Source organism: Caulobacter sp. CCUG 60055, assembly GCF_022750545.1.
Classification (GTDB): domain Bacteria; phylum Pseudomonadota; class Alphaproteobacteria; order Caulobacterales; family Caulobacteraceae; genus PUIC01.
In genome coordinates this window covers 1-115,343 of record NZ_PUIC01000002.1, presented here as the reverse complement: position 1 = coordinate 115,343, position 115,343 = coordinate 1, and the positions used below count along the sequence as shown (strand labels likewise).

The window sequence follows — 115,343 nt, the reverse complement described above, 5'->3', positions numbered from 1 at the left end:
GCTTCAGCGAGTTCTTCGACGACCTCGACGTCGAGGGCCGGCGGGCCATCCTCGGCGCCACCCTGCCGCTGGGCGCGCCGGTCGGGCTCGACGCTCTGCTGGCCGAGTTCGACGGCGTGGTCCAGGCGCTGGCCGACCGCGTCGCCAAGCGCCTGCAGGAAGAAGGCGACCCGCGCCGCCGCAGCCTGATCCTCGGCTTCCCCTCGCAGGTGGCCTCGCTTCGCGCGCGCCTCGCCCGCTTCGTCGAAGGAGCCCTGACGGCCGACCAGGACACCCCGCCGATGGTGCGGGGCTTCTACTTCACCAGCGGCGTCCAGGAAGGCGCGCCGCTCGACCGCATCCTGGGCGGCGTGGCGGCGGTCTACGACGCCCCGCAGACGGCGCGCGGCGGCCAGGGCGGCCAGGGCGGCCGCGCCTACTTCCTCAACCGCCTGCTCAAGGAAGTGATCTTCGCCGAGGCGGGCCTGGTGCAGAGCGACCCCAAGGCGCGGGCCCGGCGGCGCACGGCCCTGATCGCCGGCGTGGCCGGCGTGGCGGCGGTCTCGGCGGCGATCATCGCCCTGTGGACGGTCAGCTTCGTGCGCAACCACGCTTTGCAGAACCAGCTGCTGACCGGCTCGCAGAACGTCGGAACCGAGGTGCGCGAAACCGGCGTCGACCTGGTGGAGGTGCGCGACAGCGACCCCGACCTGGAACAGTCCCTGTCCCTGCTCCGCGCCCTGCACGACCTGCCGCGCGGCTATGGGGACCAGGCCAAGGGCGGGACGCCGCTGACCATGGGCTTCGGCCTGTTCCAGGGCGGCCACGCCAAGGCGGCCAAGCAGGCCTATCTGGAATCCCTGCAACGCATCCTGTTGCCGCGCATCCTGCTGCGCCTCGAACACTACATGCAGGCTCACGCCCAGGAGCCGCTCAAGATCTACGAGCCGCTCAAGGTCTATCTGATGCTGGGCGGCCAGGGGCCGCTCGATCCCAAGGCGGTCAAGGCCTGGGTCACCGACGACTGGGCCGAGAACGCCCTGCCGGGCGCCGACCGGGCCAAGGTGCGCGAGGAGCTCGCCGGCCACCTGGACGCCCTGCTGGCCGATCCGCAGCTGGGCCGGGTCTGGCCCGGCCGCGAGGCCCCGCTGGACGGGGCGCTGATCGAATCCGCCCGCGCCTCGGTGCAGACCCTGTCCCTGGCCGACCGCGCCTACGCCATCCTGCGCCAGAAGGCGGCGGCGACCGACGAGGCCGACTGGCGCGCCGACTCGGTGCTGGCCAGCGGCGACCGCCAGGCCTTCCTGAACGGCGACGCGGTCATGCAGCTGACCGTGCCCTACTTCTTCACCAGCAAGGGCTTCGAGCGCGCCTACCAGCCCGGCCTGCAGACCGTGGCCGCCGACCTCGAGAAGGACCTGTGGGTGATGGGCGGCGACGCCGACAAGGCCGCGATCCGCGGGCAGATCGCCCAGGTCAAGCCGGGCGTGGCGGCCCTGTACGCCAAGGAATACATCGCCGCCTGGGACAGCGTGGTTCAGAGCCTGAAGCCGGCCGACTACTTCACCAATCCCGCCGCCCTGGGCGCCTTCACCCGCGCGCCCTCGCCGCTGAAGGTGCTGCTGCTGGAGGTGCGCAAGAACACCACGTTCAGCAAGCCGGCGATCAAGGTCCCGAGCAAGTTCCAGAAACTGGCCAAGGCCGCCGACGCCGCCATGGATTCCGGCGGGGTCGACGCTGGCAAGACCATCTCCGACTACTTCCGCCCGCTGACCGACTATGTCGGCGACGGCAAGGGCGCGGCGCCGGTCGACGACTTCCTGGCCGCCGTGAAACAGGCCGCCTCGGCCAACATGGCCGCGGGCGTGGCCGGCGGCGGCCTCGGCGGCGTCTCCGCCCAGGGACAGCTGGCCAGCGCCCTGGGCCAGGTGGCGACCTCCGGCGTCACCGCGCCGGCCCAACTTCAGGGCTTCGTGGCGGCGGCCACCCAGAGCGGCAAGGGCGCGGCGGTGTCTTCGGCCCAGAACGCCATCGGCCAGGAATACGCCGCCAACCTGTCGGGCGCCTGCCGGGGCGCCAGCGACAACCGCTATCCGTTCTACGGCGCGGCCCAGAACGATGCGACGGCGGCGGACATGATGCGGATCTTCGGCCTCAACGGCCAGTTCGACAGCTTCGTGCACGACCGCCTGCAGGCGCTGCTGGTCACCTCGGGTCCCGTCTGGCGCTGGCGCACGGAAGACCCGGTGGCCGCCGCGCTCGATCCGGCCAGCGCCGAGCAGTTCCAGAAGGCCGGGCAGATCCGCGACCTGCTGACCTCCGGCCTGCCGATCAAGGTCGAGGCGGCCGGCTTCGGCGGCGCCGTGACCGCCGCCGAATTCTCGGCCGGCGGCGCGACCTACCGCTTCGAGCCCAACACCGTCGGGGCCAAGCCGGTGATGTGGGCGCCGTCCAACCTGCCCGAGGCCCATGTGGTCCTCTATTCCGGAACCACGGAGGTGCGCCGCTTCGACGGCCAGGGGGTCTGGGCGCTGTTCCGGCTGATGGACGCCGCCCAGAAGGAGAACGCGGGTCCCAACGCGGTCAAGGCGACCTTCGGCCAGGGCGCGCAGTTCTTCGCCCTCAAGATAACCCTGCCCTCGGACAAGAACCCGTTCGGCCGTGGGGGGCTGTGGTCCTTCCGATGCCCGTCCAAGCTCTGAGCCTCCAGGCCTTCGCCTTCGGCAAGCTGCCGACCCACGGCGACTTCGTCGCCCGGGGGCTGCCGGCCGCCGAGCGCGAGGCCTGGGACGCCTGGTCGAGCGCCGGCCTCCAGGCGGCGCGGGAGACGCTCGGCGAAGCGTTCGAGGCCCGCCACGACGCCGCCCGCCCCCTGCGCTTCGCCTTCGGGCCCGGCCCGTTCGGAACCGGTTGGCGCGCCGGGGTCGTCGCCGCCTCGATCGACACGGCCGGCCGGCGTTTCGTCATCGTGCTCGGCGCCCGCGCGGCCGGCGCGCTGCCCCCCGACGGGGTCGGCGGCGCGGTCGCCGAGACGGCCGAGGAGGCCGTCTACCGCGCCTTCGAAACCGCCGCCGACATCGACGCGGCCGTCTTGAGCGCGCAAGATGACTTTCAGACAATGGAATCAATTGCCGAGTCAGAAAGTGAAGGACGTTTCTGGCTGCCGGATTCGTCGCTCGATATAGTTGCCTGCCAGCCGCCCGCCGACCTGATAACTCGGGTCATGACCCTATAGGAGCTGCTTATGGACGACGGGAGTTTGCGGTTCCACGACGCCACCCTGACCCATCCCGGGAAAGTGCGCAGCGACAACGAAGACCACGTGCTGGCGCGCCCGGACCAGGGCCTGTGGGCGGTGGCCGACGGCATGGGCGGGCACGCGCACGGCAAGTGGTCGTCCAAGACCATCACCACGGCGCTGGAGGCCGCGGTGCTGCCGGGGGAGTTCGAGGAAGCCGCCGCCGCCGCCGCCGCCGCCGTGCATCAGGCCAACGAACGCATCTGGGCCCGGTCGGCCAGCCATCCGATGGGCTCGACCGTGGTGGCGCTCCTGCTGCGCGGCAATCGCTTCGCGGTGTTCTGGGCCGGCGACAGCCGCTGCTATCTGTTGCGGGCCGGCACGCTCTACCAGCTCACCGTCGACCACTCCCAGGTCCAGGACATGGTGACGGCCGGCCGGCTGACCCCCGAGGAGGCCGAGAACCACCCGATGGCCCACGTGCTGTCGCGGGCCGTGGGAGTGAGCCCCACTCTGGAGCTGGACGCGGTGTCGGACGAGGCCAGGGTCGGCGACGTGTTCCTGCTGTGCAGCGACGGCCTCACCCGCACCATTCCCGACGCCGAACTGGCCACCGTGCTCGCGCGCGGCAACCCGGCCGAGACGGCCGACCAGCTGGTCGCCACCTGCCTGGACCGCGGCGCTCCCGACAATGTCAGCGTCGTGGTGGTCAATTGCGACGAGACCACCTTGCTGGCCCTGGCCTAGCCGGCCGCCGGGCGGCCGGGCCTCACCGCTCGCTCCTGGCCTTCATCTCGCCGGCTATGCGCTCGTAGGCCTCGCGGAACTCCTTGGCGAAGACCTCCATGAAGGCTTCGTCGGATCCCTTGTTCACCCCCTCGAACTCGCGCTCATAGGCCTGCCACAGGGTGGCGGCGCGCGCGCCGGGCACGATCTTGGACAACAGGCCCGTGGTCTCGGCCCGCGCCCGGATCGCCGCCGGCGAGAAACGGTCCAGGGTGGCCGCCAGGGCGCCCTGCATCGCCGTCAGGGTGGCCAGTTGGTGGGCCTGCAGGTCGCGGAAGGCGTCCTCGACAGCGCGATCCGCCGGCATGAATCCCCGGTCGGGCTGGTTGAGCATCTGGGCCAGGGCCCGCTCGGCCGAACGGGCGAACTTCAGCGGATTGTTGCCGTCGAACTCCAGGCTGGTGTTCTGGGCCCCCATCTGGGCCTTGGCCCGGGCGCGCGCCTCCATCATCACCACCATGCCGCCGACCAGGCGGCGGAGCAGCGCGCCGGCGGCGGCGAACGCTTCCGGACGCGAGCCTTGCAAGTCGTCGGGCCGGAGGCCGGCGCCCTGCAGGAAGGCGCTCCATTCGGCGCCGTCCGAGGCCTGCGCGGGCGGCGAGGCGGGACGGGCCGCCCGTTGCGGCGGGGCGGGCGGCGGCGGCGATGGGGACGGAGCGCCCCAGGCGGCGGCGGGCGGCGAGGCGGGCGCGGCGTCCTGGAAGGCGGGCGCCGGCGAGCCGAAGCCGCCCCGCGCCCAGTCGACCTCGTTGGTGGCGGCGAGTTGGCCCCAGACGTCGATCGCCGACGGCGGGGCTGCGGCCGGCGGCTCGCTCGACCAGGCCGAGGGCGGATCGCCCGGCGGCGGGGCCGAAACCCAGGCCGAAGACGGGGGCGGCGGGGGCGGCTCGACACGCGGCGCGGCCCAGGCGCTGGACGCCGACCCCAGGCCGCTGATCGCCGCGCGGGGGGCGGGCTGGTCCCATTTCGACGGATCGACGCCGACCGGTTCGCGGCCGGCATGGCTGTCCCATCCGCCCCAGGCCGGCGGCGCGGCTTCGGAGGCGTCCTGCCGCACCGCGCCGTCAAGGCGGGCCTCGATCTCGTAGTGGCCGATCAGGATGACGTCGCCGTCGGCGATGGGATGCGGCGCGGCCAGCCGCGAGGGCGAGCGGTTGACGAAGGTGCCGTTGGTGCTGCGGTCGACCAGCCAGTAGGCCCCTTCGCGGTATTCGATCTCGCAGTGGGCTGAGGAGATGTAGCTGCGCCGGTCGGGCAGGCACCAGTCCATGTGCGGAGAGCGGCCGATGCGCGCGCCATGCCGGTCCAGCGTCAGGCGGGCGGCCTCGCCATTCTCCAACTGGTCGAGGCTCTTGATGGTCAGGACAAGCATCATGAACGAGCGGTCTCACCCCCCTTGGCCAGTTCGTCGCCGAGCGCCAGAGCGTCGCGCAGCCCCTCCTGGCGGCGGCCGCTGCGGGTCGCCGCGGTCAGCACCGCCCCGGCCGCGAACTTGCCCGCCGCGTCCTTGGGCGCCGGCAACGGCGCGAGGTCGGCCGGCGCCAGCGATCCGCCGGAAAAGAACACCGCCAGGGCGCACATGCGATGGGGGCTGGCGTCGCCCGCCCCGGCCGCGGCGTCGAAGGCCGCCCGTCGGCGAAGCTCGCTAGGGTCCTGCAACCACAGCAAGGCCGCCTTCAGCGCCTGGGCGTCGCCCTCCGGCGCATCGACCGGGGCCAGCCGGCGCACCGACTGGGCCGCCCAGGCCACCGCCTCGAACCGGGGCAGCGCCTGGCCCAGGAACAGCGCCGCGTCGTCGTCGCGCCCCTCGGCGCGCAGGCGGTCGAAGGCCGCCTCCGGCGGTTCGGCGTCGTGCTTCGACGCCGGCCAGCCCAGAATCGCGGCGACCTGGCCGGCCTCGGTCCATTTCACCTGCTTCCAGCGTCTCATCGGCGGTCCTAGTTGATCTTGACGATGCCGCCCTTGACCGTGGTCATGGCCGAACCCGTGACCTCGGCCATCGCGCCTTTGGCCTGGTGCAGGACCTGGGCCTCGCCGGTGATCGTCATCGCCTTGAGCGTGATGCTGGAGGGATCGATCACCACGGTGCTCGACCCGACCTTGAGCGTGATGCTCTGCATGGCCTCGATCGTCACCGCGCCCTTGTCGACCTTGAGGCTGTAGTTGCCCGACCGCACGGTGGCGGCGTCGTCCTTCTCGATGGTGGTGGTGCGCTTGCCCTTGCTGACCTCGTGGGTCTCGTCGCCGGTCTCGACGGTGACGGTCTCGTGCTGCTTGATCGCGGTGACGCGGTCGCGGCCGACGCGGGTCTTGCGATCGCGCTGCACGGTCAGGGTGTCGTCGAGCATGACGTCGCGCACCATCTCGCGCTGGGCGTGGATGTAGATCTCCTCGGAGCCGCCCTTGTCCTCGAGCCGGATCTCGTTGAAGCCCTTGCTGTTCTTGGGCGGCGGCTTCTCGGCCCCGCTGTAGTCGCCCGACTGTCCGATGGTCTGGGTGCGCCAGAGCGAGCGGGTCTTCTGGGCCGGCAGGTCGTAGGTGTGCTTGCGCCCGCCGTTGTACACGCGGCCGGTGATGATCGGATGGTCCGGGTCGCCGTTGAGGAAGTCGACGATGACCTCCTGCCCCACCCGCGGCAGGTCGACATTGCCGAAGCCCTCACCGGCCGAATGGTGCGACACGCGCATCCAACACGAGGTCTTGCCCGGCTGGTCGGGCGAGCGGTCCCAGTGGAAGCGGACCTTCACCCTGCCCCACTGGTCGACATAGACCACCTCGCCGGCCGGGCCGGTGACGGTGGCGGTCTCAACGCCGTTGGAGATGGGCTTGGGCGTGACCAGCGGCGGCCGGAACAAGGTGCTGCTGGGGATGGCCACCACGTTGACGCGTCGCGCCTGGCGGTCGTCGCCGCTGCGATGGCTCTCGGCCTCGATGAAGTGGTTCACGCCGATGATCAGGTATTCCTGATTGAAGCGGTCGACGGCGGCCTCGGTCAGGGTGAACAGGCCGCCGCAGGCCAAGCCCAGCACGTCGCCGCCGCCGCTGTAGAGCCGGCGCGGCGCGCGGCTGGCGGCCAGGCGCGACTGGCCCCGGGTCGTCCCGACCCCGTGGTCGGTGAAGTCGCCGAGATACTCGTACACCTCCAGCCCGTCGCCGGGGTGCTGGCCGGCGCCCTGACTGGCGGCCTCGACCGGGTCCTGGGGCTTGGTGAAGTCGAAGCTGCGCAGGGTGATGTTGGCCTGGCTGACCGAGCTGACCCGCTCGTACCATTCCGACAGGGTGTCGGGGATGGCGTCCTCGTCGCCCGCGACCGGCAGCAGCCGGATGCTTTCAAAGCCCGGCTCGGCCTGATGGGCCGACTTCCCGTCGCAGAGGATCAGCTTGTGCGCCGCTTCTTCGTGACGGAAATAATAATAGATGCCCTCGTCCTCGAACAGCCGCGACAGGAAGTTGAAGTCGCTCTCCTTGTACTGGACGCAATACTCACGCGGCTTGTAGGTGGCGGTCAGCTTGTCGAACTCGACATCCTTCATGCCGACGTCGGAAAACACCTGCTTGGCGATGTCGACGACGGTCTTATCCTGGAATATCCGATAGTTTCGGTTGTGCTTCAGCAGCGATAGCCATGGCTTGACCAGCAGGCGGTAATGCGCGCCGTTGATGTCGTGCCTGATGAGCGAAGCCTCGATCAGCCGGCCGTGGAAGTAACGGACGTGCTCCATCTCCTCGCCGACGTCGAGCGAGACCGGCTTGCCGAGATGGGGCAGGAAATCGATCTCGTCGATAGAAAAGCCTTCGACGACGATTTCAAACGGTTCGCTCAAGCGCTCGATGGATTCGAAACGCTCAAGGTTAAGCTTAGCCGCACCAAGAGCGACAGATATCGTCGCTTGCCGATCCATCAGTCGCTCCTGTGACTATGGGCGAAACCTACGACCACCGAACGCACATGCATAGGTGTAGCGGGGAAATTTAACACCTCAACCGGACGGACTTGCCAAAACGATTTCTTGGGCCAAACTCCGCCCGGCTCCGACGTCGCGCAGGCATGGATCGGCCGGGCGAGGGTCTGGACGGACGATGAGGGGAACCCGAACATGGCGCTTGATCTTGGCCGCCTGTTGGCCCCGGTCTCCGAGGACGATCCCACCGGCCCGGACCTCGCCTACGACCCGGCGCGCTACGAGATCGAGCAGGCCTTCGAGACCGAGGTCTCCATCGACGCCTCGGGCGTCGAGACCCAGACCGCCGACGTCGATTGGCGGAGCGTCGTCGGCCAGATCGTCGAGCAGAGCGGCCGAACCAAGGACATCTGGCTGGCCGTCTATCTGTGCCGCGCCGGGGCGGCGTCGGGCCAGCTGGAGACCGTCGAGGTCGGCGCGCAGTATCTGGCCGGGCTGCTGGAGACCTATTGGCCGGCCGTGCACCCCCAGCTCGACGAATACGGCTTCCAGGGCCGCAAGGGCCCCTGCGACTCCCTGGCCGGCGCGGCTCAGTTCATCAACCCGCTCCGCCGCCTCACCTTGCTCAATCACCCGCGCCTCGGCAGCTATTCCAGCGACGATTTCGAACGCTTCCGCACCGGCGGCGAGAACGCGGAAGGCTACGGAATGTTCCGCGCCGCGCTCGACGATCTCGGCGCGGACGCCCTCGGCGAGGTCGTCGCCCGCCTGGCGGCCATCGAGGACGGCCTGCGCCGGGCCGACCTGATCCTGACCGCCAACGCCGACGACGGCGGCGGCACCAACTTCCAGACCGCCTATGACGCGCTCGGCCAGATCCGGCGGGCGGTGCAGGCGTTCAATCCTCAGGCCGAAGCCGAGGCGACGGAACCGAACGCCTCGCCGGACGTTGAACGGCGCGACGCATCCCCGGCTTCGACGTCCGGGGGCCGCGTCGAGACGCGGGAAGACGTTCTTCGCGCCCTCGATGCGATCAGCGAGTACTATCGCCGCAAGGAACCGGGCCATCCGATCCTGACCTTGCTGCAACGTGCGCGGGAATGGGTGGGGCTGGATTTCATGGCGATCTTGGAAGACATCGCGCCGGGCAGCCTCGACGAGGTTCGCACCGTGCTCCAGTCTCGCAAACAACGGGAACAGGCGTAACTTCTCAATTGAATATCGCCACCAGCCATGCCTATGGTGGAAAAGCATCTGGTTGAGTTCTGAAATTTAAAATCATCCCGGGGGCCGACAATGGCGTCGAATAAGGGCGGTCAGCGTTTCATTAAAGAGAACCGCGCACCTCGCGTTCACATCGAATACGAGGTCGAAACCTTCGGTTCACGTCAGAAAATTGAAATTCCGTTCGTAGTCGGAGTGATGTCCGACCTGTCCGGGAAATCGACCGTCGAAAAGAAGGCGTTGGACAAGCGCGACTTCGTCGAGTTCGACATGGACAACTTCGAGCAGAAAATGGAGGCGATCGCGCCGCGCGCCGCCTTCACCGTCGACAACACCCTGACCGGCGACGGCAAGATCGGCGTCGACCTGACCTTCAAGTCGATGGAGGACTTCTCCCCCGGGCAGGTGGCCAAGAACGTCCCCGCCCTGGCCAAGCTCCTCGAAGCCCGCCAGCAGCTCAACGACCTGATGCTGTACATGGACGGCAAGGACGGCGCCCAGGACCTGCTCGACAAGGTCCTCAAGGACCCCGAGCTGATGAAGGCCCTCGCCGCCGCCAAGCCGGCGGCCGATCCGGCCAAGGACGACCAAGCCTGATTATAGCGGCCAAGACCGCGCACATACTGCCGATCAGGAGATCTTGATGGCGCAAGAAACGCTACAGCAGACGGGCGCCCCCGCGGCCGAGAGCGTCACCCTCGACGACTTCGCCTCGCTGCTGCAAAAGGAATTCAAGCCCAACACCGACGCCAAGCAGGCGCGCATCGAAGAGGCGGTCAAGACCCTCGCGCAGCAGGCGCTGGAGGACACCCGCACCATCGGGGCCGACGTCTTCTCGACCGTCGACGCCCTCAAGGCGGCGATCGACCGCAAGCTCACCGAGCAGGTCAACAAGATCATCCACAACGAGGAATTCCAGAAGCTGGAATCCGCCTGGCGCGGCCTCTGGTACCTGGTCGGCAACACCCCGACCGGCAAGGATCTCAAGATCCGCGTGCTGAACATCTCCAAGGACGAGACGCGGAAGATGCTGCGGCAGTTCCGCGACGCGGCCTGGGATCAGAGCCCGCTGTTCAAGAAGATCTACGAGAGCGAGTTCGGCCAGCTGGGCGGCCAGCCCTACGGCGCCTTCATCTGCGACTACGCCTTCGACCACACCGCGCCCGACATCGAGATCATGAAGGGCTTGTCCAAGATCGGCGCGGCGGCCCACGCCCCGTTCATCGCGGCGGCGGACTCCCAGCTCCTCGGCATGCAGAGCTGGCAGGAGCTGGCCAATCCGCGCGACCTGGCCAAGCAGTTCGAGGCCACCGACTACATGGCCTGGCGCTCGTTCCGGGCGTCGAACGACAGCCGCTACATGGCCCTGACCCTGCCGCGCTTCCTGGGCCGGCCGCTCTACGGCGCCAACAGCGAGCCGGTCGAGGAGTTCGCCTTCGAGGAGGACACCGACGGCGGCAAGCACGACAACTATCTGTGGCTCAACGCCTCCTACGCCCTGGGCGTGCGCATCACCGAGGCCTTCAAGACCTACGGCTGGTGCACCCGCATCCGCGGCGTGGAATCGGGCGGCACGGTCGAGGACCTGCCCACCGCCATGTTCCCGACCGACGACGGGGCGATGGACGCCAAGTGCCCGACCGAAATCGCCATCTCGGACCGCCGCGAGGCCGAACTGTCCAAGGCCGGCCTGATGGCGCTGGTGCACCGCAAGAACACCGACCAGGCCACCTTCATCGGCGCCCAGACCCTGCACGCGCCGAAGGCCTACGAGGACCCCGACGCCACGGCCAGCGCCAACCTGTCGGCTCGCCTGCCCTACATCTTCGCCAGCTGCCGCTTCGCCCACTACCTGAAGTGCATGGTCCGCGACTGGATCGGCAGCAACCGCGAAGCCCCGGCCCTGACCAGCGACCTGCAGTCCTGGATCATGCAGTACGTGGACATGCAGCCGGACTTCTCGACCGAAGAAGACAAGGCCCGCAAGCCCCTGAAATCCGCCTCGGTGGATGTCATCCCCGATCCCGAGAACCCAGGTTATTACCGCGGCGTCTTCCGCATGGTGCCGCACTACCAGCTTGAGGGGATGGACGTGTCGCTCAGCATGGTCTCCCGCCTGCCAAAGGGCGCGAACTAGCTGCCAACCGATAGACCACATTCGTAAGGAGAGCGCCTTATGGCCGTTGATATGTTCCTGAAGCTTGAAGGTATTTCTGGCGAGTCCAAGGACAGCACCCACAAGGGCGAAGTCGACGTCCTGGCCTGGAGCTGGGGCATGAGCAATTCGGGCACCGCCCACGCGGGCGGCGGCTCGGGCGCCGGCAAGGTCAACGTGCAGGACCTGTCGTTCACCAAGTGGGTCGACCTCGCCACCGCCCCCCTGATGCTGGCCGCCGCCAACGGCAAGCACATCAGCAAGGCCACCCTGGTGGTGCGCAAGGCCGGCGAGACGCCGCTGGAATATCTGACGATCGTCATGACCGAGGTGCTGGTCAGCTCGGTGTCGACCGGCGGCAGCGGCGGCGAGGATCGCCTGACCGAGAACGTCTCGCTGAACTTCGCCAAGGTCGAGGTCAAGTACAAGGAACAGAGCGCGGCGGGCAAGGCCGCCGGCACCGGCGACTTCAAGTGGGACATCGCCGGCAACGTCAAGTTCTAACAGGCGCGCAACCGACCGGGGGGTCTTCGGCGAAATAGAAGCAGACAATGACCGACGCCGACGACCTTCTCCGCGCTGGCGATCTCGACGGCGCGCGCCAGGCCCTGATCGACAGGGTCAAGCGCGCGCCGGACGATCAGTCCGGCCGGATGTTCCTGTTCCAGCTGTTCTGCCTGCTCGGCGAATGGGACAAGGCCAAGGCCCAGCTGCGGGCCCTGACCCAGCTGTCGCCCGAGGCGCAGATGCTGGCCGTGGCCTACAACCTCGCCATCGATTCCGAAATTCAGCGCGAGGCCGCGTTCGCCGGCCAGGCGCCGCCGGCCCTGCTGGTCAACACCAGCGCCTGGGCGGGCGACCTCGCCGCCGCGCTCGGCGCCCTGGCCCAGGGCCGCGCCCAAGAGGCCCAGGCCGCGCGTGAGCGCGCCTTCGACGCCGCCCCCGACACCCCCGGCGCCTTCGGCGAGCAGACCTTCGAGTGGATCGCCGACGCCGACCCGCGCTTCGGCCCCGCCTTCGAGGCCGTCATTCATGGCCGCTGGGGCCTGACCCCCTTCGACGCCGTGCGCAAGATCACCAGCGACGGCCCCCAGGACCTGCGCGATCTCGTCTGGCTGCCGGTCGAGATCGAATTCAAGACCGGCCAGTCCGTCGCCGCCATCCTGCCGGCGCGCTATCCGGGAACCGCCGCATCGGGCCAGGCCGACCTGGTGCTGGCCCGCGCGACCGACTGGCGCGACGGCCCGATCGGCTCGGAGGGCGTCGGCCAGAAGCTCTGGTCGCTCGGCGATGGAGACGAGGTCGGCGTCCTGTCGCTCCGCAGCCTGACCTTCGCCTGAAGCATGGCCGCGCGGATCAACCCCACCCTGTTCGACAAGCTGGTCGCCGACCTCGACCTCGACGACGCCCGCGACGACCCCAAGATCGCTCCCGCCGAGGCCAGCCGCTCGAACATGCGGCTCTATCCGGTCCACAAGCTGGAACGCTTCAACGAGGCGGCGCTGCGCGCCACGGTCCTGCGCGAACTGAACTGGATTCTCAACACCACCAACCTGGGGGCCATTCAGGACCTCAAGCCCTATCCCGAAGTGTCGACCTCGGTGTTGAACTACGGCGTGCCCGACATGGCCGGCAAGCTGATGCAGCGCCGCGCCATCCAGAGCCGCTCGCGCGAGATCAAGGAGGCCATCCGGCGCTTCGAACCGCGTATCGACCCCCAGCGCCTGGACGTGGCGGCCAGCACCACCGACGCCAAGCCCAACGCCGTGACCTTCGTCATCCGCGGAGACGTCACCAGCGCCGTCCTGGCCCTGCCCGTGGAATTCAAGACCGACGTCGAGGTCGACACCGGCGCCGCGACCCTGCGGGAATAGCACCATGGATCCACGGCTTCTGCGGGCCTACAACGAGGAGCTGCTCTATCTCCGCGAAACCGCGCGCGAGTTCGGCGAGGAGTATGAGACGGTCGCCGGGCGGCTGGGCCTCAACACCCCGACGGATTCCGATCCCTATGTCGAGCGCCTGCTGGAGGGCGTGGCCTTCCTGGGCGCCCGGGTCCGCCTGAAGCTGCAAGACCAGTTTCCCGACTTCACCCAGCACCTGCTGAGCGCCATCCAGCCGCACTATCTGTCGCCCACGCCGTCGATGTGCGTCGCCGCCTTCGAGCCGCAGGAGGGCGACCAGGCCATCGCCACCGGCTTTCCGGTCCCCCGCCTGACCGAGATGTCGGCCACCTCGGCCGACGACGCCGCCACGCCGGTCATATTCCGCACCGGCCAGGACGTGACCCTCTGGCCGATCCGCATCACCGAGGCCGAATACCTGCCCACCCGCGCCGCGGTCGCCGCCTTCTCCGGAGCCGCCGGCGTGCGGGCCGAGGCCGGCCTGCGGCTGAAGTTCAGCGGCATGGGCGGCGTGCCGCTGTCCGCCGTCGCGCCGCCGACCCTGCCGATCTATCTCGACGGCTCGGAGATGGTGCCGGGCGAGCTCTACCGGCAGCTCATCGGCGACGGCGTGGCCGTCGTCGCCCGCTCCGCCGCATCGGCCGCCGGCGAGGCGGCGTGGGTCAAGCTGCCGCTCGCCGAGCAGCACGGCTTCGAGGAGGACTGCGCGCTGCTGCCCAACGGCCGCCGGTCGTTCAGGGGCTACCGCATCCTCTCGGAATACTTCGCCTGTCCCGAACGCTTCCTGTTCGTGCGCCTGGCCGAGCTCGGCAAGGCGTTCGCCCGCTGCGACGGCGACTGCGAAGTGGTGTTCCTGTTCAACCGGGCGGCGGCGACCCTGGCCGGCGCGGTCTCGCCGGCCAATTTCCGCCTGTTCGCCACCCCGGCCATCAACCTTTTCGAGAAGCAGATCGACCGGGTGGCGGTCAACGAGTTCGACCACGAGCACCAGCTGATCGCCGACCGCACCAAGCCGCTGGACTTCGAGATCTTCCGCGCGCTGGAGGTGACCGCCTATTCGCAGTCCAACGGCGACGCCCGTCCGGTGGCGCCGCTGCACGCCTTCGGCAGCCTGCTCTACGACTGGACCGAGGCGCTGTTCTACGTCACCCGCCTGCGCCATCGGCGGCTGTCGACCAAGGAGCAGCGGCTGCGCCGCCGCGCCGACTACCTGGGCACCGAGACCTGGATCAGCCTGGTCGCGCCGGGCGAGCCTCGGCGGCTGGACGGCGTCTACGAGCTGGCGGTGCGGGCCCTGGTCACCAACCGCGAGCTGGCCGAGACGCTGCGCCTGGCCGGCTCCACCGACTTCCGCGTCAGCGGCATCCCCGTCCGCGCCGTCACCGTCGTCCGCGCGCCGACCAAGCCGCGGCCGCCCATGGGCATCAGCGACGGCGCCTGGCGGATCATCGGGCACCTGACCCCGAACTACGCCTCGTTCGCCCTCGACAACGACGACGACCCGTCGGTCCTGCGCGACCACCTGGCGCTTTACGGGCGTATCGACGACCCGATGCTGCGCCGCCAGATCGACGGCGTGCTGGCCATCCGCTCCGAACCGGTGACGCGCCGCGTGGCCGGCCCCGGGCGCAGCGCCTTCGCCCGCGGCCAGCGGCTGCGGATCAAGCTCGACGACGCTCCGTTCGAGAACAGCCGGATGTTCCTGTTCTCGGCGGTGCTCGAACGTTTCCTGGGAGAATTCGCCACCGTCAACGCGTTCACGGAATGCACCTTCGAGAGCCCGCAGGAGGGGATCTTCGCGCAATGGCCGCCGAGAATGGGCGAACGCCGCAACATCTAGTGTTTCTCCGCCACGCGGCGAAGAAGGCGCGGCGCTACGGCCTGTTCGGCCTGCTGCGCGCGGCTGAGGCGCGCGCGCCCGGCCTGCCGCGCATCGGCGATTCCCGTCTTCCGGCCCAGAACCTCGTCGACCTCGCCCAGGTGCCGTCCCTGGCCTTTCCCGGCTCCACCCTGGAATCGATCACGGTCAAGAACGCCCGCGCCCGGGTCGAGGGCTACTGGCTGGGACTGACCGGGCCGATGGCGCCCCTGCCGCTGCACATGAGCGAGTTCGCCCACTACGAGCGGCGCTATTCCAAGAAGCACCCCTTCGGCCGCTTCCTCGACGTCCTGGCCGGGCGGATGCTGCAGTTCTTCTACCGCGCCTGGGCCGACGCCAATCCGGCCGCCAGCGCCGACCGCCCGGCCGACGACCGCTTCGCCGGCTATGTCGGGGCGGTCACGGGCGCCCTGGACGGGGTCAAGACCAACGCCGCCTTCCCCGCCCGGGCGCGGCTCTACTACGCCGGCCTCTACGCCTCGCGGCGCAGCGCCGCCGGCATCCAGGACGCCGTCGCCGACCTCGTCGGCTCTCCCGTGCGGCTGATCGAATACCGTCCGCTGTGGCGCGACATCGAGGCCGCCGACCAGACCCGGCTGGGCAGCGCCTATAGCGGGCTTGGCGTCGACGCCGTCGCCGGCCGCCGCACCAACACCGTCTCCGACGCCTTCCGCATCGCCGTCAGCGTCGACACCTTTCGCGACTACGAGAACCTGATGCCCGGCGGCCCCCGCTTCGCGGTGGTGGCCGAGGCGCTGGATTCCTTCGCCCCCTCGCACCTGGAATGGGACCTCGAGATCAAGGTCAGCGAGGCGGCCATGCGCCCCACGGCCCTGGACGGCAGGGCCCGTCTGGGCTGGACCAGTTGGATGAACCCCATCGCCGGCGGCGGTCCTCGCACCGAGACCCGCCTTGGGCCCAGCGCGCGGCGTGTCGCGCGAACCACAGCCAGAAGAGGTGTCGCATGACCGAGATCAGCCGTTCGGCCTTGTTCGGCCGCCTGAACCCTGCCGGGCTCAAGAGCATCGAGACCGCCACCGGCTTTTGCAAGATGCGGGGCAACCCGTATGTGGAGCTGGTCCACTGGATCCACATCCTGCTGCAGGACCCGCGCAACGACGTCGCCGCCATCCGCGCCCGCTTCCAGCTCGACGACGCCAAGCTCGCCCGCGACGTGGTGGCCGCCCTGGACGCCCTGCCGCGCGGCGCGACCGCGATCTCGGACTTCTCGCCCCAGATCGAGGAGGCGGTCGAGAAAGGCTGGCTCTACGCCTCGCTGATGTTCGGGGCCAGCCGCGTGCGCACCGGCCAGCTGATCTTCGGCGTCCTCAAGACCCAGACCCTGAAGAACGCGCTCTACTCGATCTCGCCCGAGTGGCGGAAGGTCCAGGTCGAGCTGCTGGGCGACGAGTTCGACGCCATCGTCGCCGGCTCGGCCGAGGTCTCCACCCAGGCCGCCGACACGCCGGCGGCCGCGGCCGACGGCGGCGAAGCCACGGGCTTGGCGGGGACCGGCGAGGCTCTGGCCAAGTATTCCGTCGACCTGACCGAAAAGGCGCGCAAGGGCGAGATCGACCGCATCGTCGGCCGCGACGCCGAGATCCGCCAGGTGATCGACATCCTGCTGCGCCGCCGGCAGAACAACCCGATCCTCACCGGCGAGGCCGGCGTCGGCAAGACCGCCGTGGTCGAGGGCTTCGCCCGCCGCATCGCCGACGGCGACGTGCCCCCGGTGCTCAAGGACGTCACCCTGCGCTCGCTCGACATCGGCCTTCTGCAGGCCGGCGCCGGGGTCAAGGGCGAGTTCGAGAAGCGCCTGCGCCAGGTGATCGACGAGGTGGAGTCCTCGGCCAAGCCGATCATCCTGTTCATCGACGAGGCCCACACCCTGATCGGCGCCGGCGGCGCGGCGGGCACGGGCGACGCGGCCAACCTGCTCAAGCCCGCCCTGGCGCGCGGCCGGCTGCGGACCATCGCCGCCACCACCTGGGCCGAGTACCGCCAGTACTTCGAGAAGGACCCGGCGCTGACCCGGCGCTTCCAGACCGTCAATGTCGGCGAGCCGGAGACCGCTGTCGCCGTGGCCATGATCCGCTCGGTCTCGCCGATGATGGAGAAGCACCACAAGATCATCGTCCTGGACGAGGCGGTCGAGGCGGCGGTGAAGCTGTCGCAACGCTATGTCCCGGCGCGGCAGCTGCCGGACAAGGCGGTCAGCCTGCTCGACACCGCATGCGCCCGCGTGGCGGTGTCGCAGCACGCCACCCCCGCGCCGGTCGAGGATCGCCGCCGCAAGATCGAGCTGCTCGACGTCGAGCTGGAGATCGCCAAGCGCGAGGCCGAGGGCCAGTACGCCGGTCACGAACGCATCGCCAAGCTGGACGAGGCCCTGGCCGAGGCCAGGGAAGCCCTGGAGAAGGTCGAGGCCAAGTGGGAGGCCGAGAAGGGGGCCATCGCCGCCGCCTTCGAGGCGCGCACGGCGCTGAGCGAGGCGGCGGCCGATCCGCAGACCGACCCGGCCGTGCTCGCCTCGCGCAAGGCCGAGCTCGACCTGGCGCTCAAGGGCGTCGCCGCCGCCCACGGCGACGACCCGATGGTGTTCGGCGAGGTCGACGCCGACGCCGTCGCCGCCGTGGTCGGCGACTGGACCGGCATCCCGGTCGGCCGCATGGTCAAGGACGAGATCGCCTCGGTGCTGACCATCGCCGACCAGCTGAAGAAGCGGGTGGTCGGCCAGGACCACGCGATGGACGCCATCGCCAAGCGCATCCAGACCAGCCGCGCCAAGCTGGACAATCCCAACAAGCCGGTGGGCGTGTTCATGCTCTGCGGCCCCTCCGGCGTCGGCAAGACCGAGACGGCGCACGCCCTGTCCGAACTGCTCTATTCCGGCGACGACAGCCTGATCGTCATCAATATGAGCGAGTTCCAGGAGGCCCACACCGTCTCGACCCTCAAGGGCGCGCCGGCCGGCTATGTCGGCTACGGCCAGGGCGGGGTGCTGACCGAGGCGGTGCGCAGGCGGCCCTATTCGGTGGTGCTGCTCGACGAGGTCGAGAAGGCCCACCCCGACGTCCACGAGATGTTCTTCCAGGTGTTCGACAAGGGCTACATGGACGACAGCGAGGGACGTCACATCGATTTCAAGAACACCCTGATCCTTCTGACCTCCAACGTCGGCACCGACCTGATCACCTCGCTGTCCGAGGACGAGGAGATGAAGCCCGAGGCCGAGGCGCTGGCCCAGACCCTGCGCCCCGAACTGCTCAAGGTGTTCCCGCCCGCCCTGCTCGGCCGCCTGATCGTGCTGCCCTACTACCCGTTGTCGCCGGCCATGCTGCAGGGGATCGTGCGCCTGCAGCTCAACCGGATCAGCAAGCGGATCGCCGAGAACCACGGCATCGTCTTCGACTACGACCCGGCGGTGGTCGACCTCATCGTCTCGCGCTGCACCGAGGTCGCCTCGGGCGGCCGGATGATCGACGCCATCCTCACCAACACCATGCTGCCGGAGCTGTCGATCGCCCTGCTCGAGCGGCAGATGGCCGGCGAACAGGTGACGAAGATCGCCGTCGGGGTCGACAACTCGTCGTTCGTCTACGCCTTCGAAACCGCCGAGAGCGCCGACGACGCGCCGCGCGAGGAAGCCGTGGCCTGATGCCCGAGACCCTCTACGACCAGGTGGCCTATCCAAGCCGGCCGTTCCAGCAGACCCATCCCCTGCGGCTGGCCCTGCCGGCGGCCCTGTTCGGCCTCGCCTACGCCCCGATGGACCGGGCGCGGGTGCTGGAAATCGGCTGCGGCGAGGGCGGCAACATCATCCCCCTCGCCCTCAGCTATCCGGGCGCGACCATCGTCGGCTTCGACCTGGCCGAGACGGCGATCGCCGCCGGCCGGCGGACGGTCGAGGCGCTGGGCCTGACCAACATCAGCCTGCGGACGCTCGACATCCTCGACGCCGGCCCGGACCTCGGCGAGTTCGACTACATCATCGTCCACGGGGTCTATTCCTGGGTGCCCGAGCCGGTGCGCGAGGGCGTCATGCGGGTCATCGGCGCCTGCCTGGCGCCCGAGGGGCTGGCCTTCGTCAGCTACAACGCCCTGCCCGGCTGCCACCTGCGGCTGCTGCTGCGCGAGATGGTCATGCACCACCTGCGCGGCCGCGAGGGGTTCGAGGCGCGGCTGGCCGGCGCGCGCGAGTTCCTGAACCTGTTCATCGCCAACGCCCCCGACAACGACCCCACCGCCTTCGCGATCAAGACCTATTGCCGGGCGATGCTGGACCGCGACCCGCGCGTGCTGTTCCACGACGAGCTGGGCCCGGTGTTCCAACCCTTCTATCTGCACGAGTTCGCCGACGAGGCCCGTCGCTGGGGCCTGGACTTCCTGGCCGAGAGCGAGGGCGTCTGGTGGCGCGAGGAGCTGTTCCCCAGCTCGCGCGGCAAGGCGGTGAACGCCGTGGTCGGGGACGATCCCGTCGCCCTGCATCAATACCTGGACTTCCTGACGGCGCGCCTGTTTCGCCAGTCGATCCTCAGCCGGACCGGGCGCTCGGTCAGCCGGAAGGTCGAGCACCGGCGCGTCCGCGGCCTGTGGGCCGCCGGCGGGGTTCGCTGTCCCGATCCGGCGCCGGACCTCGTCACCGACGCCCCGGTGCGGTTCGAGTTCGCGGGCGGGGCCGCCATCTCGCTGGAGCTGCCGGCGCTCAAACAGTCCCTGGCGGCCATCGGCCAGGCCTGGCCCGGCGCGGTGGCCGTGGCCGACCTGCCCGACCATCCCGACGTCGACGAGGGCCTGCTGCAGCTGTTCACGGCCGGGCATCTCGACCTCGCCGTCGGGCCGCCGCCGTTCGCGACCGAGCCCAGCGAACGCCCCCGCGCCAGCCCGCTGGCCCGGCTGCAGCTCGACGACGGCGAGACCATGCTCACCAGCCTGGACCACGCCATGGTGCTGTTCGAGGACGAGCCGAGCCGGCGGTTCCTGGCCCTGCTCGACGGCACCCGCACCCGTGACGACCTGACGGCGGCGATGGCCAAGGACGGCCGCGACCCGGCCGAAGTCGCCGGCCTGGTGGTCAATCAGTTGAAGGGGCTCGCGCGCATGGGGCTGCTCATCCAGTGAGCCGCGCCGCCTCGAGCCTGGATTTCGAGACGCACGGCGCTTGTCCTGCAATTACTGCTTGCAACCGCGCCTTCGCCGAGTCGAGGGTACGGAAGAGAGTTGGAGAGAGACGCCCCCAGTGAGCATGTCCGACGACCCCTCTGACGAAGACGTCCTGGCCACCAGCCTGACCTCGTCCGCCGCCGGCAAGCGCGGCCCGCGCAAGGGCGCGCAGCGCGGCATCCTGCCTATCGGCTTCGTGCTGAACGGCATCTACGAGGTGAAGCGTTTCCTCGCGCGCGGCGGCATGGGCGAGGTCTATGAAGGCGTCAACGTCAACGCCGAGGAGCGCGTGGCCATCAAGGTCATCCTCCCGCACCTGGCCGCCGACCCCAAGGTCCAGGCGCTGTTCCGCAAGGAGGCCAAGACCCTCACCAGCCTGGCCCACCCGGCCCTGGTGCAATACCGCGTGCTGGCCCGCGAGCCGCGCAAGGACCTGCTCTACATCGTCACCGATTTCATCGACGGCGAGCCCCTGACCAACCTGATCGGCCGCGACCGCCCGACCACGGCGGAGCTGGCCATGCTCACCCGCCGGCTGGCCGAGGGCCTGGGCGCGGCCCACGACCACGGGGCCATCCACCGCGACATCTCGCCCGAGAACATCCTGCTGCCGAGCGGCGTGCTCAGCCGGGCCAAGATCATCGACTTCGGCATCGCCAAGAGCATGGAGATCGGCGCCCAGACCGTGGTCGGCGACGGCTTCGCGGGCAAGCTCGGCTATGTGGCGCCCGAACAGTTCGGCGACTTCAACCGCCGCATCGGCCCTTGGACCGACATCTACAGCCTGGGCCTGGTGGCCCTGGCCCTCGCCGGCGGCGCCGCGCCCGACATGGGCGCCACCCTGGTCGAGGCCATCGACCGCCGTCGGGCCGGCCCGGACCTGACCTCCGTGCCGCCGCTGCTGCTGCCGTTGTTCAGCAAGATGCTCAGCCCCGATCCGCGCGAGCGTCCGCAGAGCATGGGCGAGGTGATCGCGGCGCTGGACGCCATCGACATCCCGGTCGAGCCGCCCTCCGGCCTTTCGCGGCCGTCGTCGGGCGCCGAGCCGGCGGCCGAGGCCCCGCCCGAGGGCGAGGCCCGCACCATCGTCCAGCTCGCCTCGGGCCAGCCTTCCTGGGGCGCCGCCGAGCCGACGCCCGTCACGGAAGCCCCCGCCCCGGTCGCCGAGAGCGCGGCCGCCCCGCCCAGGACCATCTTCGCGCCGTCCACCCCGCCGCAGGCCGCGCCCGAAGCCGCGCCCGCCGCGCCGGAGCCGGAGCCGCCGCAGGCCTTCGTCCCGACGGAGGCTTCGCCGCCCGTCGAGCCGGCGCCCGCCGTCGAGCCGCCAGCCGACGCCGCCCGGACGATCTTCGCGCCGAAAGTCGAGGCCCCCGCCCCCGCCGCGCCCGCGCCGGAAACCCCCAAGGCCGACGAGAAGCCCGCCGCGCCGAAGCGGGCCAAGGCCGACAAGCCGCCGCCGCCCCCGCCGCCGCCCTCGGAACCTGCGGCCGCCGTCGCCGCGCCCGCCTCCGCGCCCAAACCCAAGCCTGAGCCGAAGGCCGAAAAGGTCGAGAAGGCCGCGGTCGCCGCCGGCCCCACGCCGCCCCGCAAGACGCCCACGGGCGTGTTCATCGCCGCCGGCGTCGCCGCCGTCGCGGTGATCGGCGCGGGCGTCGTCTTCCTGGCCCCGCACAAGAAGCCGGCCCAGCCCGGCGGGGCCGCCGCGCCCGCCGCTGCGCCGCCCGCCAGCATGAGCCATGCGGAGGAGGCCATCGCCACGGCCTTGCCGAGCGTCCCCTGTTCGTGGCTGACCATGAACCGCAGCCAGAACCCGGACGGCAGCGCCAACGTCAAGATCGCCGGCACGGCCGGTGATCCCGCCGCCGTCAACAAGGCGGTGGCCAGCGCCGCCCAGGCCGCCGGCGCGGCCGGCCTGCAGGTGGACACCACCGAGGTGCTGCCCGCCAAGCCGGCCCTTTGCCCGCTGCTCGACACCGTCCGCACCTTCCGCGACCAGCGCCCCGCCGCCGTGCCGGGCCTCGTCGCCCAGCAGACGCGGTTCGAGATCGACCGCGGCATCCAGGGCTGCCCGAAGGGCCTCTGGGCGCAGTCGATGATCCAGGTCGCTCCCGACCCGTCCAAGTCCTTCACCCTGATCGCGGTGCAGCCGTCGGGCAAGCTGCAGCAGTTCGCCGCCACCCGCGAGCAGTTCGCCTCGCTCGCCGCCCGCAACCCCAACCTCTACAAGGACCTGGGCGGCGGCCGCTATCGCGTCTCGATGTGCCAGAGCGAGTTGGGCCTGTCCGGCGTGCTGATGATCGAGGGCGCGGCGCCGTTCGACATCGGCCTGCCCGCCGGCGCCATGGTCCGCCCGCCGGCCGACTTCACCGACCGCCTGCGCAAGCTGGGCCGCGAACGCGGCTGGACCATGCAGATGGCCTGGTTCCAGCTGGTCAACGAACAGCCGGACCTGCCCGAGCAGGCCAGCCCGGACGACGCGGCGCGGCACCAGCGCGAGTTGGCCGCCGCCGCGGAAAAGGCGGCCGCCGAGAAGGCCGCGGCCGAACAGGCCGCCGCCGCGCCGGCGCAGGTCGAGACCCCCGCCCCCGCCGCCGAGCCTCAGAAGCTGCCGGCCGACTATTCGGCCTGCCGACGCTTCGTGAACGGAGCCTGGGAGGAGCTGGGCTACGCGTCGCGCGCGGCCTGCACCGAGAAGGTGTTCAACGGGCGCTGCGACGTGCTCTCCGGCCAGTCCGGCGACGTCGCGCTGCGGCGCTACGGCGACCGCCTGCAGGCCAAGACCGGCAAGGGCTTCAGCAAATGGGCCAATGTCGGCAAGTCCGACTGTCCCCAATAGTCGACGCGCGCGGGACGATTTCGCCAAGACGACTGGATCGTCCCGCGCAAGTTGCTAAAACCCTGCTCTCCCGCGCAGAAGGCCGGCTGGGGGCGTCGCCGGCGTGAAGACACGTGGGACGACGTGCAATTCCCGGTTGCGGAACACCTTATTCGATGCGGCCCATTCATCGCCTTGCGGCGGGCTTCCTGACTGCGAACGTTCTGGCCGCCGGCCCCGCGCTGGCCCATCCGCGACTCGCGTTCGAGATAAAGCCCCAGCCCGCGCCCGACGCCCTGATCGCCTTCGCCAGCCAGGCGAAGATCACCCTGGGCGGCGGGCTGGCCTGCCACGGCCGCGCCGCCGCCCTTTCGGGCCGCTACACGGTGACCGAGGGCCTGACCCGGCTGCTGGCCCCGACCGACTGCGGCTTTCAGGTGCTGGACGCCCATACCGTGCGGATCGTCCGCGCCGCGCCTCCGCCGCCCCCGCCCGCCCCGGCGCCGCAACCGTCGGCGCCGGCCCGTCCCGAGGCGCCGCCCGCCGACCTTTCCGAAGTGATCGTCACGGCGACGCGCCGCCCCACCGCCGAGGGGCGCGCGCCCTCGGCGGTGACGGTGATCACCCAGGACCAGCTGACCGCGCGGGGCGCCGCCGACACCCACGACATCTCGCAGCTGGTCGCCGGCCTGAGCATGACCAACCTCGGGCCGGGCCGGGACAAGCTGATGCTGCGGGGGCTGTCCGACGGGGCCTTCACCGGCCGCACCCAGTCGACGGTCGGCACCTATCTCGACAAGGTGCCGCTGAACTACAACGCGCCCGATCCCGACCTCTATCTGGCCGACGTCAAGCAGGTGGAGGTCCTGCGCGGCCCGCAGGGCGCGCTCTACGGCGGCGGCTCGCTGGCGGGGGTCTATCGCATCGTCACCCGCGCCCCCGAACCGGGCGTGGTCTATGACAGCGTCTCGGCCGAAGGCGCCCTGACCCACACCGGCTCGCCCAGCTATGCGTTCGAGGCGGTGGCCAACCGGCCGACCCCGCTGGGCGGCGCGGTGCGGCTGGTGGCCTATTCCGAGGTGCGCGGCGGCTATCTGGACGACGTCAACCTGCGCCGCTCGCACGTCAACGAGACCCGCCGCAACGGCGCCCGCATCGCGCTGGCCCTGCCGCTCTCGCCCGAATGGACCCTGACCCTGGGCGCGGCGGGGCAGATGATCCGCTCGTCCGACGCCCAGTACATCACCCAGGACGACATGGCGCCCCGGCGACGGCGCGCCAACTATATCCAGGAAAGCCACCTCAACCGCTTCGGCGAGGTCCGCGCGACGGTGGAAGGCTCCGGGAGCTGGGGGCGGTTCGAGTCGTCCACGGCCCTAGTCCGCCACAACTTCTCCAGCCGCTTCGACGCCTCGGCGGCCCTGGCCGACCCCGACGAAGACCCCCTGCTCCTGGCCGTCTTCGACCAGCCGAGCCGCTCGGTGATGGCGGTCGAGGACGCGACTCTGTTCTCGCCGGACGACCAGCGCCTGCAATGGCTGGTCGGCGTGTTCGCGATGAGCAGCCACGAGAAGATCAACCCGGCCCTGAACATCGGCTCGCGGCGCGGCGGTCCGCTGAAGCAGTACTATACCGAAGCCCGCTCCGACGATCGCAACGAGGTCGCCGTCTATGGCGAAGCGTCCTACGCCCTCACCTCGCGCTGGACGGTGGCGCTGGGCCTGCGCGGCTTCCACACCCATATCCGCACACGCTCGCAGGTGACCGCCGGCTGGGACGGCGAGGGCGGCGACGTCTTCGACCAGAGCGCCGTCTTCCAAGGCTGGTCGCCCAAGCTGATCCTCAGCTACACAGCGCCTTCCGGCGCGCTGTTCTACGGGCTGGTCTCGCAGGGCTACCGTCCCGGCGGCTTCAACACCGGCGGCCTCTACTACCTCGACCGCGACTCCGCCATGTTCTCGCCGGACAAGCTGTGGAACTACGAGATCGGCGCCAAGGCGACCTTCCTGGACGGCCGGCTCAAGGCGCGCGGCGCGTTGTTCTATGAGCGATGGTCCTCGCTGCAGAGCGACCAGTTCGACTATCTGGGCCTGGCCTACACGACCAATGTCGGCGACGCGCGCAACCTCGGCCTCGAGACCGAGCTGACCTATCGACCCACCGAGCGCCTGACCATCCAGGCCAACGCCTTGTTCAACCACCCCAGCCTGGGCGGCGGCGACTTCGGGGCCGACGCCGAGACGCGCAAACGCTTCGCCCTGCCCGCCGTCCCGGACATCTCGGGCGCGGTGTCGGTGGTCTACGAGCACCCGCTCGGCCACAACCGCTCGCTGCTGTTCGGCGCCGACGAAGCCTATATCGGCCGCTCGCGGCCGACCTTCGACCCCGACGATTCCAAGCAGATGGGCGGCTACATCGCCAGCCGGCTGATGCTTCAGTTCAGGACGCAGCGCTGGCGGCTGTCGGGCGTGGTCGACAATCCGTGGAACAGCAGCGGCGACACCTTCGCCTTCGGCAACCCGTTCAATTTCGGCGAGAGCCGCCAGATCACCCCCCTGCGCCCGCGCACCTTCAAGCTGTCGCTCACGGCCAGTTTCTGACGCCCGCGCCGCGATCTGGCCGGTGACGCGCCGGCCGGATCGGCTATTTCTTGGCCATGTCCCGCGCCGCCCGCCTGCTCGACCTGCTGCAACGGCTGCGCCGCCGCCGGACCCCGGCGTCCGGGCCCGATCTCGCCGCGGAACTGGGCGTCAGCCTGCGCACGCTCTATCGGGACATCGCCACGCTGCAGGCCCAGGGCGCCGACATCCGCGGCGAGCCCGGCCTGGGCTACGTGCTGCGGCCCGGCTTCGTGCTGCCGCCCCTGATGTTCTCGGTCGAGGAGCTGGAAGCCCTGGCCCTGGGCTCGCGCTGGGTGGCCCGCCGCTCCGACGACCGCAGCCTGGCGACCGCCGCCGTCGACGCCCTGGCCAAGATCGTCGCGGTCCTGCCCGCCGAGCTGCGCGATCAGGTCGAGGCCGCCACCTTGATGGTCGGTCCCGAGACGCCGCACATCGACCTGATCGACACCGCCGCCGTCCGCCGGGCGGTGCGGGCCGAGCGCAAGCTGGTCATCGCCTATCGGGGCCCGGACGGCGCCGAGACCGAGCGCGTCGTCTGGCCGTTCGCCATCGGGTTCTTCGAGCACGCCCGGGTGATCGTCGCCTGGTGCGAGACGCGGGCGGCCTATCGCCACTTCCGGATCGACCGGATCGTCCGCCTGGAGGAGACCGGCGCGCCCTTCCCGCGCCGGCGCGCGGTCCTGTTCCGCGAATGGCGGGCGAGCCAGGGCCTCGCCGATGCTGCCGGAAACTGACAGTCCTCCGCGCTAGGCGTGGGCTCCCGCCCCTTGGAGGACCTTCCCATGCCCACGCTCAACTATATCCTGCTCGCCGTCGACGCTCCGGAACGGAGCGCCGAACTCTATCGCGGCCTGCTCGGCGTCGCGCCGGTCGAGCTTTCCCCAACCTTCGCGCTGTTCGTCACCGCCAACGGCGTCAAGGTCGGCCTGTGGGCCAAGGCCGACATGCAGCCCACGCCCCGGCGGCCCGGCGGCGTCGAGGTGTCGTTCTCGCACGCCGACAAGGCCGGGGTGCTGAAGACCTACGAGGCCTGGACCGGGCTCGGCCTGGAGGTGGTGCAGGCCCCGACCGAGATGGATTTCGGCTTCACCTTCGTGGTCGTCGACCCGGACGGGCACCGGCTGCGCGCCTTCGCGCTGTCGGACAATCCTCGCTGACCGACGCGCGACGGCCGGCCCGTCAGGCGAACGGCCGGTCGATGGCCGGCGACGGTTCGGTGAACCAGCGCGGCCCGGAGGCCGTCATGTGGAAATGGTCCTCCAGCCGCACGCCGAAGCGGTCCGGCACCACGATCATCGGCTCGTTGGAGAAGCACATGCCCTCGGCCAGCGGCGTGACGTCGCCGCGAACCAGATAGGCCGGCTCGTGGATCGACAGGCCGATGCCGTGGCCGGTGCGATGCGGCAGGCCGGGCAGCCGGTAGTCCGGCCCCAGGCCCGCCGCGATCAGCACCCGGCGGGCCGCCGTGTCCGCAGCCTCGCAGGGCTCGCCCAGGCGGGCCGCGTCGAACGCCGCCGCCTGGGCTTCGCGCTCCAGGCTCCAGATCGAACGCTGCTCGTCCGTCGCCTGGCCGAACACGTAGCTGCGGGTGATGTCGGAGTTGTAGCCCTCGACCGAGGTGCCGGTGTCGATCAGCACCATGTCGCCCTCGGCCAGCACGTTCTCGCCCGGCAGGCCGTGCGGGAAGGCGGTGGAGCGGCCGAACTGCACGATGCAGAAGGTCGAGCCGGTTCCCCCGGTCAGGGCGCGGTGCGCCTCGTCGATGAAGCGGCGGACCTCGCTGGCCGTCACGCCGGGGTGAAGGATGCGCGCCGCACGCCGCTGGACCTCCAGGGTGATCGACTTGGCCTGCTGCATCAGGGCGATCTCGGCCGGCGACTTGTACATCCGGCAGCCGTCGACCACCGGCGCGGCGTCGACCACGGTCCAGGCGGGGGCGGCCGCCCGCAGCCGCTCGGCCTGCTGGAAGGCCATGGCCGGGTCCAGCCCCAGCACCCCGCCGCCGCCGGGCAGCAGGCGCGAGACCAGCTGGTGCGGACTTTCGTCCTCTTCCCACAGCGCCAGCCCGCCCGGCACGGCCAGTTCGGCCTCCAGGCTGCCGCGCTCGAACACCGGCGCGACGAAGGTCGGCTCGCCGTCCTGGGTCAGGAGCATGGCCACCAGGCGCTCGCTGGCGCCCCAGGCCGGGCCGGCGAAATAGCGCAGGCTGTGGCCCGCGCCGATCAGCAGGGCGTCCAGGCCGTGCTCGGCCATCAGGGCCCGCGCCCGCGCGATGCGCCCCGTCCGTTCTTCGCGGGAAATGGGCGCCGCGCGATCGGGCCAGAGCTTCAACTGGCCCAGTTCCGCCGCCGCCGTCGAACCGCCGATCTGCGACATCGCGACATCCTTCCTCGAATCGCCTGCAACCGAGCCGGGAGGATCGGCGTTCGGCGAGGTTTCCGCCAGGGCCGGACGCCGCGCCTGGCGGTCGAACTCAGCAAGTTCCGCGCTGCGGAAGGGACGGGCTTTCGCCAGCTTGCCCTGATGAAGCCGAGCACCAGGACCGACTATCGCCGGCGCGTCGCCTGGGTGGTGGACGTCATCGCCGCCGCCCCGGCGGCCGGCCCCGGCGTCGACCGAAACGAGGTCCATCGCCGAAGGGCGAGGCAGGCGGCGGACTTCTTCGCCCACAGTTTAGGCGACCGCCCGACCGGTCGCTGATCGCCGAGATTTGGCGCTTGCGATAATAATAGCATGAGCTACCGTATCCTCAATAACGATTGGGGATGAAGCATGCGCAAGTTACAAACGGCGGCCGGCGTCAGCCTGGCCGCGATGCTGGCGGCCGGCGCGGCCCAAGCTCAGCAACAGGCCGCCAAGCCGGCGCCGGCGGGCGCGCCCCCCGCCGTCGAGGAGATCGTCGTCACCGCCCAGAAGCGGGCGGAGAACCTCCAGGACGTCCCCATCGCCATCACCGCCCTGACCGCCGAGGCCCTGCAGAACAAGCGGGTCGGCAATCTGGTCGGCCTGTCCGGCCTGGCGCCGGCCCTGCAGATCAAGACCGACGACAACGCCGCCAACCCGCGCATCTTCATCCGGGGGGTCGGGGTCAACGACTTCAATCCCTCGACGGCCAGCGCCGTCGGCATCTATGTGGACGGGGTCTATGTCGCCTCGCCGCTGGCCCAGATGGCCGCCTTCTACGACCTGCAGCAGATCGAGGTGCTGCGCGGCCCGCAAGGCACGCTCTACGGCCGCAACACCACCGGCGGCGCGATCAACGTCGCCACCCGCAAGCCGTCCGACACCTTCGCGGCCGACGTGGCGGCGGAGTACGGCCGCTTCAACGCCGTCAACGTGCAGGGCGGGGTCGGCGGCCCGATCCCGATCCTGGGCGGCGACGTGCTGTCGTTCCGCCTGTCGGGCCTTTACGTCAACGACGACGGCTACACCCTGAACCGCCTGACCGGAAACCACGGCAACGACGCCGACCGCTGGGGCCTGCGCGGCGCGCTGCGCTACAAGCCGAACGACCGCCTGACGGCCGACCTGTCGGTCAGCCTCAACCAATCTCGCGGCGGCTCGATCCTGACCTACAACCGCTCGCTGCTCCCGCAGACGGCGGCCGCGACCGGCCCCGACGGCCTGTGCGCCCCCGGCTTCTATACCTCCGGCCAGTGCGCCAACGTGCTGGGCTACGCCAACACCAGCGGCAACCTCTATCAGGGCGACTACCGGTTCGAGGGCCGCGACATCGTCAACCTGTTCAGCGCCTCGGCCACGGTCAGCTACGACCTCGGCCCGGCCACCCTGATCTCGGTGACCAGCTACCAGCGGGCGGCGCGCAACGACCAGGAGGAGACGGACGCCAACCCCTTGCCCATCCTGTCGGCCAGCTACATCGCCCGCCAGGAGACCGCCAGCCAGGAGCTGCGCCTGCAATCGAACGGCAAGACCCGGCTGCGCTACGTCGCCGGTCTCTATCTGGCCAACGACTACCTGAACAACAACTCGCAGTACGACGCCCTGCGCGCCCTGCGCAATCCGACCCCGGCCAACCCCACCGGCGCGGACCCGGCCAACGGCATCGGCCTGTTCGGCTGGCCGCTGCACCAGACCACCAAGAGCTACGCCGTGTTCGGCCAGGTCGACTACGACCTCACCGAGCGGCTGACCCTGACCGGCGGCCTGCGCTATTCCGTGGACGACAAGAGCTTCAACTACGTCAGCGAGGCCGAGAACGGCGCCATCCCGATCTTCGCCTTCCAGGATTCCAAGACCTTCAGCTCGCTGTCCGGCCGCGCCGGCGTGCAATACAAGCTGGCCGACGGGATCAACCTCTATGCGACCTACAATCGCGGCTACAAGAGCGGCGGCTTCTTCAGCGGCCAGACCGTCAACCCGGCCGACCTCGGCCCCTATCAGGACGAGAAGGTCAACGCCTTCGAGGCCGGGGCCAAGACCGAGTTCTTCAACCGCCGCCTGAGGGCCAACGTCTCGGCCTTCTACTATGACTACAAGGACCTGCAGGTCTACACGGCGGTGGTGCGCAACGGCCTGCCGGTGCAGCTGTTCACCAACGCCTCGGCCGCGCGCATCTACGGCGGCGAGGCCGAGATCCAGGCCACGCCGATGCGGGGGCTCGACCTGTCGCTGGGCGCCTCGGCCCTGAGCGCCGAGTACAAGGACTTCCATTCGGCGGCGGCGGACTATTCCGGCAACACCCTGCCCTCCGCCCCCGAGCTCAGCCTCAACGGCACGGCGCATTACGAGCACGACCTGCCGATCGGCGCCTTCGTCGGCCAGGTCGACTTCACCTATCGCAGCAAGATCTATTTCGACACGGCCAACACCGCGCGGCTCAGCGACCCCGCCCGCACCTTCGTCAACGCCCAACTCGGCTGGCGTCTCGACCAGGGCCGCTACGAGGTCGGCCTCTGGGGCCGCAACCTGTTCGACGAGACCAACATCTCGGACATCACCCCGCTGCCGAGCCTCGGCTTCGACGTGATCAGCGTCGGCCAGCCCCGCACCTACAGCGTCTATCTGCGGGCCAGGTATTGACCGCCGCCGAGGCCGGGGCGGAGACCGGGCCGACCGATTCCGCCGCAGGCTGGATCGGCCCGGCCCCCACCGCCGTGCAACAGTTCGCCGCCGTCTTCGTCGGCGTGGTCGGCATCATGTTCGCCGGGGTCGGCCCGCTGCTGCTCGGCGGGCTGGAGGCGGCGGGGCGGCTGAGCGCGGCCCAGCTCGGCCAGGCCGGGACGGTGGAGCTTCTCAGCATGGGGGTCGCCGCCGGCCTCGCCGGTCCGTTGTTCGGCGCCCGCCGCCTGCGGCTGATCGCCGTGGCGTGCGGGCTGCTGCTGGCGGCGCTCAACTACGCGACCGTCAAGGTCTCGGGCGACGCGCTGACCCTGGTGCGCGGCCTGGCCGGCCTGCCGGGCGGGGTGATGATCTGGCTGGTCACCGGCCTGATCGTCCGCTCGCCGAGGCCCGAACGCTGGTCGGGCCTTTACCTGACGCTGCAGACCCTGGCGCAGCTCGCCGCCGTGGCGGCGATCACCGCCTTCGTCATCAAGCCGTTCGGCGTCGATGGCGGCTTCCTGGGCCTGGCCGCCCTGGGCCTCGTCGCCGCCATCGTCGGCCTGGCCATGCCGACGGCCTACGCCGCCGTGGCCGAGGGCGGCGAACAGCCGAAAGGCCCGCCGCCGGCGCGGGGATGGTTCGCCCTGGCCGCGGCGTTCTGCTTCCAGGCCTTCATCCTGGCGGCGTGGATCTATGTCGAGCCGCTGTCGCGTCAGGCGGGCCACCCCAGCGAGACGGCCGGCCTGGCCATTTCGCTGTCGCTGGGCGCCCAGGTGGCCGGCGGGACGGCGGCGACGGTCCTGGCCGGGCGGCTGTCCTGGTTCCGGGCGCTGACCACCGCCATCGGCGGCTTGATCCTGCTGCTCGGCCTGTTCGCCCTGCTGCCCGGCGCCGCGGCGTTCCTGGCCGCTTCGGCGGCGTTCGGCTTCTTGTGGCTGTTCGCCTCGCCCTTCCTGACCCCGATGGCCATCGAGGCCGACCCCAGCCGCCGCGCGGCCCTGCTCGGCCCCGGCGCCGCCCTGCTGGGCTGCGGCGCCGGCCCCTTCCTGGCCTCGCTGGCGGTCAGCGACGCCGACGTGCGCGGCTGCCTCGTCCTGGGCGCGGCGCTGGCGGGGCTGTGCCTAGCCATCGTGGCCGGGCTGCATTTGACCCGGACGCGCGGAAAGGTTTCGCGTTAAACACCGGTGATGACCTCAGAAACGGCCAAGACCCCGCGCGGGCGCCCGCCGAAGGCGGCCTCGAAGACCCCGTCCCCCGCCGGCATACAGCTGGAGACCAAGCTCCAGCCCACCCAGGCCAGGGCGCAGGACACCTACGAGATCGTCTTGGCCACCGCCGGCGAGATGCTGCGCGACATGGGCTTCGAGCAGCTGACCACCAACGCCATCTGCCAGCGCGCCGGCCTGACCCCGCCAGCCCTCTATCGCTACTTCCCCAACAAGTACGCCATCCTCAAGGAGCTGGGCGACCGGCTGATGTCGGCCCAGGACCGCATCGTCCTCGACTGGATCGACGGGGGCGGCCTGCTCGGCGAGACGGTGGAGGCGCGCCTGGCCCAGGCCATCGCCATCCAGCGCAAGGTGATCGAGATCACCCACGCCTTCCCCGGCGGGGCCGCCATCGGCCGGGCCCTGCGCGCGGTGCCCATCCTCCAGCGGCTGCGTTTCGAGTCGCGCGACATGGTCGCCGACCGCTTCTATCAGGCCATCCGTCCGCACTATCCGAACACCGCCGAACAGCGCCTGCGGGTGGCGATGCGGATGATGGTCGAGCTCAGCTACGCCGCCACCGAGATGGTGGTCGAGGAGCCGGACCGCGACGCCGACATCCTCAATCACGAGGTCTGCCTGATGTTCGCGCTCTATCTCGACAGCTTCGACTGATCCCGCCTCCCCCGCGTCCCGGATCGCGCTTGCGGAAAAGATAGCAATAGCTATTCTTATCCAAAATCATCTGGGGAACGCACATGACGGAATGGCGGAACTGGTCCGGAAGCGTGGCGGCTCAGCCCGCGCGACACGCCCGGCCAAGGACGGCGGCCGAGCTGGCCGCCCTGGTCGCCGGGGCCCGCAAGGTGCGCGTGGTCGGCGCCGGCCATTCGTTCATGCCGCTGTGCCACACCGACGACGTGCTGATCAGCATGGCCGACTACGAAGGCCGGGTGGAGATCGCCCCCGACCGCAAGACGGTTTGGGCCCCGGCCGGCTGGGGCCTCGACCGCCTGACCGCCGCCCTGTGGGCCGAAGGGCTGTCGCTGATCAATCAGGGCGACATCAATCCCCAGTCCCTGGCCGGCGCCACCGCCACCGGCACCCACGGCACCGGGGCGGACCTGGGCAGCCTGGCCACCCAGGCCTGCGGCTTTCGCCTGATGCTGGCCGACGGGACCCAGGTCGAGTGCGGGCCGGACCAGCGGCCCGACCTCTATGAGGCCCAGCGCCTGTCGCTCGGCCTGTTCGGGGTGGCGACCGAGATCCGCATCCACGTCCTGCCCGCCTACCACCTGGAGGAGCGCATCGAGCGCCGTCCCCTGGCCGAGGTCGCCGAGCGCCTGGACGAGCTGGGCGCGGCCACGCGGCACATGGAGTTCTTCGTCTTCCCCTATTCGGACCACGTCATCTTCAAGACGCTGCACCCGGCCGAGCCCGAGGGCGAGTTCAAGGACGGCGACGACATCGACGAGACCGTGTTCCGGCTGGTCTGCGAGCTGGGCGCGGCGGCGACGCCGATGATCCCCACCCTGCAACGGCTGATGATGCGGCTGTCGGGCGGATCGAGCCGCCGGGTCGGGCCGGCCTACAAGGTCTTCCCGTCCGACCGCACCATCCGCTTCGAGGAGATGGAGTACGAGCTGCCCCGCGCCGACGGCATGGCGACGCTGCGCGAGGCCATCGCCCACATCCGCAAGCGGCGGATGCCCATCGCCTTTCCGTTCGAGTTCCGCCTGACCGCCGGCGACGACATCTGGATGAGCCCGTTCAACAACGGGCCGGGCGCGTCGATCTCGTTCCACCAGTACGCCAAGATGCCCTGGCGCGACTCCTTCGCCGAGGTCGAGGCGGTGTTGCGGGCCGGCGGCGGGCGCCCGCACTGGGCCAAGCGCCACACCTTGACCACGGCCGACGTCCACCGGCTCTATCCCAAGGCCGAGGATTTCCTGGCCGTCCGCAAGACGGTCGATCCGCAGGCCAAGTTCGCCAACGCCCACCTGTCCGAACTCTTCGGCATCACCGCCTGACCGGGACCCGCGCCATGAACGACCAGGAACTGCACGGCCATCTGATCGACCGCCAGGGCTCCCGCCGGGACCTCAACACGCCCGCCCTGGTCGTCGACCTGGACGCGCTGACGCGCAACATCGAGCGGATGGCGGCCTTCGCCGCCGCCAAGGGGCTGAAGCTCCGCCCCCACGCCAAGACCCACAAGAGCCCCGAGATCGCCCGCCGCCAGATCGCCGCCGGCGCGATCGGCGCCTGCTGCGCCAAGCTGGGCGAGGCCGAGGCCCTGGCCGACGGCGGCGTGACCGCCGGCCTGCACGTCACCTCGCCGGTGGTCTCCGCCCCGGCCATCGCCCGCCTCGTCGCGCTGAACGCCCGCACCGAGGACCTGATGTGCGTGGTCGACCACCCCGACAACGTCCGCGCCCTGGGCGCGGCGGCGGCGGGCGGCAAGGCGCTGAAGGTGGTCATCGACATCGATCCCGGCATCCGCCGCACCGGCGTCGCCACGCCCGAGGCCGCCGTCGCCCTGCTGCGGGCCATCCGGGCCCAGCCGGCCCTGACCTACGCCGGCGTCCAGTGCTATTGCGGCATGCAGCAGCACATCGAGGGCTTCGCCGACCGCAAGGCGGCGATGGAGGACCGCGCCGAACACATCCGCGCCATCGTGGCGGCCCTGTCCGCCGGGGGCGGCGCGCCGGAGATCGTCACCGGCGGCGGCACCGGCACCCACCGCATCGACGCCGAACTCGACCTATTCACCGAACTCCAGGTCGGCTCCTACGTGTTCATGGACAGCCAGTACCTGGCCTGCGACCTGACCGGCGAGGGCGGCGAGGCGCCGTTCGAGACCGCCCTGATGGTCGACGCGCGGGTGGTCAGCGCCAATTCACCCGGCCTGGTGACGCTCGACGCCGGGTTCAAGGCGTTCTCGACCGACGCCGACCCGCCCGTGGTGCTGGCCGGCGCGCCGACCGACGCCAAGTACTTCTTCATGGGCGACGAGCACGGCGCCCTGCTGGTTCCGCCCGAGCAGGCGCCGGGCCTGGCCGACGTGGTCACCCTGGCCGCGCCGCACTGCGACCCCACCGTCAACCTCTACGACACCTACCACGTGGTCCAGGCCGACACCCTGCGCGCGCTTTGGCCGGTGGCGGCGCGCGGCCGCTCGCGCTGAGCCGCCTCGCGCCCGCAAGCCTCGCGGCAGGGCCTCACGTCAGGCCTTGACGATCTCGTAGGCGCCTACATGATTGGCGGCGATGAACCGCCGCGCCCTCCTCGCCGCCGCCCTGGGATCGCTCGCCGCGAGGCCGGGCTGGGCGGCGAGCCGCGCCAGGATCACGCCGTGGGGTTTCGATCTCGCCGGCATGGACCGGTCGGTGCGCCCCGGCGACGACTTCGCCCGCTACGCCGGCGGAACCTGGATGCGCACCACGGCGATACCGCCGGACCGCACCTCCTGGGGGCCGTTCTTCAGCCTGCGCGCCGACGCCGAGCGCGACGTCCGCGAGATCATCGAGGCCGCCTCGGCCGCGCCCGGCCCGCCCGGTTCGGACGGCCGCAGGATCGCCGACACCTATAGGGCCTATCTCGACGTCGCGGCGATCGCCAGGGCCGGGCTGTCGCCGCTCTTCGCCGACTTGGCGCAGATCGGCGCCGCCCGCACGCACGAGGAAGTCGCGGCCCTGATGGCGCGCCCCGACCTGCCGCTCGGCGGTCCCTTGTCGATCAGCCCCTGGCCGGACGCCCGCGATCCTGACCGCTATGCGATGAACATCGTCCAGTCAGGCCTCAGCCTGCCCGACCGCGACTATTACCTGACCGACGACCGGCGCTTCGCCGAGGTCCGCGAGGCGTTCGGCGCCTATGTCGCCGCCATGCTCGCCCTGGCCGGCGTTCCGTCGCCCGAGGCGGCGGCCCAGGCGGTGGCGGCCCTGGAGACCGAGATCGCGCGCCGGCAGTGGCCGCGCGACAAGCGCAACGACCGCGACCTCACCTATCACCCGATGTCGCGGGCCGGACTGAAGGCCTTCGCGCCGGCCTATCCCTGGGACGCCGCGCTGGCGGCTATGGACCTGCCGGCCCACGACCTGTTCGTGGTCAAAGAGGACAGCGCGGTCCAGGCGCTGACGGCGCTCTTCCGCGCCACGCCGGTCGAGACCTGGCGCGCCTACATGACCTTCCGCTGCCTCAACGGCATGGCCGACATCCTGCCGCCCGCGTTCGACGACCTCGCCTTCGGCTTCAACGGCCGCGTCCTCGCCGGCCAGCCCAGGCCGCGTGAGCGCTGGCGCCGCGCCGTCTCGGCGGTGAACGCGGCCGTGGGCGAGGCGGTCGGCCGGCTCTATGTCGCCCGTCGCTTCCCGCCGGCGGCCAAGGCGCGGATCACCGCCCTGGTCGAGGATCTCCGCTCGGCCTACGCCATCCGCATCCGGGCGTTGGACTGGATGTCGGACGCCACCAAGGCGGCGGCCCTCGACAAGCTTTCCAGGCTGCGGGTCAAGGTCGGCTATCCCGACCGCTGGCGCGACTATTCGGGCCTGGAGACCCGCGCCGACGATCCGGTCGGCAACCGCAAGCGGGCCCTGGGCTGGGACTGGCGGCGGCGCGTCGGCCGCCTCGGCCAGCCGACCGACCGCGACGAGTGGGGCATGACGCCCCAGACGGTGAACGCCTACTACAACGCCTTCTTCAACGAGATCGTCTTCCCGGCGGCGATCCTGCAACCGCCCTATTTCGACCCCGCCGCCGATCCGGCGGTCAATTTCGGCGGCATAGGCGGGGTCATCGGTCACGAGATGGGCCACGCCTTCGACGACCAGGGCGCCAAGACCGACGGGCGCGGCGCCCAGCGCGACTGGTGGAGCCCGGCCGACGCCGCCCGTTTCAAGGCCCTGACCGGCCGGCTGGTCGAGCAGTACGCGGCCTACGAGCCGATCCCCGGCCGGCGGATCGACGGACGGTCGACGCTGGGCGAGAACATCGGCGACAACGGCGGCCTGCGCGTGGCGCTGGAGGCCTACCGGCTGTCCCTGCGCGGCGGACGCGCGCCCAGGGTCGGCGGCTTCACCGGCGAGCAACGCTTCTTCCTGTCCTGGGCCCAGACCTATCGCGAGGTCATCCGCGACGCGCAGTTGCGCCAGGACCTTGTCTCCGACCCGCACAGCCCGTCGGTGTTCCGCGTCAACGGCGTCGTCCGCAACATCGACGCCTGGTACCGGGCCTTCGACGTCCGGCCCGGCGACCGGCTTTATCTGGCGCCCGGGGCGCGGGCGCGCATATGGTGAGAGGGCTGACCGCCCCACGGGCGTAATGTCGGCGAGGGGGAGGAAAAACCAATGATCAGACGCTCTGGATCGCTGCGGACCAAGATCGCCGCCGCCGTGCTGCTGGGCTGCGCCCTGCTGGCCGCCGCCCTGTCGGAGGACCTGCTCCTGGCCTTCTGACGCCGCCGGCCGAGGGGCCGGGCCGCCTCGCGCGTATTGAAGGTTCGAGGCCGCGCCCGTCGCGCGGCTTCCTTCGGCTTGGCGTAGGGTATGGCGATGACGGACATCCACCGCAGACGGCTGCTGCGCGTCGGCGCGGCCATGGGCGGCGGCGCGGCGCTCGCCGGCCTGGCGCCGGCCTGGGCCCGCGCCGCGACCTCGGGGCATGCCCCGGCCGCGCAGCCCGCGCCTGGAGCCGGCGTCCTGACCGGGCCGGACATCGCCTTGACCATCGACCGCGCCATGGTCTCCGTCGACGGCCGCATGGCCCACGCCGCCACGGTCAACGGCCTGTCGCCGGGACCGTTGATCCGTCTCAAGGAAGGCCAGAAGGTCCGGCTGTCGGTGACCAACCGCCTGGCCGAGGAGACCTCGATCCACTGGCACGGCCTGCTGGTGCCGTTCCAGATGGACGGGGTGCCGGGGGTCAGCTTTCCGGGGATCAAGCCCGGCGAGACCTTCGTCTACGAGTTCACCGTCAGGCAGTCGGGCACCTACTGGTACCACAGCCATTCCGGCCTGCAGGAGGCCGAGGGCCTCTACGGCCCCATCGTCATCGATCCGAAGGAGGCCGAGCCGGCGCCGTTCGACCGCGAGCACGTGGTCGTGCTGGCCGACTTCAGCTTCACCCACCCCCACCAGATCTTCAAACGCCTGAAACAGCAGCCCGGCGTGTTCAACTTCCGCAAGCAGACCCTGGGCGGCCTGCTGGCGGGCCGGGACCAGACGGCGCGCGAGCGGCTGTCCTGGGCCAGGATGCGGATGGACCCGACCGACATCGCCGACGTCACCGGGGCGGAGATGAAGTTCCTGGTCAACGGCCGGGGCCCGGCCGACGGCTGGACCGGCCTGTTCACCCCCGGCGAGCGGGTGCGCCTGCGGCTCGTCAACGCCGCCGCCCAGATGATCTTCAATGTCCGCCTGCCCGGCCTGAAGATGACCGTGGTCAGCGCCGACGGCCAGGACGTGCGGCCGGTCGAGGTCGACGAGCTCCAGATCGGCAACGCCGAGACTTACGACGTCATCGTCCGCCCGGCCGAGGACCGCGCCTACGCCCTGGTCGCCGAGGCCGTCGACCGCTCCGGCATGGGCAGGGGCGCCCTAGCCCCCCGTCCCGGCATGAGCCCGGCTTTCCCGCCGCTGCGCGAGCGGCCGCTGGCGACCATGAAGGACATGGGCATGGACATGGGGGCCCACGCGTCCGGCGGCGGGATGGACCATGCCGGGATGGACCACGCCGCCATGGGCCACGACATGGCCGGCATGGCCGCCGCGCCGGCGCCCGGCATGGCGCCGCCGCGCGCGCGGGGGTCGGACGTCATGGGCGAGATGAACGACATGCCCGGCATGAGCATGGCCATGCGCGACCCGGCCAACGCGCTGGGGCTCAGGCTGGGACCGGGGGTGCAGGCCATCTCGCCCATGCCGGCCGACCGGACGGGCGAGGCGGGCCAGGGCCTTGAGAGCGTCGGCCATCGCGTCCTGGTCTATCGCGACCTCGTGGCGCTGGCGCCGAACGCCGACCCGCGCCCGCCCAGCCGGGCGCTCGACATCCGCCTGACCGGCAACATGGAGCGCTTCATGTGGGGGTTCGACGGCCGCAAGTTCAGCGAGGCTGTCGCCCCCTACGCCTTCGAACGCGGCGAGCGCGTGCGCGTCACCCTGATCAACGACACCATGATGGCCCACCCCATCCACCTGCACGGACACTTCTTCGAGCTGGCGCACGGCCCAGCGGGTCACGCGCCGCGCAAGCACACGGTGATCGTCGCGCCAGGGGGAAAGGTCGCGTGGGACTTCACCGCCGAGGCCGGCGACTGGGCGTTCCACTGCCACATGATCTACCACATGCACGCCGGCATGTTTCAGGTGTTCAGCGTGCGCCCGCTGGAAGGAGCCGCCGCGTGAACCGGCCGGCCCTAGCCGCGCTCTCGGCGGCGCTGCCGCTGATCCTGGCCGCCCCCGCCCAGGCCCAGGCCCAGGCCCAGGCCCAGGCCGTCGATCACGGCGCCCACGCCGGACACGACATGTCGCAGATGCAAGGGATGGGCGAGGCGACGCCCCCGCCCCCGACGGCGCAGCCGGCGGCCGGCGGCCACGACGCCATGCCGGGCATGGACATGGGCCCGGCCGCAGCCGATCCCCACGCCGGGCACGACATGTCGACGATGCAAGCCGCGCCGCAAGCGCCGGCTCCTCCCGCGACGCCGGCGCCGGCGGCCGCGCCCGGCGACCATGCGGCCGACCGCTATTTCGACTCGGCGGCGATGGCGGCGGCCCGCGCGCAACTGGCCAGGGAGCATGGCGGCGCGCCCGCCGCCATGGTGCTGCTGAACGTCGGCGAATGGCGGTCAGGGTTGGGCGGGGGCGGCTATCGCTGGTCGGGCGAAGGCTGGTTCGGCGGCGACGTGAACCGCCTGGCGCTCAAGTCGGAGGGCGAGGGCTCAGGCCGGCGCGGCGTGGACGCAGCCGAGATCCAGGCCCTCTATTCTCGGGCGGTCGGCCCCTATTTCAACCTGCAGGCCGGCCTGCGCTACGACCTCAGGCCCCGGCCGAACCGCACCTTCGCCGTGCTCGGCTTCGAGGGCCTCGCGCCCTACTGGTTCGAGGTCGAGGGGGCGGTGTTCGTCTCGGACAGGGGCGACGTCCGCGGCCGGCTGGAGGGCTATTACGACCACCGCATCACCCAGCGGCTGATCCTGCAGCCGCGCGCCGAGGTCAATCTGGCCGCTGGCGACGAACCGGACGCCAAGATCGGATCGGGGATCTCGGACGCCGAGATCGGCCTGCGCCTCCGCTACGAGGTCACGCGCCGCTTCGCGCCCTATGTCGGCCTCTCCTACGAGCGCAAGTTCGGACACACCGCCGACTTCGCCCGGCATGACGGCGACAAGATCGAGGGCGCCGGCCTGGTGATCGGCGTGCGGGCCTGGTTCTAGAACCCGGCCCGCGCCGCCCCCCGGGCGTCAGTAGCGCCAGCGCCCCGGCACGAAGACCCAGCCCTCGCCCCGCTGCGCCCAATGGGCCGGCTCCCAGACCGCGCCCGGCGTCCGGCGCTCGATCCAGTGTCCCGGCGACCAGCGGTAGCCGCGGCCGTCCCAGGCCCAGTGGCCAGGATCCCAGACGAAGCGCTCGACGGGGCCGGGGGCGGCGATGATCACCTCTTCGCGCGGCGGCGGGGGCGGTCCACGGACGACGATGCGCTCCTGGACCACGACCCGCTCGCGCGGGGGCTCGTCGACACAGCCCGCCAGGCCGGCGGCCCCAGCGGCGAGGATCAGGCCGAGGCCGAGGGCGGCGCGGCGCGCGGAACGGTTTGCGATCACGAGGCTGAACTCCGTTGCGAGAATGAAGGCCTGGCGGATCAGACCAGGCCGATGTCCTTGGACTGGGCCTGCGGGAAGACCGCCTGCAGGCGAGCCTGGTCGAACCCGTAGACGCGCCGGAACAGGCCGCCCATCAGGGCGCGATAGTCGGTGAGGACAGGGTAGTCGCGGTTCTGGAACAGGCTGGCCTGCTCGACCTTGACCTGTTCGCCGAGGACGCGGCCGCCCTTGATCCCGCCGCCGAGCACCCAGTAAGCGCTGCCGTGGCCGTGGTCGGTGCCGCGGTCGCCGTTCTCGCGGAAGGTGCGGCCGAACTCGCTGACCACCACCACCACGGTGTCGTTCCAGGCCTTGGGCCCGATCTCGTCGGCGAAGCCGCTGAGGCCGCGCCCCAGTTCGCCGAGCCGCCCGGCCAGATAGCCGCTCGCCGCGCCCTGGTTGACGTGGGTGTCCCAGCCGCCGACGTCGACGAAGCCCAGGTTGAAGCGGTCGCGCATCAGGCCGCCGATGCGCCGGGCCGCCAGCTCGAAGCCCTTGGGCGAGACGGCGTTGCGGTTGGCCGCCTGCATCTCCTTCGAGATCGACTGATAGACCTCGTTGCGGACCTTGAAGCCCGAGGCCACGGCCGGGGCCAAAGCGTCGCCCTGGTACATGGCTTCGATCAGCCGGCTCTCGCGGTCGTCGACCCCCGGCTTGCCGACATTGGCCAGCTGCATGTTGGGCACGGTGCGCGACCCCTGGAAGGTCAGCGGCAGCTGGTCGGTGAAGGCGATGGGATCGACGCCGGCGATCTGCCCGGCCAGGCGACCCATGAAGCCCGAGCGGTAGTTGCGGCCGCCGCCCCAGGGCTGGCCCAGCTCGATGGTGTCCTGGGTCTCGAAATGGCTGCGCGAAGTGTCGTCGGTGCCCGCGAAGGGAACGAACGCCGCCTGCCCCTTCTGGTACAGCGGCCAGATAGTGTCGCGCAGCGCCGGGTGCAGGCCCCAGTCGGCGTCCAGCCGCAGGGCGGCGTTGGGGTCCGGCCCCGGCCGGGCGATCGCGAGGGTCGGCCGCGCCTGATAGTAGAAGTCGCTCGACACCGGCACGACGACGTTGGCGGCGTCGTAGGCGCCGCGCAGGAACACCACCAGCAGGCGGGTCGAGGCGGCGGGCGCGGCCCAGACCCGTCCGGCCAGCACAGCCGGGGCCAGGGCGCCGGCGCTCAGCAGCAGGGTTCGACGATCCATGGAAGCCTCCTCAGCGGCGCATGAATTCCGGTGAGGACAGGAACAGGGTGTTCCAGTCCTGGGGCGAGGTCGCCTGGTCCAGCACGCCGCGCGTCCGCTCGGTCAGGGTCTGGGACAGGCCGTTGAAGTAGAGGGCGTTGGCGATCAGCGGGAAGGCGGGCCGCTCCTGCGGCTGCGGGCCGTCGGCCTTGAACAGGCCGGCCGAACCCGAACCGATCTGGCGCGCGATCTCGAACCGCGTGGCCATGCCGCCCGGTCCCGACCACGCCGCCTCGCCCAGCGGATAGCCGTCCGGCGTCTCGCGGCCGTAGAGCGGCTCGGCCATCCGGCCCAGCCAGCCCTGCATCGGCGCGACGTTGAGGACGACCTTGTCGTCATAGGCCAGCCGCACCGCCGAAACGACATAGTGCGCGGGGTCCTTGAACTTGCCGTGCAGGGAGGCCTTGAACTCGGGCGAGGCGAACATGGTCCGCAGCACGGCGGCGATGTCGCCGTCGGTGCGCCGGAAGGTCGAGGCCATGCGCTCCACCAGGGCCGGCGCCGGATCGTCGGCGACGAAATAGGTCGCAAGCTGGCGCGAGACGTGCCGCGCCGTCGCCGGCTCGCGGGCCAGAATGTCCAGCGCCTCGTCGACCTCGGCCAGGCCCCGGCCCTTGATGACATGGCCCAGAAAGACCTTGTCGCCATAGTCGTGGCGGTTGGGATTGAACTCGAACAGGCCGGCGTGGACGTACTGGTCCTGGAGCTGGGGCTTGACCTTCGGGGGGGTGGACGTCTGGTTGACGCCGACCCCGGTGAGGATGCGCGCCAGCTCCTCGACGTCCTTCTGGGTATAGCCCGAGCCCACGCCCATGGTGTGCAGCTCCATGATCTCGCGGGCGTAGTTCTCGTTGATGTGGCCGACGGCGTTCTGGTCGTTGTCGAGGTAGCGCAGCATCACCGGGTGATGCAGCGTCGCCGACAGCAGGTCGCGGAACCTGCCCAGGGCGTGGGCGCGGATGGCGTTCTCCTCATAGTCGCCGATCATCACCCGGATGTTCGACTTGTACTGGTGGACGCTGAAATGGTTCATCCAGAACCAGGTCGTCTGCTCCAGAAGCTGGTCGGGCGAATAGAGCGCGCGCAGCAGCGAACGGGTCATCGCCTGCTTGGCCAGGTCGCTCATCGTCTGCTGATAGGCCTGCTGCGCGGCCTTCTTCTGGTCGGGGTCGGTCAGGGCGTTGGCCGCCTTCCCCTGCTGGTCGATGTCGACGACCAGATTGACCATCGGCTCCTGCGTGATCCTCAGGGCGTCGACCTGGGCCTGGGCCTGCGGCGGCAGGCGGTCCCTGGGCGAGGCCTGGAGCTGGCGCTCGACATAGCGGTCCGGCCCCAGGGCGGCCATGGCCGCGGCGCTGGAGGCGTTGACGCCCCAGGTCACGCGGTCGAGCAGGGCCAGATTGACGGTCGGCGCGGCGACGGCCGGCGCCTCGACGGCGAGGCAGGCCAAGAGGGCGATCGCGCTGACGGCTCCGCGACGCAGGTCGAAACGGCGCATCGTTTCCTCGCTCCAGAGAGACCGGCGACCCGGCCGCCGGCTGATCCTACAGGCGGTCGGCCATGCCTTGATGACCATCGCCGCGCCGGCTGACAGCCGCCGGTCGCCCGCCTTACAAAGTTGCGAGATTGCTACAGGGCGACCTTACAAATTTGACAGGCCGGGGTTGGACGCCTGTGGGACGGCCATGGTCAAGTCGCGCGATAGCCGCCCACGGCGTCCGCTCGCGCGAGGAACGCTCCATGCGCTGTCTGCCCATCGCGGTCCTGGCCGCCATGATCCTGGCCTCGGCGGGCGCGGCCGGAGCCGGGCCGCCGCACGCCCCGCCGCCCAGGCCGCCGCCGAGACCGGCCCCGCGACCGCCGCCCAGGCCGCCTCCGCCAAGACCGCCCGCGCCGAGACCGCCCGCGCCGAGACCGCCGCCGGTCGTCAGGCCCGCCCCGCCCCCGCCCGACAAGACGGCGGCTTGCGAAAGGGTGTGGCAGGCGCAAAAAGTGCGTAACGGCACGTACGACGCCTTCATGCGCGCCTGCGTCTCGAAAGGTTGACCCTCCGATCGCGCCGCCGGGCCGGCGGCGCCTGCTGAAAGGCGCCCATGAGCCGACGCATCCTCGTCGTCGAAGACGACGCCGAAACCGCCGACTACATCCTCAAGGGCCTGCGCGAGGAGGGCTTCACCGTCGAACTGTCAGCGGACGGCCGCGACGGGCTCTATCTGGCCAGCTCTTCGACCTTCGACGCGGTGGTCATGGACCGCATGCTGCCCGGCATGGACGGCCTGTCGGTGATCAAGGCCCTGCGCGCGGCCGGCGTGCAGACGCCGATCATCATCCTCAGCGCGCTCGCCCACCTGGACGAGCGGGTCAAGGGGCTGCGGGCCGGCGGCGACGACTATTTGACCAAGCCGTTCGGTTTCGCCGAGCTGTCCGCCCGGCTGGACGGCCTCCTGCGCCGGGGCGCGCCCTCCCAGGCCCAGACCCGGCTGACCTGCGGCGACCTCAGCCTCGACCTGCTCACCCGGCGGGTGACGCGGGCCGGGCGCGGCCTCGACCTGTTGCCGCGCGAGATGAAGCTGCTGGAATACCTGTTGCGCCACGCCGGCCGCGTGGTCACCCGCACCATGCTGCTCGAGGAGGTGTGGGACTACCGCTTCGATCCGCACACCAGCCTGATCGACACCCACGTCAGCCGCCTGCGCAAGAAGATCGACGACGGTTTCGAGACCCCGCTGCTCCACACCGTGCGCGGGTCGGGCTATCGCCTGGCGGAGACGCCTTGATCGCCTTCAAGCCCCTGGGCGCCAAGCCCGCCAGCCTCGCCCTGGTGGCCTTGGCCGCCGTGACGCTGGCCCTGCTCGTCGGCCTCGCCGTCGCCGACCTGGCCGGCGAGAGCCTGATCGAGGCCCGGCAGCGGGCGGTGGCGGCCACCGCCCGCGACTATTTCGTCGCCTTCGCCCACGCCGAGGGGCTAAAGCCCCTCGCCCAGGCCCTCGACCAGCGCGCCCAGCACCAGGTGGGCGCCTTCCGCTACGCCGTCTTCGACAACGCCGGCCGCCGCCTCGGCGGCGACGACCTCCTGACCATGGAGCAGATGCCGCCGCCCGGCTTTTCGACCGTCCACGCCGGCGCCGGCGACGAGGAGGCGGACTACGACGTGCTGGTGCAGCCGATGTCGGTGGGCGGGACCCTGGCCATCTACGAGAACCTGGCCGACCGCACCGCCTTCCGCTGGGCGATCATGGGCGCGGTCGCCGCCGCCATGCTGTGCAGCCTGGCCATCGTCGCCGCCGCCAGCATCTGGCTGGGCGGGCTGATGGTGCGGCGGGCCCGGGGCATCGCCGACGCCGCCGACCGCATCGCCGGCGGCGACCTGTCGGCCCGCGCGCCGGTCGGGGCGGCGGACGACGCCTTCGACCACATCGCCGTCGCGCTCAACGCCATGCTCGCCCGCATCGAGGCGCTGATGACCGGCATGCAGAGCGTCACCGACAGCCTGGCCCACGACCTGCGCTCGCCCCTGACCCGGCTGCGGGCCGCCCTGTCCGAGGCCCTGGCGCCGGAGGCCGGCGAGACCCGCCGGCTGGACCTGATCGAGACCGCCCACGGCGAATGCGAACGGGTGCTGGCCACCTTCGGCGCCCTGCTCGACATCGCCCGGGCCGAGTCCGGCGTGTCGCGCGAGATGCTGGCGCCGCTGGACGCGGCCGCGACCGTGGCCGAGGTCGCCGAGCTGTTCGCGCCGGTGGTCGAGGACGCCGGCCAGACCCTGACGGTCAGAACCCCGCCGGAGCCGGTTGCGATGTCCGGCCACGACCTCTTGTTGCGGCAGGCCCTGGGCAACCTGCTGCACAACGCCGTGCGCTACGCCGGCGCGGGGGCGCGGATCGAGCTGGCGCTGGAGGAAGACGCCGAGGCCGTCCGGTTCATCGTCGCCGACGACGGCCCCGGCGTCCCGGCCGAGGCGCGCGACCGCGTGCAGGAGCGTTTCGTGCGCCTGGACGCCAGCCGCTCCAGCCCGGGCTCGGGCCTGGGGCTGGCGATCGCCGCCGCCTGCGCCAAGCTCCACGACGGCCGCCTGACGCTGGAGGACAACGGCCCGGGCCTGCGGGCGACCTTGATCGCGTCGCGCGGATCGCCGCCGGGCGGGGCCTTCAACAAACTGTAAGACTGGCGTCCGGCGGGCGTAAGCCTGACGTTCCAAGGTCCAGACAGCGCATCAGCCTTGGGAGCGCCGTCATGGCCCGCCTTCACGCCGCAATCGCCGCAGCCGTCGTCGCCGCGACCGCCGGCCTCGCCGCCTCGCCGCCGCCGGCCGCGGCGCAGACCTTCGTCAGCCTGCGGATCGGCTTCGCCCCGCCGCCGCTGCCGGTCTATGTCCAGCCGGCCATTCCGGGACCGGACTACATCTGGACGCCCGGCTACTGGGCCTGGAGCCCCGACGACGGCGACTACTACTGGGTGCCCGGCGTCTGGGTCCGCGCGCCGCGGCCGGGCCTGCTGTGGACGCCGGGATGGTGGGGCTGGTCGGACGGCTACTACGTCTTCCACAGCGGCTACTGGGGCCCGCACGTCGGCTTCTACGGCGGCGTCGTCTACGGCTTCGGCTACGACGGTTTCGGCTTCCAGGGCGGTTATTGGAACCGGGGCGCGTTCTTCTACAACCGCTCGGTCACCAACATCACCAACGTCAACGTCACCAACGTCTACAACAAGACCGTCGTGGTGAACCGGACCACGGTCAACAACGTCAGCTACAACGGCGGCCCCGGCGGCGCGGCCGCGCGGGCCACCGCCGAACAGCGCGCCTTCTCGCAGGAAGCCCACGTCGCGCCGACGCCGCAGCAGCAGCAGCACGTCGAGGCCGCACACGCCACGCCGGCCTTCTTCGCCCGCGCCAACCACGGCCAGCCCCGGATCGGCGCCGTGGCGCGGCCGGCGGTGTTCAACGGCGCCGGCATGACCGCCGCCCACGCGCCGACGCCCTATCGTCCGCCCGCCGCCCAAGGCGCGGCGGCGGCCTGGAACGGCCGTCCCCCCGCCGCACCGCCGCCGCGCAGCCCGCAACCCCACGGCCCGCCCCCGGCTTCGCCCTATCAGCAAGGCTGGCGCGGCCCGCCCCCGGCCGAGCAGCGGGCCATGGCCGCCGCGCCCGAACGGCCCCGCCCGCCCGGCCTTCCGCCGCCGCAACAGCGGCCGGCGTTCCATCCCGACCGTCCGCCGCCCCCGCGCCCGGAACGCCCCCCGCCCCGGCCGCAACCGCAGCCGCACGAACAACGCGACCATCCGCACGGGGAAGGCTTCCGCGGCCGCTGACCACGCCGACAGGGACAAGAAAAAGGGGCGGCCGCGAGGGCCGCCCCAGGACGATTGCGATCTGGCCGAGAAGAGGCCTAGCGCCGAACCTTCAGCCCGACGAACAGGAACCGGCCGAGGTCGTAGCCCATGTCGCCGCCGGTTCCGATCAGGGTGAACGGCGGCTCCTCGCCGAACAGGTTGTTGACCCCGCCATAGACCTGCGCGCCCTTGAGATGGCCGCCGAACGCCTGGTCGCCGAAGTCGTAGCGGGCGATCAGGTTGTGATAGAAGACGCCTTCCGCGAAGGGGATGTTCAGGGACTCCGAATGGTCCTGCGCCGTCGCGTCGCGGTCGAATAGGGCCGCCCTTCCCATGTAGCGGGTCTGCCAGGTGAGCGTCAGGCCGCTTTGCTGGTAGCTCAGGCTGGCCAACCCCTTCCAGTGCGGGTTGATCCTGCCGGTCACGCTGTTGATCCGCCCCTCGTCGATGTGGACCTGGCTGGGATTGCTCTGGAATGGGAACTCCCGCAGGTGGAACAGGTAGTTGACGTTCATGTCGAACGACAGCTTGCCGGTCATCCACTGGGTGCGCTCCCAGCGGCTGGTCAGGCCGGAGACGTTGGCTGCGTAGCTGACCTGGATGTCCAGACCGTCGGTCTCCAGTTTCGACGCGTTCACATAGGTGGTGCTGAGGAAGTTGATATTGTGGTCAGCGCCGCGCGTCAGCAGCGAACAATAGTGAGCATCGAGACCAGAGCTGCTTCCGTAGCAATTGTTGAGCACGTCCTGCTCGTTGATCAGCGTGATCGCGTTCTTTATCTTGATCGCATAGTAGTCGATCGTGATCGCCAGGTTCGGCACGATCGGCGGCTGGATGACGATCCCGCCCGTGTAGCTGATCGACTTTTCGGGCTCCAGTCCCGGGTTGCCGCTGTTGGCCCCCTGGATCGAGGCGTTCGTATTGGCCACGAAGTTCTGCGGCAGGCCGGCGGCTTGGCAGTTCTTCGCGTAGTTGACATTGGCCTGGATGTTCTCGGCGCTGCACGGATCTACGATGTTGAAGTAGGTGCTGGTCAAGGGCAGGAAGGCTTCGGTGATGTTCGGAGCCCGGATCGCGCGCGAATAGGTCGTCCGCAGCTTGATCCAGCTCACCGGCCCGTAGACGCCGCTGAACTTGTAGGCGCTGACGTCGCCGACGGTGCTGTAGTGGGCGCCGCGATAAGCGGCGTCCAGGGTCAGTTCGCTCAGGCCCGGCCGGTAGTTCTTGAAGATCGGGGCGCTGACTTCGACATAGCCTTCGTAGACGTTGTATCCGCCCGACGAATTCGCGGCGAGGTTCTCGGTGTTCCCAGCGAGGACGAACGGATCGTTGGTCTCGTGCGTCCGCTCCATCCGGTATTCGGCGCCGGCGGCCAGGCCCAAGGCCCCGCCCTGGAACTCGAAGAACCGACGGCTGTCAGTGTTGAAGTTCAGGCTGGCGACCTGCTGGCTGAGCTTGTTGTTGGTGTCGTAGCTGCCGAACGAATAGCCGTACACCGCTGCGCTGTTCAATTGGCCGAACGGGTTGAACGGAACGCAGGCCGCTTTGTTGAAGGCGCCGGCGCCCTGCCCCGTCTGGGGGGCGGACGCGACATTGATGCGGCAGGCCGCCTTGCCGGTCGCCGGATCGATGACAGAATCAAGCGCGGCGGCGAAGTTCTCGTTGATCTGCATCCCGCGGTTGGTGAAGCGGGAATCGGTCTGGCCGTAGTTGATCGTCGCATCCCAGTTGATCGCGGCGATCCCGGCGTCGATGTCGCCCTTGAGGCCCGCGACGAAACGATAGGTGTTGCGGCGCCCCTCCGTCGTCCGACCGGGATTGAGGAACTTGGCGATCAGCGGATAGTCCTCCGGCGCCATGCCGGCCAGGGCCGCCCTCAGGTCGGGGGCGATGAAGGCGTTGTCGGGAGCCAGCTGATACTGGTTGATCGAATACGACGGCTGAATGGTGTTGGTGGTGTTGGTCTGCACGAACTTGGCGTCGAGGAAGGCGCGCATGTGCGGCGTCACCTCGTAGTTCACCCGGAAATTGACGCCCTTGCTCTCGAACGGCGAGGCCAGTTGCAGGTAGTCCTCGCTGAAATAGCAGCTCGCGCCGCAATTCGCCGGGAGCTGGCCGAAGCCGGCGCTGTTGAAGCCCGTGCGCTTCGGAACCGGGATCAGCTGTCCGGCGTCATTGAACGAGAACATCGGCCGCCCGTTGTTGGGGTTGATCAACACCCCGTTCACGGATGCGGTGTCGGAGCCGACATTGGGCACGTACAGGCGGTCGGGAATGCCGTCGTTCCGGATGGGCGAGCCGCTCTTGTAGAAGTTCGGATCGAATGTCCCTGGGGCGATGTCGTTCGGATTGACGATCCGCCCGTAGTTATGTGCGGCGGGCAGGTTGCGGGCGTCGACCCCGGCTTCCTTGCTCCATGCCCCGGTGACCACGACGTTCAGCCGGTCGTCCATGAAGCTGCGGCCAGCGGTGACCGAGGCGCTGTACTTCTGGCCGTAGCCGCCGTCGTCGCCCCCGAGTTCGGCCTCGGCCTCGACGCCTTCGAACTTCTTCTTGAGCAGGATGTTGACCACCCCGGTCACCGCGTCCGAGCCGTAGATCGCCGACGCGCCGCCCGTCATCACCTCGACCCGGTCGACCAGGGCGCTGGGGATGGAGTTGACGTCGACGGCGTTGGTGGTGATGTCCCCGGCGACATGGCGCTCGCCGTCGACCAGCACCAGGGTGCGGCTCAGGCCGAGGTCGCGCAGGTTGATCGAGCTGATGCCGGCGCCGTTGCCGAAGTTGTTGGAGTTCGCCCGCAACGTACCGCTGAAGCTGACCGCCGGCAGTTGGCTGATGATGTCGCCAAGGCTCTGCGGGCCGGCGTCCCGGATCAACTTCTGCGAGATGGTGGAGATCGGGGTCGGCTGATCCAGATTGGGACGCGCAATGCGCGAGCCGGTGACCACCAACTCGTCGATGGCGGCGGGCGCGGAACTGGCGGGCGCCGATTGCGCCTGCGCCTGTGTCGTCAGCGCGAAAACGGCGCCGGCCAGAATCGACGTACTAAGCAAGATACGACGCGCAATCATCGATATCGCCACCATTGAACTGCGGGCGGCCCCACGCCCCCCAACCCAGAGCAACGGCGACTAACTCAACCTTGATGGTTAAGACCATAGGTTGCGGCCGCAATATCGTCAGATTTTTGATAATTTGGCGTCACATTCAGGAAATGTGGCTGCAATGCAACAGCAGATTGAATCGGCGAGCGCTCAGCCGATTCGCGCCTCCGGATGGACGGCGGCGTCGTGCGGCCGGAACAGGTAGCGGGCGGCGACGTCGCGGTAGCCGTCGTAGATCGGGCCGCCGCCCGCCCGCAGGGCTTCGCGCTGGGCGCTGTACAGGGCCGGCAGCGTTCGCCAGGGCGCGGCCGGCCGGGCGTGATGGACGGCGTGCAGGTTGTTGTTGAGGAACAGCAGGCCCAGCACCGGCGCGCGCTCGACGACGGCCACCCGGCCGCGCGGATCGGAAGCCGCCCTGTGCTCGGCGAAGGAGCGCAGCAGCGACAGGGCCGCTCCCGGATAGACGAAGCACAGCAGGTAGTCTCCGACGTCCATGCCGCAGACGCCGTGCAGCCAGGCCAGGACGGCGGCGACGCCGACCAGGTGCGCCGCCCAAAGGCGCCGGCGGTCGCCCTCCCCCCGCAGCACGGCCGCGGCTTCGCGCGCCAGGAAGCCGGCGGTCTCGAACACCGGCCCCAGGACCATGCGCCCAGCCAGGGTCGATTGCAGCCAGGCCGCCGCCAGGGCCAGCCGCCGGCCCGCGCCCTCGTCGCTGGCGGCGGGCAGGTAGCGCGTCTCCGGATCGACGCCCGGCAGGGTCAGGTGCTCGGCCGCGTGATGGGCCAGATGCGAGCGGCGATAGAGCTCGTAGGGCAGCCACAGGGACAGCGGCGGCCAGCCGATGGCGGCGTTGACCCGCCGCCAGGGCGTGGGGTGGCCGTGGATGGTCTCGTGCTGCAACGACCCGTGCCAGGCGATCAGCCAGCCGCCGACGGCGAACAGGACCGGGCCGGGCAGCCAGCGGTGCAGCAGGGTCGCCGCCGCCCAGCCGCCATAGATCGCCGCGGCCAGCCAGAGCGTCGCCTGCTCTTCTTTCCTGATCTCCGTCACGCGCCGCCCTGGCGCTTGGCGACGGCTTCGACCTCGGCGAACACCCGCAGGAAGTTGCCGCCCCAGATCTTGCCGACATCGGCCTCGGAATAGCCCCGCCGGACCAGTTCGCGGGTGACGTTGGCCGCCTCGCCCTCGTTGCTCCAGCCGACGACGCCGCCGCCGTGATTGAAGTCCGAAGCCAGGCCGACATGGTCGACGCCGATGCGCCGCACCGCATAGTCGACCGCGTCGACCAGGTCCTTGACCGACGCCTTGGGCAGGAGGGCGGCGATCTCGTGCGCATAGGCCGTCCGGCGCTCGTCGCCCAGCGCGTCGGCTCCGTCGGCCGGCTTGGCGAAATCGGCGGACAGGCCGAACCGCGCCCGCACCACGCGCACCTTGTCGGCGTAGCCCGGGCCGGGATTGACCAGATAGGGACCGAAGGCGACGATCTGCACCACGCCGCCGCTCCGGGCGATGGCGTCCAGCTCGGCGTCGCCGAGGTTGCGGGGCGAATCCACCCGGCCGCGCACCGCCGAATGGCTGGCGATCACCGGGGCCTTGCTGAGGGCGACGGTCTGCAACACCCCCTCGGGCGTCAGTTGCGAGACGTCGATGACCACGCCCAGCCGGTTCAGCTTGCCCACCGCCTGCCGGCCGAGGGGCGACAAGCCGCCCCACTCGGCTCCGCGCCCGGCGGCGGGGCGCGAGGAGTCGGCGTAGTCGTTGCCGCCGGCGTGGACGAAGCCGAAGGTCCGCACCCCGGCGGCGTAGTAGTCGTCGATCGGCGCGAGGCTGGCGCCGAACGGATAGGCGTTGAGGAATCCGGCGATGACCGCCACCTTGCCCGCCGCGTGGATGCGGACGACGTCGGCGACGCTCAGGGCCAGTTCCGCCTGGTCGGGGTGCGACGCGGCCACGCCGCGGATGGCGGCCAGCTTGGCGTCGGCCACGGCGCGGGCCTTGGCGATCCCCTCGGGGGTGCGCGGTCCCTGCGGCGCGAAAACCGCCAGCACCACGGCCCCCACCCCGCCCCGCTTCAACTTGGGCAGGTCGACCTGGGGGTCGCCGTCGACGCCGGCGTCGTGGGCGCCCTTGCCGAAGTCGAGCGGAATGTCGGCGTGGCTGTCGAGCACCAGGGCCCGCGCATGGGCCGCGTCGGGATCGGGCCGGGCCGGCGCGTCCGCCCCCCAGGCGGCTGCGGACCAGAGGGCCGTCAGGACGCCGAGGGCGACCGTCAGGAGACGGGAACGGGGTCGTTGGGCCATGTCGGCGCGCCTTTCGCTTCAGCGTCGGCGCGCCTCGGCCCAGAGCCGCTCGACCCTTCGACTAGGTCGGATCGCGCGGCCGGACTCAATTCAGATCATTTCGATAGGAATTTAGATTTCCTCATCCGGCCTCGGCTTGGGCGAGCGGCCGCAGCCGGGCGCTGCGCATGGCCGGCAGGAAGCTGAGGACCGGCGCCAGGGCGAAGACGACGAACAGCCAGAGCGCGGCGTTCGAGGTCCCGGCCTGGCCGCCCGGATGGGTGAGCCCCGCCAGGTTGACCACCATGCCCGCCAGCGCCGCGCCCAGGGCCGTGCCGAAAAGCTGCACCGTGGTGATCGAGGCCGAGGCCAGGTCCTGCTCGTCCGCCGGCGCCACCTGCAGAATACGGGTCAGCAGGTGCGGCCAGCCGACGCCGACGCCCAGGCCCACCGCCGCCAGGGCCGCGCAGATCGGGCCGAGCGACAGCCAGCCGCCGTGGCTGCCCGCCGGAACCAGCAGGGCCAGCAGCACCATGCCGATCAACGCCAACAGCGGCGCAAGGACTATGGCTCGCCCGGCCCGCCGCCCCTGGGCGCCCGAGCTGCCGATCGAGCCCGTCGTCCACCCGGCGGCCATGGCGGCGGCGAGGTAGCCGGCCGCCAGCGGCGACTGTCCGTGCAGCACCTGGAGGAACAAAGGCACGAAGATCTCGCTGGAGGTCACGGTGATCGAGAGCAGCGACATGGTCAGGAACAGGACGCCCAGCGGCGCGGCCAGGCGCAGGGAGCCGCGCGGCAGCAGCCGCTTGGCCGCGCCGCGCTCGACCAGGACGAGCGCCGTCAGCAGGACCATGGCCGCGACGATCCCGCCGACGTTCCAGGCGAGGTCGGCGCGCACGCCGCCGACCGACACGGCCATCACCGCCAGACCCAGCAGCGCCAGCTGCGTCAGAGGCGGGCTCGACCGCTCGGCGGCGTCGCGGCCGCGCCCCGGCAGGACGGTGAAGGCCAGGGCGGCGAACAGCGCCGTGGCCGGGACCATCGACCAGAAGGCCGCCCGCCAGGCGCCGATCTCGGCGAAGATCCCGCCGATCGCCGGCCCGGTCAGGGTGGCCACGCCCCACATGCCCGAGACCAGGGCCATGGCCCGCGGCCACAGCGCCTCGGCGAACACGATCCGGATCATCGCGTAGGACAGGGCGAAGAGGAAGCCGCCGCCCAGCCCCTGGACCAGACGGCCGAGCAGAAGCACCGGCATTCCAGGCGCGATCGCGCAGATCAACGTGCCCAGGCCGAACAGCAGCGAGCCGACCGCGTAGGCGCCGCGCGGCCCCGCCCCTTGAAGCAGCCTGGCCGACAGGGCCGAGCCGATGATCGAGGCCACCACGAACAGCGTGGTGTTCCAGGCGTAGAGGTCGAGCCCGCCAATGTCCTTGACCACCGACGGCAGGATGGTGGTCGCCACATAGACGTTGACGGCGTGCAGGGCGACGCCGCCGGCCAGGGCGATGGACCGCACGCCGTTCCCTCCCGACAGCAGCGCGCCCCAGCCCACTTGCGATTGCGCCATCACGGAACTCCTTTTTCACGCCCGGAACCCGAAGGCGCGCAGCTTTCGCGTTGCGCTCGACCGACAGGCCGGTTAATAAAACAAGTGACAATTTGGAATATTAATCCCGAGCGGCTATGTCAACCACTCACTTGGAATATTCGCCGCAACCGCGTTCGACCGCCGAGCGGCTGCTGGCCCTGCTCAAGAGCCGCGGCCCGCAGACGGCGGCCGAACTGGGCGCCGCGCTGGGCACCACCGGCGAGAACGCCCGGCAGCAGCTGGTCAAGTTGGCCGCCGACGGGCTGGCGACGGCGCAGACGACCGCCCAGGGCGTCGGCCGTCCGACCCAGGTCTGGCGGCTGACCGAGCGCGGCCACGCCCGTTTTCCGGACGGGCACGCCGAGCTGACCGTCAGCCTGCTCCGCGGCGTGCGCGAGGTGCTGGGCGCCGAGGCCCTGGACCAGCTGATCGCCGCGCGCGAGGACCAGATGCGCGTCGCCTACGGCGCAGCCCTGGCCGCGGCGCAGGACGTCGAGGCGCGGCTGACGGCGCTCGCCGAGATCAGGACCGGCGAAGGCTACATGGCCGAATGGCGGCCCGCAGAGGACGGCGACGGCTGGCTGCTGGTCGAGAACCATTGCCCGATCTGCGCGGCGGCGGCGTTCTGCCAGGGTTTTTGCCGGGCGGAGCTGACCATCTTCCAGGAAGCCCTGGGACCGGACTGCACGGTGGAGCGCGACGAGCACATCCTCCTCGGCGCCCGGCGCTGCGCCTATCGGGTGCGCCGCAAGGCGGCCTGACCGGGTCAGGGCGCGGCGGCCGGCGGCCGGGATTCGATGGCGCCGGCGGCCGGCCCCCGGCCCATGATCGGGCTCTCGTCGTCCTTGAGACCGGCGGCGCGCATGGCCGCGTCGAGCGTGCGGACCGGCTCGCCGTCGCCGGCGGCGAACTGGAACTCGTAGGCCCTGGCCGAGCGGTCGCCGGCGTTGAGGAAGCCGCGCGCGACCACGCCGTTGAGGCGCACGGCGTAGCGGGTGTCGGGCCGCAGCATGCAGAGCAGCACGAAGGTCTTGCGGTCGGCCAGCAGGCGCGGTTGGGCCAGGCACGGCGGCAGCTCGCCGCCCGCGCCCTGGCTGTAGGCCCATCCCGCCTCGGTCATCGGCTGGTCGAACACCACCTTCAGGACCAGTTCGCCCGGCGCGACCTCGGCGGACGGCGCCGGATAGGTGGCGACCACCTGGGGCGGCGCCGAGCCCATGACGGTCAGCCCCTCCACCGGCGTCGGCGGGGCTGGCGGCGGCCTGGCCGAGGCGTCGCCGGCGCCGGCGACGGCTAGCCCCAGGGCCGCGCCGCATCTCCATCCGAACTTGCGCATGACGCTCTCTCGACGTCGCCGCCCCCTCCCCGGACATCCGCCGCCGACTTGGCGGCCGCGTCAAGGCCGCCGCCCCGGAGAAGCGGGCTGACGAGGCGGCGCGTCAGACGGCCAGCGGCTCGGGCGCCGGCGGAACGGCCTCGGGCCGATCGTCGATCATGAAGTGCAGGCCCGCGGCCAGAAAGCCAGCCGCCGCCGTGATCCACCAGACCAGTGTATAGGACCCGGTCTGGTCGAAGACGAAGCCGCCCAGCCACGCGCCGAGGAACGAGCCGATCTGGTGGCTGAGGAAACAGACGCCGAACAGGGTTCCCAGGTGGCGCACGCCGAAGATCTTGGCCACCAGCCCGCTGGTCAGCGGCACCGTGCCCAGCCAGGTCAGGCCCATGACCGCCGCGAAAACCGTCACCGACAGCGGGCTCTTGGGCGACAGGAAGAAGGCGGCGATGGCCGCGCCCCGCACGAGATAGAGCCAGCCCAGCACCTTCTGCTGGGGGCGCCGGCCGCCCAGCCAGCCGCACGCCCAACTGCCGCCCATGTTGAACAGGCCGATCAGGGCCAGGGCGGTCACGCCCAGGCCGGCGGGCATGTGGCAGAGCGACAAGTATCCCGGGAGGTGGGTGGCGATGAAGGCGAGCTGGAAGCCGCAGGTGAAGAAGCCCAGCGTCAACAGCCGGTAGCCGCGATGGCGCCACGCCAATGACAGCGCTTTCCCAAGCGATTCCCCGGCCGCGCCTGAGGGCTTGGCGGGCGCGGATCGGCCACGGTCGAGGACGATCCCCAGGGGCATGGCGGCCAGCATCAACAGGGCCAGCGCGAACAGCGAGGTCGAGACGCCCGCCGCCTGGTTGATCGCCTGGGCCAGCGGCGCCATCAGCACCTGGCCCAGCGAACCACCGGCGCTGGCGAGGCCCATCGCCATGCTGCGCTGTTCGGGCGAGGCCGAGCGGCCCACCGCCGTCAGCACCACGCCGAAACTGGTGCAGCTGATGCCGACGCCGACCAGCACGCCCATGCCGATCACCAGCATGGCGCCGTTGGGCGCGGCCCCGGCCAGGGCCAGCCCCGCCGCGAAGACCGCCGCGCCGAACGCCACCACCGGCGTCGCGCCGAAACGGTCGGCGGCGGCGCCCGCGAAGGGCTGCGCGGCGCCCCACACCAGATTGTGCAGGGCGATGGCGAAGGCGACCAGGGTGACAGGCAGGCCCCGATCGAAGGAGAACGGTCCGATGAACAGGCCGAAGGTCTGCCGCACGCCCATCGCCGCGCTGAGCACGAGCGCGCCGGCGACGACGATCACCATGGTCCGGCGACCGGAAAACGCGTGACGGATTGAACTCGCAATGGACATTTTCGACGCTCCTGGCCTCGACAATGCCGTTCGAGCGTCGGCCTCACAAACGAGAAGGCTTCAACGGCGGATGAGGGATGCTCACCCATCCGCGCCCTTCAGAGCGCCGCCGCCTCGGCCAGCAGCCAACGCCGGAAAGCGACGAGGTCCGACCGGCGATCGGCGCCGTCGGAGCCCACCAGCCAATAGGCGGTTTCGGCCTCGACCTCGGGCAGGCCCAGATCGACCAGTGCGCCGGAGGCCAGGTCGCCATCGACCAGCGGCCGCCGGCCGAGCGCCACGCCCAGCCCCCTCGCGGCGGCCTCGAACGCCAGCTGGATGGTGTCGACGCTGAGGCCGCCCTCGGCGGCCTCGTGCTTCAGCCCGGCCTTCTCCAGCCAGACCCGCCAGTCCTCGCCGGCCGGAGCCACATGGATGAGCCGCGCCCGGCCGAGGTCGGCCCGGCCGTCGGCGTCCAGCAGGGCCTGGCGGCAGGCGGGACTGCACACCGGGACCAGCCGCTCGCCGAACAGCCGGGTCCAGGTCGGGCCGGCGACCGAGGCGCGGCTCATCCTCACGGCGAAATCGAACCCGTCGGCGGGGAAGCCGACCTGGCGCTGGGTGGTGTCCACATGCACCTGCGCCTTGGGCCGCAGCGCGCTGAAGCCGCCCAGCCGGGGCAGCAGCCAGCGCGAGGCCAGGGTCGGCGCGCAGCTGATCCTGATCGCGCGGTCGGCGCGTCGGTCGGGCAGACGCTCGGCCCCGACCGCGATGAGCGACAGTCCCTCGGAGACGAAGGGCAGGAAGTCCGCGCCCTCGGGGGTCAGGGTCAGCCGCCGCGGCTCGCGAACGAACAGTTCGACGCCCAGGGCCCGCTCCAGGCCGACGACGGCGTGGCTCACCGCGCTCGGCGTCACGTTCAGCTCGGCCGCGGCGAGCCGGAAGCTCTGCAGCCGCCCGGCCGCCTCGAAGAAGCGCAGCGGCGACAAGGGCGGAAGACGAAGCGGCATCGGGCGATCCTGGTTCTGTCGCTGGCGGCGGGATGCTTCACCATATCGCCGGCCATGGCGAGCCCGCGCCGGCCGATCGCGCCCTTTGCTGCACGTGCGAAAGAAAGGAAAAATCAGAGATGCTGTGGCCCCGAAACCACACAGCATTTTGGCGCCCCCGCGAACGCCTGGATTTTCCACAGTCTAGCTGAACGCCGGCGACCGCCGCGACGCCGCGCGGCCGCGTTTTCATTTGGGAAATCAATATTACCCACAGGCGCAGTCATCATACCTACACAAACGCCGCCTACTGGGTCCGCCCGGCAGGCTGGCCCGCCCAATCCCAAACAGCCGTCCGTTTGGCGAACATCCTCGATGATCGCCCGGGCGGCGTGCGGCCGAGGCCAGACCGCTGTGACTTTTTTGACCTGAGGGGGTTTCTATCTTGTCCAAGTTCATCGCCCGGCGGCCTGCGCTGCTGCTGACCAGCGCTTTCGCCGCCCTTTCGTGCGCGGCCTCGGCCTGGGCCGAAGAGGCGAAGCCGACCACCGAACTGAGCGAGATCATCGTCACCGCCGAGCGGCGCTCCGAAAACCTGCAGAAGGTTCCGCTGTCGGTGGCCGCCGTCGGAGGCGAACAGCTGCGCGCCTTCCAGACCGGCGGCGACGACATCCTGTCGCTGTCGGGCCGCGTGCCCGGCCTCTACGCCGAGACCACCACCGGCCGCATCTTCCCGCGCTTCTACATCCGCGGCCTGGGCAACATCGACTTCTATCTCGGCGCCTCGCAGCCGGTGTCGATCATCCAGGACGACGTCGTCCTCGAGCACGTGGTGCTGAAGTCGAACCCGGTGTTCGACGTCCAGCAGGTCGAAGTGCTGCGCGGCCCGCAGGGCTCGCTGTTCGGCCGCAACACCACCGCCGGCATCATCAAGTTCGACACCATCAAGCCGAGCGCCGACTTCAACGGCCGCGCCCAGGCGTCCTACGGCAGCTACAACACCTTCACCCTGGACGCCGGCGTCGGCGGCCCGATCAAGGGCGAAGAGCTGACCTTCCGCCTGTCGGCCCTGTACCAGCACCGCGACGACTGGGTGGACAACACCTACAACGGCCCGAGCGCCGACGGCACCATCACGCCCAAGAACGACGCCATGGGCGGCTTCGACGAGCGCGACGTCCGCGGCCAGCTGCTGTGGAAGCCGACCGACCGCCTGTCGATCCTGGGCTCGGCCCACGCCCGCGAGTACAGCGGCACCTCGACCCTGTTCCACCGCGCAGGCCTGGCGCAGGGCTCCAACAGCGTCAGCGGCGTGTCGCGCTCGCAGGTCGCCTATGACGAGGGCGGCGACAACCCGCAGGCCTACAAGACCTACGGCGGCTCGGTCAAAGCGGCCTACGAGTTCGGCCCGATGACGCTGACCTCGATCACTGCCTACGAGACCACCTCGGGCTACAGCCGCGGCGACACCGACGGCGGCGCGGCGGCCAACTTCGGCGGCGTCGGCTTCGGCGAGTCGATGGGCAAGGTGCGCAACCTCGGCCAGTACACCCAGGAACTGCGCCTCGCGAGCGCCGGCGACAGCCGCCTGAAGTGGCAGGTCGGCGGCCTCTACTTCGACTCGCGCGACACCACCGACTTCTACCAGCGCGCCTACTTCACCGGGACCAACCCGAACAACTGGGTGCGCCTGCGCAACGTCAACACCTCGTGGGCGCTGTTCGGCCAGGTCAGCTATGAGGTTCTGCCGAACCTGACCATCACCGCCGGCGCCCGCACCACCGAGGACTCCAAGGAGACCCGGCTGCTCAAGACCGCCGACAGCGCCGCCGGCGTCGTCACCTACACCGGCCGCAAGTTCGTCAGCCTGTCGGACACCCAGCCGAGCTGGGACCTGAGCGCGCTCTATCAGGTCAATCCCGATCTGAGCGTCTACGCCCGCATCGCCCGCGGCTTCCGCGGCCCGACCATCCAGGGCCGTTCGGCGGTGTTCAACTCGGACTTCACCACCGCCAACTCCGAGACGATCCTGTCGTACGAAGCGGGCGTCAAGAGCCGCCTGTTCGACAACCGCCTGCGGCTGAACGCCACCGTGTTCACCTACACGGTCGACGACATCCAGCTGAACGGCAACGACTCCAACGGCAACGGCGTGCTGTTCAACGCCGACAAGGCCCAGGCCTACGGCCTGGAAGCCGACGCCGAATGGCGGCCGATCCCCAACTTGGTGCTGACCGGCGGCCTCAGCCTGCTGCACAGCGAGATCCAGGACAAGCGGGTCTACGCCCAGGTCTGCGCGCTGAGCGGCGTGGTGGTCTGCACCGTCCAGAACCCGACCATCAAGATCGGCTCGAACGTCTACGCCCAGATCGACGGCAACCCGCTGCCGAACGCGCCGGAGTACAACCTGGACTTCACCGCCCGCTACACCTTCCCGCTCCGCAACAACGGCGAGGTGTTCGTGGCCACCGACTGGAACGTCCAGGGCTATACGAACTTCGTGCTCTACAAGACCAAGGAGTTCTACGCCGACGGCAACTTCGAGGGCGGCCTGAAGATCGGCTACACCCCCGCCGACCGTCAGTACGAACTGGCCCTGTTCGCCCGCAACATCACCAACGAGAAGAACCTCAAGGGCGTGATCGAGAACTACATGGCCGCCGTGCTCAACGAGCCGCGCATCATCGGCGTCTCGCTCAGCGCCAAGCTGCCTTAAGCCTAAGGCTTCAGCCCTGCGCCAAGGCCGTCGCGGCGGCCTCCGATCCGAACGGGTCGGGGGTCGCCGCGGCGGCCTTTTTCGTTGCTCCCCGGCTCCCAACGGCCCGCTTGCCAGTCTCGCCCGCGCCATACTATGAAATTGAGATCATAATTATAATTGGAGACGTCCATGCCGCCCCTGTCCCTGGCCACCCGCCGCGCCTTCATCGGCGGCGCGGGCGCGATCGCCGCCGCCTCGCTCTCCCCGGCTGAGGCGGCGGCGACGCGACAATACTCCCGCCGGACGATCGATCTGGTGGGACGCAGCCTGGTCATCGACATGCTGGCCCCGATCTTCATGGGCGATACGCCCGACCTCTACGACAAGGCCCTGACGCCCGCCAAGCTGGAGGCGTTCAAGGCCAGCGGCGTCACCGCCTTCCACAACTCGGTCGGCTTCAACGGCCCGGACTCCTACGCCGATGTCCTGACCTTCCTCTCGGCCTGGAGCGGCTTCATCGGCCGCAACAGCGACAGCTTCCTGCTGGTCGACCAGGCCGCCGACATCGACCGGGCCAAGGCCCAGGGCAAGATCGCGGTGATCCACGGCGTCCAGAACGCCGACCACTTCCGCACGGTCGACGACGTCAAGGCCTTCTACGACCTGGGCCAGCGGGCCTCGCAGCTCACCTACAACCGCCAGAACCTGCTGGGCTCGGGCAGCACCGAGCGCATCGACGGCGGCGTCACCGACTACGGCGCCCAGATCATCCAGAAGATGAACGAGGTGGGCATGCTGATCGATGTCTCCCACTCGGGCGACCGCACCACCCTGGACGCCATCGAGCTGTCCAAGGGCCCGATCGCCGTCACCCATTCCAACTGCCGCGCGCTCAACGACCACCCCCGGCTCAAGACCGACGAGGCCATCCGCAAGCTGGCGGCCAAGGGCGGCGTCATGGGGATCACGGCGGTGCGCAACTTCGTCTCGGCCAAGGAGCCGACCACGGTGGAGCACATCGTCGACCACATCGACCACGTCGCCAAGCTGGTCGGCTTCGAGCATGTCGGGGTCGGCTCCGACAGCGATCTCTACGGCTACGACAAGCTGCCGGACGCGGTCGTCAAGGAGATGCGCTCGCACTACAAGGCCAGCTACGCCTTCCGCGACAAGCTCGACACCGACGGCTACGACCATCCGCGCCGCATCTACGACCTCACCGAGGCCATGATCCGGCGGGGCTATTCCGACGCCAACATCCAGGCCGTGCTGGGCGGCAACTTCCGCCGCCTGCTCGGCCAGGTGTGGAAGGCGCCGACCTGACCGGCGCCTTCGCGGCGGGCGTCACTTGGCCGGCGGCTTGGGCTCGTAGGCCAGCACCGCCCGCCAGGCGGCGCCCAGTTCGGCGCCGTAGGCGCGCAGGGCGGCCTCGCCGCCGACATTGGCCAGCATGACCTTGCCGACGTTCGTCTTCGGGTCGATGGCCATGAAGGTGGAGACCCCCGGATCGCCGCCGAAATGGCCGACCGTCCCCTCGCGCCGGTGCTGCCAGAACACGCCCTGGTTCGGCTCCTTGGGCGACAGGCTCGCCGGCATGGCCCCGGCGGCGAACTGCGGCTTCAGCATCGCTTCGACCGAGCCCGCCTTGAGCACGCCGTCCTGGCCCGCCCGCCCCTTCAGCACCGAAGCGACGAACTTGGCGAGGTCCTCGCACGAGGTGCGCAGCCCGCCGTCCGGATAGGTGGCCAGGGTGTACACCGGATAGGGCTTGAGCTTTTCGTCGTACAGGGTCGCCCGCTCCGGCCCGGAGGTCTGGTCGGTCCAGCCCGAGCGGCTCATGCCCAGGGGCTCCAGAATGGTCTTGCGGGTGAAGTCGGCATAGGATTCGCCGGCCTTCAGCTCGACGATGTAGGCCGCCAGGGTCGCGCCGATATTGCTGTAGGCGTAGGCCGCGCCGGGCGCGGTCCTGGCGAAGTTGCGCTTGCTGTAGGTCTTGCCGCCGACGGTGAAGTAGTCCTTTAGGAAGCCGGCGATCTGCAGGTCGTTGCGGTCGCCCGCGACATAGCCCGCCTCATAGACCGCCTCGCGGTCGACTATGCCCGAGGTGTGGGTGGCGAGCTGGCGCAAGGTGATCGGCTTGTCGGGGAAGTCGGGGTTGCGCACCGGGAACGGCAGCAGCGTGTCGATGTCGTCGTCCAGCGTGAACCAGCCGCGCTCGACGCCCTTCATCAGGGCGACGCCGATCAGGGTCTTGCTGATCGAGCCGATCGGCTGGACGGTCTGGGGCGTGTAGGGCCGCTTGGAGGCGACGTCGGCGTAGCCGAAGCCTTTCTCGTAGATGACATGGTCGGCGTCGAACGCCGCCACGCAGAAGCCGGGAATGTGCGACTTGGCCTGCACCTCGCCCAGGGTCCGGTCGAGGTCGGCCGCCGTGCTCTGGGCGGCGGCGGCGGACGCGGCCGACAGGCCGGCGGCGAGGGTCAGCAAAGCAGCGCGGAAGCGTCTGGACATGGATCGTCTTTCATCGGCTGGAGGAAACGGAAGGGTCATGGTCAGGTCCTGGGCGCCGCCTGGGCCGTCCCGGCGTAGCGAGCGAAGGCCTCCAGGAAGTCGGGGCCGTCGACGGCGGCGTTGAGCGCGGCGCGGCTCATCGTGGCGTCCGGCGCGCCCGACGCCGCCAGGGCGGCGAGAGCCCCCTGCATCGCCGGGGCGGCGGCCTGGATCGCCGCGCCCGGGAACAGCGCCAGGGAGAAGCCGGCCGCCTCGGCGTCCCGCGCCGTGCGCAGGGGCGATGGGCCGCCGTCCAGCAGGTTGTGGACCAGCGGGACGGCCCCGCCGAACTCGCGCGCCAGGGTCTCGACCTGACCCGGCTCCGATAGCGATTCCACGAACAGCAGGTCGACGCCGATCTCGACGAAGGCCGCCGCGCGGCGAAGCGCCTCGTCGAACCCGGCGGTCGAGACCGCGTCGGTGCGGGCGCTGATCGCCGTCTGGTCGGAACGTCGAGCGTCCTGGGCGGCTTTCAGCTTGCCGGCCATGACCTCCAGGGGAACCAGCGGCCGCGTGGCCATGGCGTCGGCCGGCTTGACCTCGGCCTGGTCCTCGATCTGCACCCCGTCGGCGCCGGCCGCCTCGAACATCCGCACCGTCCGCGCCGTCTGGGCCGCATTGCCGAAGCCGCCGTCGGCGTCGACCAGGATGGGGATTTCGACCCGGTCGCGGATGCGCGCCAGGCTGTCGGCGATCTCGACCGGCGACAGCAGGCCGACATCCGGGCGCGCCAGCTGCGACCAGGCCAGGGCCGAGCCGGACAGGAAGGCCGTCTCGAAGCCGGCCTGCTCGACCAGCACGGCCGACAGGGCGTCGAACACCCCCGGAGCCCGCAGGATCGGCGAGCCGGCCGGCCCCGGCTTCAGCCGCCGGCGCGCCCCGGCCCGTCCTGGGCTCGTCCACGTTTCCAGACCCATTCCCCCTCCTCGTCCGGGGGGCCGGCTCGCCGCCGCCCCATAATGTTTTCGCCAGACAACCACCGCGTGATTGACAGTTATAATTGAGAATGATCTCATATTTAATAATTAAGGGGAGGAACCATGTCACGCTTCAATTCGAAGGCCTGCCTGAGCAGCGCCTTCGCTCTCGGCCTCGTCGGCCCTGTCTGGGCCGAAACCGTCGACGCCGCGCCCAGCGCGACCAGCACCATCGAGGAAGTGGTCGTCACCGCGCGCAAGCGTTCCGAACGCCTGCAGGAGACGCCGATCTCGATCACCGCCGTCACCGCCGAGGCGATGGAGCGCAAGGGGATCAAGGACGTCGCCGACATCGCCCGGCAGACGCCCGGCCTGCAATACGCCGACTATGGCGACCTCAAGCTGTCGCCGACCTCCCTGCGCGGCGTCGTCGGGGGCGCCGGCTCGGCCGGGGCCGACCCCGCCGTCGGCTTCTATGTCGATGAAATCTACCAGTCCCAGGGCGCCGGCGCCGACCTCGACCTCTATGACGTCGCCCGGGTCGAGGTGCTGCGCGGGCCGCAGGGCACCCTGTTCGGCCGCAACACCATCGGCGGGGTGATCAGCATCACCACCGAACGGCCGTCCGACACCCTGACGGCTTCGGTCACCGCCGACGTCGGCAACTACAGCGCCTACCGCATCGGCGCCTCGGTCAGCGGCCCCATCGTCGCCGGCCTGGTGTCGGGCAAGCTGGCCTTCATCAAGGACGAGCACGGCGGCTACGACCGCAACGTCTATCTGAACCGCGACGTCAACAACCACGACGCCTGGTCCACCCGCGGCCAGCTGCTGTTCGACTTCGCCCCGGCCACCAGCCTGCTGCTGACCGGCAGCTACCGCGAGGTCGACCAGGAACAGCTGGTCTTCGAGACCCTGCGCTACAATCTGAACGCCGACCTGCCGCAGGCTCTGATCGCCGCCGGCCTGCCGCTCAACACCAACCCCTACGACCGCAAGGTCTATTCCGACAGCCCCAACCAGGAACGCCTGCGGGCCTGGGACCTGGCGGCCACCTTCAAGACGCGGATCGGCGAGGTGGGCGTCACCAACATCGCCTCGTATCACTGGCACGACTACTTCAGCCGCAACGACACCGACCGCTCGCCGCTCAAGATGCTCTATGACGGCGACCCGGAGCGGGTGTCGCGCTGGTCCGAGGAGCTGCGCTTCGACTTCTCCACCGGTCCGGTCGACTGGCTGGCCGGGCTCTACTACTACCACCAGAACAGCGACAACCAGAGCTTCGTCGAGATCGGCTCAGATCTCGCCAAGAGCCTGGGCGACCCCTCGTTGACCGGGGTCCGCACGGGATCGAACGGCCAGCTCGAGACCACCAGCAAGGCGGCCTTCGTCAGCGCCACCTGGAAGGTGACCCCCCGCTTGGACGTCACAGTCGGCGGCCGCTACACGGTGGACGAAAAGACCATCCACTACGTGCAGCGCGACGTCATCAACCTGCTCGGCGGCAACACCGACGTCCGCGCCAACGGCTCATGGAGCCAGTTCACCCCCAACGCCAACATCCGCTACCGCTTCTCGCCCGACATCATGGCCTATGCGACGGCCAGCAAGGGCTTCAAGAGCGGCGGCTTCAACGACGCCCTGGGCAGCGCCGACGGCATCGCCTTCGGTCCGGAATCCCTGTGGAACTACGAGGTCGGCCTGAAGACCCAGTTCTTCGACCGCCGGCTCGTGGTCAACACCGCGCTCTATTACATGGCCTGGAGCAAGATCCAGCTCTCCGAGGACAATCCCGCCACGCCGGTCTATGACCCGATCATCCTCAACGCCGGCAAGGCCCACAGCCAGGGCGTCGAGATCGAGGTCACCGGCCGGCCGACCGAACGCCTGACCCTGGGCGGCAACCTGTCGATCCAGGAGGCGTTGTACGACGGCGGCCTTCTGCCGACCGGCGAGCCGTTGCACCACATCGCCTACGCGCCGAACTACACCGCCGACCTCAACGCCGAGTACCGCTTCCCGCTCCAGGGCCTGGGCACGGTGTCGCTGTTCGGCGAGTACCAGATGCGCGGCCGCACCTACATTTCCAACGACGCCGATCCGGACGGCGTCGTCCACGCCTACGGCCTGTTGAACGCCCGGCTGACGCTGACCTCGTCGGACGATCGCTGGCGCATCTCCCTGTGGGGCAAGAACCTCGGCGACGAAATCTATACGCAGCGCCTGTTCGACCTGTCGGGGCAGCCGCTGGTCGGCCAGAAGTTCATCATCCTGGGCGAGCCGCGCACGTTCGGCGTCGAACTCAAGCTCAAGTACTGAGGGGGCCGCCATGATCCGCAAGAGCGCACCGATCCTCGCCGCCGCCCTCACCGTCGCCGCGCCCGCCCTGACGGCCCAAGCCGCCGACGCGGCGAAGGCGCCGTCGGCCGCCGCCCGGCCGGCCGGCTGGAGCGACAAGTCCTACTACCTGCCGATGCGCGACGGCGTGCGGCTGGCGGTCAGCCTCTACTTCCCCGGCGGCGTGCAGCCGGCCAAGCCCGCCCCCGTCGCCCTGATCCAGACCCGCTACGGCCGAGCCAGCCAGGCCCGTGCGGGCGAGCCCTGGCGGCGCGCCGGCTATGTGGTGGCCGTCGTCGACACCCGCGGCTCGACCAGCTCGTTCGGCGGCCGGCTGATCGACATCGGGCCGGAGGAGCGCAAGGACATGGACGAGATCATCGCCCATCTGGCGCGCCAGCCCTGGTCCAACGGCCAGGTGATCGCCACCGGCACGTCGTACATGGCCGACACCGCCGACATGGTCACCAGCCGCCCTGCCCCAGCCCTGCTGGCCGCCATTCCGCGCCAGAGCGACTTCGACGTCTACGCCCACCTGTTCAATCCCGGGGGCGTGTCCAACGACTGGATGCTGAAGGCCTGGGGTACGGCGGTGCGAGACATGGACCTCGGGCGAGACCCCGAGGAAGGCCCCGCCGATTGCCGCAAGCAGGCCGCGGACTGCGCCAAGCTGTTCCCGACCCTTCAGCCGGTCGACGGCGACGAGGCCTACGCCAGCCTGCGCGCCGCCCTGAACGGCCGGGGCCGGCACTGGGGCCCCGAGGACTATCAGGGGATCGCCTTCCGCGACCAGCCCGGCCGCAACGGCTACAGCCTGTTCTCCTCCTCGCCCGCCGCCCACCTCGCCGCCATCCGCCGCGAACGCAAGCCGGTGCAATATTGGGGATCGTGGCTGGACGCCGGCATGGCCGAGGCCGCCCTGGCCCGCTATCGCTCCGCGCCCGAGGTTCCGGCCGAGGTCTGGATCACCGCCAACAACCACGGCCAGAGCGTGGGGGCCGACCCGTTCTTCCCCGACGACCGCGCGCCCAGGCCGGCGGCGGACGCGGTGAACGCCTCCAACATCGCCTTCGCCGACCGGGTGCGGGCCGGCGAAGCCATCGGCCGGCGCATCCACTACTATGTGATGGGCGCCAAGGCGTTCCGCGACACCGCCGCCTGGCCTCCCGCCGACGCCAAGCCCAAGCGGCTGTTCCTGGCGCCGGGACGGACGCTGGACTTCGCCGCCCCGGCGAAGGGCGGCCAGGACCGCTACGCCGTCGACTTCACCGCCACCACCGGCAAGGCCACCCGCTGGTCGACGCAATTCGGCACGCCGCCGGCCTATGCCGACCGCCGGCCGCAGGACGCCAAGCTGCTCACCTACGACAGCGCGCCGATGGACGCCGACACCGAGCTGGTGGGCACGCCGGTGGTCACCCTGCACATGGCGGCGCGCACCACGGACCCGGCGGTGTTCGTCTATATCGAAGACGTCGCGCCCGACGGCCGCTCGACCTATCTGGGCGAGGGCCAGCTGCGCGCCATCCACCGCAAGCCGGCCGATCCGGCCAGTCTGCCCTACGACCAGGGCCCGGCGCCGCACAGCTTCCGCCGCGCCGACGCCCTGCCGGTCAAGCCCGGCCAGATGATGACCCTGCGCTTCGCGCTGCTGCCGACGGCGGCCCTGATCAAGCAGGGACACCGCCTGCGGGTGGCCATCGCCGGCGGCGACGCCGACACCTTCCATCGCTATTCGCAAGGCAAGGCCGAGACCTTCACCGTGGCCTACGGCGGCGCGCAGGCCAGCCATATCGAGATCACCACCCGCCCCTGGTCTCCCTGACCGGCGGGCGGGCGCCCAAGGGCCGAACGCGATAGCCCGGCGCGCGCCACGACGACCTCATGAATGAAGATGGCGCATGGGGCGATCCGACGGATCGCCCCATGCCTTTCGCACCGCCGGCCGTCAGGCCAGGGCTTCGGCTCCCGCCGCAGCGCGGCGCTTCAGGGCGGTCTTGTCGATCTTGCCGATGGGCAGCAGCGGCAGCGCGGCCTCGAACACGAACCGCTTGGGCAGCTTGTAGTTGGCCAGCCGCTCGCGGCACCAGGCCTCCAGCTCCCCCGCAGCAACCGGCGGATCGGCGACCACGAAGGCCACGCCCACCTCTTGCCAGACGGGATCTTCCGCCGAGACCACGGCGACCTCGACCACCGAGGGGTGGGCCTCCAGCACCGCTTCGATCTCGCGCGGATAGACGTTGTAGCCGCCCGACTTGAACATCTCCTTCAACCGCCCGACGATGCGGTAGCGGCCGTCCGGGCGGCGCACGGCCAGGTCGCCGGTCCTGAACCAGCCGTCGGCGTCCAGGGCCTCGGCCGTGGCTTCCGGCCGGTTCCAATAGCCCAGCATGTTGTAGGCCGAGCGCGCCCAGACCTCCCCGGTCTCGCCGTCGGCCACGTCCCGCCCCTCGCCGTCGACCAGCCGGACCTCGACCCCGGGAAACGGGGCGCCGACCGAGGCGGACAGCAGCTCGACCTCGGCCGTGGGCTCCAACACGGTGATGCCGCTGGTGGTCTCGGTCATGCCGTAATTGGTCGCCAGGCGCGGATGCACGGCGACCAGCCGCTCGATGGTCTCGCGCGGCATGGCCGCGCCCTCCCACAGGATGAGCTGAACGGACGAGAGGTCGAACCTGTCGAAATCCGGCAGGTCGAGCTGCATGAGGAAGCAGCTCGGCACCGAGCCCCACATCGTGGCGCGCTCCTCGGCCATCAGGGCCAGGCACTCGCGCGGCTCGAACTGCTCCAGGAACAGGATCGTCCCGCCGGCCAGCAACGCCGGCAGGCTGAGATCCACCACGCAGCCGACATGGTTGATCGGGAAGTAGTTGACCGCCCGCAGGGGCCGCACCGGCCAGACCTGGTTCTGCGCCAGGCTGAACGCCGCCAGGCCGTGATGGTGCAGCAGCGCCCCCTTCGGCCGGCCGGTCGAGCCTGAGGTGTAGACTATCAGGCAGGGGTCGCGCCCGCCGCAGCCACGCCGCGCCTCGGCCAGGGCCTCCGGCGGGCGATCGTCGGCCAGGGCGATGAACGCCTCCCATGCCGTCACGCCGGGGGCGGACGGCTCGCCGGCGAAGGCGGCCACCAGCTCGAGGGCCGGCTGGCGCGCCCGCAGGGCCGCCAGGGTCTCGGCGTAGTCGCGCGGGCCTATCCGCGTGCGGGCCAGCAGCACCTTGGGCGCGGAGTCCTCCAGCACATAGGCCAGCTCCTCCAGCTGGTAGCGGGGGTTCAGCCCGATCCAGATGGCGCCGATCGAGGCGGCGGCCAGGAAGGCGATCAGATAGTCCGGATGCGGCGTCTGCAAGGTGGCGACGCGGTCGCCCTTGACGACGCCGGCGGCGATCAGGGCCCGCGCCAGCCGGTCCACCGCCGCGTCGAGCTCGGCGTAGGTCCAGCGGCGGCCGTCGAGGACCATGGCCTCGGCCTGGGGCGTGCGGGCGGCCATCCAGGCGCAGTAGTCGCTGATGCGCGGCAGCAGCGGCGGCGCCTCGAAGGACGCGGGCGCGGGCGACGAGGACACGGCGGTCATGCGGACGGCTCCAGGCTTTCGTCGGCGGCCCGCGACGGGTTGAGGAAGATCATCGAGGCCAGGGCCAGGGCCGCCGGAGCCAGCGCCACGAAGCCGGCGATCGCCGGCCCGGTCTTGCCGGTGAACGACAGCACCACGGCCGTCAGGGCGGGCCCCAAGGCGAGGCCGAGCTTTTCGATCGAGGTCCAGACGCCGGTGAACACGCCCTCGATGCCGTCGGCCTCGCCGTTCGCCGCGCCTCGCTCGCGGCTGGCGGCGTGGGCGACGTGGGCGGCCAGGGTGAACGGCAGCACCTGCAAGCCCGCGAAGGGCGCGCCGGCCAGGGTGAAGCAGGCCACGGCCACGGGCCAGGCCACGTGCAGCATGGTCGCGGCCCCGACGGCCAGCGCGGCGGCGGCGTAGCCGGCGGCGGCCACGCCCAGCATCCGGCTTTCGCCATAGCGGCGGCCGAGCCAGGACCAGACGGGCACGCTGAGGATGGTGGCGACCAGCAGGGCTCCCATCGCCGTCCCGACGTCGCCCTCCGGCCGGCCGAAGGCGCCGACGACGATGTAGGGGGCGGCGGCCGAAACCGCGCCGACGGCGGTGAGCTGCAACAGGAACGCGCAGCCCAGGCGGCGGAAATCGGCGTCGGAGAAGGCCAGGCGCAACTGGCCGATCAGCGGCGCCGGGGCCGGCCGCCCCGCGTTCGCGGCGGCGGGGCGGTCGTGACGGCGCAGCATGACCAGGGGGCTGACCATCGCGGCCATGCACAGGACGGCGACGCAGACCCCCATGGCCGCATAGCCGGCCCGGCCGCCGCCGAACGCCTGGATCAGGACCGGCGCGCCGCCGGCCCCGGCCAGGACGCCGACCATCGCGGCGGTCATCCGCCAGCCGACCAGCCGGGCCCGCTGGGCGGGTTCGGCGCCGATCTCGGCCGGAACGGCGCTATGGGGCACGGCGAACAGCGAATAGAGCGTGGCCAGCAGGAAGTAGCCGCCGGCCGCCCAGAGGAAGCCCGCCACGGGTCCGTGGACCGGGGCCCAGAACAGGGCGGCGAAGGCCAGGGGCAACCCGACGCAGCCGGCGGCCAGGAAAGGCCGCCGGCGGCCGAACCGCGAGCGGGTCCGGTCCGACCAGGCGCCGACGAACGGGTCCCAGAAGATGGCCCAGGCCTTGGGCGCGAACACGGCGGCGGCGGCCCAGGCCGCCGGCACGCCCAGCGTCTCGGTGCAGAAGTAGAGCAACAGCACCGTCGGCACGGTCGAGAACACGCCGTTGGCGAACGAACCGACGGCGTAGGCCGCCGTCTCGCCGCGCGACAGGGCCGGCGCGGGCGGGTGGGCGCGGCTCATGCGGACGGAGGCACCCAGGCGGTCAGCCAACGCGCGACCAGGGCCGGCCGCGGCTCGTTCTCGATCTCGATCTCGCAATCCACGCTCAAGATACGCCGCCCCTTCTCGTCCCATCGCTGCTCGGCGACCACGAACCGGCCGCGGACCCGGCTGCCGACCGGCACCGGCGAAACCAGCCGCACGCGGTCGAAACCGTAGTTGAGACTGTAGCCCGCCACCGCAGGATCGTCGCCCCATCCCTGGCCGACCGCGTCGTGGAACATCGGCGTCAGCAGGCCGATGGTCAGGAAGCCGAAGGCGATGGAGCCGCCGAAGGGGCCGTTGGCGGCCGCCCACTCGGGATCGATATGCAGGGGATCGGGGTCGAGCGTGGCCGCGCCGAAGGCGTCGATCATCTCCTGCGTCACGTCGATCCAGTTCGAGACGCCTATCTCGCTTCCGGGCGCGAAGTCTGACAGCATTCGAGCAGCGCTGGGATTGGACACGGCGTCTCCAGGCGGGTACAGGTTGAAATCACTAAATATGAGAATGACCTCAATTTTATGACCTCGTCAACCGCCTCTCACTCGTCATCGCCATCGGCGACGCTCGCCGCGCCCGAGGCCGGCCTTTCGTTCATAGATTTCCTGGAAGCGCGCCTGGCCTCGTCGCCGCCGCCGACCAAGGGCCAGCGCACGCGGGAGCGGCTGAAGATCGCCGCCGCCAAGGTCTTGGAGCAAAAGGGTTATCACGCCCTGCGGGTCACCGACGTCACCGAGGCGGCGGGGGTCGCGGAAGGCTCGTTCTACGTCTATTTCCGCGACAAGACCGACGCGACCATGGCTGTGCTGACCAGCCTCTTGGAAGATTTCTTCAGCGTCAATCTGACCAGCGACGCCGATGCGGGACCGTTCGACACCATCCGCCGCACCAACCGCCGGTGGCTGGCCATCTGCCGGAGCAATTCCGGCCTGCTCCGTTGCATCCTGCAGGTCGGCGACGAGGACCCGACCTTCGCCAAGATGACGCAGAACACCAATCAGAGCTGGTACGAACGCATAGCGGCCAGCGTCCTGCGCCGCTATCCCCAGGGCGCGCTGTCGGAAGGCGCCGTCATGCTGGTCGCCTATCTGCTGGGATCGATGATGGACGATCTGGCCCGCAAGCTGATCATCTATCCCGACGAGGGTCTGCTGAGCCTGCTGGCCGAGCTGGGAGCCGACGACATGGCCGCCGCCGACGCCGCCAGCGCGCTGTGGATGCGCGTGCTCTATCCCGGCGTGGTCATCGACAAGGAATTGCCGCCGGCGGCGCGGGCGATCGCCAACTGGCCGTCCGGCGTCACGGCGGCGGGCGACAAGGGCTAGAGCGCCCCTCGCCGAGGAAAATCCACGAAGAGACTGTCCGGCGGCCGCCCTGGGCCGCCGGACAGTTCCGAATCAGGCCGAGGCGCCGTCGTCCGGCGTCGCGGCGCCGGCGGCCGCGGCGGCCGGCAGGTGGTCGGCGACATGCTTCAGGAAGTCGTCGACCGGCAGGCCCAGCGACGAGGCCATCTGCTGCACCTGTTCATTGCCCAGGGCGCTGCGCAGTTGGTCGGTGCTGATCGGCAGGTTGTGGCCGTCGCCCAGCCAGGAGGCGACGTGGTCGGCCATGCCGTTGGCCGCCAGGGTTTCGAGAACCCCGCCGATGCCGCCGGCCGCGCCGCCCTGCTGGTTCGCGCCGCCCAGCAGCGCGCCGATGATGTTTCCGCTCTGATTTTCGCCGCCCTGCTGGTTCAGCAGGCCGCCCAGAACGCCGTCAAGCAAACCCATGTCATTCCTCCATCAAGTTCGGCCTGCGCCTCGGCGGTCAGCCTTGCAGGTCGGCCGGCACGACGCCGCCGTTCTCGGCCAGCTTCTTCATCACCTGCGCATGCAGCCAGATGTTCATGCTCGCGCTGTCGTCCGTGTCGCCATCATACTGCAACTCGCCGGCAAGGTCCTTGCGGTGTTGCAGGCTGCTGTCGAGATCGAGCAGCTTCATCAGGTCGACGATCGAGGTCCGCCAGTTGAGGTCCTCGCCCTTCTGATCCTCGATGCCGTCGAGGACGGCGGCGACGTCGACCGGCGCGGGCGGCGGCGGGGGAGCGGCCTCGGCGGCCGGGGCGGCGTCGGCCGGCGCGGAATCGGGCGCCGGGGCGGGCGCGTCCTGCCCGCCGTGGTGGAAGATCTTGTCCATGATGCTTGAGAAGATGCCCATGACGGACTCCGTTCGCGATGTATGACGGGGACGCGCACCGCCGACGGCCCAGGCGCGGCGCGCCCGAACCAGCCGGATTGGATTCAGATAGCGCAGCCGTGTGTCGGTAAGCTGACAGGCCAGGAACGCCCGGCGGCGCTTTCAGTTCACGCCGCCGGGTCGCGGGCGCCGCCTCAGGCGGTCCAGCCGCCGCCGAGCGCCTTGTAAACCGCCACCACGGCGGTGTTGACGCCGGTCTCGGCCACGCTCAGCCCATCCTCGGCGGCGAGCAGGGTGCGCTCGGCGTCGAGCAGGACCAGGAAGTCGATGCGGCCTTCCTTGTACTGGATGCGCGCCAGTTCGGCGGCGCGGCGGGAGGCGGCGGCCTGGTCCGTCAGGCTGGCGACCTCGGCCTGTTGCTGACGGTAGGCGACCAGCGCCGTCTCCAGGTCCTCCAGCGCCCGCAGCACGGTCTGGTCGTAGGCGGCCAGGGCGGCGTCGGCGCTGGCCTGCTGCGCGCGCAGCCGGGCGCGGGCGCCGCCGAGATCGAGGGCCGGCCAGCTGACGGTCGGCGCCACCGACCACGCCCGGCCCCGGGCGTCGGTCAGGGACGAGAAGTCTCCCGAAAGGAAGCCGATGAAGCCCGACACCCGCACCCGGGGAAACAGGTCGGCGGTCGCCACCCCCGCCCGCGCCGTCTCGCCGGCCAGGCGCCGTTCGGCGGCCTGGACGTCCGGCCGGCGGCGCAGCAGCTCGGCCGCGTCTCCGATCGGCAAGGCCCGCAACAGCGGCGGCGTGGCGGCGTCGCGCGCCTTGAGCGCCTCGTCGAGCGCGCCGGGGCGCTGGCCGAGCAGGACCGCCAGCCGGTAGTTGGCGCGCTTCTCGGCGGCGATCAGCGTCGGGATCTGCGCCTCGGTGGCGTTGAGGCGGGCCTGGGCGCTGGCCACGTCGACGGCGTCGCCCCGGCCGACGTCGAAGCGCACCTGCGTCAGGCGCAGCGTCTCGCGCTGGGTGTCGAGGTTGCGGCGCGCCACCGCGAGGCGGGCTTGCGCGCCGCGCAGCTCGAAATAGTTGCGCGCCACCTCGGCGGCGACCGCCACCTGGGCGTCGCGCAGGTCCGAGCGGGCGGCCTGGGCGTCGGCCTTGGCCGCCTCGACGGAATGCCGCACCCGGCCGAAGAGGTCGATCTCCCAGGCGGCGTCGAAGCCGGCCTGATAGCTCTCGACGTGCGTCGGCTGATCGGAGAAGCCCGGCTGCTGCTGCTTGCTGGCGGCGTAGCCGGCCCGGCTGGTCACCCGCGGCGCGAAGTCCAGCTCGGCGTCGCGGAACAGGGCCCGGGCCTGGCGCACCCGGTCGCCGGCGATGCGCAGGTCGAGGTTGCCGGCCAGGGCGCGGGCGACCAGGTCGTCGAGCGTCGGGTCCTGGAAAGCCCGCCACCACGACGCCTCGGGGGCGGCGCCGACCGCGAAGGCCTGGGGATCGGCGTTCTGGAAGGTCGGCGGCGCGACCGTCGGCGCCTGATAGCGGGGACCGACGGCGCAGGCCGAGACGAGAAGCGCGGCGGCGAGCGCGGCGGCGGGACGGATCGGGATCATGGTCGGGTTCCGGGTCCTTGCGCTCACGGGTTGGGGGCGTCGGCCGCCGGCAGGGCGGCGGCGGCCTTGCGGCCGGTGAAGCGGCGGATGACGAAGTAGAAGACCGGGGTCAGGGCCAGGCCGAACAGGGTGACGCCGAGCATGCCGGCGAACACCGCCACGCCCATGGCCCGCCGCATCTCGGCGCCGGCGCCGTGCGAGGTCACCAGGGGGGCGACCCCCATGATGAAGGCCACCGAGGTCATCAGGATCGGCCGCAGGCGCAGGCGGCAGGCGTCGAGCACCGCCTCCAGCACCGAGGCCCCGTGCTGCTCGCGCTCCCTGGCGAACTCGACGATCAGGATGGCGTTCTTGCACGCCAGCCCCACCAGCACGATCAGCCCGATCTGGGTGAAGATGTTGTTGTCGCCGCGGCTGATCTGCACGCCGACCAGGGCCGACAGCAGACACATCGGCACGATCAGGATCACCACCAGCGGCAGGCTCCAGCTCTCGTACTGGGCGACCAGCACCAGGAAGACCAGCAGCACGCAGAGCGGGAAGATGTAGGCCGCCGTGTCCCCGGCCAGGATCTGCTGGTAGGTCAGCTCGGTCCACTCGAAGCCCATGCCGTTGGGCAGCTCCTGCTTGGCCAGGGTCTCCAGCGCCTTCTGGGCCTGGCCGCTGGAATAGCCGGGAGCCGGCCCGCCGTTGATCTCGGCGGTCAGGTCGCCGTTGTAGTGCGACTCCCGGTCCGGGCCGACCGCGTCGCGGAAGGTGACGAACGAGCCCAGGGGGATCATCTGGCCGGCGCCGTTGCGGGTCTGCAGGCGAAGCATCTGCTCGGGCTGCAGGCGGAAGCGCTGGTCGGCCTGGACGTTGACCTGGTAGGTGCGCCCGAAGCGGTTGAAGTCGTTCACGTAGAGCGAGCCGAGATAGACCTGCATGGTCTCGAACAGGTTGGTCAGCGACACCCCCTGCGCCCGCGCCTTCTCGCGGTCGATGTCGGCGGCGATCTTGGGCACGCCCACCTGATAGCTGGAGAACAGGTTGGCCAGGGCCGGGTCCTTGGACGCCTTGGCGATCAGGTTCTGGGTGGCGGCGTAGAGGGCGTCGGGGCCCAGGCCGGCCCGGTCCTCGATCTGCATGCGGAAGCCGCCGATGGTGCCCAGCCCCTGCACCGAGGGCGGCGGGAAGACGGCGACCTGGGCGTCGGGGATGGCCCCGAACTTCTGGTTCAGGGTCTGGGCCAGGCCGGTGACGGACAGCGCCTCGCTGCGACGCTCCTTGAAGTCGGTCAGGGGGAAGAACACCGCCGCCGAGTTCGGACTGTTCATCAGGCCGTTGACCGACAGGCCCGGGAAGGCGACGGCGTGGGCGACGCCGGGGGTCTTGAGGCCAAGGTCGGTGACTTGGCGCACCACCGCCTCGGTGCGGTCCAGCGAGGCGGCGTCGGGCAGCTGGATCACCGCCACGACGTACTGCTTGTCCTGCTGGGGCACGAAGCCGGTCGGGGTCTTGGCGAACCCGAGGACGGTGAGGGCCAGCAGGCCGGCATAGAGCGCCAGGGCCGCGCCGGAACGGCCGAGCAACTTGCCGACGCCGCGGACATAGCCGGCCGAACCGGCGGCGAACACCCGGTTGAACGGCGTGAACAGCCAGCCGAGCGCCGCGTCGATCAGCTTCTGGAAGCGGTCCTTGGGCGCGTCGTGCGACCTGAGCAGCACAGCGGCCAGGGCCGGCGACAGGGTCAGGGAGTTGAAGGCCGAGATCACCGTCGAGATGGCGATGGTCAGGGCGAACTGGCGGTAGAACTGGCCGGTCAGGCCGGTGATGAACGCGGTCGGGACGAACACCGCGCACAGCACCAGGGCCGTGGAGATGATCGGGCCGGTGACCTCGCCCATCGCCCGGCGGGCGGCGTCGGCGGGCGCGAGCCCGAGCGAGATGTTGCGCTCGACGTTCTCGACCACGACGATGGCGTCGTCGACGACGATGCCGATGGCCAGCACCAGCCCGAACAAGGTCAGGGCGTTGAGGCCGAAGCCCATCATCAGCATCACCGCCAGGGCGCCGATCAGCGACACCGGCACGGCGATCAGCGGGATCACCGAGGCGCGCCAGCCCTGCAGGAAGACGATGACCACCAGCACCACCAGGACGATGGCCTCGACCAGGGTGTGGATCACCGACTTGATGGATTCCTTGGTGAAGGCGGTGGTGTCGTAGACGATCCGGTACTCGACGCCCTGCGGGAACTCCTTCTTCAGCTCCTCCATGGTCGACTTGACCTGCTTGGCCATGTCGAGGGCGTTGGAGCCCGGGCGCTGGAAGATCGGCATGGCCACGGCCGGCTGGTTGTCGAGCAGCGAGCGCAGGGCGTAGGTGTTCGAGCCCAGCTCGATGCGGGCGACGTCGCGCAGGCGGGTGATCTCGCCGTTCTGGCCCGAGCGGATGACGACCTCGCCGAACTGCTGCTCGCTGACCAGGCGGCCGGGCGCGTCGACGGAAAGCTGGAACGCCGCCTGGCCGGGCGCCGGCGGCGCGCCGAGCTGGCCGGCGGCGACCTGGACGTTCTGCTCGCGCAGGGCGGCGACCACGTCGCCGGCGGTCATGCCGTGCGAGGCGACCTTCTCGGGATCGAGCCAGACGCGCATGGAATAGGCGCCGGCCCCGAAGATCTGCACGTCGCCGACGCCGTTGATGCGCTTCAGCCGATCGAGCACGTGCAGCTGCGCGTAGTTCGACAGGTAGAGCATGTCGTAGCGGTCGTCCGGCGAGACCAGGTGGACGACCAGGGACAGGTTCGGCGACGACTTGTCGGTGGTCACGCCGATGCGCTGCACCTCCTGCGGCAGCTTGGGCAGGGCCTGGGCGACGCGGTTCTGGACCTGCACCTGGGCCTTGTCGAGGTCGGTGCCTAGGGCGAAGGTGATGGTCAGCATCATCGTGCCGTCCGACGCCGCCTGCGAGGACTGGTAGATCATCCCCTCGACGCCGTTGATCGCCTGCTCCAGGGGCGAGGCCACCGTCTGGCCGATGGTGGCCGGGTTGGCGCCCGGATAGGAGGCGCGCACCACCACGGTCGGGGGCACCACCTCGGGGTACTCGCTGATCGGCAGCAGCGGCAGCGCCACCATCCCGGCGATGAAGATGACGATCGACAGCACCGCGGCGAACCGTGGGCGGCCGATGAAGAAGTTCGAGAAGTTCATGGCGCAGGGTCCAGGGATCGGCCGCCGGAGGGCGGCCGGTTGAAAGGGCTGGGAGCGTCGGTTTCCGGCCGGAGCCGGGCGGTCAGTTCAGGCGGGTCGCGGACGGCGGCGACGCCTGGGCGACCTGGGCCGGCCCGGCCTCGACCTGTCCGAGGTCCTTGAGCGCGTCGGCGCTGACCGCCTGGGCCTTGAGCAGCGTCGGCTTGACCGCGTCGCCCGGCTTGACCTTCTGCAGGCCGCCGACCACCACGCGGTCGCCGGCGTTGAGGCCGGCGCGCACGATGCGCAGGTCGCCGGCCAGGGCGCCCAGGGTCACGGGCCGGTACTCGACCCGCTCGCCGCGCCCGACCACCAGCACGTAGCGCTTGCCCAGGTCGGCGGCGATGGCGCGGTCGGGAACCAGGGCGACCGTCTCGGCCTGCTGGCTGACCAGCCGGATGCGGGCGAACAGGCCCGGCGTGAAGCGGCCGTCGGCGTTGTCGAACACCGCCCGCCCCATGATCGTGCCGCTCTTGGCGTCGACGGCGTTGTCGATGAAGTGCAGCCGGCCCTGGTGCGGATAGCCGGTCTCGGTCATCAGGCCCATATAGACGGGGCTGTCCTTGCCCCGCTCGGCGCCGGCGTACTTCAGGAAGGTCTGCTCGTCGGCGTTGAAGGCGGCGTAGATCGGCGTGTCCGAGACCACCGTCGTCAGCAGGCTGGCGTTGGTGACGAGGTTGCCCTGGGTGATCAGGGCGCGCGACACCCGTCCGTCGATGGGCGAGACCACCCGGGTGAACTCGAGGTTCAGCCGGGCGACCTGCAACGCCGCCGTCGCCGCCGCCACGTCGGCCCGCGCCGAACGCTCCTCGGACTGCAGGCGGTCGTACTCGCTCTTGGCTACCGCGTTCTGGTCGAGCAGCCGCTGGCCGCGCTCGCGGTCGGACACGGCCAGGTCGAGCTTGGCGCGGGCGCGGGCGACCTCGGCGGTCAGGCGGTCGACCTCGGCCTGGAACGGCCGGGCGTCGATCTGGAACAGCACCTGCCCCTTGCGCACCCGCGCGCCCTCCTGGAGCCGCACGGCGTCGACATAGCCGCCGACGCGCGGCCGCACCTCGACGCTGTCGACCGCCTCGAGCCGGCCGGTGAACTCGTCCCACTGCCGCAGCGAGCGGGTCTGCACCTCGGCGACCGACACCTGCTGGACCGGGGGCTTGGCTTCCTCCTGGGCGGCGGCGTGGCAGCCGGCCACCCCGACGACGGCAGCGAGGACGGTGAAGGTCGTGATGATCTGCCGGAAACGCATGGGAATTCCGATCCTCGTGACAGCGCGGTCTTGGGGAGCGTCCCGGCGCCGCACTTGACGAGGCGGCGACCTGAAACGATTGTTAGGGAAGTGACGATACCGTTCGGTCTCTTTGCGAAGCAGAGAGATACTGACCGGTCACTCGCGCGTCAACCAGCGTGGCCGAAATATGGCCATCAGAAATTCTGAGGAGGAGACGGCCGTGGACGATTCGGAGGTCGATGGGACCGGCGCGCAGACCCTGCGCCGCCCTGCCCGCGAGCGCATCTTCGAGACCGCCCGCCGAACCTTCTACGAACGCGGCATCCGCGCGGTCGGCGTCGAGACCATCGCCAGCGAGGCCGAAGCCACCAAGATGACGCTGTATCGCAACTTCCCCTCCAAGGACGAGCTGATCGCCGAGGTCATGCGCGAGCAGGCGCGGGACTATTGGCGCTGGTGGGACGAGGTGCTGTCGTGCACCTGCGACCCGCGCCAGCAGCTGGAGGCGCTGTTCGACGCCTCCGAGGTCAAGGCCGCCGAGAGCGACGTCCACGGCTGCCCCCTGGCCAACGCCGCCATCGAACTGCACGAGACCGACCATCCCGCCCAGAAGGTGTCGATGGAGCACAAGCGCGAGCTGCACCGGCGGCTGACCGAACTCGCCCGGCGGGCCGGCGCGCCGAACGACGACCTCGCCGACGGGCTGATGCTGTTGATGGAGGGCTCGTGCAGCGCCCGCGTCACCCTGGGCGGCGACGGCCCTGTCCGGGCCTTGGCCAGGACCGGGCGCGGCTTGATCGCGCTCCATCTCGGCCCGGCGCGGGACTAGGGCTCCAGGGCGATCCGGAGCGGGCCGCCGCTCCGGACCTCGTCACGACGCCTATTCGCGCAGTTCGAGCCGCCGGTTGACCGTCAGAGCGACCAGGGTGCAGAGCGCGCCCGACAGCAGATAGCCGCCCACCGCGAACAACCCGAAGCGGCTCGACAGGCTCAGCGCGACCAGCGGCGCGAAGCCGGCGCCCAGCAGCCACGACAGGTCCGAGGTCAGGGCCGCGCCGGTGTAGCGGTAGCGTCGGGCGAAATTGGCGCTGACCGCGCCGGCGGCCTGGCCGAACGACAGGCCCAGCACGCCGAAGCCGATCAGCATGAAGGCCGTCTCGCCGGCCGGACCGCCCGCCAGCAGCGACGGGGCCACGAAGCTGAAGGCCGCGATCAGCAGGGCGGCCAGCGCCAGCTGGTTGCGGCGGTTGATGCGGTCGGCGATCAGGCCCGAGGCGACGATGCCGAGCAGGCCGACGCAGGCCCCCAGCATCTCCAGGCGCAGGAAGCTGACCGCCTTCTCGCCCTCGAACAGCGTCACCCAGGACAGCGGAAACACCGTGACCAGATGGAACATGGCGAAGCTGGCCAGGGGCGCGAAGGCGCCGATCAGGATGTAGCCGCCCTGGCCCCGGATCAGTTGCCGCACCGAGACGGGCTTCAGTTCGCGGCGTTCGAACAGGCGGCCGAACTCCTCGGTGGCCACCAGCCGCAGGCGAGCGAACAGCGCCACGACATTGACGGCGAAGGCGACGAAGAACGGATAGCGCCAGCCCCAGTCGAGGAAGTCGGCCGTCGACAGCGAGCCGACGAAGAAGGCGAACAGGCCGGCGGCCAGCAGGAAGCCCAGCGGCGCGCCGAGCTGGGGCATCATCGCATACCAGCCGCGCCGGTTCTCGGGCGCGTTGAGGGCCAGCAAGGAGGCCAGGCCGTCCCAGGCGCCGGCCAGGGCCAGCCCTTGGCCGATCCGGCAGACCGCCAGCAGCCACACCGCCAGGACTCCGGCCTGGGCGTAGCCGGGCAGGAAGCTGATCGCCGCCGTCGAACCGCCGAGCAGGAACAGCGCGATGGTCAGCTTGACCCCGCGCCCGTGGCGGCGGTCGATGACCGTGAAGATCACCGAGCCGATCGGCCGGGCCAGGAAGGCCAGGGCGAAGATGGCGAAGGCGTACAGCGTGCCGGTCAGCCGATCGACGTTCGGAAAGAACAGCTGCGGGAACACCAGCACCGAGGCGATGGCGTAGACGAAGAAGTCGAAGAACTCCGACATCCTGCCGATGATCACGCCGATGGCGATTTCGCCGGGAGCGACCTTGGCGTGTTCCGCGTTGATCCTGCGTGCGTCCCGTTCGAGGCGGGACGATGACGGGACGGCGAACTCCTGACTCATGGGACTGCTGAACGCTCCTCGGTTTCCTGCCTGCGCGGCCGATAGGGCCGCCGCCGCCTTGTCGGCGGTCTCTACGGGGCAGCATGGCCCGCCCGACGAGGCGGCGCAAATTCACAAATGCGCGCACGCCAGAGATAGCGCGCCGCAGCACGGGATGTTCCCTGGCCGGGCGTCGGCCGGCCTTCTCGCCATGTTGCGGTGCGGTAGGACAAAGCGTCCAATGTCGAAGGCGGCGCGATTGGACTACGGCCGGGCTCATGCGCCTTTTTTCAGTCCAGGTCCTCTCGTGAACCTCTTGCGTCGACTCGCCCTCCTGTCCCTGCCGGTCCTGCTGGCCGGCTGCGACATGGTGGTGATGAATCCCTCGGGCGACGTGGCCGTGCAGCAGCGCGACCTGATCCTCGTCGCCACCGTCCTGATGCTGCTGATCATCGTGCCGGTGATCGCCCTGACCCTGTTCTTCGCCTGGAAATACCGGCGCTCGAACACCAAGGCCGCCTACGATCCGGAATGGCACCACTCCACCCGGCTGGAGGTGGTGATCTGGGCCGCGCCCCTGGTGATCATCGTCATCCTCGGCGCGATCACCTGGATGAGCACCCACCTGCTCGACCCCTACCGCCCCCTGGACCGCATCGCCCCCGCCCGGCCGGTGGCCGCCGACGCCAAGCCGCTGCGCGTCGAGGTGGTCGCCCTGGATTGGAAGTGGCTGTTCATCTATCCCGACCTGGGCGTGGCCACCGTCAACGAGCTGGCCGCCCCCGTCGACACGCCCATCGAATTCAAGATCACCGCCTCGTCGGTGATGAACTCGTTCTTCGTGCCGGCCCTGGCCGGCCAGATCTACGCCATGCCTGGCATGCAGACCAAGCTGCACGCGGTGATCAACAAGCCCGGCGAATACGACGGCTTCTCGGCCAACTACAGCGGCGCCGGCTTCTCGGGCATGCGCTTCAAGTTCCACGGCCTCGACAAGGCCGGCTTCGACGCCTGGGCGGCCGGGGTCAAGACAGCCGGCGGCCGGCTGGACCGCGAGACCTATCTCCAGCTCGAACGGCCCAGCGAGAACGAGCCGGTTCGCCGCTTCGCCGCCGTCGAGGCCGACCTCTATCCGGCCATCCTCAACATGTGCGTCGACCGCAGCAAGATGTGCATGAACGACATGATGCGCATCGACGCCGACGGCGGCCTGGGCATGGCCGGGATCCACAACGTGCTGGCGCTGGAATACGACAAGCGGGCCCGCCGCGGGTCCGAGGCCGAGCCGGCGCGCCGGTTCGTCGCCGCCGTCTGCACCCCGACCGACGGCGCCATCCCGCCCCGCAAGACCGCCGCCCGCTCCGACCGCCCGTCCCCGGCGCTGTAACCGACACGGCGCGGTCTCCGGCCGCGCCGAGATGAGAAGAACAGAGTAAGACGATGTCCACCTCACCGGACCTGGCCAAGCTGATATTCGGCCGCCTCACCTGGGACGCCGTCCCCCTGCACGAGCCGATCCTGCTCGCCACCTTCGCGGTGGTCGCGCTCGGCGGCGTCGCGGTGCTGGGCGCGCTGACCTACTATCGCCTGTGGGGCTATCTGTGGCGCGAGTGGCTGACCAGCGTCGACCACAAGAAGATCGGGGTGATGTACATCATCCTCGGCCTGGTCATGCTGCTGCGCGGCTTCGCCGACGCCCTAATGATGCGCGCCCAGCAGGCCATGGCCTTCGGCGCCGACCACGGCTACCTGCCGCCGCACCACTACGACCAGATCTTCACCGCCCACGGCGTGATCATGATCTTCTTCGTGGCCATGCCGCTGGTCACCGGCCTGATGAACCTGGTGGTGCCGCTGCAGATCGGCGCCCGCGACGTGGCCTTCCCGTTCCTGAACAACTTCAGCTTCTGGATGACGGTCGGCGGCGCGGTGACGGTGATGATGTCGCTGTTCGTCGGCGAGTTCGCCCGCACCGGCTGGCTGGCCTATCCGCCCCTGTCGAACATCGCCTACAGTCCAGGGGTCGGGGTCGACTACTACATATGGGCCTTGCAGATAGCCGGGGTCGGCACGCTGCTATCGGGCATCAACCTGATCGCCACCATCGTCAAGATGCGCGCGCCGGGCATGAGCCTGATGAAGATGCCGGTGTTCACCTGGACGTCGCTGTGCACCAACGTCCTGATCGTCGCCGCCTTCCCGATCCTGACCGCCGTCCTGGCCCTGCTGTCGCTGGACCGCTACGCCGGCACCAACTTCTTCACGAACGACTTCGGCGGCAGCCCGATGATGTACGTGAACCTGATCTGGATCTGGGGCCACCCCGAGGTCTACATCCTGGTGCTGCCGGCCTTCGGCATCTTCTCCGAGGTGGTCGCCACCTTCTGCGGCAAGCGCCTGTTCGGCTACGCCTCGATGGTCTACGCGACCGTGGTCATCACCATCCTGTCGTACCTGGTCTGGCTGCACCACTTCTTCACCATGGGGTCGGGCGCCAGCGTCAATTCGTTCTTCGGCATCACCACGATGATCATCTCGATCCCGACAGGGGCGAAGATCTTCAACTGGCTGTTCACAATGTACCGGGGGCGCATCCGCTTCGAGGTGCCGATGCTGTGGACCATCGGCTTCATGGTCACCTTCGTCATCGGCGGCATGACCGGCGTGCTGCTGGCCGTGCCCCCGGCCGACTTCGTGCTGCACAACAGCCTGTTCCTGGTGGCGCACTTCCACAACGTCATCATCGGCGGCGTGCTGTTCGGCCTGTTCGCCGGCATCACCTACTGGTTCCCCAAGGCCTTCGGCTACAAGCTCGACCCGTTCTGGGGGAAGATGTCGTTCTGGTTCTGGCTGGTCGGCTTCTACTTCGCCTTCATGCCGCTCTACGTGCTCGGCCTGATGGGCGTGACCCGCCGCGTCAGCCACTTCGAGGACCCGTCGCTGCAGATCTGGTTCGTCATCGCCGCCTTCGGCGCCGTGCTGATCCTGTTCGGCATCGTCTCGTTCCTGATCCAGCTCGTCGTCAGCTTCATGAAGCGCGAGCAGCTGCGCGACCTGACCGGCGACCCGTGGGACGGCCGCACCCTGGAATGGGCGACCTCGTCGCCGCCGCCGGCCTACAACTTCGCCTTCACGCCCCTGGTCCACGCTCACGACGCCTGGTGGGACATGAAGCAGCGCGGCTATGAGCGGCCGACCAAGGGCTTCGTGCCGATCCACATGCCCAAGAACACCGGCGCCGGGATCATCCTGTCGGGGATCGCCACGGCGGTCGCCTTCGGGCTGATCTGGCAGATGTGGTGGCTGGCGGCGGGCGGCTTCGTCGCCCTGGTCGCCACGGCCATCGCCCACACGTTCAACTACAAGCGCGACTACTACGTCCCGGTCGAGGACGTGACCCGCGCCGAGGACGAACGCACCAAGACCCTAGCGAGCCTCGCCTAAGACCATGGCCACCACATTGGACATCCCCGTCAAGGACGCGGCGGCCGCCCCCCGGTTCCACGTCGTCGAGCACCACCCGGAGAACGGCTCGCTGCTGGGCTTCTGGCTGTACCTGATGAGCGACTGCCTCATCTTCGCGGTGCTGTTCGCCGTCTACGGCGTCCTCGGCCGCAGCTACGCGGCCGGGCCGTCGGGCGCGGACCTGTTCGACCTGCCGATGGTGGCGTTGAACACTTCGATGCTGCTGTTCTCGTCGATCACCTACGGCTTCGCCATGCTGGCCATGGAGCAGAACCGGGTGAAGACCACCCTGGCCTGGCTGGCGGTCACAGGCCTGTTCGGCGCCGCTTTCCTGGGGCTGGAGCTGACCGAGTTCGCCCACTTCATCCACGAGGGCGCCACGCCCCAGCGCAGCGCCTTCCTGTCGTCCTTCTTCGCCCTGGTCGGCACGCACGGGCTGCACGTGACCTTCGGGATCGTCTGGCTGGTCACGCTGATGGTCCAGGTGGGCCAGCGCGGCCTTATCCCCGAGAACAGGCGCCGGCTGATGTGCCTGAGCATGTTCTGGCACTTCCTCGACGTCGTCTGGATCGGCGTCTTCTCGTTCGTCTATCTGATGGGGGCCCTGCGATGAGCCAGGCGAGCCACGCGCACGACCACGGCGCGCACGACCACAGCGCCCCCGGCGCCCACGAAGGGCACGGCCACGAGGCCGGCCACGGCACGCTGAAGGGCTACACCATCGGCTTCGTGCTGTCGGTGATCCTGACCGCCATCCCGTTCTGGCTGGTGATGGGCCACGTCATCCCCGACCCGCGCCTCACCGCCCTGGCGGTGATGGCCCTGGCGGCGGTGCAGATCGTCGTCCACATGGTGTTCTTCCTGCACATGAACTCGCGCTCGGAAGGCGGCTGGACCATGCTGGCGCTGATCTTCACGCTGGTGCTGGTCGTGATCACGCTGAGCGGTTCGCTATGGGTGATGTACCATCTGAACCACAACATGATGCCGATGAGCGTCCACGACATGCGCAACATGCCGTGACGGCGGACGCCCCGGCCGCGCGCCGGCCGCGCTCGGCGGCGACGCTGGCCGTCCTCGGGCTGCTGGCGCTGGCCGTCTTCGCCGGCTTCGTCGCCCTCGGGACCTGGCAGCTGCAGCGGCGGGTCTGGAAGCTCGACCTGATCGCCCGGGTCGAGCGGCGGCTCCATGCGGCCCCCGTCGAACCGCCGCCCCCGGCGGCGTGGCCGCAGGTCTCGCGCGACGCCGACGAGTACCGTCGGGTCCGCCTGCGCGGCGTCTTCGCCGACGACCGCGAAACCCTGGTCCAGGCCGTCACCGCCAAGGGGGCCGGCTTCTGGGTGATGACGCCGCTGAAGACCGACCGGGGCTTCACCGTCCTGGTCAACCGCGGTTTCGTCCCGCCCGAGCGGCGCGATCCCGCCGCCCGCGCCGCCGGCCGACCGGCCGGGCCGGCGACGGTCGAGGGCCTGTTGCGGATCAGCGAACCCAAGGGCGGCTTCCTGCGCCGCAACGCGCCCGCCGAGGGGCGCTGGTACTCGCGCGACGTGGCCGCCATCGCCGCCGCGCGCGGCCTGGGCGAGACCGCCCCCTATTTCGTCGACGCCGACGCCGCGCCCAATCCCGGCGGCTGGCCGCTCGGCGGCCTGACCGTGACCGCCTTCCCCAACAGCCATCTCGTCTATGCGCTCACCTGGTTCGCCCTGGCCGCGATGACGGCGGCCGGCGCCGGCGCAGTGTTCCTGGCCGAGGCCCGCCTGCGCAAAGCGGTCGCCGACCGCCGGCCGGCGTGCTCAGATGCCGCCGATGCGCCGCCGCCGGGCGGCCGCGCCGGAAAGGACGGTCATGCGCTCGGCCGCTGACAAGGTGCTCGCCTCCCTGCGCCTGGCCTCGGGGATCACCGTCTCGTCCTCGGCCCCCGGCGACGCCGCCGAGCGCAAGAACATGCTGCAGCTGATCCACCTGCGCTGGATCGCGGTGGTCGGCCAGGTGGCGACCATCGTCATCGTGCATTTCGGCTTCCGCATCCCGCTGCCGCTGGCGGCCATGTCGCTGGTCCTGGCCGGGCTGGTGGCCCTGAACGTCGCCAGCCTGATGCGGCTCAAGCGCCCGGCCGACGTGGTCAACGGCGAGCTGTTCCTGGTCCTGGCGCTCGACTCGCTGGCCCTGACCGCCCAGCTCTATCTCAGCGGCGGCGCGGCCAACCCGTTCACCTCGCTCTACCTGTTGCAGGTGATCCTGGGCGCGGTGCTGCTGGAGGTGTGGTCGACCTGGGCGATGGTGGCCATCACCGTCGCCTGTTTCTGCGGCCTGACGGTGTTCTATCGCCCCCTGGCCCTGGGCGGCCACCACGGCGGCGACCTGTTCGCCCTGCACATCCAGGGGATGCTGGCCGGCTTCGTGCTGAACGCGGCGCTGCTGGTGATCTTCATGACCCGCATCAGCGCCAACCTGCGGGCGCGGGACGCCCGCCTGGCCGACCTGCGCCAGCGCGCCGCCGAGGAGGACCACATCGTCCGCATGGGCCTGCTGGCCTCCGGGGCCGCGCACGAGCTGGGCACGCCCCTGGCCACCCTCGACGTCATACTGGGCGACTGGCGGCGGATGCCCAAGCTGGCCTCCGACCCCGAGCTGGCCCAGGAGATCGAGGACATGCAGGCCGAGGTGCGTCGCTGCAAGGCCATCGTCACCGGCGTGCTGCTGTCGGCCGGCGAGGCTCGGGGCGAGCGCCCGGTGGTGACCACCGTCAAGGGCTTCTTCGACGACATCATGCAGGACTGGCGATCGAGCCGCCCGGTGACCCACGCCGACTATGTCGTCGAGATCGGCGAGGCCCCGCCCATCGTCTCGGACTCGGCGCTCAAGCAGGTGATCCTCAACCTGCTCGACAACGCCCTGGAGGCCTCGCCGCACTGGGTCGGCGTCAAGGTCGAACGGCGCGAGGACGAGATCGTGCTGACCGTCCGCGACGGCGGCCCCGGCTTCACGCCGGAGATGCTGTCCAATTTCGGCAAGCCCTACAACTCCAGCAAGGGCCGCCTCGGCGGCGGGCTCGGCCTGTTCCTGGTGGTCAACGTCGCGCGCAAGCTGGGCGGACGGGTGACGGCCGAGAACCGCGCCGGCGGCGCCGAGGTCGTGCTGGCCCTGCCCCTCTCCGCCCTCAAGATCGAGCGCGCCGATGTCCGCTGACCGCCTGCTGATCATCGTCGAGGACGACGACAACTTCGCCAAGGCCCTGCGCCGCTCGTTCGAGCGCCGGGGCTACGAGGTGATCCAGGCGGCCAGCCTGGAGGAGACCGCCGGCCTGCTGGAGAGCCGCTCGCCGGGCTACGCCGTGGTCGACCTCAAGCTGGGCGGCGCCTCGGGCCTTTCCTGCGTGCAGGCGCTGCACGCCCACGACCCGGCCATGCTGATCGTCGTCTTGACCGGCTTCGCCAGCATCGCCACGGCGGTCGAGGCCATCAAGCTGGGCGCCTGCCACTACCTGGCCAAGCCGTCCAACACCGACGACATCGAGGCGGCGTTCGGCCGGGCGGCGGGCGACGCCACGGCGCCGATCACCGAGCGCCCCACCTCGATCAAGACCCTGGAATGGGAGCGCATCCACGAAACCCTGGTCGAGACCGGCTTCAACATTTCCGAGACGGCGCGGCGCCTCGGGATGCACCGGCGCACCCTGGCCCGCAAGCTGGAGAAGCGGCAGATCCGCTGAGGCGGCGCCGACGGGGCTTGCCAGCTAGTTTCAGATGATATGATCATCACGGCTCCATGACGCCCCGGGCCTGGCCCGCGGCGCGTCTCCCCTCCACTGAGCCGGGATTTCGAAGGGATGGCGGAGCGCGCCAGGTGGATCGCGATGCATCTGCTGCCGCACGAGGCCGAGGTCCGGCGCTGGGTCGGCGGGCGCCGTCGGCGGTTCGGCGGCGGCTATGACGCCGACGACATCGTCCAGGAAGCCTACGCCCGCATCGGCAACATGGATTTCGCCGCCATCCGCAACCCCCGCGCCTATTTCTTCGAGACCGCCCGCAACCTGATCTTCGAGCACGTCAAGCGCGAGCGGGTGGTGATGATCGACGGGCTGACCGACGGCGACCTGCGCAACGTCATGGACAGCGGCCCCGACCCCGAGACCGCGCTCAGCGCGCGCCAGGACCTGCGCCGCTTCCAGGACGTCGTCGACAGCCTGCCGCCGCAATGCCGCGAGGCCTTCGTCCTGCGCAAGCTGAACGGCCTGTCGCAGCGCCAGATCGCCGCCCATATGGGCCTTTCGGAAAGCACGGTCGAAAAGCACCTCGCCCGGGCGCTCAAGCTCGTGCTCGAACGCTACGAGACGGCCGACGGCCGGGCGGCGTCGCCCGACGCCGCCGCCAAGCTGCGGGCGGCCGGCCGATGAGCGGGCGCATCGCCAGCACCGCCGCCGAATGGGCCGCCCGGCTGGACGCCGGCCCCCTCGACGCCGACGCTTCCGCGCGGCTGGACGCCTGGGTGCGGGCCGACCCCCGCCACCAGGGCGCCCTCTACCGGGCCCAGGCGGCGTGGCTAGACCTCGACCGGCTGGCCTCCGAGCACGTCGCCGCCGAGCGCGCAGCGCTGGCGGCCGGGCGCGAGCCCGAAGCCGCCGCGCCGCCGGTCGCCGCTCCGACCCCGCCCCGCGCGCGGCGGGCAAGGCTCCCCGCCGGCCGCCTCGCCGCCGGCCTGACCGCCGCCGCCGTGCTGGCCGGCGGCGGCGCCTGGTTCCTCGCCGACCGCCCGCCGACCTATGAAAGCCAGGTCGGGGAGATGCGCCGCCTGGTGCTCGCCGACGGCTCGGTCCTCACCCTGAACACCGACTCGGCCGTGGTGGTGCGGATGGCCAAGGACCGCCGCCGCATCGCGCTGAAACGCGGCGAAGCCAGTTTCGAGGTCGCGCACGACGCCTCGCGCCCCTTCCTGGTCACGGCCGGCGACCTCACCGTCAGGGCGGTGGGCACCGCCTTCGACGTGCGCCTGCGCGGCGGCCGGGTCGACGTCGCCGTGACCGAGGGCGTCGTCGAGCTTTCCAACGCCGGCGGACGCGCCGGCCCGCCCAGGCGCCTGGCCCACGGCGCGGCCGCCGAGGCCCGCGACGGCGTGGTGGCGGTCAGCCCGATGCCGCGCCAGGTCGCCGAGCAGCGGCTCGCCTGGCGGGACGGCCTGCTGATCTTCCAGGGCGAGAGCCTGGCGGCGGCCGCCGCCGAGTTCCAGCGCTATGACGGCCGCAAGGTGGTGGTGGTCGGCGACGCCCTGGCCAAGCGGCCGGTGTTCGGGGTTTTCCGCACCAACAATCTCGACGGATTCGCCGAGGCCGCCGCCACCCTGGGCGCGCGGGTGGAGCACAGGGACGGCGCCGTCCATCTCGTCCAGACGACAGCGCCTTAAATTTTTTGCGACGCACATGGCGGATTCCGGCCGCCGGAATCTCCCCCAACACGAGGGCCTGCATCCACGGACAGCCCTGAGGGGGAATTAATGATCTTGAACAGCGTTCTTGGACGTCGAGGCGGGCTGCTGGCCGGCGTCGCCGTCGTCAGTCTCGCCTTGGCCTCGCCGGGCTGGGCCCAGCCGCAGGGCCCGGTGCGGGTGGACATCCCGCAGGCCGACGCCGCCTCGGCGCTTCAGAGCTACGCCCGCCAGACCGGCGTGCAGATCTTCGCCCCGGCCGAGGTGCTGCGCGGCGTCGTCACCCGGCGCGTCCAGGGCGAATACACCGCCGAGAAGGCGCTGGCCCTGATGCTCGAAGGCTCGGGCCTGGCCGCCTCGTCCAAGGACGGCGGCAAGACGGTCACCCTGGCCCCCGCCGCCGCGTCGGCGGCCTCGGCGGGAAACGAAGCCGTCGGCCAGCTCGATGAGGTCGTGGTCACCGCCAACAAGCGCGAGGAGAACGTGCGCAAGGTGGCCGGTTCGGTGACCGCCATGACCGGCAAGCAGCTCGACCAGCTGGGCGCCCAGAGCTTCGCCGACTACCTGACCCGCACGCCGGGCGTGCAGTTCAACGCCGCCATGCCCGGCCTGTCGACCGTGACCATCCGGGGGGTGTCGACCACCACCTCGATCGACGTCGGCCAGGCCGCGACCGGCGTCTACCTCAACGACATCCCGCTGACCGAGCCGTTCAACAGCGCCGGCATTCCCGACATCGACACCTTCGACGTCGAGCGGGTCGAAGTGCTGCGCGGGCCGCAGGGCACGCTGTTCGGCTCGGCCACCCTGGGCGGGGCCGTCAACTACATCGCCGCCAAGGCCCGCCCCGACGCCTTCGCCGCCCGGGTCGAGGCCTCGACCTTCGCCACCGCCTCGTCCGGCCGCCTGGGCTACACCGCCAAGGCCATGGTCAACCTGCCGGTGATCACCGACAAGCTGGCCGTCCGCGTGGTCGGGACCTATCGCGAGACGCCGGGCTATCTCGACAACGTCGGCGTCGGCCGCAAGGATTCCAACGCCATCGACGTCACCGGCGGGCGGCTGATGGTCGAATGGCGCCCGACCGACCGCATCTCGGTCTCGGGCCTCAGCCTCTATTCCAAGACCCACAACGACGACGCCTTCTGGGGCCAGCCGGCCCTGGGCGAGCTCAAGCGGTCCACCAAGTTGCTGGAGCCGTTCCGCTCGGACGCGCGGATCAATTCGCTGCGCGCCGACGTCGACCTCGACTTCGCGACCCTGACGGTGAGCGGCGCCCACACGCGCAAGACCACGCTCAACCTCACAGACTTCAGCGCCGTGTTCGGCCCGGTGTTCCGGGGCCTGGCCCCGCCGATCCCGCTGACCACCGCCCGCCACGCCGACGGCGACATGTTCGAGGCGCGGCTGACCTCCAAGGGCGGCGGCCCGATCGAATGGCTGGTCGGGGCGAGCCACAACCACATCGAGACCGACCTGCCCAGCGGCGCCGGCTTCACCGGGGCCGGGGCCCTGACCGAGCGGCTGTTCGCCGGGGCCTTCGGCGCCGGCGTCGGGGCGCTGGCCGCGCCGAACGACCGCTTCACCGACTACAAGCTGCACGTCGACGGCGTCGAGAAGGCCTTGTTCGGCGAGGCCACCTGGCGCTTCGCCCCGTCCTGGCGGCTGACCGCCGGCACGCGCTATTTCGACACCGAGCTGGAGAACGACACGGTTCAGAGCGGCCTGTTCACGCTGTTCTCCACCGGCCAGCTCGTCTCGCGCTCGCACGCCAAGTCGCACGAGGACGGCTTCACGCCGAAGGTCTCGCTGACCTACGAACCTGACGCCGAGCACATGTACTACGCCCTGGTGTCGCGCGGTTACCGGTTCGGCGGGCCGAACGCCATCCCGCAGTCGTCGCTCTATCCGTCGCCGGCCAGCTTCGGCTCGGACTCGCTGATCAACTACGAGATCGGCGCGCGCACCGCCTGGCTGGACCGCACCCTGCTGCTCGACGCCACGGTCTACTACATCGACTGGCAGGACATTCAGCTGCTGCGGGTGCGGGGCGACAACCTGGCCTACGCCGACAATGTCGGGGGCGCCCGCAACATCGGCGTCGACCTCGCCGCCACCTGGCGGCCGACCTCGCATTTCGACCTGATCTCGTCGGTCGGCTATCTCGACGCCAAGCTGAAGGACGCCGTCGACGACGGCTCCTCCGTCACGCCGGCGGGAACCATCCTGCCCGGCGCCTCGCGCTGGCGGGCGGCCTCGACCGCCATCTATCGCTGGGACGGTCCGTTCAAGCCGACGACGTCGGCGTCGTACCGCTACGTCTCCTCGGCGCCGAGCGACCTGGGCGGGGCCATCCGCCAGGGCGGCTACGGCGTGCTCGACCTGCGCGCCTCCGGCCAGTTCGGCGGGGCCCGCATCGAGGGCTTCGTCGAGAACGTCGGCGACCGCCGGGGCGTCACCGTCGCCGAGACCAGCCGCACCGGCGTGCGCCAGTACTACGTCCGGCCGCGCACCATCGGCCTGCGCGTCACCTACGACTTCTGACCGCGCGGCGGGGGCGGCGCGCCGCCCCCGCCCGCCCTTCCCGTCTCTTCCTGCAAGGAAAGCCCGATGACCTCCGCCAAACCCGCGCGCCTCGCCCTCGCCGCCTCGGCCTGCTTCGGCCTCATGGCCGGCGCGGCCTTCGCCGCCGAGCCCGCCGCGACGCCCGCGCCCGCCCGCGCCGTTCCCGCCGCCGAGTTCCTGGCACGCAACGCCAAGGCCAAGGGCGTGACGGTCATGCCCGCCCTGCAATATCAGGTGGTCCGCTCCGGCCCCGCCGACGGCGCCCATCCCAAGCTGTCCGACGACGTCACCGTCCACTATGAGGGCAAGCTGACCACGGGCGAGGTGTTCGATTCCTCGTTCAAGCGCGGCGAGCCCAACACCTTCCCCCTGCGGCCGCTGATCCCGGGCTGGACCATCGCCCTGCAGCAGATGCGCCCCGGCGACGAGTGGATCATCTACGTCCCGCCCGAGATGGCCTACGGCGCCGAGGACAAGGGACCAATCCCCGCCAACAGCGTGCTGATCTTCCGCATCCAGCTGATCAGCGCCCAGCCGCACGCCAAGGACGCCCCCGCCGGCTGACCGGCGCGTCCCTTCGCCCGACCACCGCATTCGAAGGCCTGTCATGACCCGTCGCACCATCCGGGGGCGCGCGCTCGTCGCGGCCGCCGCCGCCAGTCTCGCCGCCGCGCCCGCCCTCGCCGACGACTTCCAGTGGCTGGAGGCTCCCAAGGCCCCGGCCGCCCTGGCCTGGGCGCGGGACCATACCGCCAAGACCAAGGCCCGCCTGAGCGCCGAGCCCGGCTACGCCGCCCTGCTCGGCGAGCTGGAGGGCGTGCTCAAGGCCAACGCCCCGATCGCCGACATCGCCCTGATGGGGCCGCGCGCCGCGCGGCTGCAACGCGACGCCGAGCACCCGCGCGGCCTGCTGCAGGTCGCCGACCGCGGCGCCGACGGCGCGCCCGGCCCGTGGCGCACGGCGCTCGACGTCGCCGCCCTGGGCGCGGCGGAGGGCAAGGCCTACACCCTGAACTGGGCCTACGGCTCGTCGTGCCTGGCCCCGGCCTATCAGCGCTGCCTGCTGGCCCTGTCGGACGGCGGCTCGGACGAGGTGGCCCTGCGCGAGTTCGACCTCGCCGCCGGCCGCTTCGTCGAGGGCGGCTTCTCGGCGCCGGCCAGCCGGGTGCAGTCGGCCTGGATCGACAAGGACACGGTGCTGATCGCCCACACCCTGGGCGACAGTCCGAAGACCGCCGCCGGCTGGGGTGCAGTCGCCCGGCTGTGGCGCCGCGGCCAGGCGGCCGCCGACGCCCCGGCGGCGTTCACCGCCCCCAAGACCGACGCCACCTTGCAGTTCTCGACCGTCGGCGGCGCGCCCGGCCGGGTGCTGATGACGCGGGTGATCGACTATTCGACCTTCGAGGTCATGGCTATCGACGCCGAGGGGCGGATCGAGAAACTGGCCCTGCCGGCCCAGATCAAGCCGTTCGGCCCGCAGGGCGGCGGCGACGACCGGGTCGTGGTCCAGCTGGCCGCCCCGGCCAGGATCGCCGGCCGCGACGCGCCGGCCGACACCGTGCTGTCCTACGACCTGTCGCCGAAGACCCCGGCCGAGCGCCGGCTGGAGGTGATCTACGCCCCGGCCGACGGCGAGGTGATCTCGTCGTTCTCCGGCTTCGCCTCGACGCGGAGCCGCCTGTTCCTGCCGGTGCAGAAGGCCTTGAAGACCACCATCGTGGCCGCCAGCCACGGCCCGTCCGGCTGGACCGTCAAGCCGGTCGTCGCCGGCGAGGCGGGCGAGGACCTGGGCGTGGCCAGCGCCGACCCGACGGGCGAGGACGTCATCCTGCACCGGACCAGCTTCCTGACGCCGCCGACGCTGGAGCTGCTGCACGGCGCCGGAACCCGCGTCCTGGCCAAGGCCGAGCCGGCCTTCGACGCCTCGCGCTACATGGTCGAGGTCAAGTCGGCCGTCTCCAAGGACGGAACCCCGGTCGACTACTATGTGGTGCGGCCCAAGGCGCCGGCCCATCCGGGAGCGACGCCGACCCTGATCACCGGCTACGGCGCCTTCGGCATCACCCTGACGCCGGCCTATCTCGGCCGCTCGTTCGGCGGCCAGGCCCTGAAGCTGTGGTTCGACCGCGGCGGGGCGCTGGTCCTGCCGGCCATCCGCGGCGGCGGCGAGCGGGGCGTGGCCTGGCACATGGCGGCGATCCGCGACAAGCGGCAGGCGTCCTATGACGACTTCATCGCGGTCGCCGAGGACCTCGTGCGCTCCGGCCTGACCACGCCCGGCCATGTCGGCGTGTTCGGCACCTCCAACGGCGGGTTGCTGTCGGCGGTGGTCGCCACCCAGCGGCCGGACCTATTCGGCGCGGCGATCAGCGACGTGCCCCTGGCCGACATGCTGCGCTATCCCAAGATCGCCATGGGCGCGGCCTGGATGGACGAGTACGGCGACCCGGACAAGCCGGACATGCGCAAGGCGCTGGCGGCCTATTCGCCGTTCCACAACATCCGGCCAGGGGTCGCCTACCCGCCGTTCCTCATCACCATCTCGACGACGGACAACCGCGTCGGTCCCGGCCACGCGCGCAAGCTCGCCGCGCGGCTGGAGGAGGTCGGCGTCCAGCCGTTCTTCCTGGAGGACGAGGAAGGCGGCCATGGGGTCAGCGACCCGCTGAGCCGTCCCGACATCATGGCCATGCGCATGCAGTTCCTCATCGGCCGGCTGATGCGCTGAGCGTCGGCGAGCGCGGCTAGACCTCCATCAGGTCGCGGCCGACCACGGCCTCGCCGGCGAAATGCCGGCGAACGCCGCGCAGCCACATCTCGTCGGTGATCGACGGAAAGGCCGGCACGAGGTGGGAGAGCACCAGCTTCTTCACCCCGGCCGCCGCCGCGATGCGGCCGAGTTGCTCCGTCGTGGTGTGGCTCTTCAGCAGGTGGTCGCGCAGCGTCGGCCCGCCCGAGGCGGCCAGGCCGTCGATGGCCTCGACGTACATCGCCTCATGGATCAGCAGGTCGGCGCCGCGGGCCAGGGCGATCAGGTTCTCGCTGTAGGTGGTGTCGCCTGAGATCACCACCGACCGGCCGGGCGTGTCGAAGCGGTAGGCCAGCGCCGGCTTGACCGTGTAGTGGTCGACCACGGCGCAGGTGACGACGACGTCGCCGTCGCGGAACACCGGGCCGGGCCGGTCGATCTCGTCCACATGGATCAGCGGATCGAGCGGCGGCGCGCCCTCCTCCCGAATCCTGGCCTCGATGTCGTAGGCCATGGCCGAGACGGACCGCCGCACGATCTCGGCCACCGGCGGCGGGCCGTGCACGGCGACCGGCGTGGTCAGGCCCGAAGCCCAGGCCAGGACGAGCAGCGGGCCCAGGCCGATCACGTGGTCCGAGTGGTTGTGGGTGACGAGGACGCGGCCGAGCGAGCGCAGGTCGACGCCGGCCTTGGCCAGTTGGCCGGCCGTCCCCTCGCCGCAATCGACCAGGTAGGGCCGGCCGCCGGCGACCACCAGGGTCGCGGGGGCGGCGCGATAGGCCGACGGCGTCGGCCCGCCCTTGGTGCCCAGCAGCACGACGCGGGTTCCCGTCGCGCGGCTCGCGGCCGACGCGCCGGCCGCCAGGGCCCCGCCCGCCGTCGCCCCCGCGCCCAGGGCGCCGCCCAGCAATCCGACGACGGCGCGGCGATCCAGCGGCATGGACGGTCCTCCCTCGGATTCAGCGCAAGCTCCGTTCAACCGCATGGCGCGGCCGGCGGCAAGCGCCGGGCCCGACGGCCTAGCGGTCGAACTTGGTCGACAGGATGATCGAGGAGGTGGTCCGTTCCACCCCGTCCAGTTCGCCGATACGGTCGATCACCGCGTCCATCTCGGCCACCGAGGGGGCGGCGCAGCCGGCGATCATGTCGAAGTCGCCGCTGACCGAATGCAGCGCCCGCACCTGGGCGATGGCCCGCACCGCCGCCTCGACCGCGCGGCTCTCCTTGGGCGCGACCTTGATCATCACGTGCGCCCTGACCGCGCCCAGGTCGTGCTCGGCCGCCAGCCGCACCGAATAGCCGATGATCACCCCGACCCGCTCCAACCGCTCGATGCGGCTCTGCACCGTGGTGCGCGAGCGCGCGACGCGCCGGGCCAGCTCCGCCGTGGAGGCGCGGCCGTTGTCGCGCAGGGCGGCCAGCAGCCGATGGTCGATCTCGTCCAATGTCATTACGCCGGTATAGCCCGTCGAATCGCCGAAAAACAGCCGTCGATCCGACAGTCCGGCCACTATGATTCGTTTAGGCGGCCGTCTGAAATGGCCGAAACTCGAAGCCCTGGGGGGATGCCATGAAGGACGTCGCGGTCGTCGGCGGTGGGAAGATCGGCTCCATGATCGCCGACATGCTGAGCGACGCCTACCGCGTGACGGTCATCGACCGCTCGCAGGCGCAGCTCAACCGCCTGGAGACCGGCGCCCATGTCGAGCGGCGCGCGCTCGACATCGCCGAGCCGGGCGGCCTGGAGGCCGAACTGGCCGGCAAGTTCGCCGTGCTCAGCGCCGCGCCCTTCCAGCTGACCACCCGCATCGCCCAGGCGGCCAAGACCGCCGGCGCGCACTATCTCGACCTCACCGAGGACGTCGCCAGCACCCGCGTGGTCAAGCAGCTCGCCCAGGACGCCGGCACGACCTTCATCCCGCAATGCGGCCTGGCCCCCGGCTTCATCACCATCGTCGCCAACGACCTGGCCGCCCGCTTCGACGACCTGCTGGACGTGCGCATGCGCGTCGGGGCCCTGCCGAAATATCCGTCCAACGCGCTCAACTACAACCTGACCTGGAGCACAGACGGGGTCATCAACGAGTATTGCGAACCGTGCGAGGCCATCGTCGACGGCGAGCTGCGCGAGACCCCGCCGCTGGAGGAGCTGGAGGCCTTCGCCCTCGACGGCGTCGCCTACGAGGCGTTCAACACTTCCGGCGGCCTCGGCACCCTGTGCGAGACGCTGCGCGGCAGGGTGCGCAACCTCAACTACCGCACCATCCGCTATCCCGGCCACGCGGCGATCATGAAGGCGCTGCTGCACGACCTCGGCCTGCGCGAGCGCCGCGACGTCCTCAAGGACATCCTGGAGCACGCCCTGCCCGCCACCTTGCAGGACGTGGTCATCGTGTTCGTGACCGTCAGCGGCCGCAAGGACGGTCGGCTGGTCCAGGAGACCTACGCCAACAAGATCTACGCCGCGCCGATCGGCGGGCGCATGCGCAGCGCCATCCAGATCACCACGGCGGCCGGCATCTGCGCGGTGCTGGACATGCTGGCCGCCGGCGACCTGCCGCAATGCGGTTTCGTGCGCCAGGAGGACATCGCCCTCGACCGCTTCCTGGCCAACCGCTACGGCCGCCGTTACGCGGCCGAGGCCGCCGCCCCCGCGCCGGCGCTCCGCCCCGCCGCGGCCTGACCGCGCGATGCTGTCGGCGTCTGACCGGGCCGCCTTGCTGGCGGCCGTGGGCGAGGACGGCCTGGTCCTCGACGAGGGCGGCCGCGCGGCCTACGAGACGGCCGCCCGCTACGGCGGGGGCCGGGCCGCCGCCGTGGTCCGCCCGCGCACCGCCGAGGAGGTCTCGGCCGTGGTCGGCCATTGCGTGCGCAACGGGCTGGCCTTCGTGCCGCAGTCGGGCAACACCGGCCTGGCGCTCGGCTCGACCCCGGACGCCTCCGGGACCCAGGTCGTGCTGTCCCTCGACCGCCTGCGCGCGCCCCTGGCCGTCGACGCCGCCGACCGCACGGTCGAGGTCGGGGCCGGCGTGCGCCTGTCGGCCCTGAACGCGGCCCTGGCCGAGCACGACCTTTGCCTGCCGATAGACCTGGGCGCCGACCCGATGATCGGCGGCATGGTCGCCACCAACACCGGCGGGGCGCGTTTCCTGCGCTATGGCGACATGCGCCGCCACGTCCTCGGGCTGGAGGTGGTGCTGCCTGACGCCGAAGGCACGCGGCTGACCCTGTCGGCGGGCCTGCGCAAGGATAACGCCCAGCTGGCCCTGCGGCACCTGTTCGTCGGCGGCTTCGGCGCGCCCGGCGTCGTCACCCGCGCCGTGCTGGAGGTCCATCCCCGCCCCCGCCAGACCGCCGCGGCGATCCTGGTTCCCCGCGACGAAGCCGCCGTGCTCGACCTGCTGCTGGCCTTCGAGCGCGAGGCCGGCCCGTTCCTGACCGCGTTCGAGGGCATGTCGCGGGCGGCGGTCGTCCGGGCGCTGGCCCACGTCCCCGGCCTGCGCGATCCCTTCCAGGGCGGCGAGGTCCCGCCCTATTGCGTCCTGGTCGAGCTGACCAGCAGCCTCTCGCCCCGCGAGGGCCGGCCGGGCCTCGCCGACCTTCTGGAAGACGTGCTGGCCGATCTGGCCGAGGCGCCGGGCGGGCCGCTGGCCGACGCCCTGCTGGGACCGCCCGAGCGCATGTGGGCGCTGCGCCACGCCCTTTCGGAAGGCCTGCGGGCGTGCGGGCCGGTGATCGGCCTCGATCTTTCCCTGCGCCGGGCCGACATCCCCCGGTTCCGCGCCGAGGCGGCGGCCATGCTCGCCCGCGACTTCCCCGAGTTCGAGGCCTGCGATTTCGGCCACGTGGCCGACGGCGGCGTGCATTTCAACCTGGTCCGCCGCGAGGGCGGCGCGGCCGAGCCCGCGCGCGCCGAACAGGTGCGCGAAGCCGTGCTGGCCCTGGCCGTCGAAGGCTACGGCGCCAGCTTCAGCGGCGAGCACGGGCTGGGCCGGGCCGTGCAGGCCTCCTACGATCGATTTGTCTCCCCGCTCATCCAGGCCTATAGCGCCGCCGTCGTCGGCGTGTTCGCCGACGCGTCCCCGGCGGCCCTGCGCCTGGGCCCGCCGCAATGACCATCGCCCTCGACAAGGATCGCCCGATGTCCGCTCCGCAAGCCCTGCCCTCGGCCGCCGCCGAAACCCACGCCATCCTCGGGCGGCTCGGCGTGGCCGAGGCCGCCTGGCGCGGCGGCTCGCTGGCCGCGCGCTCCGCAGTTGACGGCGCGGAGACGGCGCGGGTCGTCGAGCACACGCCCACGGCCGCCGCCGCCGCCATCGACGCCGCCCACGACGCCTATCTCGCCTGGCGCAAGGTCCCCGCGCCGCGCCGGGGCGAGCTGGTCCGCCTGCTGGGCGAGGAGCTGCGGGCGGCCAAGGACGACCTGGGCCGGCTGGTCACGCTGGAGGCCGGCAAGGTGGTCTCCGAGGGCCTGGGCGAGGTCCAGGAGATGATCGACATCTGCGACTACGCCGTCGGCCTGTCGCGCCAGCTGTTCGGCCTGACCATCGCCACCGAGCGGGCCGAGCACCGCATGATGGAGACCTGGCACCCCCTGGGCGTGGTCGGGGTGATCTCGGCCTTCAACTTCCCCGTGGCGGTGTGGTCGTGGAACGCCGCCCTGGCCCTGGTCTGCGGCGACAGCGTGGTCTGGAAGCCGTCCGAGAAGACGCCGCTGACCGCCCTGGCGGTGCAGGCCCTGTTCGAGCGGGCGGCGGCGCGCTTCGGCCCCGACGCCCCGGCCGGCCTGTCCACCCTGCTGATGGGCGGGCGCGAGATCGGCGAAGTCCTGGTCGACCACCCCAAGGTCCCGCTGGTCTCGGCCACCGGCTCGACGGCCATGGGCCGGGCGGTCGGCCCGCGGCTGGCGGCGCGCTTCGCCCGCGCCGTGCTGGAGCTGGGCGGCAACAACGCCGCCATCGTCGCCCCGTCGGCGGACCTCGACCTGACCCTGCGCGGCGCGGCCTTCGCGGCCATGGGCACGGCCGGCCAGCGCTGCACCACCCTGCGCCGCCTGTTCGTGCACGAGAGCGTCTATGACGCCTTCCTCGCCAAGCTGAAGGCGGCCTACGCCTCGGTGCCGGTGGGCGACCCGCGCGCCGCCGGAACCCTGGTCGGGCCGCTGATCGACGCGGCCGCCTTCGAGGCCATGCAGCGGGCCCTGGCCGACGCCCGCGCCGCCGGCGGCGCGGTGAGCGGCGGCGAGCGGGTCGAGGTTCCCGGCGCGGCGGACGCGTTCTACGTGCGCCCGGCCCTGGTCGAGATCGGCGAACAGGCCGAGGTCGTCCGCCGCGAGACCTTCGCCCCCATCCTCTATGTGATGAAGTACGCCGACCTGGACCAGGCCATCGCCCTCCAGAACGACGTGCCCCAGGGCCTGTCGTCGTCGATTTTCACCCTGAACGTCCGCGAGGCCGAGCGGTTCGTGTCGTCCGAGGGGTCGGACTGCGGCATCGCCAACGTCAATATCGGCCCGTCCGGCGCCGAGATCGGCGGGGCCTTCGGCGGCGAAAAGGAGACCGGCGGCGGCCGCGAGGCCGGCTCCGACAGCTGGAAGGCCTACATGCGCCGCGCCACCAACACCATCAACTACGGCGCCGCCCTGCCGCTGGCCCAGGGCGTGTCGTTCGACGTCTGATCCCCGGCCGCGCCGCCTCCCCGGCGCGGCTTCGTCCCGCTTCTCCTCAACCGCCTCTCGCGGAGCGCGCCCATGTCCCTCGCCCAAGACCGTCAGCTGTTCGCCCTCACCGCCACGGCGGTCGGCGCCCGCGAAGCCGCCGCGCTGTTCGGCGTGCTCGACATCGATCCCGCCCTGGCCGCGCCGCAAGGCGAGACCGTGTCGCGGGCCGTGTTCGCCATGGCCATGAACGCGGTGCTGTTCCACGACCTGCTGGTCCGCGCGCCGACGGGGGCGGCCTATGTCGAGGACGTTCGCCAAGCCGGCGGGCGGGTGATCTTCGACCACGGCGCCCTGCGCACCATCCGCTTCGGCCAGGGGCCGACCGGCGCGCTTCCGCCGGGCCAGGAGGCTTTCGTGCGCATCCTCGAGCCGCTGGGCTACGAGATGGCCGGCCTCTATCCGCTCGACCGCCTGGGCATGACCGGCCGGGCCTACGCCCATCGCGACTTGCCCGAGGCCATCCCGCAGTTCTTCGTCAGCGAACTGCACGTGGAGCGGTTCTCGCCAGTCTTCCAGGATGCCGCCGCCCGCGTGTTCGGCGCGACCCGCGATCCGCTGGACATGACCGCGAACGCCGCCCTGGCCGCCTTCGCCGACACCGGCTCCTGCCCGGCGGCCCTGGCCGTCGAGGCCCTGCCGCACGTGGCGGCCGCGTTCGGGCGCTGGCACAACGCGCCGGCCCTGGCCGACTACCGGCTGCTGCTGGCGGATTCGCCCGAGGCGGCCTGGATCGCCACCGAGGGCCAGGCCTTCAACCACGCCACCGACCGCGTCGCCCGGGTCGAGGAGACGGCCGAGGCCCAGCGCGCCCTGGGCCGGCCGATCAAGGACGCCGTCGAGGTGTCGGCCTCCGGCCGCGTGCGCCAGACCGCGTTCAAGGCCGACCCGACCCTGCGCGCCTTCGTGGGCGAGGACGGCGGCGCCGTCGAGATGAGCGTCCCCGGCTCCTTCTACGAGTTCATCAGCCGCGACGCCGTGGTCGGCGAGGACGGGATCGCCCGCCTCGACCTGCGGTTCGACAGCTCCAACGCCCAGGGCATCTTCAAGATGACCCAGGCCGCCGCCTGACCCGCCGCTAGAGCGCCCGCCGCAGGGCCTCGGCGACCTCGGCCAGGCGCGCCTCGTCGCGGCGATAGAAGGTCCACTGCTTGATCCTGGCGGCGCGCACCAGCCCCGTCGCCGTCAGGATGCGCATGTGCTCGCTGAGGGTCGACGGGCTGACCCCCAGCTTGTCAGCGATGAACAGGCCGCACACGCCGTCCTCGACCAGGTCGCCGTCGACCTGCGGCGGGAAATGCGCGCGCGGGTCCTTCAGCCATTCCAGGATCTGGAGACGTTTCTCGTTGCCGAGGGCGCGGAAGATATCGGCTTGCATTTCGCTATTTCGCCAACTAACGAAATCATAGTCAACAACCGATCGCCCGCGCCGGGAGCAGACCGCCATGCGCCGCTTCGCCTTCGAGACCGTCGACGTGTTCACCGAGCGCCAGTTCGGCGGCAACCCGCTGGCGGTGTTCACCGACGCGCGCGGCCTCGGCGACGGCGAGATGCAGGCCCTGGCGGCCGAGTTCAACCTGGCCGAAACCACCTTCGTCCTGCCGCCGGAGGACCCGGCCAACACCGCGCGCATCCGCATCTTCAACCGCACCGCCGAGATGCCGTTCGCGGGCCACCCCAGCGTCGGAACCGCCTACGTCCTGGCCCGGCGCGGCCGCCACGACGGCGGCGTCCTGCGCCTGGAGGCCCCGGCCGGGCTGATCCGCGTGGCCATGGAGACCGACGAGGCGGGCCGCTTCGTCGGCGGCGAGGTCGAGGCCCCGCAGCCCCTGTCCGTCGGCGGCGAGGTCGCGCCCGAACTGATCGCCGCCTGCCTGGGCCTCGATCCGGCCGAGGTGCTGACCGCCGCCCACCCGCCGAGCATCGTCTCGGTCGGGGTCAAGTTCGTCCTGGCCGAGCTGACCCGCGAGGCCCTCGACCGCTGCGTCCCCGACGTCTCGGCCTTCCGGCGCGCGGTCGCGCTGACGCCCTCGGTCGAGGGCCGGTTCTCGCTGCACGTCTACGCCCGCGACGACGATCCGGAGCTGCTGCACGCCCGCATGTTCGCGCCGCTGGCCAACAACTACGAAGACCCCGCCACCGGCAGCGCCAACGCGCCCCTGGCCGCGCTGCTGCTGTCCCTGGGCGAGGCGGCCACGGCGCGCTTCACCGTGCGCCAGGGCGAACGCATGGGCCGGCCCAGCCTGCTGCGCCTGACCGCCCGCCGCGCCGAGGACGGCCTGCGCGCCACCATCGCCGGCCGCTGCAGACCCGTGCTGGCGGGCGAGGCGACGCTGGACGCCGTCGGCTGAGAGGTCAGGCCGGCTCGTTCGACCGGCTCAGGACGGCCTGGAACTGCTCGTCGGAGATGACGTTGCGGCCGATCAGCAGGCTGCAGTCGATATTGTCCACCAGATAGGCCCCGCTCGAGCCCGACCACCACCGCTCCAGCAGGCTCTGCCGGCGATGGCCGACGACCACCAGGTCGGCGCCGATCTCGCGGGCGAAGGCGCTGATCTCCTGGGCCGGCTCGCCGATCACCAGCCGCGCCTCGGGGACCAGGCCGATGCTCTTCAGCTTGGCCGCGCCCTCCTCCAGGACCGCCTCGTAGCGTTCGCGCAGATGGGCGGCGACGCCGACATGGGCGGTCTCGGCCATGCGCGAGCCCGGCGTCTCGGCGATGATCGACAACAGGAACACCCGCGCCCGACAAAGCTTGGCCAGCAGGGCCCCCTCGCGCAGGGCGGCGCGCCCCTCGACGGTGCCGTCATAGGCCAACAGGATTCGTCCGTACAATGTCCGCTCCCGCTCACGATCTCCAAGACCTGCGTGACAGACTGCGCCGATCTTGTCGCTGCGACATTGTAGAACGTCATTCGCCGACGCGAAAATCGCGCCGGCGATCAGAAGAACAGCTTGCGGAAGCTGACGGTGGCCACCCGGCCGACAGGATCGAGATAGGCCGGCTGGTAGCTGGCAGGGGTGGCTCCCGCGGCGTCGCGCACCTGCATGCGCTGGTCGAACAGGTTGGTCACCGACAGCGTCACCCGCGAGCCCCGCAGCCAGGGATGCTTCTCGACCAGCGGCCGGCGCTGGCCCAGATTGGCGAACAGCCGCAGGTTGATGGTCGCCAGGTCCGAGAAGTTCAGGTCGCCGCTGGACGGACCCATGCCGTTATGGACAGTGGTGGCGCTGACCCAGTTGGCGCTGACGCGCGCACCCAGGCCGTTGTTGGTATAGCCGAACTGAGCCTCGACCTGGTGGCGCGGCTGGCCGCCGGTCGATCCCGCCGCCGAACCGTTCAGCAGGTCCAGCACCGGGCCGCCGGGACGGACCAGCAGCTCGTCGGTGAAGAAGACCGTGTGGTAGACGGCGACCTGCAGCCGGCCGCTCTGGCCGCGTCCGCCGAAGCCGCCGCCTCCGCCGCCCCGGCCGAAACCGCCGCCAGGGCCGCCGGGCCCGCCCGGTCCGCCGTCCGACCGGCGGGCGTCGCGGTCAGGACCGCCGCCTGAACGCCCGCCGCCGTTGTCGGCGGCCGCGCCCGACCGTTCGGGCGGCGGCGGCGGACGGAACTCCGGCCTCGGCGCGTTGGCCGTCGAGGACTTCAGCGGGATCGAATAGTTGAAGCCCCAGCGCAGCTCGCGGCGGGTCTCCTGGGCGAAGTTGAGCGGACGGTAGTCGACCTGGACCAGACGGCCCGTGGCGTCGCGCACGAAACGGTCGGGGAAGGCGTTCTCGATGTCGGCGGTGACGGCCGGGAAGCTCTTGATCGGGTTGTCGACGCGGCTGTCGATATAGTTGGCCGTCACCGTCAGGTTCTGGCTGGAGAACGGCTTCAGGGTCAGGCCGATCTTGGTGATGTTGCGCGTGTCGGCCACCAGGTTCGGATCGCCGCCGTCGATGCGGGTGATGTCGACGGTCTGGCCGGCGGCGTAGTCGAAGATCCGCGAGCCCGGCGTGGCGATGGTCGGATTGCCGAGCTGCTGCACCGTCGGGGCGGCCTGGTCGCGGGTGTGCGAGACGATCAGGGTGACGCCGGTGACCGGCGTCCAGTTGACGCCGTAGCCCAGGGTGGTCAAGGCGCCGAAGTCCGAGACCTGGTCGATGGCCGCGTTGCCGTTCAGCGTCACGTCGCCGAAGAAGGCCAGGAAATCCTTGCGCCGGCTGGTCACCGGCACGTCGACGTTGAGCTGGGCGTTGAAGTCGTTGCGCGCCAGGCTCGAGCTCTGGTCGATCCCGAAACGCAGCGAGCGCGAGGAGAACCAGCTCTGCGTGTCGCCGATCTTGAAGCTGGTGTAGACGTCGCCGGACGGCAGCTTGAACAGCGGGCCGCTGGCGACGAACTGGGCGTTCAGAGTGTCGGACAGCGAGCGGGCCTTGTTGGCGGCCCGCAGGCTGAGCAGGTCGGCCGGCGGCGGCCCGAACGGGTCGAAACCCGGCGAGCGGGCGGCGAGCAGCGCCTGCATGGCCGTGGGGTCGAGGCCGGTGTCGCTCTGGGTCAGGGTGTCGGCGTGGTCGTAGGCGCTGGTCAGGGACAGGCGCCAGTCGTGGGTCTCGCGGTTCAGGCTGGCGCCCAGATGTCCGGTCCAGCCGTCGACGTCCTGACGCAGCGGCCCCAGCGAGTCGACGTAGCGGTGCAGCAGGACGTCCGAGCCGAACGGCGAGAACGGGTCGCCGGCGGGAACCAGCAGGTCCATCCCCGGCAGGCCCAGCCGCGCCTGGCTGCTGTTGGCGCTGAGCGAGCCGTTCACGGTGGCGGAGACGTCGCCGAACACCGCGCGGCTGAGCACGGCGTTGAGGGTGACCTGCCGGGTGGCCGGCAAGAGGGTGCGGTCGCGCGAGACGTCGGTGACGTTGGCCGCGCCGGCGGCGAAGTCGGACAGGGTCAGCGGGCGGCCCGCCGCCCCGGCCGGAACCCCGGCTATGGCGACCGGCCGGCCGGCCAGGGCGTCGAGGGCGGGGTCGATGCTGGCGCCGGGAACGGCGGCGGTGACGTTGCCGGGAATGGCGTAGGGCGGCCCGGAAGCCGGCGCGGCCAGGTCGCGGTCCGCCTCGGTCATGGCCGTGCTCTGCTGGTACTTGAGGTCGAGGTTCAGCCGGTCGTCGCCGCGGATGTGCAGCAGGTCGACCGCGCCCGAGCCCGTGGCCTGGCCGCCCTCGGTCGGACCGCCGCCGCCGACCTCGCCGGTGATCGCGCGGAACCGGCGGCGCAGGACGATGTTCACCACCCTCTGGTCGGCGCTGTAGCCGTATTTGAGCGAGACCTCCTCGGGCAGGATGTCGACGCGCAGGATGGCCTCGGTGGGGATGTCGCGGATTTCGGAGAAGCTGGAGATGCGCCGGCCGTTGAGCAGCACCACCGGCGTGGTCGCCCCGCGCCCGCGATCGCTGCGGGTCTCGGGCGACAGTTCGTTGAGCAGGTCGGCGACCGAGCTGACGCCGTAGGACTGGACGTCGGCGGGGCTGAGCTGGATCTCGGGCTTGATGTCGCCGACCACCGCCCCCGGCTGGCGGCGCTGTCCGCTGATCACCACCTCGGACACGGTGGCGTCGACGTCGGCTTCGGGATCGGCCTTGGGCGCAGGCGCGGCCTTGGCGGGCGGCGGCGAGGCTTCCGGCGGCGCGGCGACCGCCGCCCCGGCCAGGGCCCAGATAAGCGGAGCCGCGCAGACCCCGCGCCGCAGGCGCCCCATCGTCCGGCGAGGCCTCACGGCCGCGCCCAGGTCCGCGCTCGAACTCGCCATCACTAAAGCCGATCCCCCGCTACGCGCCGCATGGCCGACGCCCCGTCGCCTAATGCCGGCGCGGCGTTGCACAGGCATTTCAAGGCCGCACAAAAGCGGCATCGTTAAGACGCAAAGGGAAACGCGGCCCCTAGTCCGCGCCCGGGTCCGGCGTCGACGCCGCGGCCAGCAGGGCTGCGGCGGCCTCGCGCTCGAGGGGGCGGGCGAAGAAATAGCCCTGGGCGAAGCCGCAGCCCATCTCGCGCAGCTGCTCGACATGGGCGGCGGTCTCGGCCCCCTCGGCCACCACGTCCATCTCCAGGCTGCGGGCCAGGTCGAGGATGGTGCGGACGATCTCCTCGCCGCCCGCCCCCTTGAGCGCGGTGACGAACGAGCGGTCGATCTTCAGAGTGTCGAATGAAAGCTGCTGCAGGTAGCTGAGGCTGGAATAACCCGTGCCGAAATCGTCGATGCTGACGCGGACGCCCTGGGCCCTCAATTCGTCCAGGATGGACTTGGTGCGGCGGGCGTCCTGGATGGTGACGCTCTCGGTGATCTCCAGGCGGACGGCCGACGGATCGACGCCGCTGGAGCGGACGGCGGCCATCACCTGCCCGACGAAGTCGGGCTGGTGGAACTGCCGGGGCGAGACGTTGACGCTCATCGTCACCGGCCCGGCCTCGGGATAGGCAGACCGCCAGGCCGCCAGCGTGGCGAAGGCCTCCTGCATCACCCACTGGCCGATGAACACGATCAGGCCGGTCTCCTCGGCGATGCCGATGAAGTCGGACGGCGGAGCGATCTCGCCATCCGCCCGCCGCCAGCGGATCAGGGCCTCGAACCCGACCAGCCGCTCGCCGTCCAGGGCGAAGATCGGCTGGTAGTGGAGGATGAACTCCTTGTTGCGCACGGCGTTGCGCAGGTCGGTCTCGGTGGCCAGCCGCCGCTTGGCGTCGGCCAGCAGGCTCTGGTCGAAGACCTCGATGCGGGCGCGCCCCTCGGCCTTGGCGCGGTACATGGCCAGGTCCGCGTCGCGCATGATCTCGTCGGCGCCGGCGTAGCCGGCCGCGCAGGAGGCCACGCCGAAACTGGCCGAGGTGAAGATGTCCTGCCCCTCGATCTGGAACGGCCGCCGCAGGGTTTCCTGCAGCGCCTCGGCCAGCTCGATCGCCGCCGCCTCGCCGCCGACGTCTTCGAGCAGGACGGTGAACTCGTCGCCGCCCAGGCGCGCCAGGGTGGCGACCAACGGCGCGGCGTCCGCGCCCCGCGCCTCGGACACCACCCGCCCGAACCGCCCGGCGATCTGGACCAGCAGGTCGTCGCCGGCCGCGTGGCCCATGCTGTCGTTGACCAGCTTGAAGCGGTCGAGGTCGATGAACAGCACCGCGAAGCCCAGTTCGGACCGTCGCCGATGGGCGGCCACGGCCCGCTCCAGCCGGTCGACGAACAGCAGGCGGTTCGGCAGGCCGGTCAGCGGATCGTGCGACGCGTCGTGCATCAGCTTGTCCTCGGCGCGCCGCCGTTCGACCACGCGGCCGAGCTGGGTGCCGATCTGCCCGACCACGCCCAGCAGCTGCTCGTCCGGACTGACCGGTTCGCGATGGAAGAACTCCAGCACGCCCAGCACGTCGTGGCCGACCAGGACGGGGAAGGCGAAGGCGGCGTGCAGCCCGCACGCCCGCGCGGCGTCGGCGCGGGGGAAGTTGTCGTCCTCGGCGACATCGGCGATCCAGGCCGCGCGGCCCGAGCCCAGCACCCGGCCCGGCAGTCCCTGGCCGGCGACGAACTCGGCCTGCTGGTTCAGCGCGATGAACGGCGCGAGCCGGTCGGGGTCGGCGGCGTACCAGACGTCGGCCGGCGTCAGGCGCGGCGGCCCGGCCGTCGCCAGCCGATAGGCGTTGCCGTAGCTCCAGCCGGTGTGGTCGCACACCGCCCGCACGGCGACGCGCAGGGTCTCCTCGACCGAGCGGCTCTGGTTGGCGACCGTGGCGATGGTCTCCAGCAGCACCAGCTGCTGCTGGCGCTCATAGAGGTCGCGCAGGCCCTTCTCGGCGATGGCCTCGGCGTGCAGCCGCGCGGCGCGCTCGCGCTGGAACCTGTGTTCCAGCTTGAGCAAGCGCAGGTTGAGTTCGGCGACGGTGTCTTCCGGTGGGGCGGGGGCCTTGCGCTCGTTCAGCGCGCCCATCGAATCTCCATGACGCACTTGGCGTCGCCATGGTTCATGCAGGCGGCGTGGCTGACGTCGACCGTCTCCTCGAACAGGTCGGCGGCGCCCTCGACGAAGCCGTGGGCCAGGTCGCACATCCGGCGCGACGAGTCGTAGTCCATGCTGACCGCGCCCGCCGCGTCCTCGCGGAAATGGAAGAACGGGCAGCTGGCGCCGGCGTACAGCTTGCGCACTTCGGGATGGATGATGCTGTTGACGCTGAGCACGAAGCTCTTCGACGAGGCGTGCCGCTCGAAGAAGGCGCCGTAGCGCTCCTTCAGGATCGGCATGGCCCGCCGCCCGAACCAGCGCAGCACCTCGGCGCGCGGCAGGTTCAGCGCCGCCGAAGCGGCCTCGACCAGGGCGAGGATCTCCTCGTCGTCGTAGTTTCCGAGCGAGGTGTAGGCGCCGGAGAGATCGGCCCGGAGCAGCAGGTCGTCCCAGACGTCAGGACCGAACTCACGGACCACCGCTTCTTCGAGCAGATTGAAGACCACGCCCTTCATGCACGCAACTCCGCCACGCCACGCCAAGCTGGCCCGCAACCGGAGCCGCGGGCCGAATAGCCGACCGAGCGTGAGCATTGCGTAAACGCCGGCCGCGTCAGTCGAAGACGAGCGTCATCTCCACTTCCTCGTCGTAGCGGCCGCCGGTCGGAACGAAGCCCAGGCCGCGATAGAAGGGCTCGGGACCGCCCTCCACCTCGTGGCAGCTCAGCCGCAGCTCCTTGAAGCCCCGCGCGCGCAGGTCCGCGACCAGGCGCTCGATCGTCCGGCGACCGAAGCCAAGCCCCTGGTGCGGCCCGGCGATCATGAACCGCCAGAGGAAGGCGCCGGGATAGTCGATGCCGTCGTCGTGATCGGCGCCGATGTGCAGCATGACGAAGCCGACGAGGACGTCGTCGGCGTAGATCGCCCGGAACCAGGCGTTCTCCGAGAAATGCGCCTCGGCGATCGACAAGGCGTTGTCGGCGACCATGTCCCGCTGGGCGTCCGACAGGGTTTCGCTGAGCTCGCAGACCTCGTCGACCGTGCGGGCGTTGATGCGACGAAAGGTGATTTCGGCGCTGGCGGAAAGTTCGGCCATGACATCATCCGAAAGTTGAGAGCGCCCCGCCCTCGCCTATCCCGATAAAGTCAGCCGTTCAAGGCGTCGCCGTCGCCGTCCGCACCGCCTCGCCGATCCGCGCGATGGCCGTTCGCCCCAGCGCGATCGCGCCCGCGAACAGCACGAAGCCGTGGATCACCCCGTCCACGCAGTCGAACGTCACCGGCGCGCCCTCGGCCGCCAGCCGGTCGGCGTAGGCCCGCGCCTCGTCGCGCAGAGGGTCGAGCCCCGCGACGACGATCAGCGTCGGCGGCAGCCCCCGCAACGCCGCCGCGTCGGCCAGCAGCGGCGAGGCGCCCGGCTCGTCCCCCTGGGCCGGATCGGCGAGGTATTCCCGCTCGGCCCGCTTGATGTCGAACTCGCGCAGGAAGAAGCGGCCGTCGCCCAGCGCCGCGCGCGAGGGAAAGGCCGCGTCGGCCTGGGCGCTGAGGACGGGATAGACCAGCACCTGCAAAGCCAGCGGGACGGGAGACCGCTGGCACAGCGCCGCCGCGAGGTTGCCGCCGGCGCTGTCGCCGGCCACCACGAGCCGGCGCGGGTCGGCGCCGAGGGCGCCGGCGTTGGCCGCCGCCCAGGCCAGCGCCGCCTCGGCGTCCTCCAGGGCGGCGGGATAGCGATGCTCGGGCGCGCGCCGGTAGTGGACGTCGACCACCACCGCCCCGGCGGCGGCGCAGTAGGCCCGGCACACCGGCGCATAGGCGTCGGGATCGCCCACCGTCCAGCCGCCGCCGTGCAGGTGCAGGATCAGCGGCGCGCCGGCCTCCTGGTCCAGGGGACGATAGATCCGCAGCGGGATCGCGCCTTCCGGGCCGGGAACGCTCAGGTCCTCGATCTTCGCCACCGGCGCGGGCGGCGGCCCGTAGAGCGCGCTCATCACCCGCAGGGCCTCGCGCCGCTCGGCGATGGTCGGGTCGGCCGGCGCGTCGGCGAAGTCGGCCGCCATGCGCGCCAGCAGGGCCGCCGTCTGCGGCTCGGCGACGAAATCCTCGGCGGCCATGGTCAGAACCGCACCCCCAGCGTGGCGCTGACCGTGCGCGGATCGCCGTAATAGGCCAGCTGGTAGCCGAGCGAGTCCGACAGGTCGAAGCCCTGGTTGATGTAGCGGCGGTCGGTCAGGTTCTTGCCGCCGACCTGCAGCCACCATTTCGCCCCCGGCGAGTCATAGCGGGCGAAGGCGTTGACCAGGGTGTAGCCCTTCTGGGCCAGCACCTCGCTGCTGGACACGGTCGGATAGGTCTTGGAGCGGTAGCCGGCGTCGGCGCCGACGGTGATCGCGCCGCGCTCGCCCAGGTCGAAGCGGTAGGTCCCGCCCAGCTTGACGTCCCAGCGCGGCGCGTTGACCAGCTTGCGCTGGCGGCTGATGTCGACGCCGCCGGGGCCGATATAGCGGTCGTAGCGGCCGTCGAGATAGCCGGTCACCAGGTTCAGCGTCAGGCCCCGGACCGGCCGGGCGACCAGCTCCAGCTCGGCGCCGCGCATGGTCGCCTGGCCGGCGTTGGTGAACAGGGCCGCGAAGCCGCCATGGGCGTCGGCGACGAAGCTCGACAGCTGCAGATCGCGGTAATCGTTCCAGAACAGGGCGGCGTTGGCCGTCAGCCGGCGCTCGAACAGGGTCGACTTGATCCCCACCTCGTAGGCCCACAGCGTCTCGGGATTATAGGGCTTGGCCCCGGCCGCGTCGTTGGCCCGGCCGTCGAACCCGCCGCTCTTGAAGCCGCGGCTGACGCTGGCGTAGGCCAGCACGTCGGGCGTCCAGTGGAAATCCAGGCCCAGCTTGGGCGACCACGACGCCCAGTCGTGCGAGGTCGAGATGTCGGTGGCCAGCAAGCCCGGGGCGCCGTAGGGCACGGGGAACGGCGTGGTCGCGGCGAAGTACTTCTGCGAGCGCGAGAAGTCCTTGTTCTCGTAGGTGTAGCGCAGGCCGGCGGTCAGGCTCAGCCGGTCGGTCAGCTTATAGGCGCCCTGGCCGTAGACCGCGTAGCTGACATTGGTCTGGTCGTTGAGCGAGCCGGTCACCAGCCCGATGCGCGCCACCGCCGCCTTGGCGATCAGCCGGTCGCCGACCAGGGGAGCGTTCACCGAGGCCTTGGCCTGGAACAGGCCGTAGTCGCCCACCGTGGCCTCGGCCTCGCCGCCGAAGGCGTCGGTCAGCGGCTTGGAGACGAACTTGACCGCGCCGCCGATGGTGTTGCGGCCGTAAAGCGTGCCCTGCGGCCCGCGCAGCACCTCGATGCGGTCGACGTCGTAGACGTCGAGGAACGCCCCCTGCGCCCGGCCCAGATAGACGTCGTCGACATAGACCCCCACCCCGGGGTCGGCGAAGGCCAGGGAATCGATCTGGCCGACCCCGCGCATGTAGATCACCGCGTTCGAGGCGTCGCCGACATGGATGGTCAGGTTGGGCGTGGCGCTTTCGATGTCGCCGATCGAGCCAGCCTGCAGGTTGCGCAGGGTGTCGCTGGAAAAGGCGGTGACGGCGGCGGGCACGTCCTGCAGCCGCTCGTCGCGCCGGCGCGCGCTGACCACGATCTCCTCGACGCCGGCGGGCTCGGCCGGCCGCGCCGCCGGAGCCTGTTCCTGCGCGGCGGCCGGCGCGGCCCCCAACGCCGAGGCGGCGACGCCCGCCAGGGCCGCCGCGGCCATCGTCGAGCGCGCGCGCGTCCCAGCGCGGCGCGGCCATCCAGTGGTGCGCATGGTTCTTCGTCCTCCCCGCGGAGCCGCCTTCGGGCGGTCTTCCGTAGGCTGATCAGGACCACGGACCAGGCCGCCGGACTAGCGAAGAGATAGGGGCGAAAATATCCGCAAAATCTGCGCAGATCGCGACGGGTTCAGCGGTCGAGGGCGGCCTTGACCAGCCGCAGCGTCCGCTCCAGGTGGCCGCGGATCAGCGCCTCCAGCTTGGGCGTCGGGCGCACCACCGCCGCGCGGCCGTCTTCTCCCGCCCGGGTCTTGACCAGATAGCCGTCGTCCACCGCCCGCTTGATGCGCTCCTCGCGCGTGCGGTTGGAGCCGCTCTTCATGATCTGGCAGGCCGCCCCGACGGTGATCGGCCGTCCCCGCCAGTCGGCGATCAGGCAGCCGACCAGCAGGTACCAGAACTCCTGGGTGAAGTAGTTCGGCCGCCCCTCGAAGGTCTCGTCCCAGTCGCGCGCATAGGCCTCCAGGGCCTGGGCCCAGGCCAGGAGCTGCGCGTCGGAGAGCGTGTCGTCGTCGGAGGCCATGGCGATGCCGCCATCCTTCCACGATTCGATGCCGCCCGGCGCCGCCGCGCCGAGGGAGGCCTTCAACCGCCCGGCCGCGCCAGCGCCTCGACCACCGCGTCCGGGACATAGTGCGGGCCGTCGAACAGATAGACCCGCCGCCCGCCATAGGCGCGGAGCTGGCGGCGCAGTTCGTCGGCGGTGGCGGCGCGGAAGCCGCCGCCGGGGCGCGGACGGAAGGCTTCGGCGACGATCGCCGTGCGCACCGCCCCGCGGGTGCGGGTCAGGGCGTCGGCGTAGGCGGCGGCCGTCGGCGCGTCGCGCACGTGCTCGCCCACCCCGTCCTGGAACAGCACGCCGACGTCCTCGGGCGCCCAGGAACGCACCCAGGCGGCGAAGGCCTCGGGCCCGATGTTGCCCTTGTCGTAGACGCTGACCCACAACGGACGCGGCAGCCCGGCCAGCAGGCCGCCCATCCGCGCCGCGTCCGGCCAGGTGGGATCGGCCTCGACGGGGAAATACCAGCCGGCGACGTTGACCGGCGGGCGCAGGGCGGCGACGCGGCGCGACTGTTCGATCAGCAGGTCGAGCTCGCGGCGGGCCTGCGGCTCGTCATAGCGGCCGGCGAGGCCGAGGATGACCGACGCGGCCCAGGGCTCGCGGCCGATGCGGTCCCAGTCCGGCGCGGGCTGGATCAGGGGCGGGCCCGCGCCCTCGGCGAAAGCCGCGCCGTCGACGGCCAGCCATTGCACGATCAGCTCGCGCGCGCCGACGCGGTCCCAGGTTCCGGCCGGTCGGGCGGTGGCGGCGTCCGGCTGCCAGAACACCCCGTCCACCTTGACGGGGCCGGTCGCGGCGCAGGCGCTCAACAGTCCGGCCGCGACGCAGGCGGCCGCGAGGACTGCGGGCGGATGTCTACGGCCGATGGATCGCAAGGCCTCGTCCCTGGCTCGCGGAACGGCTCCATCAGTACGCTATGCTGAAGGTGGCGAACACCCCTTCGGCCCGGCGGTCGCCGTCCAGGCGGGCCCGGTACTGGACCGAGGCTTCGACATAGGAGCGGGGGGCGGCGTGGCTGTCGCCGCGGAACCAGCGGCGCACGACGACCCCCGGGCCGGCGCCCAGCGCCGATTCCCGCGCGAAGCTGCTGTCATAGGCGTAGTTGATCCCGACGAACGGGGCCACGATCCAGCCTTCGCTGTCGCCGGCCCGCACGGCCCAGCCCGCCCGCGCGTCGACCACGCCCAGCGTCTGGCCGTAGTCGACGATGCGCGCCACGTCGCCATAGAGGTTCCAGATGTGGACGGCCCCC

General features: G+C 70.9%; 91 protein-coding genes (1 of these 91 running past the window's edge). 53 read left to right on the top strand and 38 right to left on the bottom strand.

Translation table 11 applies throughout. From position 1 onward, the window contains the following. The 3 genes in view from tssM to C5708_RS04335 are tightly spaced (at most 9 nt apart) and all read left to right on the top strand, a layout consistent with a single transcriptional unit that may run on beyond the window. Window positions 1–2,681, top strand: the 3' portion of a protein-coding gene (gene tssM, locus C5708_RS04345; RefSeq protein WP_242918244.1) for a type VI secretion system membrane subunit TssM. 760 nt of this gene lie to the left of the window's left edge; only the last 2,681 of its 3,441 coding nucleotides appear in the window; its start codon lies off the left edge, out of view; the stop codon is at window positions 2,679–2,681. After that, a complete protein-coding gene (gene tagF / locus C5708_RS04340) occupies window positions 2,663–3,214 on the top strand; it encodes a type VI secretion system-associated protein TagF (RefSeq protein ID WP_242918242.1) in 552 nt (183 codons plus the stop codon). Before tssM ends, tagF begins: the two co-directional genes overlap by 19 nt. 9 nt (window positions 3,215–3,223) lie before the next feature. Beyond that, window positions 3,224–3,964: a protein phosphatase 2C domain-containing protein gene (locus C5708_RS04335; protein WP_242918240.1), complete on the top strand. Its 741-nt coding sequence runs from the start codon at window positions 3,224–3,226 to the stop codon at window positions 3,962–3,964. Window positions 3,965–3,986: 22 nt separating this feature from the next. Here C5708_RS04335 and tagH read toward each other — a convergent pair whose 3' ends face one another. Genes tagH through tssI form a run of 3 tightly spaced genes read right to left on the bottom strand, consistent with a single transcriptional unit; the run spans window position 3,987 to window position 7,905 of the window. Then, window positions 3,987–5,378 (bottom strand): type VI secretion system-associated FHA domain protein TagH, encoded by a 1,392-nt coding sequence (tagH, locus tag C5708_RS04330; protein ID WP_242918237.1) that lies wholly within the window; start codon window positions 5,376–5,378, stop codon window positions 3,987–3,989. Further along, on the bottom strand, window positions 5,375–5,932 hold the full coding sequence (locus tag C5708_RS04325; RefSeq protein ID WP_242918235.1) for a hypothetical protein: 558 nt from the start codon (window positions 5,930–5,932) through the stop codon (window positions 5,375–5,377). The genes tagH and C5708_RS04325 overlap by 4 nt, the downstream gene beginning before the upstream one ends. 8 nt (window positions 5,933–5,940) lie before the next feature. Continuing rightward, a complete protein-coding gene (gene tssI / locus C5708_RS04320) occupies window positions 5,941–7,905 on the bottom strand; it encodes a type VI secretion system tip protein TssI/VgrG (RefSeq protein ID WP_242918233.1) in 1,965 nt (654 codons plus the stop codon). 195 nt (window positions 7,906–8,100) lie between these two features. On the opposite strand from tssI, the gene tssA reads away from it, so the two are divergent. From tssA to C5708_RS04250, 14 genes are all read left to right on the top strand, one after another. Beyond that, window positions 8,101–9,111 carry a type VI secretion system protein TssA gene (gene tssA / locus C5708_RS04315; RefSeq protein WP_242918231.1) on the top strand — a complete coding sequence of 337 codons (1,011 nt, stop codon included), beginning with the start codon at window positions 8,101–8,103 and terminating at the stop codon, window positions 9,109–9,111. 90 nt (window positions 9,112–9,201) lie between these two features. Continuing rightward, window positions 9,202–9,726, top strand: a complete 525-nt coding sequence (gene tssB / locus C5708_RS04310; protein WP_242918229.1) for a type VI secretion system contractile sheath small subunit — start codon at window positions 9,202–9,204, stop codon at window positions 9,724–9,726. A gap of 46 nt (window positions 9,727–9,772) precedes the next feature. Then, a complete protein-coding gene (gene tssC, locus C5708_RS04305) occupies window positions 9,773–11,266 on the top strand; it encodes a type VI secretion system contractile sheath large subunit (RefSeq protein WP_242918227.1) in 1,494 nt (497 codons plus the stop codon). Between the two features lie 39 nt (window positions 11,267–11,305). Continuing rightward, a complete protein-coding gene (locus C5708_RS04300) occupies window positions 11,306–11,788 on the top strand; it encodes a type VI secretion system tube protein Hcp (protein ID WP_242918225.1) in 483 nt (160 codons plus the stop codon). A 47-nt stretch (window positions 11,789–11,835) separates the two neighbouring features. Then, complete coding sequence (locus C5708_RS19410; RefSeq protein ID WP_278253769.1) at window positions 11,836–12,624, top strand: type VI secretion system accessory protein TagJ; 789 nt, start codon at window positions 11,836–11,838, stop codon at window positions 12,622–12,624. A 3-nt stretch (window positions 12,625–12,627) separates the two neighbouring features. Then, window positions 12,628–13,158 carry a type VI secretion system baseplate subunit TssE gene (gene tssE, locus C5708_RS04290; protein ID WP_242918223.1) on the top strand — a complete coding sequence of 177 codons (531 nt, stop codon included), beginning with the start codon at window positions 12,628–12,630 and terminating at the stop codon, window positions 13,156–13,158. 4 nt (window positions 13,159–13,162) lie between these two features. Next, complete coding sequence (tssF, locus tag C5708_RS04285; protein WP_242918221.1) at window positions 13,163–15,028, top strand: type VI secretion system baseplate subunit TssF; 1,866 nt, start codon at window positions 13,163–13,165, stop codon at window positions 15,026–15,028. Further along, a complete protein-coding gene (gene tssG, locus C5708_RS04280) occupies window positions 15,028–16,035 on the top strand; it encodes a type VI secretion system baseplate subunit TssG (protein WP_242918219.1) in 1,008 nt (335 codons plus the stop codon). The genes tssF and tssG overlap by 1 nt, the downstream gene beginning before the upstream one ends. Further along, on the top strand, window positions 16,032–18,725 hold the full coding sequence (tssH, locus tag C5708_RS04275; RefSeq protein ID WP_242918217.1) for a type VI secretion system ATPase TssH: 2,694 nt from the start codon (window positions 16,032–16,034) through the stop codon (window positions 18,723–18,725). The genes tssG and tssH overlap by 4 nt, the downstream gene beginning before the upstream one ends. Further along, window positions 18,725–20,188 (top strand): class I SAM-dependent methyltransferase, encoded by a 1,464-nt coding sequence (locus tag C5708_RS04270; protein ID WP_242918215.1) that lies wholly within the window; start codon window positions 18,725–18,727, stop codon window positions 20,186–20,188. Before tssH ends, C5708_RS04270 begins: the two co-directional genes overlap by 1 nt. A 124-nt stretch (window positions 20,189–20,312) precedes the next feature. Beyond that, window positions 20,313–23,066 carry a serine/threonine-protein kinase gene (locus tag C5708_RS04265; protein ID WP_242918516.1) on the top strand — a complete coding sequence of 918 codons (2,754 nt, stop codon included), beginning with the start codon at window positions 20,313–20,315 and terminating at the stop codon, window positions 23,064–23,066. A gap of 155 nt (window positions 23,067–23,221) precedes the next feature. Further along, entirely contained in the window at window positions 23,222–25,645 is a 2,424-nt protein-coding gene (locus C5708_RS04260; RefSeq protein WP_242918213.1) for a TonB-dependent receptor, read from the top strand. Between the two features lie 56 nt (window positions 25,646–25,701). Next, on the top strand, window positions 25,702–26,400 hold the full coding sequence (locus C5708_RS04255; RefSeq protein ID WP_242918514.1) for a YafY family protein: 699 nt from the start codon (window positions 25,702–25,704) through the stop codon (window positions 26,398–26,400). 48 nt (window positions 26,401–26,448) lie between these two features. Next, window positions 26,449–26,823, top strand: a complete 375-nt coding sequence (locus C5708_RS04250; protein ID WP_242918211.1) for a VOC family protein — start codon at window positions 26,449–26,451, stop codon at window positions 26,821–26,823. Between the two features lie 22 nt (window positions 26,824–26,845). Here the strand turns inward: C5708_RS04250 and C5708_RS04245 are convergent, their stop codons facing one another. After that, window positions 26,846–28,042, bottom strand: a complete 1,197-nt coding sequence (locus C5708_RS04245) for a Xaa-Pro peptidase family protein (protein WP_242918209.1) — start codon at window positions 28,040–28,042, stop codon at window positions 26,846–26,848. Window positions 28,043–28,189: 147 nt separating this feature from the next. Here C5708_RS04245 and C5708_RS04240 point away from each other — a divergent pair, with 147 nt between their 5' ends. The 9 genes from C5708_RS04240 (at window position 28,190) to C5708_RS04200 (ending at window position 40,372) form a co-directional block, all read left to right on the top strand. Next, window positions 28,190–28,366 carry a hypothetical protein gene (locus tag C5708_RS04240; RefSeq protein WP_242918207.1) on the top strand — a complete coding sequence of 59 codons (177 nt, stop codon included), beginning with the start codon at window positions 28,190–28,192 and terminating at the stop codon, window positions 28,364–28,366. A gap of 72 nt (window positions 28,367–28,438) precedes the next feature. Beyond that, the gene (locus C5708_RS04235; protein ID WP_242918205.1) at window positions 28,439–30,709 is read left to right on the top strand and encodes a TonB-dependent receptor; all 2,271 of its coding nucleotides are present in this window, start codon (window positions 28,439–28,441) and stop codon (window positions 30,707–30,709) included. Next, on the top strand, window positions 30,706–31,908 hold the full coding sequence (locus C5708_RS04230) for an MFS transporter (RefSeq protein WP_242918203.1): 1,203 nt from the start codon (window positions 30,706–30,708) through the stop codon (window positions 31,906–31,908). Before C5708_RS04235 ends, C5708_RS04230 begins: the two co-directional genes overlap by 4 nt. Before the next feature lie 9 nt (window positions 31,909–31,917). Beyond that, window positions 31,918–32,613, top strand: coding sequence for a TetR/AcrR family transcriptional regulator (locus tag C5708_RS04225; protein WP_242918201.1), 696 nt, complete (start codon window positions 31,918–31,920; stop codon window positions 32,611–32,613). 83 nt (window positions 32,614–32,696) lie between these two features. Next, entirely contained in the window at window positions 32,697–33,968 is a 1,272-nt protein-coding gene (locus C5708_RS04220; RefSeq protein WP_242918199.1) for a D-arabinono-1,4-lactone oxidase, read from the top strand. Window positions 33,969–33,982: 14 nt separating this feature from the next. Beyond that, complete coding sequence (locus C5708_RS04215; RefSeq protein ID WP_242918197.1) at window positions 33,983–35,125, top strand: DSD1 family PLP-dependent enzyme; 1,143 nt, start codon at window positions 33,983–33,985, stop codon at window positions 35,123–35,125. Between the two features lie 82 nt (window positions 35,126–35,207). Further along, window positions 35,208–37,235 (top strand): M13 family metallopeptidase, encoded by a 2,028-nt coding sequence (locus C5708_RS04210; protein ID WP_242918195.1) that lies wholly within the window; start codon window positions 35,208–35,210, stop codon window positions 37,233–37,235. Window positions 37,236–37,490: 255 nt separating this feature from the next. Further along, entirely contained in the window at window positions 37,491–39,341 is a 1,851-nt protein-coding gene (locus C5708_RS04205; protein WP_242918193.1) for a copper resistance system multicopper oxidase, read from the top strand. Further along, entirely contained in the window at window positions 39,338–40,372 is a 1,035-nt protein-coding gene (locus tag C5708_RS04200) for a copper resistance protein B (protein ID WP_242918191.1), read from the top strand. Before C5708_RS04205 ends, C5708_RS04200 begins: the two co-directional genes overlap by 4 nt. 27 nt (window positions 40,373–40,399) lie before the next feature. Here C5708_RS04200 and C5708_RS04195 read toward each other — a convergent pair whose 3' ends face one another. From C5708_RS04195 to C5708_RS04185, 3 genes are read right to left on the bottom strand one after another with little or no spacing between them, the layout of a single operon-like run. Continuing rightward, on the bottom strand, window positions 40,400–40,759 hold the full coding sequence (locus tag C5708_RS04195) for a hypothetical protein (protein ID WP_242918189.1): 360 nt from the start codon (window positions 40,757–40,759) through the stop codon (window positions 40,400–40,402). A 38-nt stretch (window positions 40,760–40,797) separates the two neighbouring features. After that, window positions 40,798–41,985 (bottom strand): DUF1501 domain-containing protein, encoded by a 1,188-nt coding sequence (locus C5708_RS04190; RefSeq protein ID WP_242918187.1) that lies wholly within the window; start codon window positions 41,983–41,985, stop codon window positions 40,798–40,800. Between the two features lie 10 nt (window positions 41,986–41,995). Further along, window positions 41,996–43,522, bottom strand: a complete 1,527-nt coding sequence (locus C5708_RS04185; protein ID WP_242918185.1) for a DUF1800 domain-containing protein — start codon at window positions 43,520–43,522, stop codon at window positions 41,996–41,998. A gap of 595 nt (window positions 43,523–44,117) precedes the next feature. On the opposite strand from C5708_RS04185, the gene C5708_RS04180 reads away from it, so the two are divergent. The 3 genes from C5708_RS04180 (at window position 44,118) to C5708_RS04170 (ending at window position 47,334) form a co-directional block, all read left to right on the top strand. Continuing rightward, complete coding sequence (locus tag C5708_RS04180; protein WP_242918183.1) at window positions 44,118–44,801, top strand: response regulator transcription factor; 684 nt, start codon at window positions 44,118–44,120, stop codon at window positions 44,799–44,801. Beyond that, window positions 44,798–46,186, top strand: a complete 1,389-nt coding sequence (locus C5708_RS04175; RefSeq protein WP_242918181.1) for a HAMP domain-containing sensor histidine kinase — start codon at window positions 44,798–44,800, stop codon at window positions 46,184–46,186. The genes C5708_RS04180 and C5708_RS04175 overlap by 4 nt, the downstream gene beginning before the upstream one ends. Before the next feature lie 71 nt (window positions 46,187–46,257). After that, complete coding sequence (locus C5708_RS04170) at window positions 46,258–47,334, top strand: YXWGXW repeat-containing protein (protein WP_242918179.1); 1,077 nt, start codon at window positions 46,258–46,260, stop codon at window positions 47,332–47,334. A gap of 77 nt (window positions 47,335–47,411) precedes the next feature. Here C5708_RS04170 and C5708_RS04165 read toward each other — a convergent pair whose 3' ends face one another. The 4 genes from C5708_RS04165 to C5708_RS04150 all read right to left on the bottom strand — a co-directional run bounded on the left by C5708_RS04165 (window position 47,412) and on the right by C5708_RS04150 (window position 54,311). Continuing rightward, on the bottom strand, window positions 47,412–50,411 hold the full coding sequence (locus C5708_RS04165; protein ID WP_242918177.1) for a TonB-dependent receptor: 3,000 nt from the start codon (window positions 50,409–50,411) through the stop codon (window positions 47,412–47,414). 201 nt (window positions 50,412–50,612) lie between these two features. Beyond that, a complete protein-coding gene (locus C5708_RS04160) occupies window positions 50,613–51,512 on the bottom strand; it encodes a fatty acid desaturase (RefSeq protein WP_242918175.1) in 900 nt (299 codons plus the stop codon). Continuing rightward, window positions 51,509–52,762, bottom strand: coding sequence for a dipeptidase (locus tag C5708_RS04155; protein ID WP_242918173.1), 1,254 nt, complete (start codon window positions 52,760–52,762; stop codon window positions 51,509–51,511). The genes C5708_RS04160 and C5708_RS04155 overlap by 4 nt, the downstream gene beginning before the upstream one ends. Window positions 52,763–52,883: 121 nt before the next feature. Next, window positions 52,884–54,311, bottom strand: a complete 1,428-nt coding sequence (locus C5708_RS04150) for an MFS transporter (protein ID WP_242918172.1) — start codon at window positions 54,309–54,311, stop codon at window positions 52,884–52,886. A 116-nt stretch (window positions 54,312–54,427) separates the two neighbouring features. On the opposite strand from C5708_RS04150, the gene C5708_RS04145 reads away from it, so the two are divergent. Further along, on the top strand, window positions 54,428–55,093 hold the full coding sequence (locus C5708_RS04145; protein WP_242918170.1) for a metalloregulator ArsR/SmtB family transcription factor: 666 nt from the start codon (window positions 54,428–54,430) through the stop codon (window positions 55,091–55,093). 5 nt (window positions 55,094–55,098) lie between these two features. Here the strand turns inward: C5708_RS04145 and C5708_RS04140 are convergent, their stop codons facing one another. From C5708_RS04140 to C5708_RS04130, 3 genes are all read right to left on the bottom strand, one after another. After that, entirely contained in the window at window positions 55,099–55,668 is a 570-nt protein-coding gene (locus tag C5708_RS04140; RefSeq protein ID WP_242918168.1) for a hypothetical protein, read from the bottom strand. A gap of 103 nt (window positions 55,669–55,771) precedes the next feature. Beyond that, window positions 55,772–56,971 (bottom strand): MFS transporter, encoded by a 1,200-nt coding sequence (locus C5708_RS04135; RefSeq protein WP_242918166.1) that lies wholly within the window; start codon window positions 56,969–56,971, stop codon window positions 55,772–55,774. A gap of 146 nt (window positions 56,972–57,117) precedes the next feature. After that, a complete protein-coding gene (locus C5708_RS04130; protein ID WP_242918164.1) occupies window positions 57,118–58,008 on the bottom strand; it encodes a LysR substrate-binding domain-containing protein in 891 nt (296 codons plus the stop codon). 424 nt (window positions 58,009–58,432) lie between these two features. Between C5708_RS04130 and C5708_RS04125 the strand changes: the two genes are divergently transcribed. Together C5708_RS04125 and C5708_RS04120 are read left to right on the top strand one after the other, a co-directional pair. Beyond that, the gene (locus tag C5708_RS04125; RefSeq protein WP_242918162.1) at window positions 58,433–60,703 is read left to right on the top strand and encodes a TonB-dependent receptor; all 2,271 of its coding nucleotides are present in this window, start codon (window positions 58,433–58,435) and stop codon (window positions 60,701–60,703) included. Window positions 60,704–60,874: 171 nt separating this feature from the next. Beyond that, window positions 60,875–62,008 (top strand): membrane dipeptidase, encoded by a 1,134-nt coding sequence (locus C5708_RS04120; protein WP_242918160.1) that lies wholly within the window; start codon window positions 60,875–60,877, stop codon window positions 62,006–62,008. A gap of 21 nt (window positions 62,009–62,029) precedes the next feature. Here C5708_RS04120 and C5708_RS04115 read toward each other — a convergent pair whose 3' ends face one another. Then, window positions 62,030–63,196, bottom strand: a complete 1,167-nt coding sequence (locus C5708_RS04115) for a serine hydrolase domain-containing protein (protein WP_242918158.1) — start codon at window positions 63,194–63,196, stop codon at window positions 62,030–62,032. A gap of 41 nt (window positions 63,197–63,237) precedes the next feature. Beyond that, window positions 63,238–64,152, bottom strand: coding sequence for an isocitrate lyase/PEP mutase family protein (locus C5708_RS04110; RefSeq protein ID WP_242918156.1), 915 nt, complete (start codon window positions 64,150–64,152; stop codon window positions 63,238–63,240). 123 nt (window positions 64,153–64,275) lie between these two features. Between C5708_RS04110 and C5708_RS04105 the strand changes: the two genes are divergently transcribed. After that, complete coding sequence (locus C5708_RS04105; RefSeq protein WP_242918154.1) at window positions 64,276–66,474, top strand: TonB-dependent receptor; 2,199 nt, start codon at window positions 64,276–64,278, stop codon at window positions 66,472–66,474. 10 nt (window positions 66,475–66,484) lie between these two features. Next, on the top strand, window positions 66,485–68,317 hold the full coding sequence (locus C5708_RS04100; RefSeq protein ID WP_242918152.1) for a CocE/NonD family hydrolase: 1,833 nt from the start codon (window positions 66,485–66,487) through the stop codon (window positions 68,315–68,317). Window positions 68,318–68,440: 123 nt separating this feature from the next. Here C5708_RS04100 and C5708_RS04095 read toward each other — a convergent pair whose 3' ends face one another. The 3 genes from C5708_RS04095 to C5708_RS04085 are packed head-to-tail and all read right to left on the bottom strand — an operon-like array spanning window position 68,441 to window position 71,861. Beyond that, the gene (locus C5708_RS04095; RefSeq protein WP_242918150.1) at window positions 68,441–70,063 is read right to left on the bottom strand and encodes an AMP-binding protein; all 1,623 of its coding nucleotides are present in this window, start codon (window positions 70,061–70,063) and stop codon (window positions 68,441–68,443) included. After that, complete coding sequence (locus C5708_RS04090; protein ID WP_242918148.1) at window positions 70,060–71,400, bottom strand: MFS transporter; 1,341 nt, start codon at window positions 71,398–71,400, stop codon at window positions 70,060–70,062. Before C5708_RS04090 ends, C5708_RS04095 begins: the two co-directional genes overlap by 4 nt. Next, window positions 71,397–71,861 carry a MaoC family dehydratase gene (locus C5708_RS04085; RefSeq protein WP_242918146.1) on the bottom strand — a complete coding sequence of 155 codons (465 nt, stop codon included), beginning with the start codon at window positions 71,859–71,861 and terminating at the stop codon, window positions 71,397–71,399. Before C5708_RS04085 ends, C5708_RS04090 begins: the two co-directional genes overlap by 4 nt. 81 nt (window positions 71,862–71,942) lie before the next feature. Between C5708_RS04085 and C5708_RS04080 the strand changes: the two genes are divergently transcribed. Beyond that, on the top strand, window positions 71,943–72,746 hold the full coding sequence (locus C5708_RS04080) for a TetR/AcrR family transcriptional regulator (protein ID WP_242918145.1): 804 nt from the start codon (window positions 71,943–71,945) through the stop codon (window positions 72,744–72,746). Between the two features lie 72 nt (window positions 72,747–72,818). Here the strand turns inward: C5708_RS04080 and C5708_RS04075 are convergent, their stop codons facing one another. From C5708_RS04075 to C5708_RS04055, 5 genes are all read right to left on the bottom strand, one after another. Beyond that, complete coding sequence (locus C5708_RS04075) at window positions 72,819–73,190, bottom strand: YidB family protein (RefSeq protein ID WP_242918143.1); 372 nt, start codon at window positions 73,188–73,190, stop codon at window positions 72,819–72,821. A gap of 37 nt (window positions 73,191–73,227) precedes the next feature. Then, window positions 73,228–73,617, bottom strand: coding sequence for a DUF3597 domain-containing protein (locus C5708_RS04070; protein ID WP_242918141.1), 390 nt, complete (start codon window positions 73,615–73,617; stop codon window positions 73,228–73,230). Between the two features lie 173 nt (window positions 73,618–73,790). Continuing rightward, window positions 73,791–75,191: an efflux transporter outer membrane subunit gene (locus C5708_RS04065; protein ID WP_242918139.1), complete on the bottom strand. Its 1,401-nt coding sequence runs from the start codon at window positions 75,189–75,191 to the stop codon at window positions 73,791–73,793. A gap of 23 nt (window positions 75,192–75,214) precedes the next feature. Continuing rightward, window positions 75,215–78,385 (bottom strand): multidrug efflux RND transporter permease subunit, encoded by a 3,171-nt coding sequence (locus C5708_RS04060; protein ID WP_242918137.1) that lies wholly within the window; start codon window positions 78,383–78,385, stop codon window positions 75,215–75,217. A gap of 82 nt (window positions 78,386–78,467) precedes the next feature. Further along, window positions 78,468–79,670 (bottom strand): efflux RND transporter periplasmic adaptor subunit, encoded by a 1,203-nt coding sequence (locus C5708_RS04055; protein ID WP_242918135.1) that lies wholly within the window; start codon window positions 79,668–79,670, stop codon window positions 78,468–78,470. Window positions 79,671–79,872: 202 nt separating this feature from the next. On the opposite strand from C5708_RS04055, the gene C5708_RS04050 reads away from it, so the two are divergent. After that, window positions 79,873–80,481, top strand: coding sequence for a TetR/AcrR family transcriptional regulator (locus C5708_RS04050; protein WP_242918133.1), 609 nt, complete (start codon window positions 79,873–79,875; stop codon window positions 80,479–80,481). Between the two features lie 51 nt (window positions 80,482–80,532). Here C5708_RS04050 and C5708_RS04045 read toward each other — a convergent pair whose 3' ends face one another. After that, window positions 80,533–81,861 carry an MFS transporter gene (locus C5708_RS04045; protein ID WP_242918131.1) on the bottom strand — a complete coding sequence of 443 codons (1,329 nt, stop codon included), beginning with the start codon at window positions 81,859–81,861 and terminating at the stop codon, window positions 80,533–80,535. A gap of 295 nt (window positions 81,862–82,156) precedes the next feature. Here C5708_RS04045 and cyoA point away from each other — a divergent pair, with 295 nt between their 5' ends. From cyoA to C5708_RS03985, 12 genes are all read left to right on the top strand, one after another. Then, entirely contained in the window at window positions 82,157–83,227 is a 1,071-nt protein-coding gene (gene cyoA / locus C5708_RS04040) for a ubiquinol oxidase subunit II (RefSeq protein ID WP_242918129.1), read from the top strand. 53 nt (window positions 83,228–83,280) lie between these two features. Then, window positions 83,281–85,284 (top strand): cytochrome o ubiquinol oxidase subunit I, encoded by a 2,004-nt coding sequence (cyoB, locus tag C5708_RS04035; RefSeq protein ID WP_242918127.1) that lies wholly within the window; start codon window positions 83,281–83,283, stop codon window positions 85,282–85,284. Between the two features lie 4 nt (window positions 85,285–85,288). Then, window positions 85,289–85,918 carry a cytochrome o ubiquinol oxidase subunit III gene (gene cyoC / locus C5708_RS04030; RefSeq protein WP_242918125.1) on the top strand — a complete coding sequence of 210 codons (630 nt, stop codon included), beginning with the start codon at window positions 85,289–85,291 and terminating at the stop codon, window positions 85,916–85,918. Continuing rightward, the gene (gene cyoD, locus C5708_RS04025) at window positions 85,915–86,328 is read left to right on the top strand and encodes a cytochrome o ubiquinol oxidase subunit IV (protein ID WP_242918123.1); all 414 of its coding nucleotides are present in this window, start codon (window positions 85,915–85,917) and stop codon (window positions 86,326–86,328) included. The genes cyoC and cyoD overlap by 4 nt, the downstream gene beginning before the upstream one ends. Window positions 86,329–86,372: 44 nt before the next feature. Continuing rightward, on the top strand, window positions 86,373–87,167 hold the full coding sequence (locus tag C5708_RS04020; protein ID WP_242918512.1) for an SURF1 family protein: 795 nt from the start codon (window positions 86,373–86,375) through the stop codon (window positions 87,165–87,167). Further along, entirely contained in the window at window positions 87,151–88,494 is a 1,344-nt protein-coding gene (locus tag C5708_RS04015) for an ATP-binding protein (RefSeq protein WP_242918121.1), read from the top strand. Before C5708_RS04020 ends, C5708_RS04015 begins: the two co-directional genes overlap by 17 nt. Beyond that, the gene (locus tag C5708_RS04010) at window positions 88,484–89,017 is read left to right on the top strand and encodes a response regulator transcription factor (protein WP_242918120.1); all 534 of its coding nucleotides are present in this window, start codon (window positions 88,484–88,486) and stop codon (window positions 89,015–89,017) included. Before C5708_RS04015 ends, C5708_RS04010 begins: the two co-directional genes overlap by 11 nt. Window positions 89,018–89,161: 144 nt before the next feature. Beyond that, window positions 89,162–89,701, top strand: coding sequence for an RNA polymerase sigma factor (locus tag C5708_RS04005; protein WP_242918118.1), 540 nt, complete (start codon window positions 89,162–89,164; stop codon window positions 89,699–89,701). Further along, the gene (locus C5708_RS04000; RefSeq protein WP_242918115.1) at window positions 89,698–90,705 is read left to right on the top strand and encodes a FecR domain-containing protein; all 1,008 of its coding nucleotides are present in this window, start codon (window positions 89,698–89,700) and stop codon (window positions 90,703–90,705) included. Before C5708_RS04005 ends, C5708_RS04000 begins: the two co-directional genes overlap by 4 nt. A gap of 96 nt (window positions 90,706–90,801) precedes the next feature. Next, window positions 90,802–93,270, top strand: coding sequence for a TonB-dependent receptor (locus C5708_RS03995; RefSeq protein WP_242918112.1), 2,469 nt, complete (start codon window positions 90,802–90,804; stop codon window positions 93,268–93,270). Between the two features lie 66 nt (window positions 93,271–93,336). Further along, on the top strand, window positions 93,337–93,855 hold the full coding sequence (locus C5708_RS03990) for an FKBP-type peptidyl-prolyl cis-trans isomerase (RefSeq protein WP_242918110.1): 519 nt from the start codon (window positions 93,337–93,339) through the stop codon (window positions 93,853–93,855). A gap of 43 nt (window positions 93,856–93,898) precedes the next feature. Further along, a complete protein-coding gene (locus tag C5708_RS03985; protein WP_242918107.1) occupies window positions 93,899–96,019 on the top strand; it encodes a prolyl oligopeptidase family serine peptidase in 2,121 nt (706 codons plus the stop codon). A gap of 16 nt (window positions 96,020–96,035) precedes the next feature. Here C5708_RS03985 and C5708_RS03980 read toward each other — a convergent pair whose 3' ends face one another. After that, a complete protein-coding gene (locus tag C5708_RS03980) occupies window positions 96,036–96,980 on the bottom strand; it encodes an MBL fold metallo-hydrolase (protein ID WP_242918105.1) in 945 nt (314 codons plus the stop codon). Window positions 96,981–97,059: 79 nt separating this feature from the next. Further along, window positions 97,060–97,491 carry an Lrp/AsnC family transcriptional regulator gene (locus tag C5708_RS03975; protein WP_242918102.1) on the bottom strand — a complete coding sequence of 144 codons (432 nt, stop codon included), beginning with the start codon at window positions 97,489–97,491 and terminating at the stop codon, window positions 97,060–97,062. A gap of 119 nt (window positions 97,492–97,610) precedes the next feature. Here C5708_RS03975 and C5708_RS03970 point away from each other — a divergent pair, with 119 nt between their 5' ends. The 4 genes from C5708_RS03970 (at window position 97,611) to C5708_RS03955 (ending at window position 102,827) form a co-directional block, all read left to right on the top strand. After that, window positions 97,611–98,723 carry a saccharopine dehydrogenase family protein gene (locus C5708_RS03970; RefSeq protein WP_242918101.1) on the top strand — a complete coding sequence of 371 codons (1,113 nt, stop codon included), beginning with the start codon at window positions 97,611–97,613 and terminating at the stop codon, window positions 98,721–98,723. 7 nt (window positions 98,724–98,730) lie between these two features. Further along, complete coding sequence (locus C5708_RS03965; RefSeq protein ID WP_242918099.1) at window positions 98,731–100,155, top strand: FAD-binding oxidoreductase; 1,425 nt, start codon at window positions 98,731–98,733, stop codon at window positions 100,153–100,155. Between the two features lie 26 nt (window positions 100,156–100,181). Then, window positions 100,182–101,717, top strand: coding sequence for an aldehyde dehydrogenase family protein (locus C5708_RS03960; protein ID WP_242918097.1), 1,536 nt, complete (start codon window positions 100,182–100,184; stop codon window positions 101,715–101,717). A 72-nt stretch (window positions 101,718–101,789) separates the two neighbouring features. Continuing rightward, window positions 101,790–102,827 (top strand): DUF1338 family protein, encoded by a 1,038-nt coding sequence (locus tag C5708_RS03955; RefSeq protein WP_242918095.1) that lies wholly within the window; start codon window positions 101,790–101,792, stop codon window positions 102,825–102,827. A gap of 7 nt (window positions 102,828–102,834) precedes the next feature. Here C5708_RS03955 and C5708_RS03950 read toward each other — a convergent pair whose 3' ends face one another. Continuing rightward, window positions 102,835–103,134, bottom strand: coding sequence for a metalloregulator ArsR/SmtB family transcription factor (locus C5708_RS03950; RefSeq protein WP_242918093.1), 300 nt, complete (start codon window positions 103,132–103,134; stop codon window positions 102,835–102,837). A gap of 67 nt (window positions 103,135–103,201) precedes the next feature. On the opposite strand from C5708_RS03950, the gene C5708_RS03945 reads away from it, so the two are divergent. Next, window positions 103,202–104,107 carry a PhzF family phenazine biosynthesis protein gene (locus tag C5708_RS03945; RefSeq protein ID WP_242918091.1) on the top strand — a complete coding sequence of 302 codons (906 nt, stop codon included), beginning with the start codon at window positions 103,202–103,204 and terminating at the stop codon, window positions 104,105–104,107. A 4-nt stretch (window positions 104,108–104,111) separates the two neighbouring features. Here C5708_RS03945 and C5708_RS03940 read toward each other — a convergent pair whose 3' ends face one another. From C5708_RS03940 to C5708_RS03895, 10 genes are all read right to left on the bottom strand, one after another. Continuing rightward, window positions 104,112–104,591, bottom strand: coding sequence for a universal stress protein (locus C5708_RS03940; RefSeq protein WP_242918089.1), 480 nt, complete (start codon window positions 104,589–104,591; stop codon window positions 104,112–104,114). 107 nt (window positions 104,592–104,698) lie between these two features. Continuing rightward, entirely contained in the window at window positions 104,699–107,539 is a 2,841-nt protein-coding gene (locus C5708_RS03935) for a TonB-dependent receptor (protein ID WP_242918087.1), read from the bottom strand. 130 nt (window positions 107,540–107,669) lie between these two features. Beyond that, the gene (locus C5708_RS03930) at window positions 107,670–109,703 is read right to left on the bottom strand and encodes a bifunctional diguanylate cyclase/phosphodiesterase (RefSeq protein WP_242918085.1); all 2,034 of its coding nucleotides are present in this window, start codon (window positions 109,701–109,703) and stop codon (window positions 107,670–107,672) included. Further along, window positions 109,691–110,230 carry a heme NO-binding domain-containing protein gene (locus C5708_RS03925; protein WP_242918084.1) on the bottom strand — a complete coding sequence of 180 codons (540 nt, stop codon included), beginning with the start codon at window positions 110,228–110,230 and terminating at the stop codon, window positions 109,691–109,693. The genes C5708_RS03930 and C5708_RS03925 overlap by 13 nt, the downstream gene beginning before the upstream one ends. 97 nt (window positions 110,231–110,327) lie before the next feature. Next, the gene (locus C5708_RS03920; protein ID WP_242918082.1) at window positions 110,328–110,810 is read right to left on the bottom strand and encodes a GNAT family N-acetyltransferase; all 483 of its coding nucleotides are present in this window, start codon (window positions 110,808–110,810) and stop codon (window positions 110,328–110,330) included. A 58-nt stretch (window positions 110,811–110,868) separates the two neighbouring features. Next, window positions 110,869–111,828 carry an alpha/beta hydrolase gene (locus tag C5708_RS03915; protein WP_242918080.1) on the bottom strand — a complete coding sequence of 320 codons (960 nt, stop codon included), beginning with the start codon at window positions 111,826–111,828 and terminating at the stop codon, window positions 110,869–110,871. Window positions 111,829–111,830: 2 nt separating this feature from the next. Then, window positions 111,831–113,525, bottom strand: coding sequence for a TonB-dependent receptor (locus C5708_RS03910; protein WP_242918078.1), 1,695 nt, complete (start codon window positions 113,523–113,525; stop codon window positions 111,831–111,833). A gap of 134 nt (window positions 113,526–113,659) precedes the next feature. Continuing rightward, window positions 113,660–114,118, bottom strand: a complete 459-nt coding sequence (locus tag C5708_RS03905; RefSeq protein ID WP_242918076.1) for a hypothetical protein — start codon at window positions 114,116–114,118, stop codon at window positions 113,660–113,662. Continuing rightward, a complete protein-coding gene (locus C5708_RS03900) occupies window positions 114,115–114,900 on the bottom strand; it encodes a hypothetical protein (protein ID WP_242918074.1) in 786 nt (261 codons plus the stop codon). Before C5708_RS03900 ends, C5708_RS03905 begins: the two co-directional genes overlap by 4 nt. A gap of 97 nt (window positions 114,901–114,997) precedes the next feature. After that, the coding region (locus C5708_RS03895) for a bacteriophage N4 adsorption protein A (RefSeq protein WP_242918073.1) at window positions 114,998–115,343 on the bottom strand (346 nt) is incomplete at its 5' end.

Coding starts and splice junctions, on each gene's coding strand:
- C5708_RS03960 (WP_242918097.1), top strand. CDS start 100,182: ATGTCCGCTCCGCAAGCCCTGCCCTCGGCCGCCGCCGAAACCCACGCC.
- C5708_RS04015 (WP_242918121.1), top strand. CDS start 87,151: ATGCGCTCGGCCGCTGACAAGGTGCTCGCCTCCCTGCGCCTGGCCTCG.
- C5708_RS04045 (WP_242918131.1), bottom strand. CDS start 81,861: ATGAGTCAGGAGTTCGCCGTCCCGTCATCGTCCCGCCTCGAACGGGAC.
- C5708_RS03970 (WP_242918101.1), top strand. CDS start 97,611: ATGAAGGACGTCGCGGTCGTCGGCGGTGGGAAGATCGGCTCCATGATC.
- C5708_RS04240 (WP_242918207.1), top strand. CDS start 28,190: ATGAAGCCGAGCACCAGGACCGACTATCGCCGGCGCGTCGCCTGGGTG.
- C5708_RS04205 (WP_242918193.1), top strand. CDS start 37,491: ATGACGGACATCCACCGCAGACGGCTGCTGCGCGTCGGCGCGGCCATG.
- C5708_RS04080 (WP_242918145.1), top strand. CDS start 71,943: ATGACCTCGTCAACCGCCTCTCACTCGTCATCGCCATCGGCGACGCTC.
- tssI (WP_242918233.1), bottom strand. CDS start 7,905: ATGGATCGGCAAGCGACGATATCTGTCGCTCTTGGTGCGGCTAAGCTT.
- C5708_RS03930 (WP_242918085.1), bottom strand. CDS start 109,703: ATGGGCGCGCTGAACGAGCGCAAGGCCCCCGCCCCACCGGAAGACACC.
- C5708_RS04220 (WP_242918199.1), top strand. CDS start 32,697: ATGACGGAATGGCGGAACTGGTCCGGAAGCGTGGCGGCTCAGCCCGCG.
- C5708_RS04170 (WP_242918179.1), top strand. CDS start 46,258: ATGGCCCGCCTTCACGCCGCAATCGCCGCAGCCGTCGTCGCCGCGACC.
- tagH (WP_242918237.1), bottom strand. CDS start 5,378: ATGATGCTTGTCCTGACCATCAAGAGCCTCGACCAGTTGGAGAATGGC.
- C5708_RS04270 (WP_242918215.1), top strand. CDS start 18,725: ATGCCCGAGACCCTCTACGACCAGGTGGCCTATCCAAGCCGGCCGTTC.
- tssH (WP_242918217.1), top strand. CDS start 16,032: ATGACCGAGATCAGCCGTTCGGCCTTGTTCGGCCGCCTGAACCCTGCC.
- tssB (WP_242918229.1), top strand. CDS start 9,202: ATGGCGTCGAATAAGGGCGGTCAGCGTTTCATTAAAGAGAACCGCGCA.
- C5708_RS03965 (WP_242918099.1), top strand. CDS start 98,731: ATGCTGTCGGCGTCTGACCGGGCCGCCTTGCTGGCGGCCGTGGGCGAG.
- C5708_RS04255 (WP_242918514.1), top strand. CDS start 25,702: ATGTCCCGCGCCGCCCGCCTGCTCGACCTGCTGCAACGGCTGCGCCGC.
- tssA (WP_242918231.1), top strand. CDS start 8,101: ATGGCGCTTGATCTTGGCCGCCTGTTGGCCCCGGTCTCCGAGGACGAT.
- cyoD (WP_242918123.1), top strand. CDS start 85,915: ATGAGCCAGGCGAGCCACGCGCACGACCACGGCGCGCACGACCACAGC.
- C5708_RS03925 (WP_242918084.1), bottom strand. CDS start 110,230: ATGAAGGGCGTGGTCTTCAATCTGCTCGAAGAAGCGGTGGTCCGTGAG.
- C5708_RS03985 (WP_242918107.1), top strand. CDS start 93,899: ATGACCCGTCGCACCATCCGGGGGCGCGCGCTCGTCGCGGCCGCCGCC.
- cyoB (WP_242918127.1), top strand. CDS start 83,281: ATGTCCACCTCACCGGACCTGGCCAAGCTGATATTCGGCCGCCTCACC.
- tssF (WP_242918221.1), top strand. CDS start 13,163: ATGGATCCACGGCTTCTGCGGGCCTACAACGAGGAGCTGCTCTATCTC.
- C5708_RS04000 (WP_242918115.1), top strand. CDS start 89,698: ATGAGCGGGCGCATCGCCAGCACCGCCGCCGAATGGGCCGCCCGGCTG.
- C5708_RS03945 (WP_242918091.1), top strand. CDS start 103,202: ATGCGCCGCTTCGCCTTCGAGACCGTCGACGTGTTCACCGAGCGCCAG.
- tssC (WP_242918227.1), top strand. CDS start 9,773: ATGGCGCAAGAAACGCTACAGCAGACGGGCGCCCCCGCGGCCGAGAGC.
- C5708_RS04140 (WP_242918168.1), bottom strand. CDS start 55,668: ATGCGCAAGTTCGGATGGAGATGCGGCGCGGCCCTGGGGCTAGCCGTC.
- C5708_RS19410 (WP_278253769.1), top strand. CDS start 11,836: ATGACCGACGCCGACGACCTTCTCCGCGCTGGCGATCTCGACGGCGCG.
- C5708_RS04145 (WP_242918170.1), top strand. CDS start 54,428: ATGTCAACCACTCACTTGGAATATTCGCCGCAACCGCGTTCGACCGCC.
- C5708_RS04150 (WP_242918172.1), bottom strand. CDS start 54,311: ATGGCGCAATCGCAAGTGGGCTGGGGCGCGCTGCTGTCGGGAGGGAAC.
- C5708_RS04135 (WP_242918166.1), bottom strand. CDS start 56,971: ATGGTGATCGTCGTCGCCGGCGCGCTCGTGCTCAGCGCGGCGATGGGC.
- C5708_RS03950 (WP_242918093.1), bottom strand. CDS start 103,134: ATGCAAGCCGATATCTTCCGCGCCCTCGGCAACGAGAAACGTCTCCAG.
- C5708_RS04005 (WP_242918118.1), top strand. CDS start 89,162: ATGCATCTGCTGCCGCACGAGGCCGAGGTCCGGCGCTGGGTCGGCGGG.
- C5708_RS04325 (WP_242918235.1), bottom strand. CDS start 5,932: ATGAGACGCTGGAAGCAGGTGAAATGGACCGAGGCCGGCCAGGTCGCC.
- C5708_RS04185 (WP_242918185.1), bottom strand. CDS start 43,522: ATGCGCCGTTTCGACCTGCGTCGCGGAGCCGTCAGCGCGATCGCCCTC.
- C5708_RS03915 (WP_242918080.1), bottom strand. CDS start 111,828: ATGGCCGCCGAGGATTTCGTCGCCGAGCCGCAGACGGCGGCCCTGCTG.
- C5708_RS04215 (WP_242918197.1), top strand. CDS start 33,983: ATGAACGACCAGGAACTGCACGGCCATCTGATCGACCGCCAGGGCTCC.
- C5708_RS04180 (WP_242918183.1), top strand. CDS start 44,118: ATGAGCCGACGCATCCTCGTCGTCGAAGACGACGCCGAAACCGCCGAC.
- C5708_RS03975 (WP_242918102.1), bottom strand. CDS start 97,491: ATGACATTGGACGAGATCGACCATCGGCTGCTGGCCGCCCTGCGCGAC.
- C5708_RS04300 (WP_242918225.1), top strand. CDS start 11,306: ATGGCCGTTGATATGTTCCTGAAGCTTGAAGGTATTTCTGGCGAGTCC.
- C5708_RS04130 (WP_242918164.1), bottom strand. CDS start 58,008: ATGCCGCTTCGTCTTCCGCCCTTGTCGCCGCTGCGCTTCTTCGAGGCG.
- C5708_RS03920 (WP_242918082.1), bottom strand. CDS start 110,810: ATGGCCGAACTTTCCGCCAGCGCCGAAATCACCTTTCGTCGCATCAAC.
- C5708_RS04210 (WP_242918195.1), top strand. CDS start 35,208: ATGAACCGCCGCGCCCTCCTCGCCGCCGCCCTGGGATCGCTCGCCGCG.
- C5708_RS04190 (WP_242918187.1), bottom strand. CDS start 41,985: ATGGATCGTCGAACCCTGCTGCTGAGCGCCGGCGCCCTGGCCCCGGCT.
- tagF (WP_242918242.1), top strand. CDS start 2,663: ATGCCCGTCCAAGCTCTGAGCCTCCAGGCCTTCGCCTTCGGCAAGCTG.
- C5708_RS03910 (WP_242918078.1), bottom strand. CDS start 113,525: ATGCGCACCACTGGATGGCCGCGCCGCGCTGGGACGCGCGCGCGCTCG.
- C5708_RS04055 (WP_242918135.1), bottom strand. CDS start 79,670: ATGCGTTTCCGGCAGATCATCACGACCTTCACCGTCCTCGCTGCCGTC.
- C5708_RS04060 (WP_242918137.1), bottom strand. CDS start 78,385: ATGAACTTCTCGAACTTCTTCATCGGCCGCCCACGGTTCGCCGCGGTG.
- C5708_RS04075 (WP_242918143.1), bottom strand. CDS start 73,190: ATGGGTTTGCTTGACGGCGTTCTGGGCGGCCTGCTGAACCAGCAGGGC.
- C5708_RS04100 (WP_242918152.1), top strand. CDS start 66,485: ATGATCCGCAAGAGCGCACCGATCCTCGCCGCCGCCCTCACCGTCGCC.
- C5708_RS04335 (WP_242918240.1), top strand. CDS start 3,224: ATGGACGACGGGAGTTTGCGGTTCCACGACGCCACCCTGACCCATCCC.
- C5708_RS04065 (WP_242918139.1), bottom strand. CDS start 75,191: ATGATCCCGATCCGTCCCGCCGCCGCGCTCGCCGCCGCGCTTCTCGTC.
- C5708_RS04235 (WP_242918205.1), top strand. CDS start 28,439: ATGCGCAAGTTACAAACGGCGGCCGGCGTCAGCCTGGCCGCGATGCTG.
- C5708_RS04070 (WP_242918141.1), bottom strand. CDS start 73,617: ATGGGCATCTTCTCAAGCATCATGGACAAGATCTTCCACCACGGCGGG.
- C5708_RS04155 (WP_242918173.1), bottom strand. CDS start 52,762: ATGGCCCAACGACCCCGTTCCCGTCTCCTGACGGTCGCCCTCGGCGTC.
- C5708_RS03955 (WP_242918095.1), top strand. CDS start 101,790: ATGTCCCTCGCCCAAGACCGTCAGCTGTTCGCCCTCACCGCCACGGCG.
- C5708_RS04110 (WP_242918156.1), bottom strand. CDS start 64,152: ATGGGTCTGGAAACGTGGACGAGCCCAGGACGGGCCGGGGCGCGCCGG.
- C5708_RS04225 (WP_242918201.1), top strand. CDS start 31,918: ATGACCTCAGAAACGGCCAAGACCCCGCGCGGGCGCCCGCCGAAGGCG.
- C5708_RS04245 (WP_242918209.1), bottom strand. CDS start 28,042: ATGTCGCAGATCGGCGGTTCGACGGCGGCGGCGGAACTGGGCCAGTTG.
- C5708_RS04095 (WP_242918150.1), bottom strand. CDS start 70,063: ATGACCGCCGTGTCCTCGTCGCCCGCGCCCGCGTCCTTCGAGGCGCCG.
- C5708_RS04265 (WP_242918516.1), top strand. CDS start 20,313: ATGTCCGACGACCCCTCTGACGAAGACGTCCTGGCCACCAGCCTGACC.
- tssE (WP_242918223.1), top strand. CDS start 12,628: ATGGCCGCGCGGATCAACCCCACCCTGTTCGACAAGCTGGTCGCCGAC.
- C5708_RS04120 (WP_242918160.1), top strand. CDS start 60,875: ATGCCGCCCCTGTCCCTGGCCACCCGCCGCGCCTTCATCGGCGGCGCG.
- C5708_RS04085 (WP_242918146.1), bottom strand. CDS start 71,861: ATGCTGTCAGACTTCGCGCCCGGAAGCGAGATAGGCGTCTCGAACTGG.
- C5708_RS04250 (WP_242918211.1), top strand. CDS start 26,449: ATGCCCACGCTCAACTATATCCTGCTCGCCGTCGACGCTCCGGAACGG.
- C5708_RS03980 (WP_242918105.1), bottom strand. CDS start 96,980: ATGCCGCTGGATCGCCGCGCCGTCGTCGGATTGCTGGGCGGCGCCCTG.
- C5708_RS03935 (WP_242918087.1), bottom strand. CDS start 107,539: ATGGCGAGTTCGAGCGCGGACCTGGGCGCGGCCGTGAGGCCTCGCCGG.
- C5708_RS03990 (WP_242918110.1), top strand. CDS start 93,337: ATGACCTCCGCCAAACCCGCGCGCCTCGCCCTCGCCGCCTCGGCCTGC.
- cyoC (WP_242918125.1), top strand. CDS start 85,289: ATGGCCACCACATTGGACATCCCCGTCAAGGACGCGGCGGCCGCCCCC.
- C5708_RS04260 (WP_242918213.1), top strand. CDS start 23,222: ATGCGGCCCATTCATCGCCTTGCGGCGGGCTTCCTGACTGCGAACGTT.
- C5708_RS04105 (WP_242918154.1), top strand. CDS start 64,276: ATGTCACGCTTCAATTCGAAGGCCTGCCTGAGCAGCGCCTTCGCTCTC.
- C5708_RS04010 (WP_242918120.1), top strand. CDS start 88,484: ATGTCCGCTGACCGCCTGCTGATCATCGTCGAGGACGACGACAACTTC.
- C5708_RS04115 (WP_242918158.1), bottom strand. CDS start 63,196: ATGTCCAGACGCTTCCGCGCTGCTTTGCTGACCCTCGCCGCCGGCCTG.
- C5708_RS04090 (WP_242918148.1), bottom strand. CDS start 71,400: ATGAGCCGCGCCCACCCGCCCGCGCCGGCCCTGTCGCGCGGCGAGACG.